100 protein-coding genes, 1 pseudogene and 1 riboswitch (1 of these 102 cut by a window edge) are annotated in these 101,396 nt (G+C 59.6%); of the genes and pseudogenes, 44 read left to right on the forward strand and 57 right to left on the reverse strand.

The features are described from left to right. Nucleotides 1-323, reverse strand: partial view of an RNA pyrophosphohydrolase gene (locus GS611_RS16145; RefSeq protein WP_171637326.1) — the 5' portion only. It extends 169 nt beyond the left edge of the window; only the first 323 of its 492 coding nucleotides appear in the window; the start codon lies at nucleotides 321-323; its stop codon lies beyond the left edge, outside the window. Between the two features lie 137 nt (nucleotides 324-460). Here GS611_RS16145 and GS611_RS16150 point away from each other — a divergent pair, with 137 nt between their 5' ends. Continuing rightward, complete coding sequence (locus tag GS611_RS16150; protein ID WP_171637327.1) at nucleotides 461-2,488, forward strand: NADPH-dependent 2,4-dienoyl-CoA reductase; 2,028 nt, start codon at nucleotides 461-463, stop codon at nucleotides 2,486-2,488. 21 nt (nucleotides 2,489-2,509) lie between these two features. On the opposite strand, the gene GS611_RS16155 is transcribed toward GS611_RS16150, so the two are convergent. Both GS611_RS16155 and GS611_RS16160 read right to left on the reverse strand, forming a co-directional pair. Further along, complete coding sequence (locus tag GS611_RS16155) at nucleotides 2,510-3,118, reverse strand: LysE family translocator (RefSeq protein ID WP_171637328.1); 609 nt, start codon at nucleotides 3,116-3,118, stop codon at nucleotides 2,510-2,512. Nucleotides 3,119-3,217: 99 nt separating this feature from the next. Further along, nucleotides 3,218-3,658 carry a DUF4399 domain-containing protein gene (locus GS611_RS16160; protein WP_171637329.1) on the reverse strand — a complete coding sequence of 147 codons (441 nt, stop codon included), beginning with the start codon at nucleotides 3,656-3,658 and terminating at the stop codon, nucleotides 3,218-3,220. Between the two features lie 227 nt (nucleotides 3,659-3,885). On the opposite strand from GS611_RS16160, the gene GS611_RS16165 reads away from it, so the two are divergent. Further along, nucleotides 3,886-4,791, forward strand: a complete 906-nt coding sequence (locus GS611_RS16165; protein ID WP_152459401.1) for a LysR family transcriptional regulator — start codon at nucleotides 3,886-3,888, stop codon at nucleotides 4,789-4,791. Nucleotides 4,792-4,843: 52 nt separating this feature from the next. On the opposite strand, the gene GS611_RS16170 is transcribed toward GS611_RS16165, so the two are convergent. Further along, nucleotides 4,844-5,761, reverse strand: a complete 918-nt coding sequence (locus tag GS611_RS16170) for a hydrogen peroxide-inducible genes activator (RefSeq protein ID WP_171637330.1) — start codon at nucleotides 5,759-5,761, stop codon at nucleotides 4,844-4,846. A gap of 98 nt (nucleotides 5,762-5,859) precedes the next feature. Here GS611_RS16170 and GS611_RS16175 point away from each other — a divergent pair, with 98 nt between their 5' ends. After that, nucleotides 5,860-6,822: a sodium-dependent bicarbonate transport family permease gene (locus GS611_RS16175; protein WP_171637331.1), complete on the forward strand. Its 963-nt coding sequence runs from the start codon at nucleotides 5,860-5,862 to the stop codon at nucleotides 6,820-6,822. On the opposite strand, the gene GS611_RS16180 is transcribed toward GS611_RS16175, so the two are convergent. Genes GS611_RS16180 through GS611_RS16195 form a run of 4 tightly spaced genes read right to left on the reverse strand, consistent with a single transcriptional unit; the run spans nucleotide 6,815 to nucleotide 9,731 of the window. After that, nucleotides 6,815-7,717 (reverse strand): OmpA family protein, encoded by a 903-nt coding sequence (locus GS611_RS16180; RefSeq protein WP_171637332.1) that lies wholly within the window; start codon nucleotides 7,715-7,717, stop codon nucleotides 6,815-6,817. The two genes, GS611_RS16175 and GS611_RS16180, sit on opposite strands and share 8 nt — an antisense overlap. Beyond that, nucleotides 7,714-8,271: a peroxidase-related enzyme gene (locus tag GS611_RS16185; protein ID WP_152459932.1), complete on the reverse strand. Its 558-nt coding sequence runs from the start codon at nucleotides 8,269-8,271 to the stop codon at nucleotides 7,714-7,716. Before GS611_RS16185 ends, GS611_RS16180 begins: the two co-directional genes overlap by 4 nt. Before the next feature lie 30 nt (nucleotides 8,272-8,301). After that, nucleotides 8,302-9,012: an N-acetyltransferase gene (locus GS611_RS16190; RefSeq protein ID WP_171637333.1), complete on the reverse strand. Its 711-nt coding sequence runs from the start codon at nucleotides 9,010-9,012 to the stop codon at nucleotides 8,302-8,304. Next, nucleotides 9,009-9,731: a molybdopterin-binding protein gene (locus tag GS611_RS16195; protein ID WP_171117137.1), complete on the reverse strand. Its 723-nt coding sequence runs from the start codon at nucleotides 9,729-9,731 to the stop codon at nucleotides 9,009-9,011. The genes GS611_RS16190 and GS611_RS16195 overlap by 4 nt, the downstream gene beginning before the upstream one ends. 50 nt (nucleotides 9,732-9,781) lie before the next feature. On the opposite strand from GS611_RS16195, the gene sfsA reads away from it, so the two are divergent. Beyond that, on the forward strand, nucleotides 9,782-10,489 hold the full coding sequence (sfsA, locus tag GS611_RS16200) for a DNA/RNA nuclease SfsA (protein ID WP_171637334.1): 708 nt from the start codon (nucleotides 9,782-9,784) through the stop codon (nucleotides 10,487-10,489). Nucleotide 10,490: 1 nt separating this feature from the next. Here the strand turns inward: sfsA and GS611_RS16205 are convergent, their stop codons facing one another. Further along, on the reverse strand, nucleotides 10,491-10,886 hold the full coding sequence (locus GS611_RS16205; RefSeq protein ID WP_253285084.1) for a Rid family hydrolase: 396 nt from the start codon (nucleotides 10,884-10,886) through the stop codon (nucleotides 10,491-10,493). A gap of 269 nt (nucleotides 10,887-11,155) precedes the next feature. On the opposite strand from GS611_RS16205, the gene map reads away from it, so the two are divergent. Then, nucleotides 11,156-11,968: a type I methionyl aminopeptidase gene (gene map, locus GS611_RS16210; protein ID WP_171637336.1), complete on the forward strand. Its 813-nt coding sequence runs from the start codon at nucleotides 11,156-11,158 to the stop codon at nucleotides 11,966-11,968. On the opposite strand, the gene GS611_RS16215 is transcribed toward map, so the two are convergent. The 4 genes from GS611_RS16215 to GS611_RS16230 all read right to left on the reverse strand — a co-directional run bounded on the left by GS611_RS16215 (nucleotide 11,956) and on the right by GS611_RS16230 (nucleotide 14,651). Next, nucleotides 11,956-12,135 carry a hypothetical protein gene (locus tag GS611_RS16215; RefSeq protein ID WP_171637339.1) on the reverse strand — a complete coding sequence of 60 codons (180 nt, stop codon included), beginning with the start codon at nucleotides 12,133-12,135 and terminating at the stop codon, nucleotides 11,956-11,958. The genes map and GS611_RS16215 overlap by 13 nt on opposite strands. Before the next feature lie 25 nt (nucleotides 12,136-12,160). Then, a complete protein-coding gene (locus GS611_RS16220; protein ID WP_171637341.1) occupies nucleotides 12,161-12,796 on the reverse strand; it encodes an HAD family phosphatase in 636 nt (211 codons plus the stop codon). Nucleotides 12,797-12,885: 89 nt separating this feature from the next. Beyond that, nucleotides 12,886-13,443: a 16S rRNA (guanine(966)-N(2))-methyltransferase RsmD gene (gene rsmD / locus GS611_RS16225; RefSeq protein WP_171637343.1), complete on the reverse strand. Its 558-nt coding sequence runs from the start codon at nucleotides 13,441-13,443 to the stop codon at nucleotides 12,886-12,888. Next, nucleotides 13,440-14,651 (reverse strand): NAD(P)/FAD-dependent oxidoreductase, encoded by a 1,212-nt coding sequence (locus GS611_RS16230; RefSeq protein WP_171637344.1) that lies wholly within the window; start codon nucleotides 14,649-14,651, stop codon nucleotides 13,440-13,442. Before GS611_RS16230 ends, rsmD begins: the two co-directional genes overlap by 4 nt. 99 nt (nucleotides 14,652-14,750) lie before the next feature. Here GS611_RS16230 and GS611_RS16235 point away from each other — a divergent pair, with 99 nt between their 5' ends. From GS611_RS16235 to GS611_RS16250, 4 genes are all read left to right on the forward strand, one after another. Then, a complete protein-coding gene (locus tag GS611_RS16235) occupies nucleotides 14,751-15,236 on the forward strand; it encodes a peroxiredoxin (RefSeq protein WP_171637345.1) in 486 nt (161 codons plus the stop codon). 102 nt (nucleotides 15,237-15,338) lie between these two features. Continuing rightward, nucleotides 15,339-15,584, forward strand: coding sequence for a glycine zipper 2TM domain-containing protein (locus tag GS611_RS16240; protein ID WP_171637346.1), 246 nt, complete (start codon nucleotides 15,339-15,341; stop codon nucleotides 15,582-15,584). 11 nt (nucleotides 15,585-15,595) lie between these two features. After that, nucleotides 15,596-15,943 carry a hypothetical protein gene (locus GS611_RS16245; protein WP_171637347.1) on the forward strand — a complete coding sequence of 116 codons (348 nt, stop codon included), beginning with the start codon at nucleotides 15,596-15,598 and terminating at the stop codon, nucleotides 15,941-15,943. Between the two features lie 21 nt (nucleotides 15,944-15,964). Further along, nucleotides 15,965-16,273: a hypothetical protein gene (locus GS611_RS16250; protein ID WP_171637348.1), complete on the forward strand. Its 309-nt coding sequence runs from the start codon at nucleotides 15,965-15,967 to the stop codon at nucleotides 16,271-16,273. On the opposite strand, the gene GS611_RS16255 is transcribed toward GS611_RS16250, so the two are convergent. The 4 genes from GS611_RS16255 to GS611_RS16270 are packed head-to-tail and all read right to left on the reverse strand — an operon-like array spanning nucleotide 16,270 to nucleotide 19,012. Next, nucleotides 16,270-16,563: a 4a-hydroxytetrahydrobiopterin dehydratase gene (locus GS611_RS16255; RefSeq protein WP_152459417.1), complete on the reverse strand. Its 294-nt coding sequence runs from the start codon at nucleotides 16,561-16,563 to the stop codon at nucleotides 16,270-16,272. The two genes, GS611_RS16250 and GS611_RS16255, sit on opposite strands and share 4 nt — an antisense overlap. Then, nucleotides 16,560-17,747: a GNAT family N-acetyltransferase gene (locus GS611_RS16260; protein WP_171637349.1), complete on the reverse strand. Its 1,188-nt coding sequence runs from the start codon at nucleotides 17,745-17,747 to the stop codon at nucleotides 16,560-16,562. Before GS611_RS16260 ends, GS611_RS16255 begins: the two co-directional genes overlap by 4 nt. Nucleotides 17,748-17,792: 45 nt before the next feature. Further along, nucleotides 17,793-18,560, reverse strand: a complete 768-nt coding sequence (locus GS611_RS16265) for a glycerophosphodiester phosphodiesterase family protein (RefSeq protein ID WP_171637350.1) — start codon at nucleotides 18,558-18,560, stop codon at nucleotides 17,793-17,795. Next, nucleotides 18,557-19,012: a RidA family protein gene (locus tag GS611_RS16270; RefSeq protein ID WP_152459420.1), complete on the reverse strand. Its 456-nt coding sequence runs from the start codon at nucleotides 19,010-19,012 to the stop codon at nucleotides 18,557-18,559. Before GS611_RS16270 ends, GS611_RS16265 begins: the two co-directional genes overlap by 4 nt. A 345-nt stretch (nucleotides 19,013-19,357) precedes the next feature. Here GS611_RS16270 and GS611_RS16275 point away from each other — a divergent pair, with 345 nt between their 5' ends. Both GS611_RS16275 and GS611_RS16280 read left to right on the forward strand, forming a co-directional pair. Beyond that, a complete protein-coding gene (locus GS611_RS16275) occupies nucleotides 19,358-20,128 on the forward strand; it encodes a VacJ family lipoprotein (RefSeq protein WP_171637476.1) in 771 nt (256 codons plus the stop codon). Next, nucleotides 20,118-20,717 carry a phospholipid-binding protein MlaC gene (locus GS611_RS16280; protein ID WP_171637351.1) on the forward strand — a complete coding sequence of 200 codons (600 nt, stop codon included), beginning with the start codon at nucleotides 20,118-20,120 and terminating at the stop codon, nucleotides 20,715-20,717. Before GS611_RS16275 ends, GS611_RS16280 begins: the two co-directional genes overlap by 11 nt. Before the next feature lie 103 nt (nucleotides 20,718-20,820). Here GS611_RS16280 and fliP read toward each other — a convergent pair whose 3' ends face one another. From fliP to fliF, 4 genes are read right to left on the reverse strand one after another with little or no spacing between them, the layout of a single operon-like run. After that, nucleotides 20,821-21,549, reverse strand: coding sequence for a flagellar type III secretion system pore protein FliP (fliP, locus tag GS611_RS16285; RefSeq protein ID WP_171637353.1), 729 nt, complete (start codon nucleotides 21,547-21,549; stop codon nucleotides 20,821-20,823). Continuing rightward, nucleotides 21,549-21,836: a FliM/FliN family flagellar motor C-terminal domain-containing protein gene (locus GS611_RS16290; protein WP_152459423.1), complete on the reverse strand. Its 288-nt coding sequence runs from the start codon at nucleotides 21,834-21,836 to the stop codon at nucleotides 21,549-21,551. Before GS611_RS16290 ends, fliP begins: the two co-directional genes overlap by 1 nt. Continuing rightward, nucleotides 21,829-22,428 carry an ABC transporter ATP-binding protein gene (locus GS611_RS16295; protein WP_245223617.1) on the reverse strand — a complete coding sequence of 200 codons (600 nt, stop codon included), beginning with the start codon at nucleotides 22,426-22,428 and terminating at the stop codon, nucleotides 21,829-21,831. The genes GS611_RS16290 and GS611_RS16295 overlap by 8 nt, the downstream gene beginning before the upstream one ends. Then, nucleotides 22,425-24,008: a flagellar basal-body MS-ring/collar protein FliF gene (gene fliF / locus GS611_RS16300; RefSeq protein WP_171637355.1), complete on the reverse strand. Its 1,584-nt coding sequence runs from the start codon at nucleotides 24,006-24,008 to the stop codon at nucleotides 22,425-22,427. The genes GS611_RS16295 and fliF overlap by 4 nt, the downstream gene beginning before the upstream one ends. Before the next feature lie 119 nt (nucleotides 24,009-24,127). On the opposite strand from fliF, the gene fliL reads away from it, so the two are divergent. Genes fliL through GS611_RS16325 form a run of 5 tightly spaced genes read left to right on the forward strand, consistent with a single transcriptional unit; the run spans nucleotide 24,128 to nucleotide 28,741 of the window. Continuing rightward, nucleotides 24,128-24,625 (forward strand): flagellar basal body-associated protein FliL, encoded by a 498-nt coding sequence (gene fliL / locus GS611_RS16305; RefSeq protein ID WP_171637356.1) that lies wholly within the window; start codon nucleotides 24,128-24,130, stop codon nucleotides 24,623-24,625. 9 nt (nucleotides 24,626-24,634) lie between these two features. Further along, on the forward strand, nucleotides 24,635-25,111 hold the full coding sequence (locus GS611_RS16310) for a hypothetical protein (RefSeq protein ID WP_171637358.1): 477 nt from the start codon (nucleotides 24,635-24,637) through the stop codon (nucleotides 25,109-25,111). Next, complete coding sequence (locus GS611_RS16315; protein ID WP_171637360.1) at nucleotides 25,108-25,692, forward strand: MotE family protein; 585 nt, start codon at nucleotides 25,108-25,110, stop codon at nucleotides 25,690-25,692. Before GS611_RS16310 ends, GS611_RS16315 begins: the two co-directional genes overlap by 4 nt. A gap of 47 nt (nucleotides 25,693-25,739) precedes the next feature. Next, entirely contained in the window at nucleotides 25,740-26,609 is an 870-nt protein-coding gene (motA, locus tag GS611_RS16320) for a flagellar motor stator protein MotA (RefSeq protein ID WP_171637362.1), read from the forward strand. Then, nucleotides 26,606-28,741 carry a hypothetical protein gene (locus GS611_RS16325; RefSeq protein WP_171637364.1) on the forward strand — a complete coding sequence of 712 codons (2,136 nt, stop codon included), beginning with the start codon at nucleotides 26,606-26,608 and terminating at the stop codon, nucleotides 28,739-28,741. The genes motA and GS611_RS16325 overlap by 4 nt, the downstream gene beginning before the upstream one ends. Before the next feature lie 595 nt (nucleotides 28,742-29,336). On the opposite strand, the gene betB is transcribed toward GS611_RS16325, so the two are convergent. Next, on the reverse strand, nucleotides 29,337-30,791 hold the full coding sequence (gene betB / locus GS611_RS16330; protein WP_171637366.1) for a betaine-aldehyde dehydrogenase: 1,455 nt from the start codon (nucleotides 30,789-30,791) through the stop codon (nucleotides 29,337-29,339). 187 nt (nucleotides 30,792-30,978) lie between these two features. Here betB and GS611_RS16335 point away from each other — a divergent pair, with 187 nt between their 5' ends. Then, complete coding sequence (locus tag GS611_RS16335) at nucleotides 30,979-31,308, forward strand: hypothetical protein (protein WP_171637368.1); 330 nt, start codon at nucleotides 30,979-30,981, stop codon at nucleotides 31,306-31,308. Nucleotides 31,309-31,315: 7 nt separating this feature from the next. Here the strand turns inward: GS611_RS16335 and GS611_RS16340 are convergent, their stop codons facing one another. Further along, nucleotides 31,316-31,825 carry a potassium channel family protein gene (locus tag GS611_RS16340; protein WP_171637370.1) on the reverse strand — a complete coding sequence of 170 codons (510 nt, stop codon included), beginning with the start codon at nucleotides 31,823-31,825 and terminating at the stop codon, nucleotides 31,316-31,318. Between the two features lie 65 nt (nucleotides 31,826-31,890). Then, a complete protein-coding gene (locus tag GS611_RS16345) occupies nucleotides 31,891-32,796 on the reverse strand; it encodes a rhodanese-related sulfurtransferase (RefSeq protein WP_171637372.1) in 906 nt (301 codons plus the stop codon). Nucleotides 32,797-32,892: 96 nt separating this feature from the next. Here GS611_RS16345 and pncA point away from each other — a divergent pair, with 96 nt between their 5' ends. Continuing rightward, the gene (gene pncA / locus GS611_RS16350) at nucleotides 32,893-33,486 is read left to right on the forward strand and encodes a bifunctional nicotinamidase/pyrazinamidase (RefSeq protein WP_171637374.1); all 594 of its coding nucleotides are present in this window, start codon (nucleotides 32,893-32,895) and stop codon (nucleotides 33,484-33,486) included. Here the strand turns inward: pncA and GS611_RS16355 are convergent. Further along, nucleotides 33,483-34,013 (reverse strand): hypothetical protein, encoded by a 531-nt coding sequence (locus GS611_RS16355; RefSeq protein WP_171637376.1) that lies wholly within the window; start codon nucleotides 34,011-34,013, stop codon nucleotides 33,483-33,485. The two genes, pncA and GS611_RS16355, sit on opposite strands and share 4 nt — an antisense overlap. Nucleotides 34,014-34,177: 164 nt before the next feature. Between GS611_RS16355 and pncB the strand changes: the two genes are divergently transcribed. Together pncB and GS611_RS16365 are read left to right on the forward strand one after the other, a co-directional pair. Then, nucleotides 34,178-35,470, forward strand: a complete 1,293-nt coding sequence (gene pncB / locus GS611_RS16360; RefSeq protein WP_171637378.1) for a nicotinate phosphoribosyltransferase — start codon at nucleotides 34,178-34,180, stop codon at nucleotides 35,468-35,470. 87 nt (nucleotides 35,471-35,557) lie between these two features. Beyond that, entirely contained in the window at nucleotides 35,558-36,718 is a 1,161-nt protein-coding gene (locus GS611_RS16365) for a hypothetical protein (RefSeq protein ID WP_171637380.1), read from the forward strand. A gap of 16 nt (nucleotides 36,719-36,734) precedes the next feature. Here the strand turns inward: GS611_RS16365 and GS611_RS16370 are convergent, their stop codons facing one another. The 6 genes from GS611_RS16370 to GS611_RS16395 form a co-directional block, all read right to left on the reverse strand. After that, complete coding sequence (locus GS611_RS16370; RefSeq protein ID WP_171637382.1) at nucleotides 36,735-38,186, reverse strand: aldehyde dehydrogenase family protein; 1,452 nt, start codon at nucleotides 38,184-38,186, stop codon at nucleotides 36,735-36,737. Between the two features lie 33 nt (nucleotides 38,187-38,219). Further along, entirely contained in the window at nucleotides 38,220-39,818 is a 1,599-nt protein-coding gene (locus GS611_RS16375; RefSeq protein ID WP_171637384.1) for an ABC transporter ATP-binding protein, read from the reverse strand. Continuing rightward, entirely contained in the window at nucleotides 39,815-40,630 is an 816-nt protein-coding gene (locus GS611_RS16380; protein WP_171206687.1) for an ABC transporter permease, read from the reverse strand. The genes GS611_RS16375 and GS611_RS16380 overlap by 4 nt, the downstream gene beginning before the upstream one ends. Further along, nucleotides 40,627-41,574 carry an ABC transporter permease gene (locus GS611_RS16385; protein ID WP_171637386.1) on the reverse strand — a complete coding sequence of 316 codons (948 nt, stop codon included), beginning with the start codon at nucleotides 41,572-41,574 and terminating at the stop codon, nucleotides 40,627-40,629. Before GS611_RS16385 ends, GS611_RS16380 begins: the two co-directional genes overlap by 4 nt. 40 nt (nucleotides 41,575-41,614) lie before the next feature. Next, nucleotides 41,615-42,685, reverse strand: coding sequence for a hypothetical protein (locus GS611_RS16390; RefSeq protein WP_171637388.1), 1,071 nt, complete (start codon nucleotides 42,683-42,685; stop codon nucleotides 41,615-41,617). Between the two features lie 63 nt (nucleotides 42,686-42,748). Next, complete coding sequence (locus GS611_RS16395) at nucleotides 42,749-44,236, reverse strand: ABC transporter substrate-binding protein (protein ID WP_171637390.1); 1,488 nt, start codon at nucleotides 44,234-44,236, stop codon at nucleotides 42,749-42,751. 169 nt (nucleotides 44,237-44,405) lie between these two features. Between GS611_RS16395 and panB the strand changes: the two genes are divergently transcribed. The 3 genes from panB to glpK all read left to right on the forward strand — a co-directional run bounded on the left by panB (nucleotide 44,406) and on the right by glpK (nucleotide 47,641). After that, on the forward strand, nucleotides 44,406-45,245 hold the full coding sequence (gene panB, locus GS611_RS16400) for a 3-methyl-2-oxobutanoate hydroxymethyltransferase (protein ID WP_171637391.1): 840 nt from the start codon (nucleotides 44,406-44,408) through the stop codon (nucleotides 45,243-45,245). After that, complete coding sequence (panC, locus tag GS611_RS16405) at nucleotides 45,242-46,093, forward strand: pantoate--beta-alanine ligase (RefSeq protein WP_171637393.1); 852 nt, start codon at nucleotides 45,242-45,244, stop codon at nucleotides 46,091-46,093. The genes panB and panC overlap by 4 nt, the downstream gene beginning before the upstream one ends. Nucleotides 46,094-46,162: 69 nt before the next feature. Further along, the gene (gene glpK / locus GS611_RS16410) at nucleotides 46,163-47,641 is read left to right on the forward strand and encodes a glycerol kinase GlpK (RefSeq protein WP_171637396.1); all 1,479 of its coding nucleotides are present in this window, start codon (nucleotides 46,163-46,165) and stop codon (nucleotides 47,639-47,641) included. On the opposite strand, the gene smpB is transcribed toward glpK, so the two are convergent. The 10 genes from smpB to GS611_RS16460 all read right to left on the reverse strand — a co-directional run bounded on the left by smpB (nucleotide 47,638) and on the right by GS611_RS16460 (nucleotide 55,856). Beyond that, nucleotides 47,638-48,114, reverse strand: a complete 477-nt coding sequence (gene smpB, locus GS611_RS16415) for an SsrA-binding protein SmpB (RefSeq protein WP_171637398.1) — start codon at nucleotides 48,112-48,114, stop codon at nucleotides 47,638-47,640. The two genes, glpK and smpB, sit on opposite strands and share 4 nt — an antisense overlap. A gap of 58 nt (nucleotides 48,115-48,172) precedes the next feature. Further along, entirely contained in the window at nucleotides 48,173-48,715 is a 543-nt protein-coding gene (gene idi / locus GS611_RS16420) for an isopentenyl-diphosphate Delta-isomerase (protein WP_171637400.1), read from the reverse strand. 201 nt (nucleotides 48,716-48,916) lie between these two features. After that, nucleotides 48,917-49,330, reverse strand: coding sequence for a cytochrome c family protein (locus tag GS611_RS16425; protein WP_171637401.1), 414 nt, complete (start codon nucleotides 49,328-49,330; stop codon nucleotides 48,917-48,919). Nucleotides 49,331-49,443: 113 nt separating this feature from the next. Continuing rightward, nucleotides 49,444-50,460, reverse strand: a complete 1,017-nt coding sequence (locus tag GS611_RS16430) for a P1 family peptidase (protein ID WP_171637402.1) — start codon at nucleotides 50,458-50,460, stop codon at nucleotides 49,444-49,446. An 82-nt stretch (nucleotides 50,461-50,542) separates the two neighbouring features. Continuing rightward, entirely contained in the window at nucleotides 50,543-51,289 is a 747-nt protein-coding gene (locus GS611_RS16435; protein ID WP_171637403.1) for an SDR family oxidoreductase, read from the reverse strand. Nucleotides 51,290-51,349: 60 nt separating this feature from the next. Continuing rightward, complete coding sequence (arfB, locus tag GS611_RS16440; RefSeq protein WP_171229972.1) at nucleotides 51,350-51,769, reverse strand: alternative ribosome rescue aminoacyl-tRNA hydrolase ArfB; 420 nt, start codon at nucleotides 51,767-51,769, stop codon at nucleotides 51,350-51,352. A 263-nt stretch (nucleotides 51,770-52,032) separates the two neighbouring features. Further along, nucleotides 52,033-52,680, reverse strand: coding sequence for a queuosine precursor transporter (locus tag GS611_RS16445; RefSeq protein ID WP_171637404.1), 648 nt, complete (start codon nucleotides 52,678-52,680; stop codon nucleotides 52,033-52,035). 91 nt (nucleotides 52,681-52,771) lie between these two features. Continuing rightward, nucleotides 52,772-53,656, reverse strand: coding sequence for an esterase-like activity of phytase family protein (locus GS611_RS16450; RefSeq protein ID WP_171637405.1), 885 nt, complete (start codon nucleotides 53,654-53,656; stop codon nucleotides 52,772-52,774). Further along, the gene (gene mepA / locus GS611_RS16455; RefSeq protein ID WP_171637407.1) at nucleotides 53,629-54,492 is read right to left on the reverse strand and encodes a penicillin-insensitive murein endopeptidase; all 864 of its coding nucleotides are present in this window, start codon (nucleotides 54,490-54,492) and stop codon (nucleotides 53,629-53,631) included. Before mepA ends, GS611_RS16450 begins: the two co-directional genes overlap by 28 nt. Continuing rightward, nucleotides 54,489-55,856: an MFS transporter gene (locus tag GS611_RS16460; protein WP_171637409.1), complete on the reverse strand. Its 1,368-nt coding sequence runs from the start codon at nucleotides 55,854-55,856 to the stop codon at nucleotides 54,489-54,491. Before GS611_RS16460 ends, mepA begins: the two co-directional genes overlap by 4 nt. Before the next feature lie 128 nt (nucleotides 55,857-55,984). Here GS611_RS16460 and GS611_RS16465 point away from each other — a divergent pair, with 128 nt between their 5' ends. From GS611_RS16465 to yaaA, 3 genes are all read left to right on the forward strand, one after another. Next, nucleotides 55,985-56,272, forward strand: a complete 288-nt coding sequence (locus GS611_RS16465) for a YggT family protein (protein WP_005980077.1) — start codon at nucleotides 55,985-55,987, stop codon at nucleotides 56,270-56,272. A gap of 76 nt (nucleotides 56,273-56,348) precedes the next feature. Continuing rightward, nucleotides 56,349-58,388 carry a DNA helicase RecQ gene (recQ, locus tag GS611_RS16470; protein WP_171637412.1) on the forward strand — a complete coding sequence of 680 codons (2,040 nt, stop codon included), beginning with the start codon at nucleotides 56,349-56,351 and terminating at the stop codon, nucleotides 58,386-58,388. 33 nt (nucleotides 58,389-58,421) lie between these two features. Further along, nucleotides 58,422-59,192, forward strand: coding sequence for a peroxide stress protein YaaA (yaaA, locus tag GS611_RS16475; protein WP_171637414.1), 771 nt, complete (start codon nucleotides 58,422-58,424; stop codon nucleotides 59,190-59,192). 90 nt (nucleotides 59,193-59,282) lie between these two features. Here the strand turns inward: yaaA and GS611_RS16480 are convergent, their stop codons facing one another. Further along, nucleotides 59,283-61,541 (reverse strand): response regulator, encoded by a 2,259-nt coding sequence (locus tag GS611_RS16480; protein ID WP_171637416.1) that lies wholly within the window; start codon nucleotides 61,539-61,541, stop codon nucleotides 59,283-59,285. A gap of 116 nt (nucleotides 61,542-61,657) precedes the next feature. On the opposite strand from GS611_RS16480, the gene GS611_RS16485 reads away from it, so the two are divergent. Both GS611_RS16485 and pbpC read left to right on the forward strand, forming a co-directional pair. Beyond that, complete coding sequence (locus tag GS611_RS16485) at nucleotides 61,658-67,084, forward strand: alpha-2-macroglobulin family protein (RefSeq protein ID WP_171637418.1); 5,427 nt, start codon at nucleotides 61,658-61,660, stop codon at nucleotides 67,082-67,084. A 36-nt stretch (nucleotides 67,085-67,120) separates the two neighbouring features. Next, complete coding sequence (gene pbpC, locus GS611_RS16490) at nucleotides 67,121-69,157, forward strand: penicillin-binding protein 1C (protein ID WP_171637420.1); 2,037 nt, start codon at nucleotides 67,121-67,123, stop codon at nucleotides 69,155-69,157. Here pbpC and GS611_RS16495 read toward each other — a convergent pair. From GS611_RS16495 to GS611_RS16510, 4 genes are read right to left on the reverse strand one after another with little or no spacing between them, the layout of a single operon-like run. Further along, nucleotides 69,154-71,196, reverse strand: a complete 2,043-nt coding sequence (locus GS611_RS16495) for a hypothetical protein (protein WP_171637422.1) — start codon at nucleotides 71,194-71,196, stop codon at nucleotides 69,154-69,156. The genes pbpC and GS611_RS16495 overlap by 4 nt on opposite strands. Further along, on the reverse strand, nucleotides 71,193-73,955 hold the full coding sequence (locus GS611_RS16500) for a DUF4159 domain-containing protein (RefSeq protein WP_171637424.1): 2,763 nt from the start codon (nucleotides 73,953-73,955) through the stop codon (nucleotides 71,193-71,195). The genes GS611_RS16495 and GS611_RS16500 overlap by 4 nt, the downstream gene beginning before the upstream one ends. Then, nucleotides 73,952-74,827 carry a DUF58 domain-containing protein gene (locus GS611_RS16505; RefSeq protein WP_171637426.1) on the reverse strand — a complete coding sequence of 292 codons (876 nt, stop codon included), beginning with the start codon at nucleotides 74,825-74,827 and terminating at the stop codon, nucleotides 73,952-73,954. The genes GS611_RS16500 and GS611_RS16505 overlap by 4 nt, the downstream gene beginning before the upstream one ends. Further along, on the reverse strand, nucleotides 74,824-75,831 hold the full coding sequence (locus tag GS611_RS16510; RefSeq protein ID WP_152459465.1) for a MoxR family ATPase: 1,008 nt from the start codon (nucleotides 75,829-75,831) through the stop codon (nucleotides 74,824-74,826). Before GS611_RS16510 ends, GS611_RS16505 begins: the two co-directional genes overlap by 4 nt. A gap of 64 nt (nucleotides 75,832-75,895) precedes the next feature. Here GS611_RS16510 and GS611_RS16515 point away from each other — a divergent pair, with 64 nt between their 5' ends. Beyond that, nucleotides 75,896-76,471, forward strand: coding sequence for a DUF1285 domain-containing protein (locus GS611_RS16515; RefSeq protein ID WP_171637428.1), 576 nt, complete (start codon nucleotides 75,896-75,898; stop codon nucleotides 76,469-76,471). Here GS611_RS16515 and GS611_RS16520 read toward each other — a convergent pair. Then, nucleotides 76,454-77,422 (reverse strand): DMT family transporter, encoded by a 969-nt coding sequence (locus GS611_RS16520; protein WP_171637430.1) that lies wholly within the window; start codon nucleotides 77,420-77,422, stop codon nucleotides 76,454-76,456. The two genes, GS611_RS16515 and GS611_RS16520, sit on opposite strands and share 18 nt — an antisense overlap. A gap of 158 nt (nucleotides 77,423-77,580) precedes the next feature. Between GS611_RS16520 and GS611_RS16525 the strand changes: the two genes are divergently transcribed. Continuing rightward, complete coding sequence (locus GS611_RS16525) at nucleotides 77,581-78,336, forward strand: hydroxypyruvate isomerase family protein (protein ID WP_171637432.1); 756 nt, start codon at nucleotides 77,581-77,583, stop codon at nucleotides 78,334-78,336. Nucleotides 78,337-78,410: 74 nt separating this feature from the next. Next, nucleotides 78,411-78,641 (forward strand): DUF2798 domain-containing protein, encoded by a 231-nt coding sequence (locus GS611_RS16530; RefSeq protein WP_171117031.1) that lies wholly within the window; start codon nucleotides 78,411-78,413, stop codon nucleotides 78,639-78,641. A gap of 20 nt (nucleotides 78,642-78,661) precedes the next feature. Here GS611_RS16530 and polA read toward each other — a convergent pair whose 3' ends face one another. The 3 genes from polA to GS611_RS16545 all read right to left on the reverse strand — a co-directional run bounded on the left by polA (nucleotide 78,662) and on the right by GS611_RS16545 (nucleotide 82,260). Next, nucleotides 78,662-81,460: a DNA polymerase I gene (gene polA / locus GS611_RS16535; protein WP_171637433.1), complete on the reverse strand. Its 2,799-nt coding sequence runs from the start codon at nucleotides 81,458-81,460 to the stop codon at nucleotides 78,662-78,664. Between the two features lie 70 nt (nucleotides 81,461-81,530). Then, nucleotides 81,531-82,001: a hypothetical protein gene (locus tag GS611_RS16540; protein ID WP_171637435.1), complete on the reverse strand. Its 471-nt coding sequence runs from the start codon at nucleotides 81,999-82,001 to the stop codon at nucleotides 81,531-81,533. 82 nt (nucleotides 82,002-82,083) lie between these two features. Next, on the reverse strand, nucleotides 82,084-82,260 hold the full coding sequence (locus tag GS611_RS16545) for a zinc-finger domain-containing protein (RefSeq protein WP_171637437.1): 177 nt from the start codon (nucleotides 82,258-82,260) through the stop codon (nucleotides 82,084-82,086). Nucleotides 82,261-82,347: 87 nt separating this feature from the next. On the opposite strand from GS611_RS16545, the gene GS611_RS16550 reads away from it, so the two are divergent. Further along, on the forward strand, nucleotides 82,348-83,340 hold the full coding sequence (locus GS611_RS16550) for an ABC transporter ATP-binding protein (RefSeq protein ID WP_171637479.1): 993 nt from the start codon (nucleotides 82,348-82,350) through the stop codon (nucleotides 83,338-83,340). Here GS611_RS16550 and GS611_RS16555 read toward each other — a convergent pair. Further along, entirely contained in the window at nucleotides 83,337-83,801 is a 465-nt protein-coding gene (locus GS611_RS16555; RefSeq protein WP_171637439.1) for a DUF1203 domain-containing protein, read from the reverse strand. The genes GS611_RS16550 and GS611_RS16555 overlap by 4 nt on opposite strands. A 110-nt stretch (nucleotides 83,802-83,911) precedes the next feature. On the opposite strand from GS611_RS16555, the gene GS611_RS16560 reads away from it, so the two are divergent. The 3 genes from GS611_RS16560 (at nucleotide 83,912) to GS611_RS16570 (ending at nucleotide 88,366) form a co-directional block, all read left to right on the forward strand. Continuing rightward, nucleotides 83,912-86,830, forward strand: coding sequence for an error-prone DNA polymerase (locus GS611_RS16560; RefSeq protein ID WP_171637441.1), 2,919 nt, complete (start codon nucleotides 83,912-83,914; stop codon nucleotides 86,828-86,830). A gap of 48 nt (nucleotides 86,831-86,878) precedes the next feature. Then, nucleotides 86,879-87,292, forward strand: a complete 414-nt coding sequence (locus GS611_RS16565; protein WP_171637443.1) for a group III truncated hemoglobin — start codon at nucleotides 86,879-86,881, stop codon at nucleotides 87,290-87,292. Nucleotides 87,293-87,427: 135 nt separating this feature from the next. Further along, a complete protein-coding gene (locus GS611_RS16570; protein ID WP_171637445.1) occupies nucleotides 87,428-88,366 on the forward strand; it encodes a DMT family transporter in 939 nt (312 codons plus the stop codon). Here the strand turns inward: GS611_RS16570 and GS611_RS16575 are convergent. Next, nucleotides 88,361-88,939: a hypothetical protein gene (locus GS611_RS16575; RefSeq protein ID WP_171637447.1), complete on the reverse strand. Its 579-nt coding sequence runs from the start codon at nucleotides 88,937-88,939 to the stop codon at nucleotides 88,361-88,363. The genes GS611_RS16570 and GS611_RS16575 overlap by 6 nt on opposite strands. Next, nucleotides 88,939-90,051 (reverse strand): S-(hydroxymethyl)glutathione dehydrogenase/class III alcohol dehydrogenase, encoded by a 1,113-nt coding sequence (locus GS611_RS16580; protein WP_171637449.1) that lies wholly within the window; start codon nucleotides 90,049-90,051, stop codon nucleotides 88,939-88,941. The genes GS611_RS16575 and GS611_RS16580 overlap by 1 nt, the downstream gene beginning before the upstream one ends. A 130-nt stretch (nucleotides 90,052-90,181) precedes the next feature. Between GS611_RS16580 and GS611_RS16585 the strand changes: the two genes are divergently transcribed. Both GS611_RS16585 and GS611_RS16590 read left to right on the forward strand, forming a co-directional pair. Continuing rightward, nucleotides 90,182-90,469 carry an I78 family peptidase inhibitor gene (locus tag GS611_RS16585; RefSeq protein WP_171637451.1) on the forward strand — a complete coding sequence of 96 codons (288 nt, stop codon included), beginning with the start codon at nucleotides 90,182-90,184 and terminating at the stop codon, nucleotides 90,467-90,469. A 62-nt stretch (nucleotides 90,470-90,531) separates the two neighbouring features. Beyond that, complete coding sequence (locus GS611_RS16590) at nucleotides 90,532-92,184, forward strand: DUF6504 family protein (protein WP_171637453.1); 1,653 nt, start codon at nucleotides 90,532-90,534, stop codon at nucleotides 92,182-92,184. A gap of 3 nt (nucleotides 92,185-92,187) precedes the next feature. On the opposite strand, the gene GS611_RS16595 is transcribed toward GS611_RS16590, so the two are convergent. Then, nucleotides 92,188-92,913, reverse strand: a complete 726-nt coding sequence (locus tag GS611_RS16595) for an SDR family oxidoreductase (RefSeq protein WP_171637455.1) — start codon at nucleotides 92,911-92,913, stop codon at nucleotides 92,188-92,190. A gap of 193 nt (nucleotides 92,914-93,106) precedes the next feature. Between GS611_RS16595 and GS611_RS16600 the strand changes: the two genes are divergently transcribed. The 5 genes from GS611_RS16600 to GS611_RS16620 are packed head-to-tail and all read left to right on the forward strand — an operon-like array spanning nucleotide 93,107 to nucleotide 97,313. Next, entirely contained in the window at nucleotides 93,107-94,438 is a 1,332-nt protein-coding gene (locus GS611_RS16600; protein ID WP_171637457.1) for an NAD(P)/FAD-dependent oxidoreductase, read from the forward strand. After that, entirely contained in the window at nucleotides 94,392-94,937 is a 546-nt protein-coding gene (locus GS611_RS16605; protein ID WP_171637459.1) for a hypothetical protein, read from the forward strand. Before GS611_RS16600 ends, GS611_RS16605 begins: the two co-directional genes overlap by 47 nt. Then, on the forward strand, nucleotides 94,937-96,160 hold the full coding sequence (locus tag GS611_RS16610; protein ID WP_171637460.1) for an MFS transporter: 1,224 nt from the start codon (nucleotides 94,937-94,939) through the stop codon (nucleotides 96,158-96,160). The genes GS611_RS16605 and GS611_RS16610 overlap by 1 nt, the downstream gene beginning before the upstream one ends. Next, nucleotides 96,157-96,774 (forward strand): DUF3833 domain-containing protein, encoded by a 618-nt coding sequence (locus GS611_RS16615; protein WP_171637462.1) that lies wholly within the window; start codon nucleotides 96,157-96,159, stop codon nucleotides 96,772-96,774. Before GS611_RS16610 ends, GS611_RS16615 begins: the two co-directional genes overlap by 4 nt. Next, nucleotides 96,771-97,313 carry a DUF3833 family protein gene (locus GS611_RS16620; RefSeq protein ID WP_171637464.1) on the forward strand — a complete coding sequence of 181 codons (543 nt, stop codon included), beginning with the start codon at nucleotides 96,771-96,773 and terminating at the stop codon, nucleotides 97,311-97,313. The genes GS611_RS16615 and GS611_RS16620 overlap by 4 nt, the downstream gene beginning before the upstream one ends. 29 nt (nucleotides 97,314-97,342) lie before the next feature. Here the strand turns inward: GS611_RS16620 and GS611_RS16625 are convergent, their stop codons facing one another. Continuing rightward, the gene (locus GS611_RS16625) at nucleotides 97,343-97,567 is read right to left on the reverse strand and encodes a hypothetical protein (protein WP_152459486.1); all 225 of its coding nucleotides are present in this window, start codon (nucleotides 97,565-97,567) and stop codon (nucleotides 97,343-97,345) included. 301 nt (nucleotides 97,568-97,868) lie between these two features. After that, nucleotides 97,869-98,021 (reverse strand): annotated as a pseudogene (locus GS611_RS16630) (IS5/IS1182 family transposase); the annotation flags it as partial. Between the two features lie 73 nt (nucleotides 98,022-98,094). Next, nucleotides 98,095-98,299: riboswitch (cobalamin riboswitch) on the forward strand. Between the two features lie 81 nt (nucleotides 98,300-98,380). On the opposite strand from GS611_RS16630, the gene GS611_RS16635 reads away from it, so the two are divergent. Together GS611_RS16635 and GS611_RS16640 are read left to right on the forward strand one after the other, a co-directional pair. Beyond that, on the forward strand, nucleotides 98,381-99,634 hold the full coding sequence (locus GS611_RS16635; protein WP_171637486.1) for an aromatic ring-hydroxylating dioxygenase subunit alpha: 1,254 nt from the start codon (nucleotides 98,381-98,383) through the stop codon (nucleotides 99,632-99,634). Between the two features lie 5 nt (nucleotides 99,635-99,639). Beyond that, nucleotides 99,640-100,722, forward strand: coding sequence for a hybrid-cluster NAD(P)-dependent oxidoreductase (locus GS611_RS16640; protein WP_171637467.1), 1,083 nt, complete (start codon nucleotides 99,640-99,642; stop codon nucleotides 100,720-100,722). Nucleotides 100,723-100,738: 16 nt separating this feature from the next. Here the strand turns inward: GS611_RS16640 and GS611_RS16645 are convergent, their stop codons facing one another. Then, nucleotides 100,739-101,014 (reverse strand): hypothetical protein, encoded by a 276-nt coding sequence (locus GS611_RS16645; protein WP_171637469.1) that lies wholly within the window; start codon nucleotides 101,012-101,014, stop codon nucleotides 100,739-100,741. Between the last annotated feature and the right edge of the window lie 382 nt (nucleotides 101,015-101,396).

Here is a 101,396-nt window from a genome sequence, read left to right on the forward strand (position 1 = left end):
ATCAGGAACCATTTCTGCTCCTGCCCGCGGAAGCGGCCCTTCCATATCTTGGGCACGATGTCATGCGGCAGGTCATAAGGCAGCCAGCCCTCGGTTTCCGCGATGATTTCAACCAGATTAGCCGTGACTCCGGTTTCCTCCAACAGCTCTCGCAAGGCCGCATCACGAGGGTCTTCGCCCTTGTCCACACCGCCCTGCGGCATTTGCCAGGCGTTCGCGTGGCGGTCGTTGCGCTGTCCGACAAAGATCTGGCCCTGATCGTTCATCAGCATCAGCCCGACGCAGGGGCGGTAGGGCAGTTTTGCAATATCTTCGGGGGTCATGCGCGGCCTCATCGGGTTGTTCCGCCCACCTCTAGCAACCACCGGCGCAACAGCAAAGAGGGTGACGTGGGGTTTCGCGTGACAAAGTTTACGCGAACGTCAATCTATCACGCAAATTCAGGAGGGAGAGTTTTGCCATGACTGTGTACCCAAACATGCTGGCACCACTGGATCTGGGCTTTACCACGTTGAAGAACCGGGTCCTGATGGGCTCGATGCATACCGGGTTGGAAGAAACCGGCGACTGGAACCGGGTGGCCGAGTTCTATGCCGCCCGCGCGCGCGGTGGCGTGGCGCTGATGGTCACGGGGGGAATCGGGCCGAACCTTGAAGGCTCGGTCCTGCCGGGGGCGGCGATGATGACCAGCGACAAGGACGTGGCCAATCATTCCGTCGTCACCGACCGTGTGCATCAGGCAGGTGGCAAGATCGCGATGCAGATCCTGCATGCGGGCCGCTATGCCTATGGGCCGAAATGCGTGGCGCCCAGCCCGGTGAAGTCTCCGATCTCGCCCTTCCCCCCCAACGAGTTGGACGAGGACGGCATCGAGAAACAGATCAGCGACATCGTCAACGCCGCCGTGCTGGCCCAAAAGGCGGGCTATGACGGGGTCGAGATCATGGGGTCCGAGGGTTATTTCATCAACCAGTTTCTGGTGACCCACACCAACAAGCGCACAGACCGTTGGGGCGGGTCCTATGAGAACCGCATGCGCTTGGCTATCGAGGTGGTTCGCCGCACCCGCGCGGCGGTGGGAACCGATTTCATCATCATCTACCGGCTGTCGATGATCGATCTGGTACCCAACGGCTCGACCCATGACGAGGTGGTGCAACTGGCGCAGGAGATCGAAAAGGCCGGGGCCACGATCATCAACACCGGCATTGGCTGGCACGAGGCGCGGATTCCGACCATCGCCACCAGCGTGCCGCGCGCGGCCTTTTCCTGGGTGACCAAGAAGCTGATGGGCAAGGTGGGGATTCCGGTCATCACCTCGAACCGGATCAACACGCCCGATGTGGCCGAGCAGGTGCTGGCCGAGGGCTGTGCCGATATGGTCTCTTTGGCGCGGCCGATGCTGGCGGATGCGGATTTCGTGGCCAAGGCGATGGCCGGCGAGTCGGCCAGGATCGCGCCCTGCATCGCCTGCAACCAGGCCTGCCTGGATCACACCTTCAGCGGCAAGCTGACATCCTGCCTTGTCAACCCGCGCGCCTGCCACGAGACCGAGCTGGTGATCGAAAAGGCCGCCACGCCCAAGCGCGTGGCCATCGTAGGCGCGGGTCCGGCGGGCCTGTCCACGGCGATGACGGCGGCGGAGCGCGGCCATAACGTGACCGTGTTCGATAAGGCCGACGAGATCGGCGGCCAACTGAACATGGCCAAGCAGGTGCCGGGCAAGGAAGAGTTCTGGGGCTTGGTGGACTGGTACCGCACCATGCTGAACGATCTGGGCGTCAAGGTCGAATTGGGCCGCAAAGTCGGCGCCGACGATCTGGGCGGGTTCGATGAGGTGGTGATCGCCACGGGCGTCAACCCGCGCGACCCGCAGATCCCGGGCGAAGACAGCGACAATGTCGTGAACTATATCGACGTGCTGCGCGACAAGGCCCCGGTGGGCAAATCGGTGGCCGTGATCGGCGCCGGCGGCATCGGCTTCGACGTGTCGGAATACCTGTTGGAGGAAGGCCATTCGCCCACCACCGACCTGCCCTTGTGGATGAAGGAATGGGGCGTCGCCGACCCTGAACAGCACCGCGCAGGCCTGGCGCCGGAAGGCCCGCAACCCGAGGCGCCCAAGCGGCAGGTCACGCTGCTGCAGCGCAAGAAGCAGGCGCATGGCAAGGGGCTGGGCAAGACCACCGGCTGGATCCACCGCGCCACGCTGAAGATGAAGGATGTCAACTTCGTGGGCGGCGTGAACTATGAACGCATAGACGACGAGGGGCTGCATGTCTCGTTCGGAGAAGAGCGCGCCGATCCGACCGTCATCAAGGCGGATACGATCGTTCTGTGTGCAGGACAGGTGCCCGAGCGGTCGCTGGCCGACGCGCTGATCGAACGCGGGATCACCCCGCATGTGATCGGTGGGGCGGACGTGGCGGCCGAACTGGACGCCAAACGCGCGATCAATCAGGGCACACGCCTTGCCGCAGAGTTCTGAAGCCACTCGTTCAGAGTGTCTTCAGTCCGACAGCGCGAGCTTTGCACCCAAGGCACCAAAAGCGGTTGCGAAACACCGCTTTATCCACGCCATCACAGCAGGGCGCCGGATCACATAGTCCCGCGCCAGTGCGGCGCATGCCCCATACCCGACAAAAACAATAAATGTCATGGCCATGAAGGCCAGCGCCAGTTTGGCCAGCTCCATTCCTGCATTTGCTGCATTCGCCGGCAGGAATTGAGGCAGAAAGGCCAGGAAGAATAGCGACAACTTTGGGTTCAAAACGTTGATCAGCGTTCCTGTCACGGCAATTCTAAAGTCGCTTTTTGCGGATTTCTCCGCCGCGACGTCCATGGCGCCACCGTCCTTCAGGATTCCCCATGCCATGTAGAACAAGTACAAGACGCCAAGATATTTGATGAGTTGAAACGCGACGGCACTGGTGTGCAGCAAGGCTGCAAGTCCGATGATGCTGGCCAAGGCCGCAGGAACGATCCCAAGTGTGCATCCGAAGGCTGCGGCAAGACTTGCGCGAAACCCGCGCCCAAGACCGACAGCCAAAGTATAGATGACGCCGGTACCCGGCAGCAAAACAACAATCAATGATGTGACGAAGAATTCCAGCGACATTATTACCCCCTGCAAATGCAGGCAGATTCACTAAGTGCGCCGAAAATGTAAATGCCTTTCCATAACATGAACCGAACGGACGGTTTCAACGACCTGCGGCTATTCCACGGTGATCGTGATCACTTCGGATACAATCGGCGGGGAATGCGGCACATGCCCGGCATCGCCCAGAACCAATTGCAGGGTGTGTTGGCCCGGCGACAGATCCAATGCTACTTCGGTCTGACCGCCTCCGAAGTGCATGTGATTATCGTCGGCGGGCAGGCCATTGGCCAACTCATCCTCGCCATCCTCGCCTTCACCCAGCGGGGGACGGTCAAGCAGCAGGTGGTGGTGCCCGGTGTTTTCTTTGTCGGTTCCGGCGGGCGCGACGCCCATGCCGCTTAGGCCAAAGACAACCGTGACCGGTGATTGCACGGTATCGCCATCCGACAGGTTGACGAAATAGACTTTTGCATCAGGATTCGACGGGGTCTCTCCTCCGGCATGCGCAAAGCCCACAGAAAGGCAAAGCGCAGCAATGGCGAAAAAGGTTCTCATGATCTCCTCCCTGGTCACAAAAATGCCATTCTCAATGAGAGATCTTAGCGCGATTGCCTGAAAAACACAGCATCACATTGCCTGAGGTGAGTTTGGAAACCACTGTTTCTGCGTTTCTCATACGCAAACGATCCGATTCAAATCCCTGATATTATCCCATGTCTGCCCCGTTTCCGCCCAGATTCAGCGCCATAGTCAGGACGGAAATCAAGATCTGGGGAACGAGTATGGACCGACTGACCGAAATGGAAGCCTTCGCCAATGTGGTGGACCAGGGTGGCTTCACCGATGCGGCCAAAAAGATGGGCATCTCCAAATCAGCTGTGTCCAAACACGTATCGAGCCTTGAGGCGCGTCTGGGAGCGCGGCTGTTGAACCGCACCACGCGCCGGGTTTCACCAACGGAAATCGGGCTGGCCTATTATGACCGCGCGCGGCGCGTGTTGAATGATGCCGGAGAAGCGGATTCACTGGTCACGTCAATGCAATCGGCCCCGTCTGGTCTTTTGCGCATCAGCGTCGCCACGGATTTCGGCGTCAATCACCTGTCACCTGTTCTGTCCGAGTTCCTTGCAGCCTACCCCGACATCACCGTGAACATGGTTTTGAACAACCGCTATGTCGAGCTGATTTCCGAAGGATTTGACGTGGCCGTGCGCATTGGTGAGCTGGAAGACAGCACGTTGCGCGCCCGCAAACTGACCGAGACGGTCAAACGCATGGTCGCCGCGCCCAGTTATGTCGAAAGATTCGGCCGGCCGCAGAAGATCGATGATCTGAACGAACACAAGCTGCTGCATTATTCCAGCCAATCCTCGGGCAATGTCTGGAAACTGACCGCGCCGTCCGGCGAAAAACGTCAGGTTCGTACCGCCGGGTGGTTGAGTGTCAATGATGGCCAATCCCTGTTGAACGCAGCGGTTTCCGGCCTGGGTATCGCCTATCTGCCCAGCTATCTTTACGCCGAAGCCCTGAAGGCCGGGCTGGTTGTCGATGCAATGCCGTCCCTGCCTGACGAAGTTCAAGGCGTTTACGCCGTCTACCCGCCGGGCCGCTTTACGCAACCCAAAGTGCGGGCCTTCATCGATTTCCTCGTTGATTCCTTCCACGGGAAGGGTCCGATGGACTGGTAATTTCTCCCTGAAGACCAACCTTTGGCCCGCGTATGAAAGTGCGGGCCTTTTTTTACGGGTCGATCACTGACAGTCCCATGGACCGGGCGGAAGTGCGCAAGCTGTCCGTCAGCACATTCTGACCCGGCGGTGGGGTCTCGGAACTGCGTACCAAAAGAGCAATATCGCGATTTGCATTGGCGATGGACAGCGGTCGCAAGCGCACCTCGTCGCGGTAGATCCCCTGTCTGCGAGCATAAAGATCAGGCAGTACCGCAACACCAACACCCGAAGCCGCCATCAGAACAATGGAATCAAGCGTCGTGCCTTCATACTCATCCGAAACAACCCCACCGCATTCCGCCGCCAATGCATAGACGATGCGCGACAGGCGGTGGCTTTGATCCAGGGTGAGGAAGATCCGGTTCTGAAGATCGGTGGCACTGACACCCTGCAAGTCCCGCGCCAGAACGTCATCAACGGCAACCGCGACCCAAAGAGGTTCGTTGAACAACCGGTGTTGCACGGTATTCGGATGATCTTCGGGCGTGGACAATATCAGATCAAAGCGACCGGATTTCAGACCCTGTTCCAGATCCAGTGTGTTTTCCTCGCGAACCGCAATACGCAATCCGGGGCGAATCCGGTGCACCTGTTTGATGGCTTGCGGCAACAGATAAGGCCCGATCGAAGGCAAAACCCCCAGTCGCAACCTTCCTCCGGCGGGCATATCGTTCGACATGGCGTGGCGAAGGTCCTTGACCTCTGCCAGGATCTTCTGTGCGCGCAAGATGAATTCTTCTCCTTTCGCCGTCACCTGGATACCACCCCGGTTACGCTCAAAGATCCGAACGCCAAGCTCTTGTTCTACAGTCGCAATTTGCGTCGACAGGCTGGGCTGGCTGACATTCAGCACCTCGGCAGCCAAACTGAATCGCCCAAGGCGACTGACCGTAACGATGTATTCCAACTGTCGCAATGTGGGACGCATTTCATAGCCTGAAACTATATATAACTTAGAAAGATAGTATTTGGCGAAATCAGTTTTGCAAGGCACCTAACCCGAAAACGAGGGATCAGGAGTCAATTATGCCCGGAGTGATCGAGACGCTTTCCAGCAACCTGCTTGTGCCGACCATACTGTTTTTTGCCCTTGGGCTTCTGGCTGCCTTTGTACGCAGTGACCTGTCCATTCCGGCGGGCGCGGCCAAGTTCATGTCGCTTTACCTGCTGCTGGCCATCGGGTTCAAAGGCGGTGCCAGTCTGGCCGCGCATGGCATTCACCTGCAACTGTTCCTGACGCTGCTGGGCGGTGTCGCCTTGTCCTTTACCATCCCCTTCGTGGCCTTTGGCCTGCTCAGGGTGATGACACGGCTGGATGCGCTGAACGCGGCGGCGGTGGCAGGGCACTATGGTTCGATCTCGATCGTCACCTTTGTTACGGCCACCAGCCTGCTGGATCTGGTGGGGCTGACCCATGACGGATTCATGGTGGCCGTTGCGGCTGCGATGGAGGTGCCCGCAATCCTGTCGGCGCTTTGGTTGGCGCACAAGACCGGAAGCAATGGCGTCAAGGATGACAAGCTGTGGCGCGATCTGCTGGCCAATGGCTCGATCGTGCTGCTTACCGGTGCCTTCCTGATCGGAGCCATCACCGGTGGTGAAGGCATGCAGATGATCGCGCCCTTCATCGTGACGCCTTTCACCGGAATCCTGTGCCTGTTTCTGCTGGATATGGGCCTGTCGGCAGGGCGCAGCCTGATCAGCAACCGAGACAAGCTGTCGGTTGGCCTGTTCGCCTTTGGTGTTTTGATGCCCCTGATCGGCGCATTTATGGCCTGGGCGGTAGGTGCCGTGATCGGCTTGCCACAGGGCAGCTTGTTCCTGTTCATGGTGCTGTCAGCCTCGGCTTCGTATATCGCGGTTCCCGCCGCGATGAAGATCGCCCTTCCAAAGGCCGAGGCCGGGATCTATCTGACCTTGTCGCTGGGGGTGTCGTTTCCGTTCAACATCACCGTCGGATTGCCGCTGTACCTGTGGTGGGTCAGTTGACCAGCAATACGGCTTCGACCCGACGGTTGAGATCGCGCCCTTCCGGAGTTGCATTCGATGTGAGCGGAGACAGATAGCCAACACCCTGCGCTTCGATCCGGTCGGGTGCCACGCCATGCGCATCGATCAGGCGGGTCCGCACCGCCTCGGCCCGGCTTTTGCTAACCGCAATATTTGCCTGTAAGGCACCGGTATCGTCAGTGTGCCCTACCAACGCCAGGCGTGTGTTCGGGTTGTCGGTCAAGTATCCGGCCAGCAAGGTCAGCGAGTCAAACGGCCCTTCGCCCAGGGCAACCTCGCCCGTCGGAAAATGCAGGTCATCCAGGATCACGTGGCCCGTTGTCGCCAAGGCCTCCAGCAATCCGACCGGGCCTTCCACGGCTTGCTCGATCACCACAGGGTCCGGGTCCGGCGCGTCCTGGGGTGTGACCCGGATCATCTGAACATAGCCATCCGGGGGATTGCGGCTGACCAGCAGGCTAAGGGCAACCGGCCCCTTGGTGGCCGACAAGAACCGGTAATCCTGAATAGCGACATACATGTCCGGGGTTGGCACGACCTCGGTGCCAAAACGGAAATCGAAACCGCCACAAACCCGCGCGTCGCATTCGAACAGGATCTTGTAGCCCTGCGCCTCGATCTGGTCCCGCAACGGTGCCAGCAGCTGCAATGTCGTGCTCGACCCCGCCTGAAGCCGCCACGTATAGCGTTCCACGCGCCCTTCGAGCGTTTCTGCGGGAACCGAGCCATTTGCATAAGGCCCCGTCGGCAGGTCATAGCTGTCCAGTGGCGATGTTCGGTCGCTGATCTGTCGGGCACTGGCCGGCAAGGTCAGGTCCTGCGCGGCAACAGGTCCTGTCATCAGCAGGGCAACAAGGGCGGCGGCGCGGATCATCGAAACTGTGCGTGATATTCTTCGTTGGGCACCATCGCCGTTGCGCTGGCGACCCGGTTTGACATGTTGAAAAACCCGGCGACATTGGCGATGTCCCAGATGTCGCGGTCGGAAAAGCCTGCATCGCGCAGGCGCTGGCGGTCGGGCTCTTCGATCTCGGCGCTGGCGGTGGTCATCTTTGCGGCAAAGTCCAGCATCGCCCGTTGACGCGGCTCCAGCGGGGCGACGCGATAGTTCATCACCAGCATTTCGCCCAGTTGCGGATTGCCCGAAAGCTGACGCACCGCCGCCCCATGGGCGACCAGACAGTAGAAACACTTGTTGATTGACGAGACGACGACCGCGATCATCTCGCGTTCCAGTTTGGTCAGCCCGCTGTCAGCCAGCATCAGGTCGTTATACATCGCGGTGAAGGCGTTCAGCTTGTCGATGTCGAATGCGTTGGCTTTCAGCACATTCGGCACCATGCCCAGTTTTTCGACACAGATATCAAAGTATTTCTGCGTTTCCGGCGGCAGTGGATCGACCATGGGCAGGTTCAGCGCGGTAGGCATGTCTTTTTGTGTCACGGCGGCCTCTTCGGTTCAGACAAGATGACGGTAATGGTATTCGCCCGCGATCTCCATCCCGAGGGCACGATAAAGACCGTTGGCGCCCTCATTGGCTTTGGTGCAGATCACGCTGAGGTTCTGCGCACCGTGATCACGCGCCCAGAATGCGGCCGCGCGCATGGTCCAGTGGCCCAGCCCCTGACGACGGTGTTCGGGCAACACTTCCAGCGCGTGGACCAACGCAGTGTCTGCATGCATCGCCACAAAAGCCACGCCGCTGGGTTTGTCGTTGTGACGCAGCAAAAATCCTGTCTTGGGTCCATTGGCACGTTCCATCACCGCGATCCGCTCGGGTCCGATCCCGCCCGAGGCCCAGATTTCGCGCATGATCTCAAGCGGTTCCCAGATCGAAAACACCATGACCGGTGGGATTGGCTGATCGATCAGCCGAGAGATGGGGCAGACATAAATGTTGACCGGGTCAAGAATGTCGTATCCCCGCTGGGCCAGCATTGCATCCAGAGCTTCATCCCCGGGCCGCAGGCAAAAGATGCGTTTTTGCCCCATGGACAGCATCGCGGCCTCGGCGGCGTCGATATCGTCTTCGTTGGCCGGGCCCAATGCACTGGCCGCTGATACGCGCGACCCTCCGCCCCGCCCCTCACGCAGCAGAAACGGGCCAAGCCGCTGATAGCGTGCGGCGGGCCATGTTCCGTCGACTATTTCCGCCCAGTTATTGCTCAAAGCTCAAGCTCTTTCGCCAGGCGGGTGGTGGCCGCGTCGATCCGGCCTCCGTCGGTGCCGCGTACAACCACGTTGGCCCCGAAGGCACCGTTGATCTGAAACGGATAGCACCCGATGGACAAGTCACTGAAATCTTCGGCCAAGGCCGCCAGGGTTGCGGCGATATCACCTTCTCCGCGGTCCACACGCAGAGTTTGCGACAGCAAAGGGCGGCCTCCGGTCAATGTTGGCAACACGCTCGCCACCATCGCCTGAAAAACCGACGGCACACCTGCCATGACATGCACATTCGCAAGCGTGAACCCGGGCGCTGTCGAAACCGGATTTTCGATCAGCGTCGCCCCGTCCGGAATACGCGCCATGCGCAGGCGGGCGGCATTCAGTTCCAGCCCGGATTTGTCGTAATGGGCCTGCAACAGCGCGCGCGCGTCATCGCGCACATCAATGGGTGTATCGAAAGCGCGGGCAATGCAATCGGCCGTGATATCGTCATGGGTCGGGCCGATGCCGCCGCTGGTGAAGACATTGTCATAGGCATCGGACAACGCTTTGACGGCCGCTTCAATGGCAGGGGCATCATCGCTGACAATGCGGACCTCTTTCAGGTCGATGCCGTGTTTGGTCAGCTCCTGCGCCAGAAAATGCATATTCGCATCGCGGGTGCGACCCGACAGGATTTCATCCCCGATCACCAGCATCGCTGCGGTTGGATTGGCCATGGCGCTGTCCCCTCTTGATCGTTTTCAGGGGCAGGTATAGGCCGTGAGACATGCGTTTTGAAACCCCTCTTGTCCCCGCCCGGCTGATCCGCCGCTACAAACGCTTTCTGGCCGATTGCAGGCTTGAGGATGGAAGTGAGGTAACGGCCCATTGCGCCAATCCGGGATCGATGATGGGGCTGGCCGAACCGGGTGAGAAAATCTGGCTGGAACCCAACGACGATCCGAAGAAAAAGCTGAAATTCGGATGGCGGCTGGTGGACCACGAGAACGGGCATTTTACCGGGGTCGATACCTCGGTCCCGAACCGGGCGCTGCGGGCTGCTTTGGAAGCCGGTGATATCCCCGAACTGGCCGCCTATGACACCGTCCGGCCCGAGATGAAATACGGCGACAACAGCCGCATCGATTTCCTGCTGACGGGGCCGGGCCTGCCGGATGCCTATGTCGAGGTGAAAAGCGTGACACTTTCACGCCAGCCCGGACTGGCCGAGTTTCCCGACAGCGTCACAGCCCGTGGCACCAAGCATCTGGGCGAGTTGGCCGCGATGGCGTCACAAGGGCACCGGGCGATCATGCTGTATTTGGTTCAGCGAACCGATTGCGACCGGTTTGCTTTGGCGGCCGATATTGATCCAGCCTACGCGGCGGCATTTGAGGCGGCGCAGGCGCAAGGGGTGGAACGGATCGTTTGCGGGACGCGGATAACGCCGTCGGGGGTTTGGGTGCAGACTGAAATGAGGATCTTGGCCGGCTGAGTCAGTCCGCAACGACAGCATCAACCTCAATCTCGACCAGCCACTCGGGATTCACAAATCGTTCGATGGCCATGATAGTATCTACAGGGCGAGCATCCAGACAATACAGCTTTCGGGCTTCGATCGCCTGTTTCCAGTTTTCGATTTCGGTCAGGATGACACGCGTTCTGACAATATCGTGCAGCCCTGACCCGGCACGCTCAAGCGCATCTTTGATGATTTCGAAACATTGTCTGGTTTGCAGATAGACATCGCCGACACCCACAGTGTTGCCGTCAGCATCGACTGGTGCGGTTCCCCCGACCGCGATGAAGTTCCCGACCCGAACCGCTCGGCCGAACCCAACGATGCTTTCCATGGGGTTTCCGTTAGAGATCAATTCTCGTTTCTGTGACATGCATCCGGTTCCCTGATTTTCTCAAGAAAAAATGCAATCATTAGATACTGATCCGCCTGCCGTGAAAAGTGTCCAAGCCAGTAGCCGTACGGATTGCAGTCGAGGCGGTGGGGTCCGAGATGCTGCAATGCAGCCCCTACTCTTGAATCCTGAGCCAACGGAACCAAGTTTCCCGCATGGTTTACGCAGTCTGAACACGCGCCCTCTGGTACTTTCTGCACAAGCAGCGTAAAAGGAATGCTGCGCGCAACATTTGGAGCTTAGCGTCGATGAAAGAGCATCGTGGCCGCCTGACCAAGGACGGCATTCGCATCTATGAACAAGGTGACTTCGCCGGGATGCACGCGGCGGGGGCTTTGGCGGCGCGGATTCTGGATGATATTGCCGAACATGTGTTTCCCGGACAAACCACGGGCGCCATTGACGGGCTGATCACGCAGATGGTCGAAGACGCCGGTGCGACCTCGGCCACCATAGGTTATAAAGGCTATCAGCACGCCAGCTGCATCAGCGTGAACCACGTGGTCTGCCACGGTATTCCAGGTGAGAAAAAGCTGAAGGACGGCGATATCCTGAATATCGACGTCACCGTCATCGTCGATGGCTGGTTTGGCGACACCTCACGCATGTATGTGGCGGGCAAGCTGCCGCGCAAGGCGGAACGGCTGATCCAGGTGACCCATGACGCGCTGTTCAAGGGCATCGAGATGGTCAAGCCGGGCAATACCTTTGGTGACATCGGCCATGCCATCCAGTCCTATGTCGAAGCACACCGGATGAGCGTCGTGCGTGATTTCTGCGGTCATGGTCTGGGTCGTGTGTTTCACGCGCCACCGAACGTGCTGCACTATGGCCGCCCGGGCACCGGTGCCGTTCTGGAAGAGGGTATGTTCTTTACCATCGAACCCATGGTCAATCTGGGTCGTCCCGAAACCAAGACCCTGGCCGATGACTGGACAGCCGTAACCCGCGACAAATCGCTGTCGGCACAGTTCGAACATTCGGTGGGCGTCACCTCGGATGGGGTCGATATCTTTACCCTGTCACCCGCTGGCAAGTTTCACCCGACCTATTCCTCCTGATCCGCGGCCTGTTCGCGGAGGAGTTTCAGCAGCATCGTTTCGTCCGCCCACGGCGTGACCGCGTCGTGGATGAAGACCGGCGCGCGCATGGGTTTGCGCTCGGGGCCGGCAGCGGCTTCGCTGTCGCTAGAAAAGGTCCAGGCAAAAGGTGTCAGAGTGCGGTCCATGCGTGCACATTAGCACGACCGCGGGTCAAAGTCCCAACAACCCATGCGCCTGTGACATGTCCGTGATCACTTCGGCCCCCAGATCCGCCAGCTTTTCACCGCCTCCCTGAGGCGCATAAGCAAGGCAACGCATGCCGGCGCGGATTGCCGCCGTGACACCACTGTGGCTGTCTTCGATCACCACCGGAGCCGTCGCGCCAAAGTGCTCGGCGGCCAGTTGGAACATCTTTGGGTCCGGCTTTCCGGTGCCCAGCACATGGGCCGAGAACATCACGTCTTTGAACCGGTCCCAAAGCCCGTTCTGACCCAGAGTGATCTTCATCTTGTCCGGGCTGCCATTCGACGCAACGCAACAGGGGATACCTTTTTGATCCAGCCCCTCAAGCAGGTCTGCGATACCGGGCACCAATGGCACACCTACACGCAGGCGGTCGTAGGTTTCGGCATAGACCTGATCTATCCAGTCTTCGGGCAGAACGGCACCCATCGCGCGGGCCTTGTCCCGCACACCCACCATGGTTCCGCCCACAAACAGGGACATACATTCATGCAGCGCCAGATGCAGGCCATGTTGCGCCAGATTGTCCACCAGCACCTGGTTCGAGACCACCTCGCTGTCCACCAGAACGCCGTCGCAATCGAAAATGACAAGATCGTGCATATGGAATCCCTGATTTGCCTCGCACTCGGCCTATCAAGGCTTTCCCGTCATCGTCCACCCATGTTCCGCACCAAACCGCGCAGCGCGTTTCAATCTGGAACGCCTTTCCACATCAAGGAAATATGCGTGTCGCCATATTTGCGGCTGTTATGCAATTTAAATCCGGCCGGCGCCTGCATCGGGGCGTTTTCTTCCCAAACCAACAAGGCATCATCCGCGATCCAGCCATTGGCCAAGGCGGCGACGGCCTTCTGCCCCATGGATTTCCCGTAAGGCGGGTCCAGAAAAACCAGATCATAAGGCGCGCCGGGATTGTCGCCCAACCGGGTCGCGTCGCGGCGGATCAAATCCGTACGGTCGGCGCTGCGGGTCAGGTCGATGTTCTTGCGTATCAACCCCTGGGCCACTCGCCCGTCATCGACGAAGGTGACATGCGACGCCCCCCGCGACAGCGCCTCGAGCCCCAGCGCCCCGGTTCCCGCGAACAGATCCAGCACCCGCAAACCGTCAAATTCGATCTGGTGGCTGAGCACATTGAACAGGCTTTCACGCACACGGTCGGTGGTGGGGCGCAGATGCGCGCCCGCATCACCCTTGCCGACCGAGGCCAGCGCCCGGCCCCGGAATTCTCCGGCAATGATCCTCACGCCTTGAGCAGCGGTTTCAGGTCCGCGTTCGGGTCTGCCACGACTTCGGGATCAGCGGTCTTGCCCATTTCGATCAGTCTTTTGCCGACCATGTATGCCCGCGGATCATTCATCGCATCCACAGCAATCAGCCTGTCGCCCTTGTAATACCAGAAGGACACGGTCTGACCCTCGCCCTTGCGGGTCACCACGCGGTCATATCCGGTGTTCAGGCCCGCGATCTGAAGCTTGACGTCGTACTGGTCCGACCAGAACCATGGGGTCGCCACATAATCCTTGGCGGCACCTAGCATGTTCTGCGCCACAATTTCGGCCTGGTCGATGGCGTTTGGGACGCTTTCCAGACGGATACGCCCTTCGCCATGCGGAAAAGAGGCGCAATCGCCCGCCGCCCAGATCGACGGATCAGACGTGCGACCATGGGCATCGGTTTTGATGCCGTTGTCCAGTTCGAGCCCTGCCATCTCGGCCAGTTGGGTTGAGGGGGTGATGCCCACACCAACCACGACGAAATCAACGTCCAGCGTCGTGCCGTCCGTCAACACGGCCCCCACAACCCTGCCATTTTCGCCAATCAGACGATCCAGCCCGACGCCTTCGCGGATGTCGGCACCGTATTCGCTGTGTAACGCGCGGAAATACGCGCTGGTTTCTGGCGCAGCGACCCGTTGCAGGATGCGGTCGGCCATCTCGACCAAGGTGACCTTGACGCCGCGTTTCGCGCAGACGGCGGCGGCCTCGAGCCCGATGTAACCGCCGCCCACAATCAACGCGCGGGCGCCTTCGGTCACTTTGGGTTCCATCTCGTCAATATGGGCCAGGTCGCGCACCACGTGCACGCCGTCCAGATCACCTCCGATGGCGGCAGGCAGGCGGCGCGGATCTGACCCGGTGGTCAGCGCCAGTTCGTCATACGGGATGACTTCATCCCCAACAGTGACCGTCTTGGCCTTGGGGTCGATGCCGGTCACGCGCAGGCCAAGCCGCAGAGTGATGTTGTTTTCGGCATAGAAGCTTTCGGGTCGCAGGAACAGGCGCTCCAGTTCCATCTCTCCAAGAAGATAGGCCTTGGATAAAGGCGGGCGCTGATACGGCAGATGCGGCTCGGCCCCGATCAGAGTAATCTCTCCGTCGAACCCGTCCTTGCGCAACCGCGCCACCAAGGACGCTCCTGCCTGACCCGCGCCAATCACGACAATATGGCTCATGCTTTGCCCACCCTGCAGATTTCCCGTGGTCTCTCTGATTTGACCACCTATATTGCGGCTTAGCCCAATTCTGCAAATCCAAACGACAGGAGCTGAAAAATGATTTCAACAGGAGACACTCTGCCCGAGGCCACACTGATCCAGATGGGGGCCGACGGGCCAGAGGAAGTTCGGATTTCAGACAAGACCAAAGGGCGCAAGGTTGTCATTTTCGCTGTGCCAGGCGCCTATACCGGCACATGCACCACCGCACATGTGCCAAGCTTCATTCGCACCAAAAAGCAGTTCGACGACAAGGGCGTGGACGAGATCATGTGCCTGTCGGTCAACGACCCGTTCGTCATGCAGGCCTGGGGTGAATCCACCGGCGCGGCCGCAGCCGGACTGACCATGGTTTCAGACGCGGCCTCAGAATTCACCAAAGCCATCGGCATGGATTTCGACGCCCCGCCCGTTGGCCTGTTCGCACGCTCGAAACGGTATGCGATGCTGGTCGAGAACGGCAAGGTCACGGCCCTGAACTTGGAAGATAACCCCGGTGCTTGCGGGATCTCGGCGGGTGAAGGTCTGCTGGAGGTGATCTGAATTTGGCCGGCCCCGGTCTGTCCGGGGCCGCGTGAACCCAATTTAACTTGAAGCACTGCCTCAATGCGCGAATACTCGTCGCACAAAATTGGGGAGACTTTTATGAAACTTAAGGTATTTCCATCCATCCTGACCAGCGCAGCCCTTTTGGCAGCCTGCGGTCCGGCCCCAACCCCGCAACAGCAAGCCGCCCGGCAGCACGAAATTGCCTGCCTCAGCGGCACATTGGGCGGCGCCTTGATCGGCGGCGCGATCGGCAACCAGTTCGGCGGCGGATCGGGCAAGACGATCCTGACCGCAGCCGGCGCTGCTGCCGGTGGCATTGAAGGCCAAAGGTTTGCATGCTGAGGAGATTGGACATGAAACGGACGATTTTTGTATTCACGGCTGCAGTCCTGGCCTCGGCGACCAATGCCGAAACCGTGGCCGAGCTGCATGAAAAAGAATTGAATGCCATCGACGCAAACAATGACGGGTTCCTGTCCAAAGACGAATTCGACGCTTTTTCAGACTATGCGTTTCAGGCCATGGACGAAGACAAGAACGGCACACTGGGTCAGGCCGAGGCCAAGCCGTTTCTGGACATAAAGCAGTTCCAGAATGTTGACCGCAACAAGGACAGCTTTATCTCAAGATCGGAATATGATGCACAGATGAATGAAGATTTCGGCGTGGCAGATCAGAATGGCAATGGTCAACTGGACTAAGCCCGCTTGAGGGAGCTTGCTATGAAAAAATGGATCGGAATGGGTGCTTTGGCACTGGCCGCGGCCTGTGACGTTCAGCAATCTCCTGTGGTGACGGGGCCGGACGGACAGGCCCGCATCCAGATCAATCCGTCTGGCCTGACCTGCTATGAAAACCGGTGTCTGGATATCAACCCAGCGGCGCGCAGCGTGCGCCAGATCGGGAACAAGACCACTGGCATCCCAAGGTCCATCGATGTCAGCGATGGCACCGTCACACCTGCGGAATTCAAGCAGATGGGCACGGCTGCGTCGCTTGCCGGTGGCCAAGGGTCAGGCAACGACCGCTAGCACAGACTGTCCATCTTTCGGGCCAGTTTGGCGTCCAGTGACGACAGGCCGCCTACGTCATGGGTGGACAGAACCACCTCGACCGTGCGGTAGACGTTGGACCATTCTGGATGATGGTTCCATTTCTCGGCCCAGATCGCCACTTGCGTCATCCAGCCAAATGCGTGCACGAAGTTGTCGAAAATGAAGGTCTTAGTGATCGCGTCGCGGCCTTCGACCATGGTCCAGCCGTTTTTGAACAGCGGATCCAGCAGCGGGCCACGGGTCTCGGCGGACAAAAGTTCAGTCATTGCTGTTCCTCCGGGTTCGATTTCCTGAACGGGCCGTAATCCGTCAGAATCTCGATCTCTTCTCCCACTGCGCGGCCTTCGGCGTCCAGATATTTTTTGACGGCATCGGCAAACCCCGGATCGCCGACCCAGTGCAAGCTATGCGTGCGCGTCGGCAAATAGCCCCGCGCCAGCTTGTGTTCACCCTGAGCGCCCGCTTCTACCCGGGCCAGACCGTGGGCAATGGCAAAGTCTATCGCCCTATAGTAGCACAGTTCGAAATGCAGGCAGGCATGATGTTCAATGCAGCCCCAATACCGCCCAAAAAGCGTTTCGCGGCCTATGAAGTTCAGCGCACCCGCAATGGCATGACCATCCCGTTCAGCCAAAACCAGGGCCATGTCCTTCGCCATCGTCTCTTGTGCGATGTCAAAAAACTGACGCGTCAGATAGGGCGACCCCCATTTTCGCGCCCCGGTATCCTGATAGAACCGCCAAAATGCATCCCAGTGTTCCGGGCGCAGGTCATCGCCCGTCAATGTGTGGATTTCACCGCCAAAACCATTGGCCTGCGCGCGTTCCTTGCGGATGTTCTTGCGCTTGCGTGAGGACAAGGCCGCTAGGAAGTCATCGAATTCGGCGTAGCCATCATTCAGCCAGTGAAACTGCTGCGAGCTGCGAAGCATTAGCCCCATCTGCTCTCCGGCCAATGCCTCGGCTTCTGTACAGAAGGTTACGTGAACCGAAGAGACCTGATTGTCGGCCGCCAGTTGAACGGCACCCTGCACCAAAGCCGACATTCCGATCCTGTCATAACCCGGGCGCACCAGAAACCGCCGCCCGGTGGCGGGTGTGAACGGCACCGCAATTTGCAGCTTGGGATAATACCGTCCGCCTGCGCTTTCATAGGCATGGGCCCAGCTGTGGTCAAAGATGTATTCGCCCTGGCTGTGCGATTTGGCATACATCGGGGCCGCTGCGATCAGGATCCCGTCAAGAAAGGCGGTCAGGTATTGCGGTTGCCAACCCGTACCGCGCCCGACCGAGCCGCTTTCCTCGAGCGCCAGCAAAAAGCGATGCGTGGTGAAGGGATCAAGGGGCCGCCCACCATCAGCGGCCTCGGGGCAGGCGCAGGCATCCCACTCGGCCGCTGAAATCCGCGACAGAGACCCAATGACCTGAACTTCGATTTGGGCCTGATCCATGTTTCCTCCGCACCAGCCCTATATCTGTGACCGAGGCGGCAAGGTTCAAGCTGAATGCGCGGCCAGATACCCTTCGAAGGTCACATTGTCGGCAACCATGCGGGCCTCTGCCTCTTGTTCAGGCGTTCGGACGGTCCAGCACAGGATCGGCACGCCCTGCGCCTTCAGTTCGGCCACACGCGGGCGGGAAAGATCTTCCGCCTCGTGACTGATGAAACCGGCCCCGACACGGTCAAAATCAGGAATGTCGCGCAGGGTGTCGCAGACGTCTTGCGGCAGAAGCTCGACACTGGGCTCATAGGCGCAAGTCGTGATGCCGCGCGGCAGATGCGGGGCCAGCCGCGCCAGTTCCGCAACCGAGTTTGGATTGAAGGACATCAGGGCCACCGGGCCGTCATAGCCCTGCAATGCGCGCACGGTGTCGTGCTCGAGGGCGCCGATATTCATACCCATAACGCCGTCCTGATCCTTCAGCTCGATCAGCAGCGGCACCTGGCCTGCGACCATGTCCAGCACTTCATCCAGCGTTGGAATGCCGTCATCCCCATACAGAAGGGTCAATTCAGACGCCGCCGCCGCCGACACCTGCCGGATCGGCCCGGGCTGGCCGGTCAGACGCCCCATGTCGTAATCATGGAACACGACGGCACGATCATCAGATGTCAGCTGAAGGTCGATCTCGATCCCGTATCCGGCATCAATGGCGGCACGAATGGCCGCCCGGCTGTTTTCCGGGCGGTTGTTCGAGACGTCATGCAGCGCCCGATGAGCAATTGGGGCCTGCAAAAACGCAGTTGGCAGGGGCGGTATCATTCGATCTCGAATATGCCTTCGATCTCGACCGCCACGCCCAAAGGCAGCGACGCAGCACTTACGGCAGAGCGCGAGTGGCGACCGGCGTCGCCCAGCGCTTCGACCAGAAAGTCGGATGCGCCGTTGATCACTTGCGGCTGCGCAGTGAAATCTGCGGTCGAGTTCACGAAACCGGTCAGCTTGATGACACGCACCAGTTTGTCGATATCTCCGCCACAGGCCGCCTTGACCTGTGCCAGCAGATTGATCGCGCAGACCCGCGCCGCTGCGGCTCCGGCCTCGACATCCATATCATCGCCCAGCTTGCCGGTGATCAGCTCGTCTGATTTCGATATCTGGCCGGACACGTACACGATATTGCCCACACGCACATACGGCACATAATTTGCCGCTGGAGCGGGTGCGTCGCCCAGCGTGACACCGAGGCTTTCCAATTTTGCAGCGATGCTCATTGAGAGGGTCCTTCCCTGATTGACTCTGCCGGACGCTAACCGGGAAGCACAGCCGTGGAAAGACGGAATGCGGCAAATTCCGGCTTGCATGCGATCTGAGCATATCTTTACTTATTATGACTTGTAGATACTCAATTACTTTACCCGGACCTGACGGACAGGTTACACGCTAGGTGTTTCATTTGAGACCTGAAACGACTATGTGACAAGAACTTGTGCCTTACCGGCGTGTAAGTATTGGTGAATTGTGATTGTTGGCCCGACAGAGCGGATGTCGGGCATTTGGGAGAAGCAAAGATCGTGTCGAGCAGATTTCGCCTGAAACACCTGGTTGTCCTGTCACTCATGGCCATTCTGTCCGCCTGTGCAACGACCCCGCCCGAGGGTGCCTCTCGCAGCGACGTGTTCGACCCTTACGAAAACGCGAACCGGGGAATTCACAAGTTCAATCTGGGCGTTGACCGATTTCTGTTTCGACCTGCGTCGAAAGGGTACGTGAAGATCGTTCCTGATCCCATGGTCACCAGTTTCAGCACATTCGCCGAAAACATCTCGTTGCCCGGACAAGCGGTCGACTACCTGCTTCAGGGCAACCCGAAACAGATGGGCAATGCGCTGCTGCGATTTGTGATCAACATGACCGTGGGCGGCTTTGGCCTGTCCGCGCCCGCAGATGAGCTGAACCTGCCGCCCGTCGATACTGATTTCGGCGAGACCCTGCACGTCTGGGGGGTCGGTGAAGGGGCTTATGTTGAACTGCCTTTCTATGGCCCGTCGACCCAAAGGGATGCCATCGGGGTCGTGATTAACCTGTTCTCGAATCCGATCAATTTTACCCCGGTCCGGCCCGCCGACAATCTGGGCGTTTATGCCGAAGTCGTTCGCCGCATGGGCGATCGTGGACGGTTCTCGGATACCGTGGACTCGATTCTGTATGAAAGCGCAGACAGTTATGCGCAGGCCCGCCTGATCTATCTGCAAAACCGTCGCTTCGAACTGGCAAGAGATGACGAAGACGCCTATCTGGATTTGTATTCTGACCCCTATGCCGAAACCGGGACAGACCCGGTCAGGGACCCCTATCTAGACCCCTACGAGGACCCCTATGCTGAATAACGAGTTGAACCGCCGTAACTTTGTCGCAGCTGGTCTGGCTTTGGCCGTCTTGCCCAAATCCGCGTTTGCCCAAACCGAGGCATCAGCCAAGGCACTGGTCAACAGTGTGGTCAACGACATCAACAGGGTTATCGCATCGGGCAAGTCAGAAAATGCGATGCTGCGTGATTTCGAGAAGATCTTTGTGCAATATGCCGACGTCCCGATCATGGCGCGTTATGCCCTCGGTGCCGATGCCCGCACGGCCACCCCATCCCAGCTAAAGCAATTCACCAAGGCTTTTCAGGGCTATATCTCGCGTAAATATGGTCGCCGCTTCCGCGAGTTCATCGGCGGTGAGGTCAACGTGCGCAATGCCCGCAAGATCAAGGCCGGATATGAAGTGCGCACAATTGTCAAGCTGCGCGGCTCGGCTCCGTTTGATGTGACGTTCCTTGTTTCGGACAAGTCAGGGCGTGAAAAATTCTACAACATGTTCATCGAAGGCGTGAATTTGTTGCTGACCGAGCGCACCGAAATCGGCGCGATGCTGGATGCCCGCAAAGGCAACCTGGACCAGTTGATCAAAGACCTGAACAAGACGGGCTGATCCATTTCACTTGCGGCGGGACATTGAATTACGCCTTTGGCAACAGTGGGGCAGAGGCGTCTGACCACCTGTTTTTTCAGCGCGCCGCGGCTACATGTCGAGGTCACGGCATGTAGCTGCGCACCAAAGCGCCTGCAATCAAAGCCCACCCATCGGCGATCACGAAAAACGCCAGCTTGAATGGCAAGGATACGATGGCCGGAGGCACCATCATCATACCCATCGACATCAATACAGCGGCCACGACAAGATCGATGATCAGAAACGGCAGGAAAATCAGAAACCCGATCTGAAACGCCCGCGCGATTTCCGACAGCATGAAGGACGGCATCAAGACAGACAACGGCGCTTGTGCGGACAACTCCATAGCCTCACCGCCGGGGCGCAAAGCCGCCATGGCATAGAACGTGTCCGCATCCAGTCGGGCCGCCATGAAGGCACGGAACGGCTCTAACGCGCGCTCCAACGCTGGTTCCACTTCCATCGTCTCTTCCATCATCGGTCGTATCCCTGTCGCCCATGCTTCTGAAAACACCGGGTCCATGATGAAATAGGTCAGGAACAACGCCAGGCTGACCAACAGCATATTGGGCGGAGATTGTTGCAGGCCGATCCCTTGCCGCAGGATCGACAGAACGGTGATCAGGAAGGGAAAGCAGGTGATCATGATCGCCAACCCCGGAGCGATGCTCAGGACTGTGATCAGCAGAATCAGCTGGATCGTCCGGGCGGAAATCGAGCCGCCCTCGCCCAGGGACAGGGTCAAATCCTGGGCAGCGGCCAGTGAGGGCGTCAACACGGCCACCAAAGCCAGGCAGAATACATAGCGCATCAACCGATTCCGTTGTGCAAATCCGCAATCTCGGTCAAGCGCACTGCAAGTTGCCCTGCCTGATCGCCTTCCATTTCTTCCAACAGCCCGCGCGCCACCAACTGATCCCCAACATAGAGGTCAACCGGATCTTCGATCCGTTTGTCCAGGGTCAGCACGGCATTCTCTCCCATGTTCAACAGGTCCTTGATCAATGGGCGCGCACGACCAACGGAAACGGTCACTTCAATCGGGACCGAGTCGAAGGGGTTGGGTTTTTCAGATTTCGGGATCTGGGTGTCATTCATTGGACAAAGCCTCTCTTGTCTCAAAGACATAAGCGTCAAAGGTCTGTTCGATGGCGGCGAGCAAAGCGGTGCAATCAACCTCACGCCGGCTCGTGCCGACCTGAAGGCGGGCCTGACCCGGCTCCAGTTCAGAGTGTTCGATCACCTGAGGAGTTGAATGCAGATCTTGCGGCAACAGCGCTGCGACACTCTCGGCACATCCCGGCGGCACCAAAATCTGCATCGGCTGCTCTATCCGCGAACGCGCCATTTCACAGAATTGCTCCACAATGCGGGCTGCCAGGCCCCGATCGGCCATCTCAGGCAGTACGGTCTGAACCAGGCTGGTGAACATGGGCTCCAGCGACAGGGTCATGCGGGCGATGGCTTCGTGATAGGTGAAAGACATATCCTCAAGCGACCTTGCCAATTCAGCCGAAATCTGGCTGCGGCTTTGCTCCTGCGCCCGCGAGGCATCTTCCCAACCGGCCCCATACCCGTCTTCGAAGGCAGAGAGCCGTTGTTCTTCCAGCGTGTCCTCATTCAAGATCAGAACGGGCCCCGTACCGGTCTGGGTGGTGAAATCCTCAAGAAGATGGGCAATCGACATCATACCCGCTCCTCGCCTTCTTCAAGCCAACTGCGCAGGATCTCGACAGTTTCTTCCTGCTTGTCACCGATCATGGCGCGCAGCCGGTCGACAGGATCCTCAGTGGCGTTCGAGCCGAGAGCCGGAACACCACGCTCTGCCGGCAGGGTCGAGTGCTCTGCCGGTTCCTCCGGTGCGATTTCACCTGTCAGTGCCAGGGTATCCGAATCCGCCCCTCCTGCCGCCGCCAGCAGCGCCGGTGTCGGTGTTGCATTTGTCAGGATCGGGCGGATCACGAACAAGGCCAGCACGAGCGAAACCAAAGCCAGCACAGCCATCTGTATCAAGGACATGACATCCAGATGGATGTTCTGCCAGAGCGACGACGAAACCAGAGTGCCCTGTGGTTCGACCGACGGCAAATCCATGGATTTCAGTGTAATAACGTCCCCGCGCGCCGCATCGTACCCGACTGCCGACGCCACGAGCTCTTCCAAAGCGGTAAGCTCTTCCTGAGGCAAGGGCGTGAAGACTTCGGCACCGGAGGCGGCCACCGATCTTTTCCCATTGACCAGAACTGCAACCGTCAGACGCTTGATCGCGCCGGGGGATTTATGGACTTCCAGCTCTGTCTCGGAGACTTCGTAGTTCACCCGCTCACGAGTCTGGGTAGCCGTCGAGTTCGATTCGTCCCCGCCCGCCGCATCGCCATCCGGCAGGTTCGACGCCACGGTGACATCCGATGACTGATTTCGGGCGCTGTCCGAACGTTCTTCGACATCCGTGCTGATCGCCACGCGGCCTTTGGGGTCAAAGCGCCGCTCGCGAATGGATTCCGTCTTGGTTTCGGTATCGACACTGACTTCGACCACGGCGTTGCCGGTACCGACACGCGCCTCGACCAGACGCAGAACGCGTTCCCGCAACTGGCGCGACTTGTCGTCCGAAGTGTCCGCAGGCGCTGCGGTATCCTGCCCGCCAATCACGGCCCCGTGCGAATCAACCACCGTAACGTTCTCGGGCGTCAGGCCGCTGACGGCCGAGGCAACGAGGAACCGGATGGCCTTGGCCTGATCCCCGGTAATTTCGGTCCCGGATGGCACGAGGTAGACCGAAGCCGTTGGTGACACGCTGCGCTGAAACGGGTTTGCCGTCCCGTTGGCAATATGGACGCGCGCCTGACTTATATGCGGGCTACCGACAATCGTCCGCGCCAGTTCACCCTCTTTCGCGCGCCAATAGGCAGCATCGAACATCTGAGAGGTAGTGCCAAACCCGCTTAGCGAATCAAGCAGTTCGTACCCTTTATTGCCGTTTGCGGGCAGGCCTTCGCTGGCAAGGGTCATTCGCAGCTCGTCGCGCTGCGCGCCGGATACGTAGATCGATCCGCCCCGAATTTCATATGTGACGCCGCGCTGGTCCAGCGCGCGTACTATTTCCCCGGCGGCACCGCTTTCCAGACCCGCATAAAGCAGCGTCATGGACGGAGCCGTCACGAGGCGCGACATGCCAAGGATTCCCAGAAACACCAGCGCAACCGCACCGGCGACGATGATTTGTTTACGCCTGTCCAAATTAGCCCAGACAGTTCCGATCTGCTGCACGCTCACCTCCGACTCGCCGGCATTCTGCCCGACGCACCCTCTGTTTGGACGATTGCTCTTAACAATCGGTTAGTCCCTGCGCGGTTATGACGGGGTCGGAACGGATGAATGAGGACGTCATGACCGACGCAACCGACGAACTGGCGGAACCCACCGGGAAAAAAGGGAAAAAGGGAATGCTGATCGGGATGCTTCTTGCCATCGCCGGCGCTGCGGGCGGGTATTTCCTGACGTCATCCGGATTGATTCCGCTGGGTGGCAAGGCCGCGGTTGAGGCCGGCAAGGACGAGGCGGAAAAGGAACCTGCCAAAGCGCTGGCAGATGTCGGGTTCATTGATCTGCCGCCGGTTGTTGTATCGGTGAATTCCGGCAAGTCACGACATTTGAAGTTCCACGCTCAGCTCGAAGTTAACGCGCCGTACATAGCTGATGTGAAAAAAATGCAGCCACGAATCATGGATGTCCTGAACGGATACCTGCGAGCCGTCGAATTGAAGGACCTGGAGGATTCGCTGGCATTGACGCGCATCCGAGGTCACCTGCTGCGACGCATTGGAATTGTCGTTGGCGAAGGGCGCGTTCGCGATGTGCTGGTGATGGAATTTGTACTGAATTAGGAGGCGGAATTGGAGCTGATTGCGGATATTTTGCTGGTCGCCGGTGCGTTGGGCGCGGGTCTTTATTGTTTTGTGCTGTCGCGCCGCCTCAGGCGGTTCACCGATCTTGAACAAGGCGTCGGTGGCGCGGTGGCCGTGTTGTCGACCCAGGCAGAAGAGCTGAAGAAATCCCTGGACAGCGCGCGAAATGCCTCTGATCAATCGGGGGATCAGCTGAAGGCGCTGACGCAAAGGGCTGAGACTGTGGCGCAGCGCCTGGAGCTGATGATGGCATCTCTGCATGATGTCATCCCCGAAGAAGAAACTGCTGCCCCGGAAAAAGCAAAGCCTGTCCAAGACGAGCCCCAGCCTGAAGAGGAACAGGGCACCAAGCACGAAAAAGCAGCGGAACCGGTCGAAACTGGTGCGCGTGAAGAGCAAGCCAAGGCGCCAGAGGGCCTGATGTTCTTCCGCCATGACCGCAAGCAGAACGGGGCGCAGGTATGAGCCTTGCGCGCAACGCCAAACACGATACACGCCCGCGCGGTGGTGTGCTTGCTGTCATCTCATTGCTGATGATCGGCTCGGCAGCCATTCGCGTTGGCTTGGAGGCAGGACCCGCGCTCGCCAAACCGGCGACACACGAAGCCGTGGAAAACGAGCCTGCCGCGTCCGAAACACGCGATGTTCAGGTTGTGCTGGCGGAGCTTTTGCGCCGGGAGGATCGCGTCAAACAGCGAGAGGCTGAATTACGCGATCAGGAAAAAGCACTGGAGATCGCAACCCAGGCCGTTGAAACGCGTCTGACGGCCCTGAAGGAAGCAGAAGATGCCCTGCGTGCCACGTTGGCGGTTGCGGACAAAGCGGCAGAGAACGATCTGGCGCGCCTGACGGATGTTTACCAGAACATGAAACCCAAGGACGCAGCCGCGTTGTTTGAAACCATGGACCCGACCTTTGCCGCAGGGTTCCTGTCCCGCATGCCGGCGGACGCAGCGGCTGGCGTACTGGCGGGCCTGAGCCCCGAAGCGGCCTATACAATCAGCGTTGTCATGGCCGGACGCAACGCCTCGGCCCCACAGGAGTAGTCGCTCGTGTTGCCCGGTAACGCACAGAACTCATCTGGAGATCTCAAATGATTGGAATTGTTGGAATTGTTGTCATCTTCGTAATGGTCTTCGGCGGCTATCTCGCGGCAGGTGGCAAGATGACCATCATCATGAAATCTCTTCCCTTCGAAATGATGATGATCGGTGGTGCTGCCGTAGGAGCCTTTCTGATCAGCAATGACATGGGCGGCGTGAAACATACGATCAAAGACATGGGCAAGGTGTTCAAGGGCCCGAAATGGAAGCCCGAAGACTATCGTGACCTTCTGTGCCTTCTGTTTTCGTTGATCCGCATTGCCCGCGCCAACCCTGTTGAGGTCGAGCAGCATATTGAAGACCCCGAAAACTCCAGCTTGTTTTCCGCATACCCCAAGATCCAATCAGACAAGGAGGCCGTCGACCTGATTTGTGACACCATGCGGTCGGCGGCGATGAATTATGACGATCCGCATCAGGTTGAAGAGGTTCTGGAGAAGCGCATGGAGGCGAATTTTCATCACGCCATGCACTCAAGCCATGCACTTCAAACAGTGGCAGACGGCCTGCCCGCGCTGGGGATCGTTGCTGCGGTTCTGGGCGTGATCAAGACGATGGGATCAATCGATCAGCCGCCCGAAGTGCTGGGGAAGCTGATTGGGGGTGCCCTTGTGGGCACGTTCCTGGGCGTTTTTCTGGCCTATGGTCTGGTCGGCCCCTTCGCAGGCAAACTGAAAGCCGTGGTTGAAGAAGACAACCACTTTTATCAGCTGATCAAAGAAGTATTGGTGGCCAACCTGCACAACCACAATGCTGCCATGTGCATTGAGGTCGGACGCCAGAACACCCCAACCCATAACCGCCCTGGCTTTTCCGAGCTGGAAGACGCATTGAAAGAGCTCAAGCAGGCTGCAGCATGAAGCGCATCGGGTTTCTGATTGCGGTTTTGGTCACGGCTGCATCTGCCGTGACCGCACAGGGCGTGGTGGTGCGATCCGGTGAGCATGACGGATTCACACGTCTGGTTTTCGACGTGCCACCGGATACCCGCTGGGTGCTGGCGCAACGGAAGAACGGCGCCAGCCTTACAATTGCCCTGGACGACGTGACATTCAAGACCAGCTCGGTTTTTAGGCGTTTGACCACGAACCGACTGGCCTCATTGTCGCAGGAAAACCCCGGCAGCGCGTTGGAGCTGGAGTTCGGGTGCGACTGCGTGGCGTCGGCGTTTCTGTACAAAAACTCGATGATCGTATTGGACATCGCACCAGGGGAATTGTTGCCGCCGCTTCTTGAGAATGTACCGCCACCCTTGATCGGAAAAACGGCCAAAGGCAAACCGCCCTCGGTGGAGACAGGGTTGCACCTGCCGCTTCTCACCATGACTGAGCAGGGGATAAAAGACCAGCTGTCCACTCGTCTTCTGCAAGGGACCGATCGCAAGCTGCTGGACTTGAAGCTTGCTCCTGTCGGGCCACGCAACACCGCCCCGTCCGGTACACGCGTTGTGCCGCCCCAATTGAGTTCGAACCTACGTCTGACCACGGTTCTGGACGATTTGCAGAATGTTTTGAACGCAGAACTGCAACCAATTGACCAAAGACCGGCCTGCATCTCGACTGCTGAGCTGAATTTTGCGTCCTGGTCAGGGAACACGCCTTTTCCGGATCAGGTGTCAGCTCTCCGCTCTGGGCTGTACAAAGAGTTTGACAAACTTGACGGCGAAAAGGTCATGACCCTGGCCAGACTCTACGCCTCTTTCAGTTTCGGAGCCGAAGCGTTGAGTGTCTTGAGGCTGTTGGAGACGCCGCCAGCGGGCTTCGAACCCGTTGCGGCAATTGCGCGGGTTGTAGATAACCGGCCGCCGCTGCCCAGGAATCCATTCAACGACCTGCAACGATGTGACAGCGATGCCGCGCTTTGGGCTGTGTTGTCCGAAGGGGAACTGGCACCTGACGCAAACGTGGAAGCAATCGAACACGCGTATTCAAGACTGCCGGATCATCTTCGCCGCCAGCTGGGGCCGCGGTTATCAGGAATACTGGTGAGAGCACAACACCTGGAGGCTGCCCGCAGAATCCTTCGCTCGGTTGACCGGATTGAACCGGAAACGACATCCAGTGTCGCTCAGGCCAAAGCCAGCGTTGCCAAGGCGGAAGGAAACAGTGACCGTGAAGAAGAGTTGTTGACCGAGGTTATAACCTCTACCGACGCCGCCGCTGAATCTCCGCTGGCTTTGGCGCGCTTGGTGGAAAAACGTTGGTCTGAACGCAAAGCTGTTTCTTCTCAGGAGCTTGATCTGGCGGCATCTTATGCGGTCGAGCTCAGGCGATCGGAGCTGGGCCCGATGATGAACCGCACCTATGCGATCGCTCTGAGCCTGAGCCAGGAATTCGACCGTGCATTTGACGTGATCAAAGCGCAACCACCCGGACCCGGTAGTGACGGCGCGATCAATCGGCATCTGCAATTGCTTGCTGAAAGATCGGATGACGCAACCTTTCTACGCCAGACGATGGAGGTAATGCAGCCGGACATGACGGTGGTGCTGACAACCGATACTGCAATTGCATTGGCAAGCCGCCTTGCTGATCTGGGCTTTGCTGAGCATACATTTGCGCTGGCGAACAGACCGGAAGATCAGTCGCGGCGCTCGGATCGGGCTCGGTTGCGGGCTCGGGCCGCTTTGCTGTCGGGGCGCCCTCATCAAGCCTTGTTAGAGCTGGCTGATGACAATTCCGAAGAGGCGATCGCCTTGCGCGCGCAGGCGATGGTTTCAACAGAAGAATTTGCAGCCGCCGCCGATATGCTCCGAGATCTCGAACAAATCGAAGCGGCAAACCGGTATTTCTGGCTGGCCGGGATGTCGGATGAAAGGTTGGAACCTGCGGACGGGAAATACGCGGCATTGAACCAAACGACCCAAGCCTTGTCTGACCTGCCGGAACGGTTGGCGGAAAAACCGCTAGCGGTTGCGGAAAACCTGTTGAAGGACAGCCAGTCGGCCCGCCAGCGGATCGATGAGATGTTGAACGCAGTTGGGGTAAAATGACGTATATCGCGACTGTTCCGGCCGCACCCGGCAAAGTGAACGCTGGTCCCTAAACCGGTATACCCTGCGATGCGTTTCAACCGGTGGCAGCGTTGGGAGCCCGGCGCCGTTGCTTCAAAGCGGGGCCAATCAGAACGCCCGATCAGGCGGGGATGCAAACATGGCTCCAACTTCTTTCAAGGATGTTGTGTTCCAGACATGACACAGAAGAACAGGCCGCCGAATTTCAGGCCACGTTCCTCAACCAAAAAGGTCACGACGGCTGACCGCCCGTAAAGCAACCGGTGCCGTGGCATTTGCGGCATAAGCGTGAAAACGAGACGCCACATCCGAAATACGGCGGTAAAAGTTCCTCGCCTTCAATGAGTTCCGTGGTCAGAGAAATCGCGGACGTGTCTCCTCATCAAACCTGGTCAACCGGCTTGGGATGGCAACGTCTTTGGACACAAATTCTGCAAGCCCGCCTTTTCCGACACGCTGACAGGCATCGGTATTGCCAGTACAGTATTGCCCGCCACTGGCTGGCGTTTCCTCAGCTCCCGGTGCCGGGCACCGGGAGCTGAGGCGTCAAAAACAGCGGACAACCGTCCTGGATTCAGTACGGGGCTTCAACATCATTCATCGAGACATAGACGGTTTTCATTTCCGAGAAGTGATTGATCGCCAGTTTCGAGTTCTCGCGCCCGACGCCGGACATCTTCGATCCACCAAACGGCGCTTCGACCGGGGCAAGGTTGTAGGTGTTGATATAGCAAGTGCCTGCTTCGAATCCGGCCACGATTCGATGCGCCCGGGTCAGATCATTGGTGAAGACACCTGCGGCCAGACCGAACTCGGTGTCATTGGCGCGGGCCATCACCTCTTCTTCAGTCTCGAAGTCCAGCACCGACATGACGGGGCCAAAGATTTCCTCGCGCGCGATGGTCATGTTGTCCGTGACGTCAGCAAAAACCGTGGGCTGCACAAAATAGCCGTCTCTTTCGATCCGTTCACCGCCATAAACCAATCTTGCGCCTTCGGCTTTGCCCTTTTCGATATAGCCCAGGGCGATGTTCATCTGGTTCTCGCTGACCATCGGGCCAAAGCTGACGTTCTCGTCCATTGGATCGCCGATTTTCGCGTGATCCAGACGTTCTGACAGACGTTTCAGGAAGGCCTCTTTGATACCTTTCTGAACGAAGACGCGGGTGCCATTGGAACAAACCTGGCCCGAAGAGTAGAAGTTGCCCAGGATCGCACCTGAAACAGCGTTTTCGATGTCGGCATCGTCAAAGACGATCATCGGGGATTTGCCGCCAAGTTCCATGGTCACATGCTTCATGCCGTCCGCCGCAGCAGCATAGACCTTGCGGCCTGTCGGCACAGAACCTGTCAAAGAGACCTTTGCCACGCGCGGATCGGTGACCAGCGAAGCACCGACATCGCCGTAACCCTGGATCACGTTGTAGACACCCTTGGGCGCGCCGGCCTCGACAAGAATTTCGGCCACTTTCAATGCCGAAAGGGGCGTGGTTTCCGAAGGTTTGAATACCATCGTGTTGCCGCAGGCCAGTGCAGGTGCACCTTTCCAGCAGGCGATCTGCGTGGGGTAATTCCAGGCGCCGATCCCGACGCAAACACCCAGCGCCTCGCGGATGGTATAAACAAAATCCCCCCCGCCCAGCGGAATATGCTCGCCAGTCAGAGAGGCGGCCAATCCACCAAAATACTCCAGCGCATCGGCCCCCGAGGTGGCATCGGCCACTGTGGTTTCCTGAATCGGCTTGCCGGTATCATGGGTTTCCAGAACGGACAGGTCGTAATTGCGTTCGCGCATAATATCAGAGGCGCGGCGCAGGATGCGGCCACGTTCCGTCCCGGACAGGGCCGCCCATGCTGCCTGAGCGTTTTTTGCGCTGTTTAGAGCCTGTTCCACGATCGCCGGCGTCGCCGAATGCAAACGTGCAATCACTTCGCCTGTAGCGGGATAGATCACTTCGATGGCCGCGCCGTTTGTATCTTCGACATATTCGCCATCAATGAAATGGCTGGCCCGGGGCTGAAACTTCATACCGTGTCCTTTTCTTTCGCACCCGTCAGGACGGGACAAATGGTCAGTCGAAAATCGGCCTATCGGTTATTGATTGGCCAGTCAATAAAATCATCGAAGGGGTGGCTTCACGCCTGCCAAACCCTGCAAACCTTGAAATTTTTGGTTAATGTTCTATTTATGTTCCACATAGTCAGAGGACAAACCGATGACCCAGCAAACACGCCCCACAGCCCTGAACGGGCCGAACAACGACTATCACTTGCTTCCGGTCACCGATCGGCAGATGCGGTATGCACGAGCGATTGCCGAGAAGTCAGCCCTTGAGATTCCGGTTGAGGCACAGCGTGACCGGCGGTTTTTATCTGACTGGATTTCAGCCCACAAACCACGCGGGACCTCGCAGTTCGACAATTACCCGACGGGAAAACAAGTCGCGTTTGCCGAGCGGATTTCACGCAGCAAGCGTCGCCCGATCCCATCCGAGTGTTTCCGCGACAAGAAAATGATGTCGCGCTGGATCGATCACAACAAGTAGCCCCGAATCAGGGTCTATCCGGATTGTGGTTGCGGGCATAAAGCGAAACTGCTGCGGCAACAAACATACCCAGTAGGATATAGCCTGTTACGGCCTCGGACACGGCGAGCCCACGGCACATACCGGTCGGGGACATGTCGCCATATCCGACTGTGGTAAAGGTAACATAGGAAAAATACAGGATATCCCCCGGACCCTGCGCACCAATGACACAGTGGTCGTTATACCCAAAGGCCCCGTAAACTGCGGCGAACAGGAATGGAACAACCTGTATGAACGAAACACCCATCAGAAACAAAAGCCTGCGGGGCGATTTCACCTGTGTCATGTAATACCAGGACTGTGACACCAGCCAGATCAACAACCCGATCGAGGCGACTGTGCCAATCGTATCGCCTGCAGCCGCCTCGCTCAGGCGGGACAGGCCATACCAGGCCAGGAAGCTAGCAAGGACCAGCCCCAGTGCCGCAATCAGCGTCGATTTCCATTCGTCCAATGTCGTGGGTTTGCGGTGCATGAACGCCCCTTCAATCCGGTCTTCGGGCAATCATCCGACCTAAAGGCATCGCCCGCAACCCGAATTCATTCCTGCCGCAGATGCGCCTCACCCCGTTCCCGCGCCAGCAGGATCTGCTTTTGCCGCTCGCGAAAGCGCATTTTGTCAGCATCGGACGTCTCATCGATGCATTGATGGCATGAAACGCCGTGCTCGTATTCCGGGCGCTTCATATCCTCGGGCAGGATAGGACGCCGGCAGCCATGACAAAGCTTGTGCGGCCCTTCAACAAGCCCGTGGCCAACCGAAACGCGATTGTCGAATACAAAGCATTCACCCTGCCAGGAACTGTCTTCGGCTGGGATTTCCTCCAGATACCGCAGGATACCGCCTTTGAGGTGATAGACATCCTCGACCCCCTGCCCCAACAAGTAGTTGGTGGATTTCTCGCAACGGATGCCGCCCGTGCAGAACATGGCGACCCGCTTGTTGTGAAAGCGGTCCTTGTTCTGTTCCCACCATTCCGGGAAATCGCGGAAACTGGCTGTTTCAGGGTCTATAGCGCCTTCAAACGTCCCGATTGCCACTTCGTAATCGTTTCGCGTGTCGATCAGCACCACATCGTCAGAACGGATCAGGTCATTCCACTCCTGCGGGTCGACATAGTTGCCGACACGGGCGCGCGGGTCCACGTCGGGCTGGCCCATGGTCACGATCTCTTTCTTCAGCCGCACCTTCATCTTGCCGAAAGGCGGGTGGTCCGAGGTCGCTTCTTTCCACTCCATATCAGCGCAACCGGGCAAGGATCGGACATGTGACAGCACAGCGTCGATTCCGGCCCGCGGACCAGCGATCGTGCCGTTGATCCCTTCCTGGGCAAGCAGCAGCGTACCTGTGACAGACTGCGCGCGGCACAGGTCCAGCAAGGGGTCGCGCAACGCGGCCGGGTCCGCGAAACGTGTAAAGTGATAGAGGGCAGCGATTGTGTACATACGCGCGATCTACCTTTGCAGACCCAGAGTCGCAAGGGATTGCATTGACGCCCCGCGCGCCGCCGCCTACCGATAGAGCGGTAAAAGGAGGCCGCCATGACCCATGCCCTGCTCGTGATCGATGTCCAGAACGACTTCTGCCCAGCCGGGGCACTGGCCGTGGCAGAAGGGGACGAGATCGTCGCACCGATAAACGCCATGATGGATGAATTCGATGCCGTGATCCTGACTCAGGACTGGCATCCGACGGGACATTCTTCGTTTGCCAGTTCCCACGATGGCAAAAACCCGTTCGACCTGATCGACATGCCCTATGGCCCACAGGTTCTGTGGCCCGACCACTGCGTGCAGGGCACGCGCGGCGCCGGTTTTCATCCCGACTTGCGCACGGATGGCGACCTGATCCTTCGCAAAGGATTCCGCAGTACCATCGACAGCTATTCCGCATTCTTCGAGAATGACCACCAGACACCGACAGGCCTGAAAGGCTATTTGGATACACGCGGTATCGACCGTTTGACCCTTGTGGGATTGGCCACCGATTACTGCGTGCGTTATTCCGCGGTAGATGCCGCCAGGTTGGGTTTCGATGTCACGGTCCGCATGGGCGCGTGCCGCGCGATTGATATGGACGGTTCGCTGGCAGCCGCCGAGCAGGCGATGCGAGATGCCGGAGTCGTATTGACCTAAGGTGTGGCCCCTGCGGCGGCCAGAAGCTTGATCATCACGAACAGAACAACCGCCAGACCCAGCGCAAACCCAATGCGCCCTGGTATCGTGCGACGTTCCGGGTTGGTCCGGTCTGACGGAGGTGACGGAACGCGCATCGGCCGGCTGCGCACGATCCCAGCCATGGGTTGCGCGGTTCGCACATAATGCAGGAAATCCCAAAGGTTGAAATCGCCGCAATATTCACCCTGAATTCCACGCGTCCTGATGTTGTCAAACAGCGACCGCAGAATTCGCACCCGATCCGCATGATCCTCGGCCGGAAATACACCCGGCACGATGCCACTGTTGCGCGACTCGAGGCTGAACCCGGCATCCATGAAAATCTTGCGGATTTTCGGCGATGTTCCACGCAACGCGTCCGCGGCTCTGATATCGCGGAACACCGCACATACCTGGCGTTCCGTATCAGAGGCAGACCCCAGCTTTTCGGGGTCCAGATCTTCCAGCGCTACGTTAACAATATCAAAATCGTACTCGATACCCATTTACAAACTCAGTTTCGACTTTCCATCCCCTCTTCTCACTAACCGGTAAAAACAATGCACAATATGCCGGTATTGTGACGTCAAACTGGCATTGTCACCAAATCAGTGACTCTTGCCATTTCCAGAGTCGATTGATCTAACTACGGAAATCGCAGGAGTTCCCCATGGTCGACATCGCGACCCGCGTCTACAATCACAAATGGAAGATTGACCCAATTGTACGGTCTTTGATCGATACTGATTTCTACAAACTGCTGATGTGCCAGTCAGTGTTTCGAAACAAGCCCCAAACAGATGTCGTATTTTCGTTGATCAACCGGTCGAATCACGTTCCCCTGGCGCGTTTGATCGATGAAGGCGAGCTGCGGGAACAGCTGGATCACATCCGCTCTCTCAGCCTCAGCCGTGGGGAAAGCACCTGGCTGCGCGGCAATATGTTCTACGGAAAACGGCAGATGTTCCGCTCGGACTTCATGGAGTGGTTCGAGAATTTGCGCCTGCCGCCCTATCATCTTGAACGCAAAGGCGACCAATATGAACTGACCTTTGAAGGCAAGTGGCACGAGGTCATGCTGTGGGAAATCCCCGCGCTGGCGGTGTTGATGGAATTGCGCTCGCGCGCTGTGCTGAACGATATGCGCCGGTTCGAATTGCAGGTGCTGTACGCCCGCGCGATGACCCGGGTTTGGGAAAAGATCGAAAAGCTGAGCGCGATCAACGGGCTTGGGATCGCGGATTTCGGCACCAGACGACGGCATTCCTTTCTGTGGCAGGATTGGTGCGTGCAGGCGATGATCGAAGGGCTGGGCGCATCCTTTACCGGAACTTCGAACTGCCTGATCGCCATGCGACGCGAGGTCGAGGCCATCGGCACCAATGCGCACGAACTGCCCATGGTCTATTCAGCGCTGGCCGATACGGATGAAGCGTTGGCGCAGGCCCCTTATGACGTGCTCAGCGACTGGCATGACGAGCATGACGGCAACCTGCGCATTATCCTGCCCGACACCTATGGCACCAAGGGGTTTCTGGACAATGCTCCTGACTGGTTGGCGGGATGGACCGGTATTCGCATCGACAGCGGCGACCCGGCAGCGGCGGCCGAGGTTGCCATAGACTGGTGGAAAGCGCGCGGCGAAGACCCGACAGGGAAACGGATCATTTTCTCTGACGGTCTGGATGTCGAGAAAATCCAGGAATTGCATGCCCAGTTCGCGGGCCGCGCCAATATTTCCTTCGGCTGGGGAACCTTGCTGACCAACGATTTTCGCGGGCTTGTTCCCAATGACGCGCTGTCGCCGTTCTCATTGGTCTGCAAAGCGGTATCCGCCAATGGCCGCCCGACGGTGAAACTGTCGGACAACCCGGAAAAGGCGATGGGTCCGAAAGACCAGATCGAACGCTACAAGCGGGTGTTTGGTGTCGGTGCGCAAAAGGCGATCGAGGTGATCGTCTGAACCACGGCGGCGCATTCAACATTTATCGGCAACTCACCTGATGCTAGTTTGGAAAGCATTCCAATTGAGCATTGAGGTTGAGATACAATGATCTTTGAACCAAAGAAATTCTACGATACCGGCGGATCCTGGGATGAGCTTTCACTTTTTTCCTACGCCGCATACCTGATATCCCGCGCCCAGTTTCTGCAAGCCGAAGGCGATGACAGAGACCTTTTCCTGTTGGGCCGCGATTGGGAAGAAATCGACGATGCCGTTCTGTCCAAACAGCTTGTCATGCTCGGATTCCAGCCAATTGACAACCGCCAGACATCCGCCCACGAATACATGCGTTTCTTTGATGGCCCCGGCGACCTGAGGCCCTTCGACCTGTTTTCTTTGCCGGAGCCTGAGGGGTATTACCAACGTTTGTTCGAGGCGATCATAGCAGCAGAAGAACAGCCGAACGTCGAATACATCGACGCTGCTTTGAAGCTTGGACTTGCGGCCCCTGATTCAATTGTCGCTCTTGCCGCACTGAGTTCGTGCCTCAAACTGTATTCGCCAGAATCCTTTCCGCCACGTCTTTGGCTTGGTGTGTTTTCGGCACGTTGGACGCAATTGGATCCGCTCTCGCAAGATTTGCTTACTGTGTTGTCGTCCGCTCTGATTTCAGACCCGCCCGCTTCACAGGTTCCACCGGCGCCCGCACAACAATTAGCCGGTGTCCCGGGGTTGCTTCTTGTTCATGGCACTCACTTCGAAGTCAATCCTGACCCCACATGGTACTATCCCCATGTCGGAGATTTGCACAATTACATCAAGCCGCATCGCAACGACATCTATTCAGGGCAGAACTACTATGAATGGGAGGGCCGGTGGTCCGACCGCGGCCGACATATTGCTGCCAAACACTTGAAAAACTGGATAGACCTTGAGGCTTATCACGGCTGCGATGTGGTTGCCCACAGCCACGGCTGCAATGTCGTCATGAAAGCCGCCGAGATGGGGGCGCATTTCAACAAGGTCGTTTTCTTGAGCTGCCCGGTACACTGGCACAAGTACAACCTGAATTCTGGCCGGATCAATGTGCCGTATTCAGTTCGGGTCTGGTTTGACTTCGTGATCCTGGCAGACGGCGGCAGACAAAAGTTCCCCGCCAGTGCCAACGTTTCCGACGAGGTGGTCGGAGGTTGGTTCAGTGGGCATTCTGCCACGCGGACATCACAGATTTGGGGCAATCATACATTGGAAGCAAAGCTGATCTGAATTGCCTGGGTAAAAGCTATCCGTGAAACGCGGCAACTGTCTTTAACTGTGAAAAGCCGTACAAAGCTTCGAACCCTTTTTCGCGGCCATGGCCGGATTTTCCCACACCGCCAAACGGCAGTTCAACACCACCGCCTGCACCGTAGTTGTTGATGAAAACCTGACCGGAGTGCAGCGCTTTCGCCAACCGCATCTGCCGCGCGCCATCCCGCGTCCAGACGCTGGCGACCAGGCCGTAATCCGTACTATTCGCTATATGCAGAGCCTGTTCTTCGGTGTCGAACGGGATCAGAACCTGAACCGGGCCGAAAATTTCGTCCTGTGCCAACTGATGATCTGGCGGCACGTCCGCGAACAAAGTGGGCCGGACATAGGCTCCGGCCTCTGGCGCGTCTTCGACAATCTGTCCCTGCGCAGCGATCGTCAGGTCCGTGGCGGTTTTCAGAAAGCCCCTGACAATCTGTCTCTGCCGGTCCGAGATCAACGGCCCAACCCGCAGATCCTGCATCGCCGGGCCGACGGTCAGTTCTTCATAGGCCTGGGACATGCGCGATCTGACCTGCTCATAAACGCCCCGCTGCACCAGGATCCGGGACGAGGCCGAACAGGTCTGGCCCGCATTTTGGATCCCCGCATTCACCAGAAACGGCAGCGCCGCATCCAGATCGGCATCGTCAAAAACCAATTGCGGGGATTTCCCGCCCAGTTCCAGCGTCACGGGCACCACGTTGCGTCCCGCCGCCTGCTGCACAAGGGCCCCTGTGGCAACAGAACCAGTGAACGAGATGTGGTTTACACCCGAATGTCCGGACAGCGCCGCACCCGCCTCGGCCCCCAGACCGGGCACGACATTCAAAGCACCGGCCGGCAGCCCGGCCTGTTGCGCAAGATGGGCAAAGGCCAACGCGGTCAAACAGGCCTCTTCCGCAGGTTTCAGAACACAGGCGTTGCCCATGGCCAACGCCGCCCCGACCGAACGCCCGATAATCTGCATCGGATAGTTCCAGGGCACGATATGGCCCGTCACCCCATGCGGTTCGCGCAGGGTATAGACGGTGTAGCCATCGAGATAGGGAATGGTCTCACCCATCACCTTGTCGGCCGCGCCGCCGTAGAACTCGCAATAGCGCGCCAGGGCGACCGCGTCTGCCCGGGCCTGCGTCAGCGGTTTGCCGACATCCTTCGCCTCAAGCCGCGCCAGATCGTCCACCCGTTCCAGCACCAGCTGGCCCAGCCGGGTCAGGATGCGGCCGCGTTCCAACGCCGTCTTTCGCCCCCAATCACCATTCAACGCAGACCGGGCGGCTTGTACCGCCGCTTCGATATCCGCCTCGGACCCTCGGGCGATCCGGCAGATCTCGGTCCCGTCCGAAGGGTTGATCAAGGGCAGGCTGTCGCCCGCGGCCGCCCGGATCCAGCGCCCGCCGATCAGGCACAAGGTGGGATCAAACCAAATCTTCTGGGTCATTTTGGGCCTCCAATCAGGCTCTAACAAGAAACTCTACGCCGTCAGCGGCCTTATCTCGGGCAACCGGGGCGCGGCGGCAATCAGGGTTTGCGTATAGGGATGTTGCGGGTTTTCGAACACCTGCTTGGTCTGACCCTGTTCGACGATCCGCCCGGACTGCATCACAAGCACACGGTCGGTGATCGTGCGGACAACGCTCAGGTCATGGCTGATGAACAGATAGGTCAGGTCATAGGCGTCGCACAGTTCAGCGAGCAGATCGAGGATCTGAGCACGGACCGAAACGTCAAGCGCCGAAACCGCCTCGTCGAACAGGATCAGATCGGGCCGGATGATCAGGGCGCGTGCAATGGCGATCCGTTGTCGTTGCCCGCCCGAGAATTCGTGGATGTATTTGCCCGCATCATCAGGGCCGAGGCCCACTGCCGTCAGAATTTCCGAAATCCGGTCCTGGCGTTCTGATCCGGTGGGCGGGGTGTCCAGCAGGTGGAAAGGCTCGGTGATCAGGCGCGCGACGCGGTGGCGGGGATTGAAGCTGCCATATGGGTCCTGAAACACGACCTGCATCCTCCGGCGTACGGCAAGGTTGGGTTTGTGACCGGTGAATACCGGCTGACCACCCAACCGGATTTGACCGGATTGAACCTCCTCCAATCCCAAAATTGCCCGTGTCAGGGTCGATTTTCCACATCCGGATTCCCCGACCAGCCCCAACCGCTCGCCTCGGTTGAGGCAGAAGCTGACACCATCCACTGCCCGGTGATGCCGCGGCGCGTCCAACAGGCCCTTTCGGGGCAATCGGTAGTCCCGAACAACCTGGGTTACCTCCAGCAACGTTTGCGGTTGCGCGGGTTCCGGCAAAGTGACCTGATGGCCAGACGCCTCGAACAGCATTCGGGTATAAGGGTGTTGCATGTGACTCAGCAGGTGCTGTGTGGCCCCGCTTTCAACCACTTCTCCGTGGCGCATGACGATGATCTGGTCGGCCATATCAGAGACAACGGCCAGATCATGGGTGATCATCAGCAGCCCCATGTCGTATTCGCGCACCAGCCCCTTGAGAAGGTCGAGAATCTGCGCCTGTGTCGTGACGTCCAGCGCTGTCGTCGGCTCGTCCGCGATCAACAGCCTGGGGCGCAGAGCGATGGCCATGGCAATGACCACGCGTTGCCGTTGCCCGCCGGACAGTTCGTGCGGATAGCGGGAAAGGGGGAACCGATCAGGTGGCAGGCCAACGCGGGTCAGCACCTCTTTGGCGCGGGTCCGGGCCTGAGCAGGAGGCATCGCCTTGTGGATCAGGATCGTCTCCATCACCTGATCGCCGACGGTTCTTACCGGATTGAGCGCTGTCATCGGTTCCTGAAATACGATCCCCACGGACGCGCCGCGCAAGGCGCACAAATCGGGCTCTGACCGTGTCAACAGATCCTGACCGTCCAGCCAGATCGCACCTTCCGTGCTGGCCCCATGCGGCAGCAGTTGCATCACCGCCAATGCGGTCATCGATTTGCCCGAGCCGCTTTCACCCGTCACCGCCACGATCTGGCCGGGGTCGATCGACAAGTTGACCTGCTTCAGGATTGGCATCCCGTGGATCGTCAGCGACAGGTTTTCAATCTGCAACAAACTCATGCCCGCGCCACCCTGATCCGGGGATCCAGCCAGTCCCGCATTCCGTCGCCCAACAGGTTCAGACCCAGCACCGTGACGATGATCGACAGACCCGGAATCAGAGCCAAATGCGGGGCAAAACTGACCATCGTCTGTGCGTCTGCCAGCATCCGGCCCCAGCTGGGCGTCGGAGGTTGAGCGCCCAGACCGACATATGACAGGCCCGCTTCGGCCAGAATGCCAAGGCTGAACTGGATGGTCCCCTGCACGATCAGCAGATTGGCCACGTTGGGCAGAATATGCTCAGCTGATATCCGCGCGGCCCCTTTGCCCGACACACGGGCGGCGAGGATGAACTCTCTCTCCCAAAGCGACAAAGCAGCCCCGCGGGTGATACGGGCAAAGACGGGGATGTTGAAAATACCGATCGCAACAATGGCGTTGATCGCTCCGGCGCCATAGACGGCCGTGATCAGGATGGCGATCACCAGCGAAGGGAAAGCGAAGACCAGATCGTTGCCACGCATGATGACCTCATCCAGCCATGAGCCTTTGCGCGCGGCCGCTGCCAGGCCAAGAGGAACGCCGATTGCCATGCCAATGCCGACGGCCACCAACGCCACCGCAATCGACGTACGCGCACCGACCATGATCATCGAGAACATGTCGCGGCCGAAATGATCGGTTCCAAACCAATGCTGCCCGTTTGGTGGCTGCAATTTATTGGGAATGTCCAGCGCGGCATGGTCGTAAGGGGTCCAGATGAACGAGACCAACGCGGCCAGAACCACCAGCGACGATAACAAGGCCCCAAGGATCAGGTTCCGGTTCATGTCCTGCTCCTCAGTCGTGGGTCCACGGCCGCATAAGCAAGATCGACAAGGAAATTGACCGTTATCACAGCAAAGACCAGCAGCATCACGACCGACTCCACGACGATGAGGTCTCGGGCAGAAATGGCCTGAAACACCAGCCGCCCGAGGCCCGGCAGATAGAACACCTGTTCGATGATGATCGACCCCGCCAGCAGAAAGGAAAACTGCAAGCCGATGATGGTCAGCACCGGAATCAGCGCATTTCGCACCCCATGCCGCCAAAGGGCCAGACGACGGGACAGGCCCTTGGCCCGAGCCGTGCGCATGAAATCCTCACCCAGAATGTCCAGCAAGGCCGACCGCATGACCCGCGCCAGAATCGCCGCCTGTGGCAAGGCAAGAGCCACGGCAGGCAGGGTCAGGGAATGCAGGCCGGCCCAGAGCCCGCCGTTCCAACCGACAAACCCGCCTGCATTGAACCAGCGCAGATTGATGGCGAAGATCAGCACAAGCATCATCGCGAACCAGAAGTTCGGGACTGCGATGCCAAGCTGCGTCGCCCCCATCACTGCAAGGTCCCCCGGTTTGCCCCGACGCGCAGCGGCATAGATTCCGGCGGGAAAGGCGATCAATGTGGACAGCGTCAGCGCGTAAAGCGCCAGGGGTAACGACACCCACAGCCGGTCAGCGATCATCTGCGACACTGGTGTGCGATAGGTGTATGACGTGCCGAAATCGCCCACCAGCATGCCGCCAACCCAGTGGAAATAGCGCTGTATCTTTGACCCATCCAGGCCCAGCTCGGCCCGCAGCGCCGCCAGCGTGTCCTCCTGCGCATTGACGCCCAGCATGAACGATGCCGGATCACCTGGGGCAACCTCGATCACGGCGAAGATGACCACCGAGGCGACGGCCAGGCTGACAAGCAAGGAAATCAGTCGTTTGAGGACGTAGCGGAGCATTGGCACCACGTTAGAGTCACATCAGGCACGGGTCCAGCGTCTAAGGCACCAGAAGGAAAGCGGAAACCGCATAGGCAACGATCGCGGCATAGCCCAGTGGATAGATCCACTTGATCGCATAATTGTCCAGGGTGCGCGCCGCCCCCTCCTTGCCGGACACTTTCAATCGTCGCAGCGCGACGTTGAACACGATCAGCGCCCCGGTCATCAGGAACATGCACTGAAGGACAAAATCCAGAAAAGTCAGATAACCCAGCTTGGGCAGATCTGCGGATATTGCCCAGTTGAACGCGACAAAGACCAGCAAGTTGCCGCCCGCAATCTCGATCCTCCGGCGGTATTCATCCAGAAAAAACAGCGCCCAGCCGACCGAGATCAAGACAAGCATCGGCAGGAAAACCCGAATGACGTAATAGGTCAGATGTCGATTGCCCTCAAAAACAAGCGCGACCTGATCGCTTTCTTTCCCGGATAGACCCAAGACCCTGGATGTTTCCAACCGTGCATTGTTCAGAATCCATTCTTCTTCGCCCAGCTGATCTCCGAGGCCCGAGAATTCGTTCAACGGATGGTAAGTGACGTATTCAGAGGGAAAGACCGAAACCACCTCGAAATGAAACTCCTGCGTGTCGAACGGGTATTTTCGGAAATCGAAATGAGGCGCCTGGAGTGTAAGAGACGATTTTTCGACATACAGCACCCGCCCGTCGTAACGCAGGGATGCGGCGGATTCGTGGATCCACTTGTTGGACTGCTGATTGTGAATGACAAAAGCCGGCAGAACGGACCCGATACTTGCCGCATAATTGGCAAGGTCGGGTGGGTTGAAGACCCTGATATCCCTCCCCAGTTCCTCAGGATCAAATGCCAGCGCGGGATCGGTCCATTCCACCCGCAAGACAACAACCGCGCCATAGTTTTCGGCCTTTTGATCAACACCGGTGATCTGGTCGATGCGAATTCCGATCCCAACATTCAACGGATTCTCGGGCGTTCCGGGCAGGGCATCCATCCGACCCCCCAACACATTCTGCGCCGTGGCCGCGATCGAAGAACCGAACACCAGGAAGAAACCTAAAACCAAGACGGGAATGGCACGGAGCAAGAACATACGTGAGAACACCCTGACACAAAGGAAGGCCCGGGCCGCCCGGCGCGGCCCAGGGCTGTAACATTACTCGGACCAGCTGATCTGAGTCAGATCGATTGCGGCGGTGGGCGCGTTCTCCCAAAGGCCCTGAACGCCGACTTTCGCAACGCCCAGTTTGGCCAACTGGAACAGGTAGCCATTGACATAGTCGCTTGCGATCAGGCGCTGCGCCTCACCCAGCAAACGGGTGCGTTCTTCGGGGTCGGTGGTGGTGTTCAGAGTGTCCATCAGCGCCTGAAAATCCGTGCTGTCATACTGAAAGTAATAATCAGGCCGCGCATAAATGCCGATATCCATAGGCTCGGTATGGCTGACGATGGTCAGACCGAATTCCTTGCCCTTGAACACGGATTCCAGCCATTGGGCCCATTCCACATTGATGATCTCGGCCGTGATGCCGACCTCGGCCAGCTGCGCCGCTATGATTTCGCCCCCACGACGGGCATAAGACGGCGGCGGCAAATGCAATGTGGTCTCAAACCCATTTTCGAATCCGGCCTCTGCCAGCAACTCTCTGGCTTTTTCGGGGTCGTAAGCGGATTGCGCGGTCAGATCGACGTAGGCCGGATTGTGCGGCGCAAAGTGGGTTCCGATCGGCGTGCCATAGCCAAACATTGCGCCGTCGATGATCGCCTGCCGGTCAACGGCATGGGCCAATGCCTGACGAACAAGGATATCATCAAACGGAGGCTGCTTGTTGTTGGTGGACAGGATCGTCTCACCTTCGGTCGACCCCACCAGGACCTGAAAGCGCGGATCGGCCTCGAACTGGGGCAGGTTTTCCGGCGCCGGGAAGTTGTCAAACACGTCGACATCCTCGGCCATCATGGCGGCAAAAGCGGCGGTCGGGTCCGAGATGAACTTGAACGTCGCAGTCTCTAATGTGGGCTGTTCGCCCCAGTAATCGGAATTTCGGTTCAGCGTGATACTGTCGCCCTGCACCCAGTTTCCAAAGGTATAGGCACCGGTACCAACCGGGTTGGTCTTGATGTTGCCTATGCTTTCCGGCGCGACGATGACGGCATCCCCCCAGGCCAGGTTGAACAGGAAATTTCCGTTCGGCTCTGACAGGGTGACTTTCACCGTCAGCGGGTCGACGACCTCGACGGTTTCGATACCGGCAAACAGGGCCTTCTGCGCGTTGGCGCTGTCTTCCGCGGTTGCGCGGTCAAGGCTGAATTTGACATCCTCGGCGTCCATGGTGGTGCCATCATGGAAGGTCACCCCGTCATGCAGGTTAAAGGTATAGACCGTCCCGTCTTCGGAAATCTCCCAGCTTTCCGCCAATCCGGGCACGACCGAGCCGTCGCCCATGAAACGTGTCAGGCCTTCGAAGATATTGGTGTAAACCACCGAGTCGATGGCTTGCGCTGCGGCGCTTGTCGGGTCCAGATGCGGAGGCTCAAGCTGCATCGCAATGGTGATGTCCGACTTGGCCAAAGCCTGCGTGGCAAGCAGGCTGGCCCCCACGGCCAGGGTCGAAGCAAAGGTCCGGAACAGGAATTTTGTCATGTGAACTCTCCCTACTGAAACGGGTTGTGCCCTTGTTTTCAGGGCCATTTTACTGACAGTCTTCCTGTAAACCTCAGGTCAATCAAGGGAATGTTCGCGCAACCGGGGTTTCTTCGGCCCCTCCCGATCTGCTATGCCGCACTGCAACATAATACTGCAGGAGCGATCCATGAGCGCCACCGCCCGCAAGAAAGCCCCGAACGCCGAGGACATTCGCGCCCGAAAAGGCGGCGAACCTCTGGTCTCTTTGACCGCCTATACCACGCCAATGGCGCGCCTGATGGACGCCCATTGCGATTTCGTGCTGGTCGGTGACAGCGTCGGCATGGTGCTGCACGGGCTGGAATCCACGCTGGGGGTCACGATGGAGATGATGATCCTGCATGGTCAGGCCGTATCACGCGGCCTAAAAAGTGCGATGATGGTCATCGACATGCCTTTCGGAAGCTATGAGGAAGGCCCGGCACAAGCCTTTCGTAACGCCGCACGCCTGATGGCGCACACAAATGCAGGCGCGGTCAAACTGGAAGGCGGGGTGGAAATGGCTGAAACCATCCGCTTTCTGGTGAAACGAGGCATCCCGGTGATGGCTCATATCGGACTGACGCCGCAGTCGATCAACACGCTGGGCGGCTACAAGGTGCAGGGCCGTGACGATCAGGCTGAAGCCGTCATGGCAGACGCCCGCGCCGTAAACGAGGCTGGTGCGTTCTCGGTCGTTCTGGAGAAAGTGCCCCAAGGTCTGGCGAACCAGATCACCGAAGAGATTGCGATCCCGACCATCGGCATCGGTGCATCTGCGGGGTGTGACGGGCAGATTCTGGTCGTGGACGACATGGTTGGCTTTTTCACCGCCTTCAAACCCAAATTCGTCAAACGCTATGCCGAGCTGGGCCCGTTGGCGGAAGCAGCCATCGCAGAATACGCCGCCGAAGTCCGCGCGCGGACCTTCCCGGCGGACGAACATGTCTTTGCCGATCAGGCTCCGGCCAAAGGACAAAAGACATGACCGCACCGATTTTGCGCTCTCTGGCCGAGCTGCGTGCCAAAACCACCACATGGCACCGAAACGGTGAGGGGATCGGCGTGGTTCCGACCATGGGTGCGCTGCACGAGGGGCATTTGTCACTGGCGCAGGCTGCGAAACAGGGCTGCGACCGGGTGATCGTGACGATTTTTGTGAATCCCAAGCAGTTCAACAATCCCGAAGACTTGGCAAATTACCCCCGCACCGAACATGAAGACGCCCAAAAGCTGGCCCCGTATGGTGTGGATGCGATCTATGTACCGGACCCGCAGGAAATCTATCCGGAAGGTTTTTCGACGACGGTATCGGTTGCCGGTCTGACCGACGTAATGGAAGGCCCCTTCCGCCCTGGACATTTCGAAGGCGTGGCCACGGTGGTCGCCAAGCTGTTCCTGCAAACACAGGCGGATCGAGCCTATTTCGGGGAAAAAGACTATCAACAGCTGCTGGTTGTCCGCCGGATGGCGCGCGATCTGAACATCCCAATCGAGGTGATCGGCTGCCCGACTGTCCGAGAACCTTCGGGCCTGGCGATGTCGTCGCGCAACCTTCTTCTTTCCCCCCAAGGGTTAAAGATCGCAGAGCAAATGAACGGCGTCATGCGTCAGGTGGCGGACGATCTGGCCAAGGGAGCAGACTTTGCCATGCTGGCGCAGGAGGCCAAGGAAACCCTGCTGAAGGTCGGGTTCACCGAAGTCGAGTATATCGACCTGCGCTGTGCCAAGACGCTGGAAAGCCTGTCCAGCGCAAGTCAACCCGCCCGCCTGTTCGTCACGGCCTGGGCCGACGGCGTCCGCCTGATCGACAATATTCCTGTCAATCCGGCCTGATTTCTGCACTGGCCCCTTCGCCATTGTTTGCGCTAAAGTCCGGCAAAACGATACCGGGGGAGAGCGGAAATGACCCATATTCTGGCAATCGATCAAGGCACCACATCCTCGCGCGCCATTCTGTTTGACGCGCAGATGCGGCCTGTTGGCACCGCCCAGCAGGAGTTTCCTCAGCACTTTCCGCAGGAAGGCTGGGTTGAACACGACCCCGAGGATATCTGGTCAAGCGTTCTGCACGTGTGCCGCGAGGTGATGGAGACCACCGGTGTTTCAGCGGATCAGATTGCCGGTATCGGCATCACCAACCAGCGCGAAACGACGGTTGTCTGGGACAAACAGACCGGCAAGGCCATCCACAATGCCATCGTCTGGCAGGACCGACGCACTGCCGATATCTGCGCGCGCTACAAACAGGCCGGGTGCGAGGATGACGTCACAGCTCAGACCGGTCTGTTGCTGGATCCTTATTTCTCGGGCACCAAGGTCAAATGGCTGCTGGATACCGTTTCGGGCGCCCGCGAGCGCGCAGAAGCCGGAGACCTGCTGTTCGGCACGATCGACAGCTTCCTGATCTGGCGGCTGACCGAAGGCCGTGTTCATGCAACCGATGCCACCAACGCCGCCCGTACCCTTTTGTTTGACATCCACAAAGGCACATGGAGCGCCGAGATTTGTGACCTGCTGGATGTGCCCCTGAACCTTTTGCCCGAAGTGAAGGATTGCGCCGCGGATTTCGGAACCACCACTTTGTTCGGCGGCGGCATTCCCATTCTGGGCGTTGCAGGCGACCAGCAAGCCGCCACCATCGGGCAGGCCTGTTTCCAGCCCGGTATGATGAAATCAACCTATGGCACGGGTTGCTTTGCGCTGCTGAACACCGGCGCGCAGCCGGTTCAGTCGAATAACCGCCTGCTGACGACGATCGCGTATCAACTGGACGGCCGGCGAACTTATGCGCTGGAGGGTTCGATCTTTATCGCGGGGGCCGCAGTGCAATGGCTGCGCGACGCGTTGCAGATCATCGACGCGGCGCCACAAAGCGGCGAACTGGCGGCTCAGGCCGATCCGAACCAGCATGTGGTGCTTGTGCCCGCCTTCACCGGCCTCGGCGCGCCTTATTGGAAACCTGACTGTCGCGGGGCGCTGTTTGGGCTGACGCGCAATTCCGGCCGGGCCGAGATTGCCCGCGCCACGCTGGAAAGCATCGCCTTCCAGACCCGCGACCTGTGGCATGCCATGCAAGGCGACTGGGGCGCCGATGCCGATGTCATCCTGCGCGTCGATGGCGGGATGGCCGCGTCCGACTGGACCATGCAAGGCCTGTCGAACTGTCTCGGCGCGCCTGTGGACCGCCCCGTCATGCAAGAGACGACCGCCCTTGGCGCCGCATGGCTGGCAGGCATGAAAGCCGGAATTTATCCCGATCAGGCCGGGTTTGCGGAAACATGGGCGCTGGATCGCCGGTTCGAGCCAACGCAGGAACAATCCGAACGCGATGCGGCCTATGACCGTTGGCAACTTGCGGTACAGGCTGCGATGGCGTTCTAGCTGTGGTCTTTCAACAAACGCTGTTTCTGCCGTGACCAATCGCGTTTGGCTTGGGTTTCGCGCTTGTCATGGGTTTTCTTACCCTTGGCGATGCCGATCTTAATCTTGGCCAACCCCTTGTGGTTGAAATACAAAACCAACGGCACCAGCGTCATGCCCTTGCGCTGGGTTGCATTCCACAAATCGGACATCTGTTTGCGGGACACCAGCAGCTTGCGACGGCGGCGTTCTTCGTGCTTGAACACCTTGGCCTGCTCGTATGGCGCGATATAGCTGTTGACCAGCCACAGCTCGCCGTCATCGACGGCGGCATAGCTTTCCGCGATGTTGGAGCCACCCGCGCGCAGGGATTTGACCTCGGATCCTTGCAGAACGATACCGCATTCGATGTCGTCCTCGATCGCATAATCGAAGCGGGCGCGCCGGTTTTCGGCGATCACTTTGTAATTCGGGTCTGTCTTCTGCTTGGCCATGACGGGTTGATTTAGGCGGCTTGCGCCGCCCTTGCAAGGCACGGATTTCCAGCCGGGGTCATGATTTGGCAGAAATGATCAGATCCGGGCCAAAAATCGTGTCCGCGTGGCTGTGGAGATATATCTTTAACCAGGGTGTAAACCGGTCCGGGTGGCGTTTCACTTCGGCCAACAGATCGTGATAGTCGATCCAACGGATATCCATGACTTCATCCGGGTTGGGCGCGATTTTCAGCGGGCCGCGGACATGGGCCAGAAAGACGTCGACAACCTCGTTTTCCACCATGCTGTTGCCCACATCGGCGTGATATTCCAGCCGGTGTCGGTATTCGGGATACAGACCTGTGATCCCAAGCTCCTCACGCAGGCGGCGCACGGCACAGGTGGACGAGCTTTCGTCCCAATCGGGATGCGTACAGCAGGTGTTCGCCCAAAGGCCGGGCGTGTGGTACTTGCCCAAAGCGCGACGCTGCAGCAGGATCTCGGTCCCCCGTACGACAAAAACCGACACAGCCTTGTGCTTGAGCCCCTTTTCGTGAACTTCAAGCTTGTCTACAGGGGTCAACTCACCATCGACCCAAGCTGGGATCATGATACCCATCTGTCCTCTCCTGCTGCCAATCCGCCTGACGAGCCCTGATGTTGATTATAGCTGTTGCCGGACCGGCTTGGCTTTGCGGCGTTGCTTGGCAATCCGCCGTCTGACTTCAAAGTGCGGCTGTTCCACATTGTTATCAATCGCACCAAAGGCCGCAGGGGCTGCGGCCTTTGGTCCTTGTGCAGTGGTGCACAGTATCAGGTGTTATTCACCCGACACGCTTGCGATATAGGCATAGACGTCTTCACCGCCCTTTTTCAGCTTGAAGGTCATTTTCGATTTGGCGGATGTGTCATCCAGATAGGTTTTCAAAAATGCCTTGGGGTCCTGAGCATACTCGACAAAAGTAGTTTCGTCCCAGACCAGACCCTTCTCACCGGCGGCAACGATGCTGTCTCCGTATTTGAAACCCTCGACGGTACCGGCGGTGCGGCCCGCGATTCCATAGAGGTTGGGGCCGGTCTTGCCACCTTTGACGATCACTTCGCCTGCCGGGTCGGCGATCATGTGGCAGGACTTGCATTTGTTGAAGGTTTTCTTGCCCGCCTCAGCGTCGCCTTCAGCATAAGCAGGAAGGGCCAGAAGGCCCACGATTGCGGTAGCGAGGATACGATTCATAGCTTTTGCTCCGATAGAAATTGGCTGCACCGAATGGACCGTCGGCGCAAAAAAGAGTCAACGCGCAGATTGCCGCGCGCGCTTACTGTGCCACTGCGACAAATAGGATGTCCTTAACTTTTGTCATGTACATCGGACCAGCAAGGCAACAGATCGCCCACGGACGGAGTCGCCAGATACACGGCGCGCGCAATAGCTCGCGCGAGGCACAGCGAGACCGCATGCCCGATGACACCTGGTTCGGTGTCGGTGGCGACACCCCGCGCGCCCGTGCTGACCCCGAATACCAGATCACCATCCCCCGGCGTGTGGGCGGGTACAATAGCACGGGCAATACCGTCATGGGCGGCAACGGCCAGTCTCTGACACTGCGGTTTGGTCAGGTCCGCATCTGTCGCAACGATGGCAATCGTGGTATTGGCCTTGTCCGGCTTCGCGGACTGCATCACCTGCGCTTTGCGACTGACCGTTGGTTGGCCCAGTCCGGCATTGGAATCAGGCCCTAATCCACCGAATTCGCCGTCCATTTCAAATGGGGCGGCCCAGAAATGCCTGTCACCCAGCGTGGTGACACTGCCCAGCGGATTGACTGCAACCAATGCGCCAACGGTAACACCGCTGTCCAGAACAACCGAGGCCGAACCCAACCCGCCTTTGTGCATCGCGGTCAAAGCCCCGGTTCCTGCACCTGCTGTTCCGAGTTCGAACCGGTCCGACGCGGACTCGAACGCCGCACGGCCCAATGCGCGATAGGGATTCTCGTGCCACGCCTTGTCGCCGCCATTCAGCAGATCGAACAGGATCGCCCCGGGCACGATCGGAACCACGGCGGAACCCACCTTAAACCCGCGGCCCAGGGCATGCAGCGCGTCCATGACGCCCGAACAGGCATCCAGCCCGAAGGCCGACCCGCCCGAAAGCACGATCGCATCCACCTGTTCAACGGTCTTGTCGGCGGCCAGCAAATCTGTCTCGCGCGTGCCGGGTGCGCCACCCATCACGTGCACCGAGGCTCGGAGTGGTTGCGCGCCGGTCAGGACGGTGACGCCTGATTTCAAAGGTGCGTTCTGTGCGTTGCCGACCTTCAGGCCGGGGACATCCGTGATCAGGTTTCTGGGTCCGGGGATCATGCAAACCTCGGTGGTCGAGCTGGAAAGCGCGCTGGCGCGCGCTGCCTCCGGCGGGGATATTTTTGGCCAGATGAAGAGCGGATCAGATGCATCGGCCTCCGTCCACCTCGAGCGCGGCGCCGGTGATCATGCTGGCCTCGTCCGAACACAGGAAACAGGCGGCATTGGCCATATCTTCGGGGGTTGAAAAGCGGCCCAACGGGATGGTCGACAGGAATTTGGCACGGATTTCGGGCGTATCCTCGCCCATGAAGGATTTCAATAGCGGCGTTTCCCCGGCAACCGGGCAGATCGCATTCACCCGCACGCCGGACGGGGCGAGCTCGACCGCCATCGTCTTAGTTGCGGTGATCATCCAGCCCTTGGAGGCGTTGTACCAGTTCAGGTTTGGGCGCGGCGACAGGCCTGCGGTTGAAGCAACGTTCAGTACTGAACCCGCCCCGCGCGCCTTCATAGGTGGAACCAATGCACGCGCGGTCAGATAGACGGATTTCATGTTCACGTTGAAAACACGGTCGAAATCCGCTTCGCTGACCTCCTCCAGCGGCGTCGGCAGGTGGGTCACACCGGCATTGTTCACAAGGATGTCCAGATGGCCGAAGGTTGAGAAAGCCGCATCCGCCATCTTTTGAACCGAGGCGCCCTTGCCTACATCGACCTGCTGAGCAATCGCCTCGGACCCAAGCTGGGTTGCGAATTCATGCGCGGCATCGCCATTGATGTCAGCAATCATGACACGCGCACCTTCGGCGAGGAACTTCCTTACGATCCCCGCACCAAACCCGGATGCACCGCCAGTGACGATTGCGGTTTTCCCCTCCAGCCTCATGGCGTTACTCTCCTGCACCTTTTGCAGGCCAGACTATCAATGCCCGGACGAGATGCCAGATCAATCTTCGGACACCTTGCCGCGCAGCGCCTTGACGTCGCCCCGCGCCTTTTTCGCCGCAAGCCTGCGTTTGACCGAACCATAGGTGGGTTTCGTCGCGATGCGCCGCTTAGGTTTGACCAGCGCCTTGCCGATCAGCTCGGCCAGCCTTGTTCGCGCAATTTCCCTGTTGCGGGCTTGGGAACGTGTTTCTTCGCATTGAATGATGATCGCACCATCCTTGGTCCAGCGGCGCCCGGCCAGTCGTTTCAGCCGCGCCTTGACCGGATCGGGCAGCGAGGGTGAGCGCGCGGCTTCGAAGCGCAGTTCAACGGCGGTCGAGACCTTGTTCACGTTCTGCCCGCCAGGCCCGGAGGAACGCATGAAGCTCTCGGTCATTTCCCAGTCTTGCAGTGTGATATCGTCAGAGATGCGCAACATGGGCAAGACCATAGCTGGAGCGGGTAAAAACAGAAAGGGCCGCCCCGATGGGACGGCCCTTCGAAAGTTCAGGAGGTCGGGTCGGTTAGATCAATCGACCAGCCGGAGCGTACGCTCGGCCAAGGGCTGCCCTAGCAGGCGGTCCTCCCGGTTGTTCCGACACCTCTCTCCAATCTCTTTCTCGACACTGGATCACCTCCTTTTCTATCTGTTGCGGTTGAAAAGAAGCGTGACACAAGATGCGCCATTCTCAAAGCACTTTTTTACGCAGGCCGTGCAGCGGTCAGTCGCGCAACGATCACCTTGAACGGAATCAGCGCGATCAGAGCCAGCGACAGTTTCACCAACCAGTCGGCAAAGGCCAGCGTCACCCACAGCGGCGCCTCGGGGCCTGACAGCATGAAGGGCACGGGCTCCCACGCCCAATTGATGGCCGCATCTGCATCGGCACCAAAGAAGGTGACCGAGGCCGAGAAGGCGATAGTAAAGAAGATCGCGGTATCCAGCGCTGAACCTACCAGGGTCGAGACCAGCGGCGCACGCCACCATTGACCGCCGCGCATGGCGTTGAACACGGTGACGTCGGTCAGTTGCGCGATCAGGAACGCGGTGCCCGAAGCGACGGCGATGCGCAGCGGCACGGCGGCATAGGTAAACCCGTCGCCCTGAAGCATGATCTGGCTGCCGATCAGCGAGCAGATCACCCCGGTGACGAAGCCCGCGAAAACAACCTTGCGGGCCGGGCCCACACCGTAGACGCGGTTCATGATATCAGTGACCAGAAAGGCCAGCGGATAGGTGAAGGCACCCCAGGTCAACAGGCCGTCAAAGATCAGGAACTGGACCAGGATGTTCGAGGCCACGACGATGGCGGCCATGGCAAGAATGCCGGGAATATAGTTGCGTTGCATTTTGTGATGCCCGTTTTGACAAGGTAGCGGCGACTTGGCCAAGGGACCGTCCCAAGGCAGGCTGTGCGTTTAGACCTTCATCTGCCGTGTGTCAATCGGGCAGCAGATACTCGACCAACTCGGTCCGTTGCAGTGCCAGAAAGTTGTCATCCGAGATCATCGTGGCCCGCAAACGTCCCTGATCATCCCGCCAGATCGACAAGCCTTCGAGGTTGTCATGCGCGCCGGTTCCGGTTTCGAACAGGGTTTCCTCGGCGTTTGGCACGTCGCCTGTCAGATCCCATCGCCGCAGGCGCGAGCGAAATCCGATTGCCGTGAGGTTTCGCTCCAACACGTAGAACCGCCCATCAGGACCGAAATCAGCGGCAACCGGTTTGAACCAACCACGCTGGGGCAGAACAAATGGGGTCGACCAGGTTTGGCCATTCCAGCGATAGACGGGAATATTTCCGTCCGAGGTGCGGTTCGTTTCCGGCAGCGTATACAGCCGCCCGCGCCTGTCGATGGCCAGACCTTCAAAGGACCCGTTGTCGGCGAGATGCTGAAATGCCTGCGGGCGTGGCAATACACGCGCCTTCGTGCCAGGTGCGGGGTAATGGGCGACGCGGTGCACCCCTTCGAATGAGATATAGAATCCACCGTCAGGAGCCGCCGCAATCCCCTCGGAATCGCCAACGCCGCCGGACATGAGATGCCCATTGCTGGACAGAACCGGCCATTGCCCCAGAATGCGAATGCCGGTGATCTCGCCATCAAGACGTTCGATGCGCGCAATCACCAACCGTGCCCGGTCGCTCAGCGCCATCATTTGCTGCCCATTGTCCGAAATGTGCAGCGCCGAGAATCCACCGAACCAATCCGCCTTGTCACGCCATGCAAAACTGCTTTGATGTGTGGCGGTTTTTACATCCACTCCAGGGGCCGCCGTGGCCAGAAACAGTGCCGCACCTACTTGGATTGCAAGACTGAGGCGCATTGCTTCGGCAAATCGGCCAGCACATATTCCCGGCGTTTCTTGGGCGGCGGCGCGTTTGGATCGGGCGGCGGCGGGTTCAGAATGTTACGCACCCATTGTTGCGCCTCGGCACAGCCATCGCCCTTGGGTGGTGCATCCTGGTTGACGCATCCCTTTGATCCTCTTGGGCATTTCAGGCGCACATGGAAGTGGTAGTGATGCCCCCACCAGGGCCTGATCTTGCGCAGGTAGGCCCGGTTGCCTTTTTCATCGTTGCACATCTGAACCTTAGCCCCGGGGAACACGAAGATACGTGCCACGCGCTTGTCCTTGGCGGCTTCGCGCAGTACCGCGTGGTGCTGTTTGGTCCAGTTGCTGTTGACATAGGCACCGTTCGAGCGGCGCAGCGATATGGACGAAATATTCTCGCGCGCCTTGCGCGACAGGCGCATGTTGTCACCCGGAAGCATCCAGATATCGATATCCAGCCCCAGCTGGTGCGAGCGGTGGCCCGAAGTCATTGGCCCACCCCGCGGCTGGCTGATATCCCCAATATAGAGACCGTTCCAACCCGGCTGTTTCGCCGCAAACCGGCTGAGGTCCTGCACGTAATCGATCGCTTCGGGATGCCCCCAGTTGCGATTGCGCGACAGTCGCATGGCCTGCCACGTGGGCCCGGTCTCGGGCAATTGAACCGATCCGGCCGCACATCCGCGCGAATAACTGCCGAAAGCAGCCGATTTTTGTTGCGAGCTTACCTTCTGTGCCCCGAACAACTGCTTTGCCAAGGGCTGCGCCGATGCCGTATTCGCCAGCGCGGTTATTACCAGTAGTGCCAAAAAACGTAGTAAAATCATCTGCTCTGATCCCCTTCAGGTCTGACCCAGCGCATCAGGAATAGACCCAGAATAAACAACAGAATGATCGGTGACACCCCCAGACGCGCACTGCCGGTTGCGGTTGTTGCAATCCCGATCAACAACGGGGCCGCAAAAGCGGTCGCGCGCCCCGACAGACCATAAAGACCAAAGCTTTCGACCGGGGTTTCGGGGTCGGTGTGGCGCACCATCATCGAACGGCTGGCCGATTGCAGAATGCCTCCCATGCCACCGATCAGCACACCACAGCCAAAGAAGACCATGTCTGGCAGGTTGGATCCGTCAGGCAGGCCGATGCCGTAGATCTGCGTCCGGTCCATCGACACCACTGTGACGCAGACAAAAATCAATACCCAGATCGCCACCAATATCACTGGTTTCGGGCCGTATTTCTTGTCTGCCTTCCCCCCGATCCACGCAAAAACGGCCGAAGCGAGAACGCTGACGATCCCGAATACTCCGATCTTGATCAGATCCCATTCCAACACCAGCCGCGCGTAGACACCACCAAAACTGTACAGCCCGTTCAGTGCGTCGCGATAGAACATGGACGAACCGAGATAACTGGCCAGACTGGCGCGATAGCGCAAGTTAGACACTGATTTCGACAACAGGCGCAGCGCCTCACCCACGCTTCCCTTCCTGTCCGTCGCCGCATCGTCGCGGACCCACAGGAAGTATGGCACCATGAACAGAATGAACCAGATTGCCGTAAATGGGCCGACAAAACGCGTGCCTTCCCGGGTGGCGGCATCCAGACCAAAGGCGGGCGTCATCCCGATCAGGGTTTTGCCGTTTGGCTGTTCCACAAACAGCGCCAGCATGATCGCCAGCGAAATCAGCCCTCCAAAATAGCCAAAGGCAAAGCCCGAGCCCGAGATCTCGCCCACTTCGCTGTCATCGCCCAGATCGGGTAGCTGCGAGTTGATGAAGATCAGCGCATATTCCGCACCTACAAAGCCGAAACCAAAAGCCGACAGCATCAGCCACATGTTCGAGCCATCGGGCATCGTATACCAAAGCGCCGCGGACCCGACCGCATACATGACCGAAAAGGCAAATATCCACGGGATGCGCCGCCCCGAGACATCCGCCATCGCCCCCAGAAGCGGCGCACCAAAAGCGATGATCAGCCCGGTGATCGTCAGACAGTTCGCCCAAACAGTCTGCGCGCGCGCCGCAGCCGCCTGCGCATCCAGCCCTTCAGTGGTGAAATACCCGGCGGCGACGCCCGCGAAGTAAGGGCCAAAGACAAAGGTGACCAGAAGGGTGTGAAAGGGCTGGCTGGCCCAGTCAAAGAACCACCAGCCCCAGATGCGCCTGCGCTTGGAAATCTCTGCCATCTCTGCCCCTGTTTATCGTTGCGATTATATGACTGGGCTTTCATTCAAATCGCAAGCGTTGAGTGCCAGACACTTGCTCTTTGTCGCCATGGTGCTTAGGTCTCGGCCAACAAGAATACGGAGAACCCATGCTGTCGCTGATCCAAATCCTGCTGCTGATCCTGGACATTGTCTGGTTCATCATCCTGGCCCATGTGATCATGAGCTGGCTGATCAACTTTCAGGTGCTGAACTTGCACCAACAGCTGGTCGCGCAAATCTGGTACGGGCTGAACCGCCTGTTAGAGCCTATTTATGGCCCGATCCGGCGCATCCTGCCCAATATGGGCGGTCTGGACCTGACGCCGCTGGTGGTGCTGATCGGGGTCTATGCGCTGCGGATCATCCTGATCAACAACGCGGTCTATTTCTACTGACCTCTTGTTCCCCGATTCTGACTGTGTGATTGTCCTTTCAAGAGCAGTCAAATCTTGAAACAGGGCACCCCCGCACATGTTCGACGCCGCGCCTCTGCTGCGAGATGTCTTTGGATTCGATGAATTCCGCCCCGGGCAGGAAGAGATCGTCGATGCCGTAACCGCCGGCCAGAACGTGCTGGCGATCATGCCCACGGGCGGCGGCAAATCCCTGTGTTATCAACTGCCTGCCCTGCTGCGCGACGGGGTCACGGTGGTGATCTCGCCATTGATCGCCCTGATGCGCGATCAGGTGCGGGGGCTGCAAGAAGCCGGGGTCGAGGCCGGCGCGCTGACCTCGGGCAACACGCCCGAGGAAACCGACGCCGTGTGGGAGGCGCTTGAGGCCGGGCGGCTGAAACTGCTTTACATGGCGCCCGAACGGCTGGCGGCAGGCTCGGCACTGGGCATGTTGCGGCGGATCAATGTCAGCCTGATCGCGGTGGACGAGGCCCATTGCGTCAGCCAGTGGGGCCATGATTTCCGCCCTGATTATTTACGGATCGGAGAGCTGCGGCGCGCGCTGAACGTGCCCCTGGCCGCTTTCACAGCCACGGCGGATGCGGAAACGCAGGACGAAATCGTCGAGAAACTGTTCGCCGGCACACCCCCGCGCAAGTTTCTGCGGGGCTTCGACCGGCCGAATATCCACCTGGCCTTTGCCGCCAAGGACAGCCCGCGCAGACAGATCCTGGATTTCGCGGACGCCCGCCGAGGCCAGTCGGGCATCATTTATTGCGGCACTCGCAACAAGACCGAAGTTCTGGCGCAGGCGCTGCGCGAACAGGGCCACAGCGCCTGCCACTATCACGGTGGGATGGAGGCCGAGGACCGCCGCATCGTCGAAACCCGCTTCGCGCGCGAGGACGGGTTGATCGTGGTGGCCACCGTGGCCTTTGGCATGGGCATCGACAAACCCGACATCCGCTGGGTCGCCCATGCGGACCTGCCGAAATCCATCGAGGCCTATTACCAGGAGATCGGCCGCGCCGGGCGCGACGGCGGGCCGGCCGAGACCCTGACTCTGTTCGGCCCCGACGATATACGTTTGCGGCGGTCCCAGATTGACGAGGGGCTGGCGCCACCCGAACGCCGCATGGCGGATCATGCGCGGTTGAACGCGCTGCTGGGGTTGGCCGAGGCACTGGAATGCCGCCGCCAGACCCTGCTGGGCTATTTCGGGGAACAGGCCGCACCCTGTGGCAAATGCGACCTGTGCGATACACCGCCCGAAGTATTTGATGGAACAACACCCGTCCGAATGGCCTTGTCCGCGATTCTTCGCACCGAGGAATGGTTTGGCAGCGGTCATCTGATCGACATCCTTCTGGGGAACGAGACCGACAAGATCCGCGCCCGTCGTCATGATGGTCTGTCCACCTGGGGCATCGGCAAGGACTGGTCGCGCGCGCAATGGCAGGCAATATTCCGCCAGATGATGGGGCACGATCTGGTGCGCCCCGACCCCGAACGCCACGGGGCCTTGCGGATGACCGAGGCCGCCAAACCTATTCTCAAGGGCGAGGCAAAGATCAACCTGCGCAAGGACGCCCTACGCAAGGCAACCCGTCGCCCCGCCGTGAAAGCCATGGTGTCCGATGAAGATGCGCCCTTGCTGTCGGCTCTCAAGGCCAAGAGACGCGCATTGGCAGAATCCGCCCGGGTCCCGGCTTATGTCATTTTTCCGGATCGTACCCTGATCGAAATGGCGGAAAAACGCCCCATGACGCTGGACGAGATGGCCCGGATCGGCGGCGTCGGCGCCAAGAAGCTGGAACGGTATGGCGACACCTTCCTTGAAGTGATAGCGGGCGAGGCCCAGGCGTTGCACCCGGCGCGGCGCAAGCTGGCCGGTCGCGATCAGGGCGACATCTATGACCGTTTGCTGGAAGTACAGTCCCAATTGTCCCGCGGTCCCGAGGGGATAGACAAGCCTCTGACCTGCTCGGCCTCGCAACTGGCAAAGGTGGCACAGATGCGCCCGGATGACCTGCGCGGGCTTGAACAGGTGCTGGGCGACCGGCGTCACGAAAGGTTCGGCACCGCCTTTCTGGACGTGCTGCGTGAGGCGGGCTAGATACGCCGGGACAGGTAAGGAAAGAGGGCAGGTATGCTGGTAGTGATTTCCCCGGCCAAGCGGCTGGACTGGACACAGCGGGATGTTGAAGTCACACAGCCCGGTTTTCAGGATGATGCGATCAGACTGTCCAAAACCGCGCGCAATCTGACCCTTGGCGATCTGAAAAAGCTTATGGGTCTGAGCGATGATCTGGCGCGCCTGAACCGCGATCGCTATCGTGCTTTTTCCGACATGCCAGACGCTGATGCAACGCGCCCGGCCGCGCTGGCCTTTGCAGGAGACACCTATCAGGGTCTGGAAGCAGCTTCGCTCGATCCTGATGAACTGGCGTGGGCACAGGATCATCTGCGCATCCTCTCAGGTCTCTATGGTGTCTTGCGGCCACTGGATGCGATACAGCCCTACAGGCTGGAGATGGGCAGCAAGCTGAAAACACGGCGCGGCAAGACCCTGTATGAGTATTGGCGCGACCAGCTGAGCAAAGCTCTGAACGCACAAGGCAACATGATCGGCAGCGACGTTCTGATCAACTGCGCCAGTCAGGAGTATTTCGGCGCCGTGGACCCGAACGCGCTGAAATTGCGCGTCATCTCGCCGGTGTTCATGGAAGACAAGAACGGCACTCCGAAGATCGTGAGTTTCTTTGCCAAAAAGGCGCGTGGTGCAATGGCGCGATATGTCATTCAGCACCGCCTGACCGACCCCGATGCCCTGCTGGATTTCGATGCGGGCGGTTACGCGTATCGTGCTGACCTATCGGAAAAGGATAAACCTGTCTTTGTTCGACCTTATTCGTCCTGAGACCCTGACAACCTGATCGATATTTCCTTCCACGGTTCTGGGCCGTGGATCCGAGCGAGGGGCCAGCCCCTCGCGCTCCCCGGGATATTTTCAGCCAGATGAAGTGGGATCCTGTTCGCGGTCACACATGGGTGCATGTTTCTGGGCGAGGTGATTGTCCATGACTTCGCTTACGCCATCCGGTTGGTGTTGCAGGATCATTTGATGAATATGATTTTTGCGCAGCGGTTTCGTCATGTAGTGATCCAACCCTGCGGACAGGATGCCCTGATCGTCACCGGCCATTGCATGAGCAGTTAAGGCGACAATCGGGACATGACGCCCTGTTTCGACCTCGAGCCTGCGGATTTCAGCAGTGGCCTGTTTGCCGTCCATTTTTGGCATCGATATGTCCATGAAGATCAAGTCCGGGTCAAATTCCTGAAACATCTCGACGGCTTCTATTCCATTGGACGCAAATCGCAGATCTATATGCAGGTCTTTGACCATCTTTTTCAGGATCAGCTGGTTGGTAAGATTGTCCTCGGCCGCAAGTACCTTCATGCGCCTTGCTTCCAAGGCCTTGGTTTCTTGGCGGACAGAGACGGGTTTTCGCTGCGTCGAACGACGTTCTGGCGGCGGGGTGTCCTTGAGAGCCACGAGCCTGGAATACAACTCGGCCCTGGGGATCGGCCTCTGCAACACACCGTCGATCAGTTCGCGGGCTGGGTGCGTGTGGATCAGAGATGGATTTGCAGACATCACGATGACCGAGGCGTCGCCCCACCCACGGTCTTTGAGGGTGACGGCAAGATCCAAGCCATCCATATCCGGCAGATCATGATCGCACAGGACAAGTTCAATCGCGTCATGCATTTCTGCCAGCGCCTCGGCCCCTGATGCGCAAACCGTCACTTCGGCCCCCAAACGGCCAAGTTGTTTCGCCAAAATAGCCCGGTTTACGGCCAGATCCTCGACCACCATGACGTGATTCACACAATCCGCCAGTTTCGGAGGCTCGGGCTGCGGGCCTTCTGCCGTGGGCAGCGACACCCTGAACCCGAAACAGGATCCCCGACCCGGTTCGCTTTCGACCCAGACTGAACCGCCCATCATGGTGATCAGGCGCCTGGTGATCGCAAGACCCAACCCGGTACCTTCAAATTGACGATTGCGTTCATCTTCGACCTGATTGAACTCACCAAAAACGTGGTTGATCTTTTCTGCATCGATACCGATGCCGGTATCTTCGATGGCAACATGGATGTCGCATGTCTGAGCCTGGGCATGCGGAACGCCTGTCACACGGATCAGGACATGACCTTCCGTGGTGAATTTGACTGCGTTGCCGACCAAATTGGTCAGAACCTGCCGTATTCGGCCCGGATCGCCCACGAAAAGGGTGGGCAGGAACAGGTCGTAATCCACAAGCAACGTGAGCCCCTTGTCACGCACGCTTGGCTGCAACAGCATCGCGACTTCAAGAATGCAGCGCTCCAGATCGAAGGGTTCAGGGTGCAGAACCAGCTTGTCCGCCTCGATCTTGGAGTAATCAAGCACGTCGTTGATGATAACCAACAATGCCTCACCCGAATTGCGGATCGTGTTGACATAGAGCCGCTGTTCTTCGTCCAGCGGAAATTCATCAAGCAGTTCGGCCATACCCACGATACCATTCATCGGCGTGCGGATTTCGTGGCTCATATTGGCGAGAAAGGCTGATTTGGCCCTGTTGGCCGCTTCCGCCCGTTCGCGGGCAACCTTCAGTTCTGTTTCGTGCCGGACCGACGCGGTGATGTTGAGTGCCAGGCTGACCACGTCACCACCGCTGCCACGCTGATCAATCAGGCGAATGTAGTGACCGTTCCACAGCTGCATGACGATCGGAGTTGGATTGGCCCGATTCCAGCGTGCCTGCATTCTGGCCTGCCATTCCTCGGCAGTTTCGTCACCGGTATCGACAATTCCTTCGGTGGTCAGCAATTGCAGAATGCGCTGGTAGGAAATCCCTGGCGCCACCTCATCCAGCCCTTCAAACACGCTGAGATATGCAGCGTTTGCGCTGATGAGCCTGCTGTCGCCGTCAAAGAATGCAAACCCGTCCTGAATGGTCTGGATCGAATGCCAAAGGCGGCGTTCGGCAATCTCGATCTTGGCATGAGCGACAGTGAGATCGGATTTGACCTTTTCGTTTTCCCCACGAACAGTTTCGACTTCGGCCTGAGTTTCACCAATGCGCCTGGTCAGCGCCATGGCGTGTTGGCCCAGTTTGCGATTGGCGGCCGAAAGCTCGGCCTGTTTCAAGGCAAGCATTCGTTCGGCTGCCAGACGCGCACGCCGTTCCTGTGCCAGTTTGTTTGCAAGACTCATTTTGATCGATTCCGGGACGTTCGGATTTCAGCATCGCGACAGAGAATGAAAAACTGTTTAAGCCGTTGCGCTACAGGCGCGCGCCATGCAAGGTTGAGCCCAAAGAGGAGAGCACGATGCACCGCTTTGTTTTTATTTCAATAACTTACATAATTGGCCTTCTGATCCTTCCCGCCGCCGTTCTGGCGCAGAGTGCGGTGCCTGAGTTCCGCTATGTCACCTCTCGGGACACGGATTTTTACGGGTCGGATCTGGATCCGTTGTTCGACACCGATCTGAAGTCCTGTGTTCAGGCCTGCTCGGCCAACGCGCAATGTACGGCGTTCACCTATAACACCCGTTCCGATGCCTGCTTTCCCAAAAGTGGCGTGAACAGACAAGAGGCGTATCAAGGCGCATTGTCCGCGCAAAAGGTACCAAGCAGCGAACAGACTCTAATCTTGGGAAAAACGCGCGCGCAAGCACTGAGCGTCCTGAGTTCTGACGATCTGGATCACGCAAGAAAACAAGCCCGCGATCTGGGATTCCTGCACCCGGCAGGGGGGTATGATCTGCGGGCCGTTCTGGATGCGGCGCGCGACGCAGGCAGTGTCGCACAAACGATGCAGTGGACCGGTGTTGCCGTATCGCTCAGCGACCGCGCGGATCTTTGGGTGGAATATGCGCACCTGCTGCTGGCCATGAACCCTTCGGGTTGGAACGAGCGGCGCGACCTGCGCAACCGCGCGCTGAATGCGGCAATCAATGGCTATCTGCGCGCCGAAACCCCCGGCACCCAGATCGCTGCTCTGATGACCCTTGCGGAAGCCCTGGAAGAGGTTGAGCGCGGGCGCGACATGATTCCCGTTCTTCGGTTGGCCGAGCAGGTGCAGCCGCGCGAAGACGTGCTGACCGCATTGGACAAAGCCATCGGCAAATACGGTTTCCGCGTGGTCGACAACTCGGTCGAAAGCGATGCGGCAGCCCCCAGGATCTGTATCGAATTCTCGGAATCACTGGTCAAGGCCGGGGTCGACTATGATCCCTTCGTTCAACGTGACGCCGATGGGCTGGTCGTGCAGGCCGAGGACAGCCAGCTTTGCATCGATGGGATCGCGCATGGCCAGCGTTATCGCCTGACATTGCGCGAAGGCTTGCCTGCCGCCTCGGGCGAAGCACTGAATCGCAGCATCGAACTGACCCATTATGTACGCGACCGGACGCCTTCGGTTCGGTTTCCTGGACGCAGCTATGTCCTTCCGAAATCTGCCAACGCGGCCTTGCCCGTCGAAACGGTCAATGTCACCGAACTGGACCTGACCCTGCGGCGGGTCAGTGACCGGAACCTGTTGCGGGCCGTGCAACAGGACTTTTTCGGCCGCCCGCTCAGCGAATGGCAGGAGGAAGAATTCTCGGACCAGATTGCCCAGGACATCTGGACGGGTACTGCCGAGGTTTCAAACCAGTTGAACCAGACCATGACGGCACGTCTTCCCATGGCCGAAGCGATCTCGGATCAACCTGCCGGTATCTATGCATTGACCGCCCGCGTTCCGGGGGCCGATCCCTATGACGATCCCGGCGCAACGCAATGGTTTGTGCTTTCTGATCTGGGGATCAGCACCGCCCTGGGCACTGACGGGCTGCACGTGACCGTGCGCGGGCTAAGCGACGCGGCACCGCGTGAAGGTGTCGAAGTTTCGCTGATCTCAGGGGCGAACGCCGTCATCTCATCGGCACAGACCGATGAAACCGGCTATGCAAGGTTCGAGCCGGGCCTGACACGCGGCACAGGGGCCAGTGCGCCTGCTCTGGTGACGGCGGCAATCGATGAGAGGGATTTCAGCTTTCTCTCGCTGACCGATCCTGCCTTTGACCTGTCGGATCGCGGCGTTGAAGGGCGCGCACCGGCGGGGCCGGTCGATGTCTTTCTGACCACCGACCGAGGTGCCTATAGGGCCGGCGAAGTAATCCATGTCACCGCCCTGTCCCGCGATGGCAAAGCGCAGGCCATCGAGGGCCTGCCTCTGACGGCGATCCTGTATCGCCCGGACGGGGTGGAATACCGCCGGTCTGTCTCGGATGGCGGTGTTGCCGGGGGCCATGTCTTTGCCCTGCCCGTGGCCGCAGACGTACCGCGCGGCGCATGGAAGATTGAAATCAAATCCGATCCAAAAGGCGATGCGCTGGCGCGTCAGACCGTTCTTGTCGAGGATTTCCTTCCCGAACGGATCGATTTCGAACTGACCCTGCCCGACGCACCCCTGCGCCCCGGCGACAGTCCACCGCTCGCGATCGACGCGCGCTATCTGTTTGGAGCGCCGGGGTCGGACCTGAGCATTGACGGGCAGGTCATCGCCCGCCCGGCGAACACGGTCCCGGGCTACGACGGATATCGCTTTGGCCGCTATGATGCAGAAACCTCGATCAAGAGCACATATTTCGGAGACACGCGCACAGACGCAACCGGGCACGCGACCGTGGCGGTCAAAGTCCCCGTGTTAGAGACTGAAGGAAAGCCAATCGAAGCTGAAATCATCGCCCGGCTGGCCGATGGCTCGGGCCGCCCGGTCGAGCGTCGCCTGACCGCGCCCGTCCTGCCGCCGCACCCTGTTATTGGTGTCAAACCTCTGTTCGACGAAGTCATCCCGGAAGGCACCGAGGCAGCGTTCGAGATCGTTGGCCTGTCTCCTGAGTTGACGCCCGTTCCGATGCGTCTCCGCTGGACGCTGAACAAGATAGAAACGCGCTATCAATGGTACCAGCTTCACGGCGACTGGAACTGGGAACCGACAACGCGCCGCAGCCGTGTCGCCACCGGCGAGGTGGACGTCCTCTCTGACCCTCTGACGCTGACGCAACCGGTGGAATGGGGGCGCTATGAACTGGTGGTGCAGCGAGTTGACGGAACATATTCCGAAACCGCCGTCGATTTCTATGCGGGCTGGTACCAGGCCGCCGATGCATCGACCACGCCGGACCGGCTTGAAATGTCGTTGGATCGCGACAGCTATCGCATCGGGGATACGGCGCAGTTGCGGATCGTGCCCCGCAGGGCCGGTGTCGCTCAGATCGAAGTCCTTTCGAACCGTCTGATCCACCGCCAGATCGTGGAGGTGCCCGAAGGGGAAACTCTGATCCCGATTGAGGTGACCCAGGATTGGGGCGCCGGGGCTTATGTCACCGCAACCGTGATCCGCCCAATGGATGTTGCAGCCGGTCAGAACCCGGCGCGGGCGATGGGCGTGGCCCATGCCAGCATCGATCCAGTGGACCGCAGACTTTCCGTAACTGTCGACGTGCCCGAGGTCACCGCACCGCGTCAGACGCAAAAAGCCCGTATCAGGGTCGAAAATACCGTGGACGATGAGCCGGTCTGGCTGACCCTGGCCGCCGTCGACGTGGGCATTCTGAACCTCACCGGGTTCAAAAGCCCGGACCCGCAAGGATACTATTTCGGGCAGCGCCGTCTGGGTGTTGATCTGCGGGATGTCTACGGGCGACTGATCGACGGCATGAACGGAGCCATGGGCACAGTGCGCTCGGGCGGCGACAATGACAGCGGGATGCGTCGCCAGTCTCCGCCGCCGACGCAAGACCTGATGGCCGTGTTCAGTGGCCCGGTCGAGATCGGCGCGGATGGTGAGGTTGAGATCGACATTCCCCTTCCCGCTTTCAACGGAACCGTCCGCCTGATGGCCGTCGCGTGGTCGCACAAAGCCGTCGGCCAGGCCGAAGCTGAAATGATCGTCCGCGACCCTGTGGTCGTCACCGCCAGCCTTCCGCGCTTCCTTGCCCCGGGCGATCAAAGCCGCATGCGTCTTGAGATCGTCCATGCGGATGGCACACCCGGGGAAATGGCACTTGGCCTGAGCGCCTCCAACGGTTTGGAGCTGGGCGCGGCACCATCCAGCTTTGTGCTGGAGGACGGTGGCAAGGCGGTTTTCGAGATCCCGATCACGGCCAGCGCCGTCGGCGATCCTGAAATCAGCGTTTCGATCACCACTCCTGATGGGCGCGACCTGTCGCAAACCCTGCGGATGCCCGTGCGGGCCAATGATCCGGTGATTGCCCTGACACGGCGTTTTGCCTTGGGCGCAGGCGGCAGCTTCCTGTTTTCACAGGACGTGTTTGACGGGTTCCAGCCGGGTTCGGCCAAGGCCATCCTGTCCGCCGGAGCGTTGGCAAAATTCGACACACCCGGACTGCTGGATCAGCTGAACCGTTATCCCTATGGCTGCACCGAACAGATCACCAGCAAAGCGCTGCCGTTGCTGTACCTGTCATCCGTTGCGCAAGCCACGGGGCTGGGGGATGGCCCGGTTGTGGATCAACGCATCGCCGATTCGATCCGCAGTATCCTGACTCGTCAGGCCGCAAACGGCGCCTTTGGCCTGTGGCGCGCAGACAGCGGGGATTTCTGGCTGGACGCCTATGTGACCGACTTCCTGTCCCGTGCCCGCATTCAGGGGCATCTCGTGCCGGACCGGGCGTTCGCTCAGGCGATGGACAATCTTCGGAACAGGGTCAATTACGCGCCTGATTTCGACGAAGGCGGTCAGGACATCGCTTATGCCCTGATGGTTCTTGCGCGGGAAGGCGCGGCCTCGATGGGCGATCTGCGCTATTACGCAGATGTCAAAGGGGATGCCTTCGACACCCCTCTGGCGGCGGCGCAACTGGGCGCAGCTCTGGCCTCTTACGGCGACCAGACCCGAGCGGATGCGATGTTCAACCGTGCCGCGCGGATGCTGGATCGGCAACAGAACCAGCAACTGAACGTCTGGCGCGCTGACTACGGCACCCACCTTCGGGATGCAGCGGGCTTGTTGAGCCTTGCCGTGGACGCGGGCAGCGAGGCGATTGACCGCGATGCTTTGATCCAACGGGTGAGCACCGGCCGCGCGCCGCTGTCCACTCAGGAGGCCACGTGGTCATTGCTGGCGGCGCACGCGCTTGTGTCTGACCCAACGGGATCGGGCTTGATGGTCAACGGGGCGCCGGTTTCCGGTCCGTTTGTGAAAGTTCTGCAATCCGGACAGGCGGATGAGATCAACGTCACGGCCGCCGACGGTCAGGCGACGGATATCACCTTGACGGTCACAGGCATCCCGGAGGTTCCGCCCGAGGCAGGCGGCACCGGCTATGCAATCGAACGGCGGTATTATTCGATGGATGGCGATCTGATCGATTCAGAACGCTTTGCCGTGGGTGATCGGTTCGTCACCGTACTGCAAGTTACACCGTTCGAAAACGGCGGTGCGCGGCTGATGGTGAACGATCCACTGGCCGCCGGGATCGAGATTGACAACCCAAGCCTGCTGCGCTCGGGCGATGTCCGATCGCTGGACTGGCTGGATCTGTCCGACGCCACCCATACCGAGTTCCGCTCGGACCGGTTCCTGGCCGCCGTTGATTTGTCCGGTCGTGAAACCGTGACGCTGGCCTACGTGGCGCGCGCCGTGACACCTGGCGTGTTCCATCATCCGGCAGCCTCGGTCGAAGACATGTACCGCCCGCAGAACCGGGCGCGGACATCTACCGGACGGGTCGCGATCCAGTGACCGGACTTGCGCCATACCCTTGTTTGGGTGGTCGTCATGCCTAAGCGGTCGCGGCTCTTGTTTGCGCTGGCCGGAGCACTCTACCTGACGGCGCTGGCACGGGATGGTGTTGACCGCTGGGTCGATGCCACAACCCTGCCTTCCGTTATGGCTGAAACTTCGGTCGAGATGCGGGACCGGAATGGCGACCTTCTGCGGGCGTTTCCAGTTGAAGATGGCATCTGGAGGCTGCGGCCCGGCGCAGTTGACCCGGATTTCATCGCTATGCTGATCCGGTACGAGGATAAACGGTTCTGGACCCACGCCGGAGTGGACCTCATCGCGATGCTGCGGGCTGCCGGGCAAAGCCTGTGGAACGGGCGTAACGTGTCGGGCGGGTCCACTCTGACCATGCAGGTGGCGCGGTTGATCGAAGATGGTCCAACCGGGCGCTGGAGCGGGAAATTTCGCCAGATCAGAGTCGCATTGGCGTTGGAGCGGCGTCTGAGCAAACAGCAAATCCTGAACCTTTATCTGACCCATGCCCCCTATGGTGGCAATCTGGAAGGGCTCCGCGCCGGCGCCCGCGCGTGGTTTGGAAAGGACGCCACCCGGCTGACGCCCGCGCAAAGCGCCCTGTTGGTTGCGTTACCGCAATCCCCCGAGGCCCGGCGCCCGGATCGCAAGCCCGAGGCTGCCCGGCAGGCCCGCGACCGGGTTCTGAACAGGCTGGTGCGCCACACCGTCCTGACCGATGCCGAAGCGCGCGCGGCCATGACCGAGCCTCTTCCGGATCGGATGAATCCGTTTCCGCGTCTTGCACCTCATCTGACTGACCGCGTGAGGCGGCAAGCACCCGCAACACAGGCCTTCGATCTGACTCTGGATGCCGGATTGCAGGCCCGGCTGGAAACCTTGGTGGCCCGGGCCGCCAACCGCGTCGGACCACGCGTTTCCGGGGCTCTGATCGTGGCCGACCATCGCAGCGGCGAGGTTCTGGCATCGGTCGGATCTGCCGGGTACCAAGATGCCCGTCAGGGGTTCGTGGATATGACCCGGGCCGTACGGTCGCCCGGATCGACCCTGAAACCTCTGGTCTACGGGCTGGCCTTCGATCAGGGGCTGGCCCATCCCGAGACCCTGATCAGCGACAGCCCCGTGATGTTTGGCCGATACGCACCGCGCAATTTCGACGGCGCCTTCCGTGGCGATGTCCGGGTGCGGGACGCCCTACAGCTGTCGCTGAACATCCCCGTCGTGCGCCTGACGAATGAGCTGGGCCCCGCTCGGTTGATGACAGCATTGAGGTTGGCCGGATCAGAGCCACGTCTGAATGGCGCAACACCCGGATTGGCGATTTCTTTGGGGGGCGTGGGGTTGAGCCTGCACGATCTGGTGCAGGTTTACGCCACTCTGGCAGCTGGCGGCACAGGCCCGATCCTGCATCATGACGTTCTGGCAGACGCCCAGCGCACCCGGCGCGTTCTGTCGGAAACCTCGGCCTGGCAGGTTTCGGACATTCTGGCCGGGCTTGCGCCACCGGCAGGCGGTGCAACAGGGTCGCTGGCCTACAAGACCGGCACGTCTTATGGCCACCGCGATGCCTGGGCCATCGGCTTTGACGGGCAGCACGTCATAGGGGTCTGGCTGGGCCGCGCTGATGGAACGCCTGTTCCCGGTGCATTCGGGGGCGACCTTGCCGCACCCCTGTTGGCCGAGGCTTTCAACCTGTTGAAACCCGATCTAACGCCCCTGCGCCCACCGCCACCTTCGACCTTGCTTGTCGGCGCGGCCCAATTGCCTCAGCCGTTGCAGCGATTTCGCCCCCGCACGACAGCTTTCAAGGATGATCCCGCGGCGCCGGACCTGCTGTTCCCGCCCGATAACGCCGTATTAGAGACGTCAGGAGCACCTCTGACGGTCAAACTGCGTGGCGGCGTCGGGCCGTTTTCCGTACTGGCAGATGGCGTGCCGGTGCTGACCGGGCAGCGGCGACGAGAGTTCGAAATCCCAAATCCGGGGACCGGCTTCACCTCACTTGTCGTGGTGGATGCGCAAGGTCAATCCGACAGGGCGTCAATCAGGATCGATTAGCGCCGCCCCTCGCGCAGCCAACCGCCCAACAGGAAACCTCCTGCCAACAGCAAAACCAGCCAAGGCGGCAGCAGACCCGCCTGGGTAACATCCCGTGTCTCGTAGGCATCGCGCGGGGTCAGACCGATCCAGCCCCGACCAGCCGCCGGGCGCCCGGCGCGCACGTTGCGGATCGACGGCAATCCATCTTCCACCCGGATCACGCCGCCCCGCATGCCGGTCAGAACCGGTTCAAGAACATCCCCCGTTGCGATGGTGCGTTCAAACTCCTTCGGCGCGGCGGGACCAAGCCCGATCACGGCCATGTGGTCACCTTCCTGCAAACGGTAAAGACCAATCTCGGGCCCATAGTATTGCGCTTCGAACCGCCCCGGAGAGACCTCCTGCAAGGTGATTTCCAGCGTTTCGCCGTTCGGGCGCGTCACAGTCACCGGACCCACATCATCCCCAAGCGTCTGTCGAATGATGCGCATGGACTGGCCGTTGGCTTCGGCCCACAGCGCCTCTTCCTCGAGTTCGGGTTCCTTCATCATCCAATGGGCCAGCCTGCGCAAAAGTTCCAGTTGCGGACCGCCACCTTCAAAGCCACGGCTCCACAGCCAGGCATGGTCCGATGCCAGCATCGCAACACGCCCTTCGCCCACTCGGTCCAGAACCAGCAGGGGGCGTTCGTCAATGCCCGTCATCAGAACCTCGCCCGAGCGATGGTTCACATCGATCTGGCGCAACCAGGCCCCCCAATCCTCGGAATCGCCAAGATTTGTTGTCACCGGATGGCGCTGACCCAACGCGCTGACCTTTGGAACAAAGCGTTCCTCGAAGACACGCGCGGAAGGTTGCGCTGGCAGGATGGGCGCCAGCGGCGACCGAAAAATGCTGTCAGCTCCGGCGAAATCGGGACCGGCGGCAATCAGAACGGCGCCGCCGTCATTGATATAACTGGTGACGTTGTCCAGATAGATTGCAGGCAGGATGCCGCGCCGCTTGTAACGGTCGAAGATGATCAGATCGAAATCGTTGATCTTTTCCAGAAACAACTCGCGGGTCGGGAAGGCGATCAAAGACAATTCGTCCACCGGCACGCCATCTTGCTTCTCGGGCGGGCGCAGGATGGTGAAATGCACCAGATCGACCGAGCTGTCGGATTTCAGCAGGTTGCGCCATGTGCGCCCGCCCGGATGCGGCTCGCCCGAGACCAGCAGAACGCGCAGGCGATCCCGAACGCCGTTCATCTGGATCAGCGCGGTGTTGTTGCGGTCGGTCAACTCGCCTTCGGCCAGGGGCACGGAAAACTGGATCACGTTGCGCCCGCCATGAGGCAGGGTGACAGGCAGTTCGACATCCCGACCGATTGGAATACTCAGCTGCTGAGGCTCACCACCATCCACGGAAATCTCCAGCGGCGCTGTCGCGGCACCCGCGGGGGCTGCTCCGCTGTCTTCAACGCGCAGGGTCAAAGTCACCGATTCACCGATGATGGCAAAGGCAGGCGCATTTCGGACGATAAGCCGGCGATCCCAGTCGTCCGCACGCCCGGATTGCAGCAGATGCATCGGCGCTGGCAATTCCGGGGCCTGATCGGCATCGTGCACGATCCCGTCCGATACCACCAGAATGCCTGCGATGCGCGCACGCGGCTCTTCGGCCAGGGCCTCATTCAGGGCGGCCATGACCTGCGTGCCCTCATCCCCGTCACCGTCGCCGATCCGAATGCGGCGCAGTTCCGTATTGTCGCGCGCCTCAATCTCGGCGGCCAGATCTTCGGCGGCCTGCGCCGTTTGTTCGACCCGGTCCGAAAGTGTCTGGCTGGCGCTTTCATCCTCGATCATCAAAACGATATCCGTCAGCGGCGCGCGGTCCTCGACTTGATAGACCGGACCGGACAGTGCCGCGATGACAACCAGGGCCGCCAATCCCCGCAGGGCCCAGCCCGACAAGCCGCGCCACAAGGCCAGAGCTACTCCGACAGCGGCAATCGCCCCCACAGCAGCCAAAAGCGGCCACGGGATCAGCGGGTCGAATATGACGGTTCCGGTCATTGTCCCAACCTGTCCAAAAGGGCGGGCACGTGGACCTGATCGGATTTGTAATTCCCGGTCAGCACGTGCATCACCAGATTGACGCCAAAACGATTGGCCAGTTCGCGTTGCCGTTCCCCGGCATACCCACGACCGACAGGCAAAAGGGCCTGGCCGTTGCGATCCACGGCCCAGGCCCCGGCCCAGTCATTGCCGCCGATAACCACCGGTGTCACGTTGTCATTGAGGTTGCGGAATGGCATCCCTTCGATCTGTTCTGCATCCCCGGGTGCAGCTTCGACCCAGACTTCTGCGCCGGAATAGCGGCCCGGGAAATCCTGGAGCAAATAGAATGTTCTGGTCAGGACGTGATCGCGGGGAATCGGCTCTAATGCAGGGATATTCAGCGGTCCGGCCAGTTGCTGCAACTTGCGGCCATTCGGACTGGATGCGCCGAAACCGGCAATATCCGCATCGCGTGTATCAAACAGGATCATCCCACCCGAACGCAAATAGGCGTTCAGTTTGATATACGCCTCGGCCGAAGGTTGCGGCTGGTTCGGCGTGATGGGCCAATAGAGAAGCGGAAAGAATGCCAGCTCGTCTCGTTCCAGATCAACGCCGATTGGGTCCGCCGGTTCGACAGAGGTGCGAAAGAACAGGGTTTGCGCCAAGCCCCGCAATCCGGCCTCGGCAATATCGTCCACCTGCGTCTCACCGGTCAGCACATGCGCCAGCACAAGCTCGTGCGTTGCAGCGAGGGCAAATTCGGTATCTTCGGGCGTCTGCGCCTGTGCGTCCGGCACCAGCAGAAAAGCGGCCAGCGCGGCAGCCGCCGTTCGCGCCAGGCCCAGCCTGCCCGACAAGGCCAGCGAGGCAATCACGTCAACCGTCAGCAAGATCAGCGCGAGGCTGAGCAACAGGCCACCAAGCGGGGTTTCCGTGCTGACCTCCTGCCCTTTGATCGGCACATTGGCGGGCCAGGTCACCGGGCGCAGCTCGGTTTCTTCCGAAACCACGTTCAATGCCAGCTTCTGCTTTCCGCTTTCATAGAGACCCGGACGCAAATCTGGCCCGATCCGGCCCGAGATCAGCTGAACGCCATCCACACCGGCCAAGGTTCCGGCATCTGACAAGGCGCCAAACCCGTCCATGATCTGAACCGGCTCCCACGTGGTGCCTTGCAGTTGCGATTCTTGCCGCGACTTGGCTGCCGAAGCCACGGCCAAACGATCCAGCATCTCGACGAACAGGCCCGACAACGGCAGGCTGGACCATTCGGCATCCGCAGTGACGTGAAACAGCACCACCTGCCCAAGCCCCAAAGCCTTGCGTGTTACCAACGGAGTCCCGTCAGACAGCGAAGCAATCACGCGATCCGCCAAGTTAGGGTCTGGTTGCGCCATGACTTGGGTCGAAACAACCACGTCCTTTGGGATATCCAGGCCGAAAAACGGAGAGCTTTCGGGGAATGGAGCCAGCGTCTTGGCTTCGCCCCAGCTCATCGCACCGCCGACGGATCGTCCACCGCTGCGCAGCCGCGCCGGCAACAGGGTGTCTTCGGTATCCCTGCCCAGATCGCTGGCCGCCATGCGCGGACCGGCAAAACGCAGCAGAAGCCCGCCCTGTTCGACCCATTCGATCAAAGCGGCCTCTTCCGGCTCCGACATCTGCGCCACGTCCGACAGGACGATCACATCCGGGTTGGCGGGCAGAACCTCAAGCAGGCCGCCATCGACAAAATCCGCGGTCGGGACCAGAACCTGCGTCAGGTAATGGAGGGGTGACAACAGCTCTAGCCCTTCACGGTTGCGGGTTCCGGCAATCAGCGCAACCTCGCGCCGGCGCAGACTGTCATCGGTCAAAGTCACGGCCCCGGCGGACCTTTGGCCCTGAATTTCAAACCGCGTGATACGGGCGCGCAATTCCGACGGCAGCGCCAGATCGGCCTGCGCCGAGGTTTCACCGGCCTCCAGGGTCAGCTCAACGGAATGCAGCACCCGGGCCGTGCCCGCCGGATCACGGCCTTGCGCCAATACCGTCACGCGGTCTTCCGGTCCGGGGCCCGCGCGCTGAACGGTCAATTGGATCAGCCCGTCCTGATAGGCCGCAGGCCGGATCGCCACGGGCCGGGAGGCCGCCTGATAGACCGTCACATCTCCGCGCGCCTGAAGGCTGGACACCAGTTCAGCGTGGTCTGCATAATCCAGCCTGTCACTGAACCAATGGGTATCAAATCCGCCGTCAACGGCGTTCAACGCGGCAATGATCTGAGCAATCTGATCCGCATTCGGCTGCCAGGGGTTCGGGGTCAGCCCCGGCAAACGCCCACGCCACGCTTCCGCGGCCTGAAATACCGGTGTTTCCGGCTCTGTCAGGCGCAAAATCGCAACCGTTCGGCCCGCGCGCCCGGCCTCCGACAGTTGCGTGTCGATTTGGTCAAGTGTCGCCGGCCAGCGCGCGGCTCCGGCCCAACTGGCGTCCAGCACCAGCAGCAGCGGCCCGGTTCCGGTTTCATCCCGTGACGGGTTCAGAACCGGCCCTGCCAGCCCGATGATGATCGCAGCCGCCGCCAGCATCCGCAGCAGCAATAGCCACCATGGGGTGCGGTCGGATACGCTTTCGTCGTCCTTAAGGCCCAACAGCAGCGTGACCGCCGGGAACAAGCGGCGGATCGGTGCGGGCGGAACCGCGCGCAGGATCAGCCACAGGATCGGCAGAGTCAGAAGACCCAGCAACACCCATGGCGCGGTAAAGCCGATGCCCGCCAGAACCGTCATCGCGTGCCCCCATCCAAGGCCCGATAAAGCCATAACAGAGCCGCTTGTGCGCTGTCACCCGTGTGGTGCAGGCCCAGTTGCCAGCCCGTCGCTCGGCACAGTTGCCTCAACGCGTCCTTGCGGTGCGCCAGGCGTTCCAGATAACGGTCCCGCAGCTCGGCGGCCTTGAGCGTTTCGTGTCGGACGGACCCTCCGACGCTTTCGAAAATGGTGCGCCCGCGATAGGGAAACGACTCTTCACCCGGATCCAGCACTTGCAGAACCACGCCGCGCACGCCGCGGTCGGCGGCTTTGGTCAGGGCAAGTTCAACCTCATCCATGGGGCCCAGAAAATCCGAGATGAACACGGCGCGGGCATGAGGGATCATGGCGCGGTGTTCGGGTGGGGCGTAATCCGCTTGATCATCCTCGGACCAGGCCTGCGCCAGCCGAATGATCTGCGCATTGCCGCGCCGGGGCGGCAAGGTGGTTCCGGTCAGACCTACGCGTTCACCGCCGCGCACCAGAAGGATGGATGTCGCCAGCCCCAACAGCCGCGCGCGATCCGCTTTGGTCGGCAGGGTCTTGTCGGACGCAAACCGCATCGAAGCCCCCTGATCGACCCACAGCATCACGGATTGCGCGATCTGCCATTCCCGTTCACGTACGAACTGCTGATCCCCCCGCGCCGAGCGGCGGTGATCGATCATGCGACGGCTGTCGCCGACCTGTGCCGGGCGGTATTGCCAGAAATCATCCCCCATCCCGGACCGCCGTCGACCGTGGTCGCCCAGAAGAACGGTTCCGGCCAAGTGCTCAGCCCGCGCCAAGAGGGGCGGTAGCCGCGATGCCTCGGCTTCGGATCTTTCGCGAAGGGTCAGCTCGGCATTCACGCCGCGGCCTCGGTCCGGATCAGCCCGACAGCGGTCGAATCAATCAGCTCTGCAAGGCTGTCACCACGCGCCCTTGCCGCAAAGTTGAGCGCCATCCGGTGGCTGAGCACCGGGCGCGCCATATCCAGAACATCCTCGGCATTGGGTGCCAGGCGCCCCTGCAACATGGCCCGCGCGCGCACCGTCATCATCAGCGCCTGCGCGGCACGGGGGCCCGGACCCCAGGCCACGGTTTCGGCAACCCGTTCGGACACACCGGGTTCTTCGGGGCGGAACGCCCGCACCAGATCAAGGATCAGTTCAACGACGGATTCTCCGACCGGCATCCGGCGCAACAAGACCTGCGCGGCCAGCAACTCTTCCTTGCTGAAAATCTGATGCGCCTCTTCCTCTTCAACCCCGGTCGTAGCCAGCAGAATATCCCGCTCTGTCTGGCGGTCGGGGTATTCGACGTCAATCTGCACCAGGAACCGGTCAAGCTGGGCTTCGGGCAGCGGATAAGTGCCTTCCTGCTCGATCGGGTTTTGCGTTGCCAGCACGTGGAACGGCGTACCCAATGAACGATCTTCACCCGCCACGGTAACGGTGCGTTCCTGCATCGCCTGCAACAGCGCCGATTGTGTCCGCGGGCTTGCCCGGTTGATTTCATCCGCCATCAACAGTTGACAGAAGATCGGGCCGGGAATGAACCGGAAATGGCGGCTGCCATCGTCGGCAGTGTCCAGAACCTCGGACCCAAGAATATCGGCGGGCATCAGATCGGGCGTGAACTGAATGCGGCTGCCATGCAGGCCCATCACCGTCGACAGAGTCTCAACCAGGCGTGTCTTGCCCAAACCCGGCAGACCGATCAACAAGGCATGGCCGCCGCACAGCAGCGCGGTCAGCGTCAGGTCCACGACCCTCTCCTGCCCGATGAAGCGGCGGGTGATCGAGGCCTTGGCCTCTTGCAGCTTGTTTTCCAGCGCTTCGATCTCGGCTACGAGGTCGGCAGGTTCGGTCATGACTTTCCCTTCCGTGGACTATTATGATTGAAGTGTATCGCGCTGAGAGGAAATGGCAAAAGCAATGAGCGGACAAAAACCTGTGAAACCGTCGCCAGATGGTCTGGCGGCATCGGTCAAGGCGGCCAAAACCAACGGTTTACCGCCCGTTCACCTCTGGAATCCTCCGTTTTGCGGCGATCTGGACATCAAGATCGCAAAAGATGGCACATGGAGTTATTTAGGCTCACCCATCAACCGTTTCGAGCTTGTGAAGCTTTTTTCCTCAATTCTTAAGAAGGAAGACGGCAAATACTTCCTCGTCACCCCGGTCGAGAAGGTGGGAATCACTGTCGATGACGCGCCGTTTGTCGCTGTGGATTTCGACCGGGACGGGGATGGAAAGGACCAGTCCTTGACCTTCACAACCCATGTTGGCGACCGGGCCTTGGCCGGAGCTGATCATCCGATCCGAGTTGTAATCGACCCTGAAACAGACGAACCCTCACCCTACATATTGATCCGCGACAACCTTGAAGCTCGGATAGACCGCAAAAGCTTTTACCGCCTCGTCGAGATCGGAACGCACCACGACGGCTGGTTCGGTGTTTGGTCAGACGGGCAGTTCTTTGGCCTGATCCCTTCAGCCGACCTGAGCTGACCGCGGCGCGCGATCCTGTGCCAGCACGACAGCCATTGCAACAATGCCCGCACCCAGTGCCCGGGTCCAGTTCCACTCGTCCCCCAGCATCAACATGATCAGCATCACGTAGAACGGGGCAACGTTGATGTGAAAAGAGGCCAGCGCCACGCCCAGCTTGCCGACGGAGGTGATGAATAATACTTGGCTGAGACCCATGGAGATAAGCGCATAGATCATCAGCATGCCCGCCTGCTGCGTGTCGAACGCAGTTGCAGGCATCACGTCCAGACCAAACTGCGCCGATCCGAAAACCAGCAGCGATGCCATGGCCAGCCCTCCGACGAAGGTGATCGTCGTGCGCCCGGTCTGGCTCAGTTCGGCGAAATCACGGGCGGTTGCCATGCTGGCCCAGCAGAACAGCACCGTTGATCCAACCGCACAGGCCGCGCCCAGACCCAACTGGGCCGGGGCCAAGGCGCTGGTGGCGATCAATCCGCCGACAATCGACACAAGAACACCCAGCGCAAAATTCCACTTCAGCCGACGTGTGCCAGCAGCCAATTCAAGCAATGTGGCCACCAAAGGTGCGCAGGAGACGATGATTGCCACCGTCACCGGGTCGGTCAGCTTTTGCGCCAAGATCAACAGGAACATTCCCAACCCGATTCCAAGGCCGCCGACGGTCATTGCATGACCCCAGCGGGCTGAAACAACCCGACGCGGCCCGTCCAGAATCACCCAGACCGGCACCATCACCAACACGGCCAGCGCCAGTCGCGCGGCCAACAGGGCGACGGGCGGCCATGTTTGCAACAGCACCTCGGCCGCCGGAAACCCGGCCGCCCATGTCAGCATCGAAGCCACGGCCAACCCGTTGCCCGACAAGACAGAATGCTGTCCCGCCGGCGCAGAAAGGCTGTTCCCGCGGACGGGGTCTGGGCTCATCGCCATCGTTTTCAAACCTTCCATTGGCACGGCGTCAGAAAATTGATTCGCCGCAATGCAGGAAGCGTTTCCGATTTCATCGGGTCGATCTGGTCGAATTTCGACAAACTGTCGTTTTCTGTCACTTTCACAGAAACCAACGCGCGGATAAGGTCGGGCCACCTGAAATCCATGGGCCGCCTATGCCAAAATTCGCCGCGAATATCTCATTGCTCTTTGCCGAACTTCCGTATCTGGATCGGTTTCAGGCAGCGGCAGATGCCGGGTTCAAGGCGGTCGAGATCCTGTTTCCGTACGAACTGGCTGCAAAAGAAACCCGGCGTGCCTTGCTGGCCAACGGGCTCGAACTGGTTCTGATCAACGCGCCTCCGCCGAATTATACCGGTGGCGCACCGGGTTATGCCGCCATCCCCGGCGGTGCGTCCCGGTTTCAGTCTGATATCCGCCGCGTTCTGCGCTACGCTCAGGTGCTGCGGCCGGGTTTCATTCATATCATGTCAGGATACGCCGCCGGGACGGATGCGTTGGACTGCTTCGTGCAAAACTTACAGTGGGCCGCCGATTTCGCACCGCAGCAGACATTTACGATCGAACCCCTCAATCCAATGTCCCAACCCGGCTATTTCTTGAACGACTATAATCTGGCGACCGAGGTACTGGGCCGCGTGGATCGCCCGAATGTCGGTCTGCAATATGACAGTTTTCACGCACATATGATCCACGGCGACGCGCTGGCCGTCTGGGAGCGTTTTCACCCCAGCGTTGTCCACGCCCAGATCGGGGCCGCCCCCGAACGTTCTGAACCGGGGCGCGGGCCCACGGATTTCACGCAGCTTTTCGCGGCAATGGATGATGCTGGTTACACCGGTTGGGTCAGTGCCGAATACGCGCCTTCTACCGCTCGAACGGATGCGACACTGGCTTGGATGCGACGTTAACGCCGTTCATTGGTCTGGAATTAGCAGCCCGAAAGGCGCACATATCGGGCAAGCCGTTTTCAAGGATGACCGATATGATCCCTGCCCGCTTTGCCCATGCCATCTTTGGACTGATCATGTCAGGGCTGATGTCGTGCATTGTCACCGGGATCGCTACGGTCAAGGCAGTGGGGTTCCATCCTGAAACGCTGGGCGACTGGATGGCGTCCTGGGCCTTTTGCTGGCCCATCGCGTTCACGGTGATCCTGGTCCTGGGACCTTCGGTGAAACGTATGGTCGAAGGGTGGGTCAGGCCACAAGGCTGACTTGGGGGGCTGACCCGGCGCTAGTGCGCCTCGGCCCAGTTCGCACCCTGGCCGGCATCAACGCTCAGCTTCACATCCAGTTTCACCGCCGGGTCCGAGGCACCCTCCATCACCTCGCGCGCCACATCGATCAGCGGATCCACGGAATCCTCGGCGACTTCGAACAACAATTCGTCATGGACCTGCAACAGCATCCTGGCGGGCAGCCCGTTGATCGCACCCGGCATCCGCACCATCGCGCGCCGGATCACATCCGCCGCCGTGCCCTGAATCGGCGCGTTGATCGCCGCCCGGCGCGAGAATCCTGCATGCGGCCCCTTGGCGTTGATTTCGGGCGTGTGGATCTTGCGCCCGAACAGAGTTTGGACATAGCCGTGCTCTTTGGCAAATGCCACCGTGTCATCCATATACTGTCGAATGCCCGGAAAGCGTTCGAAATAGCGGTCGATGAAACCCTGTGCCTCGGCCCGCGGTATGCGCAGGTTGCGCGCCAGGCCGAAGCCCGAGATGCCATAGATCACACCAAAGTTGATCGCCTTGGCCTGACGGCGGATGTCCGGCGTCATCTCGTCCAGCGGCACGTCGAACATTTCCGACGCGGTCATGGCGTGGATGTCCAGCCCATCGGCAAAGGCCTGTTTCAGGGTCGGAATGTCGGCGATATGCGCCAGGATGCGCAGCTCGATCTGGCTGTAGTCGAGGCTGACCAGAACATTTCCGGGCTCGGCGACAAAGGCCTCGCGGATGCGGCGGCCCTCCTCGGTGCGCACGGGGATATTCTGCAAATTGGGGTCGGTCGAGGCCAAACGCCCCGTGTTCGCCCCGGTGATGGCATAAGACGTGTGCACCCGGCCCGTGTCGGGGTTGATATGGGTCTGAAGCGCGTCGGTATAGGTCGATTTCAGCTTGGACAACTGGCGCCAATCCAGCACCCTGCGCGGCAGTTCATGCTCGGTCGCCAGATCTTCCAAAATATCGGCCCCGGTCGAGTACTTGCCGGTCTTCCCCTTCTTGCCACCTTCCAGGCCCATCTTGTCGAACAGGATCTCGCCCAACTGCGCGGGTGAGCCGACATTGAAATTCTCACCCGCCAGCTCGTGGATTTCAGCCTCTAAACCGGCCATTTTCTGGGCAAAGGCGTTTGACATACGGCTCAGCACGTCGCGGTCGACCTTGATGCCATGCATCTCCATCTCGGCCAGAACCGGCACAAGTGGTCGTTCGAGCGTCTCGTAAACAGTCGTCACCTGCACCCGGTGCAGCTGCGGTTTGAACAATTGCCACAGGCGCAGCGTTATATCCGCATCCTCGGCGGCATAGGCAGTGGCCTCGTCGATCGGCACCTTGTCGAAGGTGATCGCAGATTTGCCTGACCCCAGCAGCGGCTTTATCGGGATCGGCGTGTGGCTGAGATACCGTTCCGAGAGTGTATCCATGCCGTGTCCATGCTCACCGCCATGCATGGCATAGGACATCAACATCGTATCATCGATGGGGGCCACATCGATACCTTGACGCCGGAAAATCTTGGCATCGTATTTCATGTTCTGCCCGATTTTGATGATCGAGGGGTCCTCAAGCACCGGCTTCAGCAGCGTCAGCGCCTCATCCCGGGGCATTTGCCCTTCAGCCAGCGCGTCCGACCCGAACAGATCATCCGCCGCACCATCGCGGTGGGTCAGCGGGATGTAACAGGCTTCGCCGGCCTCGACACACAGCGAAATACCGACCAGATCGGCGATCATTTCATTCAGACCGGTGGTTTCAGTATCAACAGCGATCCAGCCTCGTTCATGGGCCTGATCGATCCACTTTTGCAAAGCCGCTGCATCACGGACACATTCATACTTTGCCGCGTCAAACGGGATCGTCTCGGCCTCAACTTCTTTGGCCGCAAGCGCCGGAGCGTCGGCGATGGCCGGTGCTTCGGCCCCCAGCTTGTCGGCGATCCGTTTGGTCAGTGTGCGGAATTCCATATCCGCCAGAAAACCCAGCAGGGTCTCTGCATCGGGCTCTCTCACTTCAAGGTCATCCAGCGTGAAATCCAGCGGTGTGTTCTCGTCCAGCTGCACCAGTTTCTTCGACAGTTCGATCTGATCGCGCTTTTCGATCAGGGTCTGTCGGCGCTTGGGCTGTTTGATTTCCTCGGCCCGGTCCAGCAGTGTTTCCAGATCACCGTATTCATTGATCAACAGCGCGGCCGTCTTGACCCCGATTCCCGGAGCGCCCGGCACGTTGTCAACGGAATCCCCGGCCAGCGCCTGAACATCCACAACGCGCTCAGGAGCAACTCCAAACTTCTCGATCACCCCGTCCCGGTCGATGCGCTTGTTCTTCATCGCATCCAGCATCTCGACGCCGTCACCGACCAACTGCATCAGATCCTTGTCGGAACTTACGATGGTCACGCGGCCCCCAGCCTCGCGCGCCTGCACGGTCAGGGTGGCGATGATGTCGTCGGCCTCATAGCCTTCGAGTTCCTTACAGGCGATATTGAACGCCTTTGTCGCCTCACGGGTCAGCGGAATTTGCGGGCGCAGGTCCTCGGGCATCGCTTCGCGGTTGGCCTTGTACAGGTCGTACAGATCATTCCGGAATGTGTGCGACCCCTTGTCGAAAATCACCGCCACATGGGTTGGCGCATCCGGCCCGGTGTTTCCTTCGACATATTTCTGAAGCATGTTACAGAACCCGGACACCGCCCCAATCGGCAGACCATCCGACTTGCGGGTTAGCGGAGGCAGCGCGTGATAGGCCCTGAAAATAAAGGCCGATCCGTCGATCAGATGCAGGTGACATCCTTTTCCGAAATTGCTCATGCGCGCGCTCCCTGTCGGTCAGGGATGGTTCTGCCACAGGGTCGCGCGGGTGACCAGCCAAGAACGCAGCCTAACCGCCAAACAATCCCGAGAAGACGTCAGAGAAACTGTTCAGCAAAGCCATGATCACCAACACCCCCAGCAAGGCAAAAAATGCAAACGCAAAGAACTGGAACAGGATTGCCCCCGTACCTATAACCATTCCGGCGATGGCAGGGCGCCGCTTTTCGTGACGCAGGATGCCAACGGCCGATATGACGGTTGCAAGCCCGCCAAGCATGGCGACTCCGATCCGCAGGAAATCATCCAGGTCGCGGGCGCGGGCAACGGGCTCGGGTTGTTCCATCCCCGCGGCGGCCCTCAGGGTCGATTTGCCGATCTCGGCGGCCAGTTCGCCCAGCGACACACCCGCAGTCTGCTGAGGTGCAAAGGGCCCCGCCCAGAATACGAACAACGCAGCAAACAACGCCAAAGACGCGATGCAGAACCCAGCCCAGCCGAAAACCGGGTTAACATTGTCAGTGGCCGAAATTCCGGTCATCACGTATCCCTGCTTTGGTTGCGCCAAAGCACTAACATGAAAACCGAGGCAAGATTTGGGCCAAACCCGGCTGGTCGGGCAATCAGCCCTGATCACGGCCCTTCAGCACATATTTGCAGTCGCAATACGGGCATTCGACCCAGCCTGTATCCTCGGGGATTTGCAGCCAGACACGCGGATGGCCCAATGCGCCTTCGCCGCCGTCACAGGCGACACGGGCGGTTTCGACGATCTTGGTTTCCGGCGCTTCGATGGTCACGGCTGGCGATCCTTCTTCGGTTGTCGGCCTCGCGGGCATGTATTAGGTGCGTTTATGAGCGATGAGCAATCCGGGGGCAAGAGCCACATGAGCGATGCGGCAATCAGGATCGAAGGTCTGCGCAAGACCTATCGTGGCGGCAAGGGTCAGCCTGAGAAACACGCGCTGAAAGGCATTGATTTGACTGTTCCCAGGGGCTCGGTTTTCGGGCTGCTGGGCCCGAACGGCGCCGGGAAATCGACCCTGATCAATATTCTGGCCGGGTTGGTGGTGAAGTCCTCGGGCCGTGTGTCGATCTGGGGTTTCGATCAGGATCAGAATCCGCGGCAATCCCGCGCCGCGATTGGTGTGATGCCGCAGGAGCTGAACCTTGACCCGTTTTTCACCCCGCGGGGCGCCTTGGAAGTACAGGCAGGCCTGTACGGCGTTCCGAAATCCGAACGTCGCAGCGATGAAATCCTTGAACTGGTCGGCCTCAGCGACAAGGCCGAGGCCTATGCCCGCACGCTGTCGGGCGGGATGCGGCGGCGGCTGCTGCTGGCCAAGGCGCTGGTGCACCACCCGAAAATCCTGGTGCTGGACGAACCCACGGCAGGCGTGGATATCGAACTGCGCCAGATGCTGTGGGCCAATGTGCGCAAGCTGAACCAGCAGGGCATGACCATCATCCTGACCACCCACTATCTGGAAGAAGCGCAGGAGATGTGCGACGAAATCGCCATCATCAACCACGGTGAAAAGATCGCTCAGGACAGTACCGCCAACCTGCTGGGCCGAATGGACAGCCGGACCATGGTCATTGTTCCCGACACCCCGGTGGTCGACCTGCCGGTGACCGAAGGCGTCGAGGCCAGCTTACGTGAAGACGGCAGCCTGATACTGCAATATCGCAGCGCCCGGACCAGCGCCGAACAGGTTCTGGAATCCGTCCGGGCGGCGGGCATCCGCATCCGCGACGTGCGCACCGAAGAGGCCGATCTCGAGGACGTGTTTCTGGCCCTGACCTCCTCGCGCACCGACGATGCCCCGGCCGACGATCGGGACCAGCCGCGCCGGGGCCTGCACCGGGTCAAGCTTTAAGCCCGGTCGATCCGTGCTTGGTAGCAGTTGTTCCGTGCAGATCTGACGTGAATATAGGCCACGTCCGGGCGGGCAAAAATGTCGCTGACTTTTGCGTTGATCTGATCCTTGGGCGTGATTGCCCCGGTGCCATAAACGATCCGGTCATCTGGTCCATACCCCTTGATCAAATAGTCGGGTGCAGTGGTCAAAATCTCGGGCAGGGCGTCGCCTTCATAGCGCTCGCAAGGCGTTGCGCACAGAAAGATCGGTCCTGTTTCAGCGTATGGATGTGGCTCTAAAAAGGGGCGATGCGCCAATATCAGCATCTCTGCGCCTTCGGGAATGTTCTTCAGGCAGTGGCGACAGGGGTTGCTTGCCCCCGACGAAACGGCGCGCTCGGGCGCAGCGCCATATGCATCAGGCTGGCCTGCCTGAAGAGCGCGGACTTCGTCAGTGGGCAGAGCGGTGATCTTGAACATATCAGGTCTCCTTTTTCTGCAACCATGCGCGCCTGGCCTGGTCCAGGCGACCCGTTTCCTGCGCAAAGGACTCGAAAAAGAACAAAACGTGAATATAATGTGGAATCGCCATGTATGCCGAACTGTCGATCACGTCGAACTTCACCTTCCTCACCGGGGCCTCGCACCCCGAGGAGTACATGGAGCGCGCCGTCACCCTGGGCCTGCCCGCCATCGCCATCGCCGATGACAACTCGGTGGCCGGCATCGTCCGCGCCCATACCCAGGCGCGCGAGATCGCCCGCAAGGTCCGTGAGCGCCGCGCGTGGGACGAGCAGAACACGCCCATCGGCCCGCCCTGCCCCGATCACATCCCGAAACCGCCCTCGTTCCCGGTGCATGCGGTGCCGCGCCTGATCCCGGCGGCGCGGCTGATTTTTACCGATGCCCCGCCCGTCACCGCCCTGCCCATCAACCGGCAGGGTTGGGCCAACCTGTGCCGCATCCTGTCCACCGGACGGCTGCGCGCGGCCAAGGGTGACTGCATCCTGCACCTGTCCGACCTGCTGGAATTTTCCGACGGTCTGCACCTGCTGCTCTGGCCACAGGCGGGCCGCCCAACCGGCGGCGCGAGCGGATGGCGGACACAGGCGGAACAGCTGACGCGCCGCTTTGCCGGTCGCATGCATCTGCTGATTCACCCTCGGTATGATGGCGCCGATAGCGCATTTTTTCACTTGTTAGAGACTGAATCTCATCATCTGAACCTGCCCACAATCGCCAGCGCCGCGCCGATGATGCATCACGGGTCGCGCCGCAAGCTGGGTGATGTGCTGACCGCGATCCGCCTGCGCCGCAAGGTGGACGATCTGGGCCGCGACGCGCTGGCCAATGGCGAACAGCGCCTGCGCTCGGAACCCGAGATGCTGCGCATTTTCAAGGGCTTTGAGGACGCCGTGGCCCGCGCTTATGCGCTCAGCCAGGAACTCACATTCTCGCTGGACGAGCTGCGCTATGAATATCCCAGCGAGGGCAGCGACCAGGAAACCCCGACCCAGCGCCTGCATCGGCTGGCGCATGAAGGGTTGAAATGGCGCTATCCCGCCGGGGCGTCCGAGAAAGCCAAAAAGATGCTGGCGCATGAACTGACGCTGATCGGCAAGCTGAAATACGAACCCTACTTCCTGACCGTCCGCGACATCGTCCATTTCGCCCGCTCGCGCGGTATCCTGTGCCAGGGGCGCGGCTCGGCAGCAAACTCTGTCGTCTGTTTCTGTCTTGGCATCACCGAGGTCAGCCCCGAGATGGGCACCATGGTGTTTGAACGTTTCGTCTCCGAGGCGCGGGACGAGCCGCCCGACATCGATGTCGATTTCGAACATGAACGCCGCGAAGAGGTGATCCAGCACATCTATGACTGCTATGGCCGCGAACGCGCGGGGCTGTGCGCCACGGTTGTCCACTATCGGGGCAAGCGCGCCATCCGAGAGGTGGGCCGCGCCATGGGCCTGACCGAAGATACGATCTCGGCGCTTTCCTCACAGCTTTGGGGGTTTTTCTCGACCTCGGGGCTCGAGGCACAACGGATGCGCGAGATCGGCCTCGACCCCCAAGACCGCCGCCTGAAACAGACTCTAATGTTGGTTCATGAGATCGACGGCTTTCCCCGCCACCTCTCTCAGCACGTGGGAGGATTCATCATCACCGAGGGTCGGCTGGATGAGCTTGTCCCCATCGAAAACGCCACGATGGAGGGCCGCACGGTCATCTGCTGGGACAAGGACGATATCGACAGTCTTGGCATCCTCAAGGTCGATGTCCTCAGCCTTGGCATGCTGACCTGCATCCGCAAGGCCTTCGACCTGATCGGCCAGCATCACCAGACCAGCTACACCCTTGCCACCCTGCCGCCCGAGGATCCGGTGGTCTATGACATGCTGTGCAAGGCAGACTCGGTGGGCGTGTTCCAGGTGGAATCACGCGCGCAGATGAACTTCCTTCCCCGGATGCGGCCGCGCAATTTCTATGATCTGGTGATCGAGGTCGCCATCATCCGCCCCGGCCCCATCCAGGGCGATATGGTTCACCCCTATATCCGCCGCCGGAACGGAGAGGAGGAGGTCAGCTTTCCCTCGGACGCACTGGGCGAGGTCTTGGGCAAGACGCTGGGCGTGCCGTTGTTTCAGGAACAGGCGATGCAGATCGCCATTGTGGGTGCGGGGTTCACCCCGGAACAGGCCGACCGGCTGCGACGGTCGCTGGCGACCTTCAAGAAGCATGGCAGTGTCAGCGAATTCCGCACCCTGTTCCTGCGCGGGATGCAGCGCAACGGCTATGACGCCGAATTTGCCGAACGCTGTTTCTCGCAGATCGAGGGGTTCGGCTCCTACGGCTTCCCCGAAAGCCACGCGGCCAGCTTTGCGCTGCTGGTCTATGCCAGCGCCTGGATCAAGTGCCACCACTCGGGGATTTTCGCCTGCGCGCTTCTGAATTCGCAGCCGATGGGCTTCTACGCCCCCGCCCAAATCGTGCGCGATGCGCGCGAGCATGGCGTGCAGGTGCGCCCGGTCTGCATCAATGCCAGCTTCTGGGACAACGTAATGGAGCCTGACGGTCAGGGCGGGCTGGCCCTGCGGCTGGGCTTTCGCCAGATCAAGGGGCTGAGCGAGGAAGACGCCAGCTGGCTGACCGCCGCGCGCGGCAACGGCTACCATCAGGTCGATGATGTCTGGCGTCGTGCGGGGCTGGGCCCGTCGGTGATCGAACGGCTGGCCGAGGCCGATGCCTTTGCCGCCTGCAGCCTGACCCGGCGCGAGGCGCTGTGGCAGGCCAAGGCAATTGCCACAGCCAAGCCTCTGCCCCTGTTTGCGCAGGATCTGGAAGGCGAGGCGCTGGACGAGCCCGCCGCCCATCTGCCCCGGATGTCGCTGGGCGAACAGGTGGTCGAGGATTACGTCGCCACCCGCCTGAGCCTGCGGGCGCATCCCGTGGCCCTGCTGCGGCACCTGCTGACGCCGGGGCAGCGCGACAATACCACCTCTGTCACATAACGCCGGAACCGCCTATCTGCCAAAAAACAGAGGTGAAAACAGGCCACCATGACCAGACCAAACCTTCCGCCGCGCTTTCCCGCGACGCCCGAGCAGATCAACGCACAGGTTCGCGCCTTTTACGCCCGTGTGCGGCAGGACGCGGTACTTGGCCCGGTATTCGCCAACCATGTCACCGACTGGCCCTCGCATGAGGAAAAGATCGCATCCTTCTGGCGCAACGCCATCCTGTTCGAGCGCAGCTATGACGGCAACCCGCAGCGGGTGCATATCGAACGACCGGACGTGAAGCCCGAGATGTTCGCCCATTGGCTGGACCTGTTCGAAGAGGTCGCCACCCAGACCCTGCCCCCGGAAGCCGCCACCCCATGGATCGCTCTGGCGCGCCGCATCGGTGTTGGGATGAAAGCCGGGGTGCAATCGGCCCGCCAGCCCAAGAACGCGCCACCGATCCTGCGTTGAGCCCACGTCATGGCTGCCTTGCGATGTTAGCGGTAAATTAGGGGCTATGCGGGTCGAGGAAATAGGGTTAGTCAGAGACAAGACAGCCCCTTTTGCGCTGCCCCTTCACATCGACACATCACCCGAGGCCGACCCATGAGCACTCAGAACACCACCCTCCGGGGTCTTGGCTATGCATTCGCGGGCTTTGCGGTCTTCGCCACCCATGACGCGCTGATCAAGGTGCTGGGCGGGACCTACTCGGTGATGCAGATCATCTTTTTTGCCACGCTGTTTTCCTTTGTTCCGATGGCCGTGACGATCTTGACGGACCGGACCACGGGCAACTTCCTGCCGCATCACCCCTGGTTGGTGTTGCTGCGCTCGGGTCTGATGGTCACGGCCATGTCCTGCGCGTTCTATGCCTTTTCGGTCCTGCCCCTGGCCGAGGTCTATTCGTTGCTGTTTTCTTTCCCGCTGATCGTCACGGTCCTGTCGATTCCGATACTGGGCGAAGTCGTCCGGGCCCAGCGCTGGGCTGCGGTTGGCGTGGGTCTGATCGGGGTGCTGATCGTTCTGCGCCCCGGCGCAACGGATATCACGCTCGGCCATCTGGCCGCCCTGATGGCCGCATTCTGCAGCGCCTTTGCATCGGTGCTGGTGCGCAAGATCGGAAACGAGGAACGATCGGCCGTCCTGATCCTCTACCCAATGCTGCTGGCGATCGTGGTCATGAGCCTGGCCCAACCGGCCGTTTATCAGCCGCCGTCCCTGTTGCATCTGGCCATGATGGCGCTGGTCGGCGTGTTTTCGGTGATCGCCCAGCACCTGATCATTCTGGCCTATCGCGCTGCGCCCGCCGGCGTCATCGCGCCCAGCCAGTACAGCCAGATCATCTGGGCCACGATATTCGGCATGATGTTCTTTGGCGAAACGCCCGACATGTGGGTCGCAGTCGGGGCCAGCATCATCATCGCGTCCGGTGTGTTCGTTGTCTGGCGCGAGAGCCGGGCGAACACATCGTCTGTAAACACTCCGGTGCTGAGGGTTCGGTCACCGCGATCGGATACCGGGGCGTCGCGACCGGGTTCATGAGGAAACGGTAAATACATCTCCGCCACTAAGAATCCAAATTTTAGAGAATCTGCGCCCTATTTGGTTACAACCGGAAAGAGCGGATGTCTTCCATTCCAAGTCTTCAAAATCGTCCCAATCTGTGTTCGCATAAATAAGCAACTCGTCCACGCCAGAACTACATTTCTTTGCTTTTGAAAGGATAGCCTTTTCAACTAGGGCTCCAAACTTTGCCATTCTGTCCGGGTCCATCAAGTCTATTTCTCGAACGATAGGCTCACCGAAGCCTAAACCTCTTTTTTCATGCGCCGTCCATTCCGCTTGCTCCCGAGGATCGCTCGCTTCGACGACCTCAATTCCAGTCGAGGAGCCGTCGCTAGTCAAAACAAAATCCGGGTTTTCACTTTCTTCCACTTTTACAGGAAAACTGAGTAGACCATTTTGGCACTGATGCAGCAGCAAGAGTCGAAGACAAAATCTTTCGAGTTCTTTTTGTCGACCCCGCCTTTCCAATCGCGGGGGAGCAAAAGCCCCCCACGTTTCTAACTTTTGAAGCAATTCGTCGCTGTCATCAGCGACGAAAGCAAACTGCACTAGTAAATCACCACCGACCGGATGCTTTCGCCCTTGTGCATCAGGTCAAAGCCGGTGTTGATGTCGTCCAGACCCATGGTGTGGGTGATCATCGGGTCTATCTCGATCTTGCCTTCCATGTACCAGTCGACGATCTTGGGCACGTCCGTGCGCCCACGTGCGCCGCCAAAGGCGGTGCCGCGCCATGACCGGCCGGTGACCAGCTGGAACGGACGGGTCGAGATCTCGGCCCCCGCGGGTGCGACGCCGATGATGATCGATTCGCCCCAGCCCTTGTGCGCCGATTCCAGCGCCGCGCGCATCACGCCGACATTGCCTGTTGCATCAAAGGTGTAATCCGCACCGCCCTTGGTCAGGTTGACCAGATAGGGCACCAGATCGCCTTCAACTTCGGACGGGTTGACGAAATCGGTCATGCCGAACTTGGTGGCCATCTCGACCTTGGCGGGGTTCAGGTCGACACCGACGATCTGATCGGCCCCGGCCAGACGCAGGCCCTGAATCACGTTCAGACCGATCCCGCCCAGGCCGAACACGATGGCGCGGCTGCCGATTTCCACCTTGGCGGTGTTGATCACCGCGCCAATGCCGGTGGTCACACCACAACCGATGTAGCAGATCTTGTCGAATGGCGCGTCCTCGCGCACCTTGGCCAGCGCGATTTCCGGCAGGACCGTGTGGTTCGAGAAGGTCGAGCAGCCCATGTAATGCAGGATCGGATCCCCATCCAAGGTCGAGAAACGAGAGGTGCCATCGGGCATCAGGCCCTGGCCCTGGGTTTCCCGGATCGCCTGACACAGGTTGGTCTTGGGATGCAGACAGTATTCGCACTCACGGCATTCGGGGGTGTAGAGCGGGATCACGTGATCGCCCGGCTTCAGGCTGGTCACGCCTGGGCCGACCTCGACCACGACGCCTGCGCCTTCATGGCCCAGAATGGCCGGGAACAGGCCTTCGGGGTCGGCACCCGACAGGGTGAATTCATCCGTATGACAGATACCGGTGGCCTTGATTTCAACCAGAACCTCGCCCGCCTTTGGGCCTTCAAGGTTCACATCCATCACTTCCAAAGGTTTGCCTGCCTGAATGGCGACGGCGGCACGGGTACGCATGGTACTTATCTCCCTGTCACTTTTGCCCCGACCCTGCGTCAAATACAGGGTGGTTTCAACTGTGCTTTCTTGGCAGGTTGGCTAATTATTTGATATTGCAGAAACGACATTGCCGGAATGAGGAACGCCAATGCACCGTTTTTTACCGATCTTTATCTTTCTGGCGGCCTGCGCAGACACAAGCGTCCCGCAGGATGTCGCCGCCACCTCAGAAGACGCACCTGTTGATCTGGCATTTTGCAAGGGCGAGCCCTTTGCCGAATCCGTTGGTCAGCCCGTTTCAACGATTCAGGCTGGTCTTCCCGAACGGTCTCGTGTTTTGGGCCCGGACGACATCGCGACACAGGATTACCGTATCGACAGGCTGAACGTCTATGTGAACGACGCCGGTGTTATTCAGCGTCTGACCTGCGGGTAAGCGTGGACTCGGCAGGTGATTCTGAATTAAGAACAAAATAAGAACATCAATGATGCCTGCCGATGCCCAAACGCCGAATTCTTTCGCTCTGGTTTCCCCGTCTGGGGGCCGAACGGCTGGTCCGCGCCGCGCGGGGCCTGCATGCCGGGCCTTTGGCCGTTGTGGCCGAACAGTCGAACATGCAGATCGTCACGTCATTGAATGCCGAGGCGCAGGCCGCCGGATTGCGCGTGGGTCAGCCGGTCCGCGATGCCCATGCCATGTGCGCCAGCCTGATCACCCGCCCTCGCAACGCCCCGGCCGAGGCTGCGTTTCTGACCGCGCTGCGCCGCTGGGCGGGCAAGTTCAGCCCGTGGGTGGCCGAAGAGGCCCCCGATGGCCTGATCGTTGACCTGTCGGGCTGTGCCCATCTGTTCGGCGGTGAAGAGGCCTTGCTGAGCGTGCTTGAGACCGACTGCGCCGACATGGGCCTGAGCGTGCAGATGGGCATCGCCGACACGCTGGGCGCAGCCTGGGCGTTGGCGCGCTATGCCGGGCAAGAGGCCACGTCCGATCGCAACGGTGATGCTATTGCCCAAGAGGCCCGCGCCACCCGCGCCCGGGCAAGCAAGCGGCGGCACTGGACCAGGGGCGGGGCCGCGCCACAGGTGATGGCGCTGGGCGGTGGCGCGCGGATTGCCGCGCCGGGGCAGGCCTATGGCGCGCTCAGCCCCTTGCCCATCGCGGCGCTGCGGCTGGACGATCAGACCGTGGCGCAACTGAACCGCCTGGGCCTGCGCCGGATCGGTGATCTGCTGGGCCAGCCGCGTGCCAGTTTGGCACGGCGGTTCGGCCGCGGGCTGGTGTTGCGTCTGGATCAGGCCATGGGCAGCGCGCCCGAGCCGGTCTCGCCCGCCCGTCCGCCCAATCACTTTGCGGTGCGGATGACTCTGCCCAACCCGATTGGCCTGGTCGAAGACGTGATGGCCGCTGTCGATCGGATTCTGCCAACGCTCTGCACCAAACTGGAAGAGAAGGGGCGCGGGGTCCGCACGCTGCGCCTGGAAGCCCACCGTGCGGATCAGGCCGCTGAAATTATCGAGATCGGCCTGGCCCGTCCGACCTATGATAAAAACCGCATTCGCCCTTTGTTAGAGATGAAAGTTGACAAGATCGACGCAGGCTATGGCATCGACTTGCTGCGGCTTGAAGCGATCCAGACAGAACCCATCCACGCCCGCACCATCGCCGGTCATGCCGAAGCGCGCCGCGTGGCCCGCAACCGGCTTGAGGGCAATACAGCCGTGGATGACCTGATTGGGAAACTGGGCGCGCGGGTAGGGCTGGACGCGATCACCCGGCGGCATCCTGCGGCCTCTCATATCCCCGAGAAAACGGCGCAAACGCTGGCGGCGGCCTGGTCGGAACCCGCGCGCGACTGGCCTGCCCCGCCGCGCCCCCGCCCCTTGCAGATGTGGCAGCCCGAACCCGTGATGGCCCCGGAAACCCCGAATGTGCCCCGCACCTTTCGCTGGCGTGGACGAGACTGGCAACTGGCACAGGCCACCGGCCCGGAACGCATCGCGCCGGAATGGTGGCTGGATGATCCCAACTGGCGCAGCGGGGTACGCGATTACTGGGTGGTGGTGACAGAACAAGGGGAGCGCCTGTGGTTGTTCTATGGGCACGGGGGCGCGATGTCCGCAGGCTGGTTCTGTCAGGGGCAGTTTTGTTAGAGTCTATTTCCCACGATAAACCAGCAGATCCGGCAGACAGTCGATCAGACGAATGAACCAGGAAAACGGTGCCGGAAAATCCGTACGGAAACGGCGACGCGCCATCGCCTTGACCACGCGATCCGCCGCATCCTCGGGCGACATCAGCATCGGCATCTTGAAACCGTTCTTTTCGGTCAGTCGGGTCTTGATAAAGCCCGGATTGACGATACGCACCGTCACGCCAGTATCCGCCAGATCGTGTCGCATCGTCTCGGCCAGAGAAATCAGTGCGGCCTTGCTGGCTCCGTACCCGATGGCGGCAGGCAGCCCATGATACCCGGCCAGTGACCCGATCAGAGTAACCTCTCCCTGGCCTGCCCGGACAAAACCCGGAACGGTTTCACCCAGAACCCGCAGCGCACCCAGATAGTTCACATCGCTCATCCTGAGCGACGCCTCGGTGTCCCATTCGGCCGAACGCATGGGGTCATAAGCCCCGGCATTGTAAACCAGCCCATCGACATGCCCCGCCTCGGCAACAGCCGAACGAACAGAGTCTAAATCGGTCACATCGCACCGGATCGCGCGCGCATCCGGCAGTTCAGAACACAGTTCGGACAACCTCTCAAGATTGCGCGCAGACAGGATCAGGGAAGCACCCTGTTGGCCAAGCGCATGCGCCAAAGCGCGACCCAGCCCTTCGCTAGCGCCGATGATCCAAATGGTTTTGCCGTCAAAGCTGCTCATGTGTGGGCCGATTCAGTTGTGTTTCACGATAATACGGCCTTGCGCCTGCTTCGGATCAAAACGGTGGCGCAGGTCACGGAAGCTCAAACCAGACGCCACAAGGTAGTGCATCTGTTAAAAACTTCTAATCGGATTGATCCACTTGTGCCTACCCTGCGTATCTTCTTGTAAACTGTCACATAAAGAGGCTGGAATGTTCGACGAACCCCGGGGTGTACGGAAGAAAATCGCGATTGTAGGTGCAGGCATTTCGGGTCTTTCCGCCGCTTACTATCTTTCAAAAAACAACGACGTGACAGTCTATGAGGCCGAGCCTCGGCTTGGTGGCCATGCCCGCACGGTGATGGCCGGAAAGAACGGGGATCAACCGGTCGATACGGGCTTTATCGTCTTCAACTATGCGACATATCCCTACCTGACCCGGCTGTTTGATGAGCTCGGCGTGCCCGTGATCGAAAGCGAGATGAGCTTTGGCGCGACAATCGACAATGGCCGCATTGAATACGGGCTGAACAATCTGCGCACACTGACCGCTCAAAAGCGCAATCTGGCGCGTCCGGCTTACTATAAGATGATCGCTGATATTCTGCGGTTTGGCAAAGAAGCCCCCGGAGCCGCCAAGGACGATGACACCACGATTGGCGAATTGGTGGACCAGCTGCGGCTGGGTCACTGGTTCCGGCACAATTATCTGATGCCGATGTGCGGTGCCATCTGGTCCACGCCGGTCGAGTTCGTGGATCAGTTCCCCGCACGCTCTTTGGTACAGTTTTTCCGCAATCACGCTTTGCTGGCAAGTGGTCGCGCAAACCAGCATCAATGGTACACGGTCAAAGGCGGCAGCATAGAGTATGTCCGCCGGATCGACGCAGCCCTTCGTGCGCGGGGGGCAGAAATACGTCTGGCCAGCCCCGTTCAGAATATATCCCGTGACGAGATGGGCATCACCATCCACAGCCAGGGCGCCGTGGATCAGTTCGATGAAATCATCCTGGCCACCCATTCGGACCAGTCGCTTGCCATTTTGGGTGATGGCGCGACCCCCGCGGAAGCCGCTGCATTGGGCGCAATCCGCTACCAGCCCAATATGGCCATATTGCATTGTGACCCAGGTCAGATGCCAAAGCGGCGCGCCTGTTGGTCAAGCTGGACCTATCGATCGCAAGCCGGAGACGTGGGGGTAACCTACTGGATGAACCGGCTTCAGAACATTCCGGACAGTGACCCGCTGTTTGTAACGCTGAACGCTTCATCAGAAATTCCCGCGGAAAAGATCTATGACAAAGTCGAATTTGCCCATCCGGTCTTCGACAAGGCCGCGCTGAAGGCGCAAGGGCAAATCCGCGAGATGCAGGGACAGAACCGAACCTGGTTTGCCGGTGCTTACAACCGGCACGGATTTCACGAAGACGGGATAGCCAGCGCGATGCATGTCGTTGCTCGAATAAATGGTGCCCCGCAAACCATCGGAGCTGATAATGGCATTCTTGGGAAAGACCCGGCCCTATCTGTTGCCGCAGAATAAGGCGATATGGCGCACAGCGTTTCTTGCACTTTCCTTGCTGATCCCCAATGGGCTGATCGCATCGCCGGTCACGGAAGAACTGAACGGTGCCCAACTGCGCGGAACCGCGACGTTCCGGTATCTGGGTTTGCCGATCTATGACGCCAAACTCTATACGCCCAAAGGTGCGCCGTTCAGTTGGAGCGAAGATATCGCCCTGCAACTGACTTATCGCAAGAACATCAAGAAGAAAGCGTTGGTCAATTCGACGCTTGACGAGATGGACCGCATCGGCCGTTCAGCACCGGTTCGCGACCAACTGAACCGGTGTTTCAAAGCCGTGGCAAAAGGGGACAGCTATCTGGCGGTTTCTGATGGTCCCGACAAGGTCAGTTTCTGGTTGAACGGGCAAAAGACGTGCACCATGGCGCATCCGGGCATCAAGCGCAGTTTCATGTCTGTATTCTTGGGAGACAACACGAGGTCCGCGTCCTTCACGCGCAGGCTACAGGGGCGGTGATGCTCTATCCCCGGGTCAGTCTCTATGCGCTGATGCTCGCTGCGGCGGGTATCCCGCTTTATATCCACTTGCCGCGCTTTGCAGCCGTGAACCTGGGTATTGGCCTTGGGGTCATTGGTACGGTGCTGCTGGTGATCCGTTTGGTGGATCTGGTGCAGGATCCGCTGATCGGTTGGGCAATCGACCGATGGCCCGGCGGCCAGCTTGCATTTGCCGCGATGGCGGCTTTGGGGCTGGCGATCGGGTTTCCCCTGCTTTTCAATCTGCCGCAGGGTGCCAGCGTGCCGGAACTGGTCGCGATCCTGATCTTGCTGTTCTCGGCATACAGCCTGGGAACCATCCTTCTGTATGGTCGCAGCGCAACTCTGGCGAAGCGAACCGATCCGAAAGAGCTGATGACACTGGCCGCCTATCGTGAAGGCGGGCAGTTGACCGGAGTGGTCATCGCAGCCAGCGCTCCGGCCCTGTTGGTTGCTTTCGGGGCACACTCCCAAGGCTACCCCGCATTCGGCGCGTTCCTGGGGCTTCTGTCCGTTGTGACCCTGATACTGACGATCCCGATCTGGCGACGCAGACCGATCACCGGATCAGGCCTGTCCTTTGCGGGTCTGGGTCAGGCCGGTGGCTTGCGCCTTCTTGCGCTGGCTTTGGTCAACAGCCTCCCGGTTGCCATAACCTCCACCCTGTTTCTGTTTTTTGTGGAAGACCGGCTGCAACTGCCGGGCAAGGCGGGTCCTTTGTTGATCCTGTTCTTCCTGAGCGCAGGCGCGAGCGTTCCGCTCTGGGCAAAGCTCAGTAACAAAATTGGCCCGAAACAGACTCTGATTATCGCCATGCCGCTCTCGATCGCCGGCTTTATCGGCGCTGCCACACTGAGTTCAGGAAACCTTGCGGGTTTTGCAATGATCTGTCTCGCCTCGGGCGCGGCGTTGGGCGCGGATATGGTCGTGTTGCCTGCGATGTTCTCGATCGTGCTTACCCGGGCCGGGCTGAACGCATCAGCCGCGTTTGGCATCTGGTCCTTCGCTGGCAAACTGGGCCTCGCCCTGGCTGCCTTTTTCACTCTGCCGCTGCTGGAACGCAGCGGTTTCACCCCCGGTCAAACCAATTCAGCACAGGCGCTGGATACACTCAATCTTGCCTATGCGGTGCTGCCCTGCATCCTGAAAGTCGGAGCGTTCGGGATGGTGTTGACCCTGCCCACCGAGGTCACAAGCAAATGAACGCTTTCACCATCATCCTTCTGGTCCTTCTGACCGCTGTCTTCATCCGTGCAAGGCTGCTGAGCTTTCGCGCGCAATCGCCGTCCGATTACAGTGGCACCGGGCCAGATTTTTCCCTGAAAAAGCACCTGAACGGAGAGATCTTGTCCGAGGGCCTGATCTATGGCCCCAACGGCAAAATGTCGAACAGCTTTGTCGCGCGCATGTCCGGCGAATGGCAAGGCAACTCGGGCACGCTGACCGAGTACTTCACCTATTCCAACGGAAAACAGATGACCCGCAAATGGTACCTGACGCTGGGAACTGGCAACACATTCACGGCAATGGCGGATGATATCGTGGGCGAAGGTCGGGGCATTATCTCGGGGTCCACGGTGAAACTGACCTATCGTATCATTCTGCCAGATGACGCTGGTGGACACACACTGGATGTCACCGATTGGATGTACCTGACAGAAACCGGCGTCATCATGAATCGGTCCGAGATGCGCAAGTTTGGCGTCAAGGTCGCGGAACTGATCGCCACAATGCGTCCAAGCCCCAGATCGAAACCGATGCATCCAAGTGGGTCAAACGGGTATGACGCGACTTTGGAAGGGAAGCCGTTGCAATGATCACCTTTCGCTCTTTCATCGCCTGCATTGCCATCGCAAGCCTTACACTTCTGGCGGCCTGCTCCAGCAAACCGAAGGTACCAAAAACGTTTCTGTCGGACCGGCAGTTGAACCTGGAAGAGTTTTTTGAGGGTAAAACAGTGGCCTACGGTCAGTTTCAGGATGTTCTGGGAAATATCCCCCGCAGATTCACGGTTGATATCGACGGAACATGGGACGGCGAAACCCTGACCCTGGTCGAAGACTTCGTCTACGACGATGGCGCGACGGAACAACGCATCTGGACATTGACCAAAACCGGAGAGGATACGTGGACCGGTACGGCGCCTGGCGTGCTGGGCACCGCCAGCGGGATTGAACGCGGGGATACGTTCAACTGGAAATACAAGATCGACCTGCCGATCAAGGACGGGACCATGCGTGTCAAATTCGACGACTGGATGTGGCTGCTGGATGACGACCGTCTGCTGAACCGCGCGTATGTCTCACGCTATGGCGTCCGTCTGGGTGAAGTCATCCTGTTCTTCGAGAAGAAATAGGGCCGTCAGGCCCGGTTTCATCACAAAAGTCAGTAGAAAATAAACTCGTCCACCAATGCTGTCGTTGATCCCTTGACCTCACCGGCCGTGTTTGCCCTTGGCCCGTCCGAGGCTGCGCCCTCGGCGCGTTCGCCGCCCTCGACCTTCAAGCGCGCGCGTTCTATCTGCCCCCAGAGGAAAAACAGACCATCCCGTTTTCCCATGAGGCGCGAAGGAACTGTTGTCCGCAAAACACCTGTTTTCGGTTTTGGCATCTGCTCTCTTACTGCCTCCGGTGTTTTCCACCATTTTCGGAAAACGTAATGGTTTTTCCCGAAAAAGACAATTTTTTATGGACAAAATGAGGTTTTCTACCGTCCGTTGACAGGATGGACTGACAACTCTCGCATGACGGATATTCGCCTTCTTCACCTGCCTCATGGCAAGCCAGCACTATCCCAAACGGATCAACTTCACCCAAAAGGGTTTGCTGCAAACCTCCTTCACTTGGCCTGACTCTCTCTTTTCCAGCCATGCTCAGGCGACGTGCAGCGTTTCGTTTCTGAGCAGAGCAGCCGGGCTTTCGCTGTCACGGCTGGGGGACAATTTGACGGCGCGGATGTCAGACGTGGCCGCATCCATCGCAAAGCCCACTGGCCCCTGCAGAACGCCGTGCTGGCGGGCTTGCCATGCCCCTGTGCCAAGGACCGTGATCCCGGCGCCGTCCACTCAGCCGGAAAATTTCCATGTCTGTTTTGAAACCGGAAATGTCGCAAGCATTTCAGCGCCCAAGCAGGTAGAAAGTAGGCTGCCATCGTGAGGTGCCGCTGTTTGATTCTCAGACCGCGGAGAATTGGGAAGCCGGTGGAATTCCGGCGCTGCCCCCGCAACGGTAAGGAAGGTCAGGTTCGACAATCAACCACTGGGACGAGGATCCCGGGAAGGTGTCGCAACCGGGTGCAAGCCCCTTTCAAGTCCGGAAACCAGCCTTGCAGATATGTCAAACCGCGGGTGGCGGTGGGGGCACGGGTTTCGGACGTGGTCCTCGCGCGCCTCCGGACGGTTCCTCCCTGTCATCTGCCCAAGCAATGCCGCGGGGCGCGGCAGGAGAGCCAGAAGTGAACAATGTCCAAAACCTGTTGGCGCGTCGAATCCCGGGCTATGCTCTGGAACGGGCCTTTTACACCGACCCCGAGATCTTTCAGACCGACCTGGAAACCATCCACTATCGCGAATGGCTCTTTGCCATTCCGGCCTGTGAACTGCTGAAAGCCGGCGACTATGTAACGTACAACGTGGGTGCCTATCGCGTGATCATCGTGCGCGGCGCCGACAACCAGATCCGGGCGTTTCACAACACCTGCCGCCATCGCGGCTCGATCATATGCAAGGCAGCAAAAGGCAACGCGCCGAAGCTGGTTTGCCCGTATCACCAATGGACCTACGAGCTTGACGGCTCTTTGCTGTGGGCCCGCGACATGGGGCCGGAGTTTGATCCCAGACAGCATGGTTTGAAGACGGTTCATTGCCGCGAGCTTGCCGGGTTGGTCTATATCTGTCTGGCGGATGTCGCCCCGGATTTTGACACGTTTGCCAATATCGCGCGCCCGTATCTTGAGCCGCATGATCTTGCGAATGCCAAGGTCGCATTCGAAAGCTCAATCATCGAGAACGGCAACTGGAAACTGGTCTGGGAAAACAATCGCGAGTGCTATCACTGCGGCGGCAACCACCCTGCGCTGTGCCGGACCTTCCCTGATGATCCGGGCGTGACGGGGATCGAAGGCGGTGAAACCCCAGCCTATATGCAAGCCCATTTCGACAGGTGCCAGTCAGCGGGTATGCCATCGCAGTTCTATCTGCACGAGGACGGCCAATTCCGTCTGGCGCGGATGCCGCTGAAAGAAGGCGCCGAGAGCTATACGATGGACGGGAAATCCGCCGTGCGCCGCTGGTTGGGCCGGTCGCCCTTTGCGGATGCGGGATCGCTTTTGAAGTTCCACTATCCGACCACGTGGAACCACTTTCTTGCCGATCACTCGATTGTTTTCCGTGTTACGCCGATCAGCCCGACAGAGACCGAGGTCACGACCAGATGGCTGGTCAACAAGGATGCGGTTGAAGGCGTTGACTACGACGTGAAACGCCTGACCGAAGTCTGGGTCGCCACGAATGACGAAGACCGTCAGGTGGTCGAGGACAACCAGCAGGGCATCAACAGCCCGGCCTATGTGCCCGGCCCGTATTCAGCCATTCAGGAATCCGGCGTACTGCAATTCGTGGATTGGTATTGCAGCACAGTGTCGGCCCGCCTGACCCCTGACTACATGGCGGCGGAGTAAGTCTGATGAAAGATCTGGACACGCTTTCATCAGCCGTTTGGCAGGATGGAGAGATGCTGGAATGTGTTTCGGTCGTGCCCGAGATGCCGAACACCGCCAGCTTTTCGTTCCGGGCCCCCTCTGGGGCGCAGTTCGCCTATCACCCCGGTCAGTTCCTGACGCTCGAGATTCCGGCGCCCGGCCAGCCCGGGGGAGTCGTGTATCGCACCTACACGATCTCATCGTCGCCATCGCGGCCGCGGTCGATCACCATCACCGCCAAAGCGCAACCCGACAGTATCGGCACGCGCTGGATGCTGGACAATCTTCAACCCGGCATGCGGCTCAAGGCCATTGGGCCTGCGGGCCTGTTCACCAACGCACTGAGCGATGCGCGCAAGTTCCTGTTTATCTCGGCTGGCTCAGGCATCACACCGATGATGTCAATGACCACCTGCATGTGGGACGAAGGCCGCGATCTGGACGTTGTCTTCATCAACTGCGCCAAGCGGCCATCCGAGATCATCTTCCGCCAGCGCTTGGAACAGATGGCCAGCCGCACGGATGGTTTGGACCTGAAGTTCGTGGTGGAAGAGCCGGACCGCTACCGCCCATGGACGGGATATCAGGGGCAGTTCAACCAATTGATGCTGGGCCTGATGGCGCCGGATTACCTTGAGCGCGAAGTCTATTGCTGCGGTCCCGAGCCCTTCATGCAAGCGGTGCGCGACGCGCTGGCCGGTCTTGGTTTTGATATGGACAACTATTATCAGGAAAGCTTCGGCGCGCCGGTGGAAACCGAGGCGGATCAGCCCGAGTTGGATGACGTTGTTCTGGACGACGACAGCAGCGCCGAAATCCTGTTCGCGACCTCGGGCGTGACGGCCAAGGTTGCCGAGACCGACACGGTGCTTGCCGCCGCCCGCTCGGTTGGCCTGAACATTCCGTCAGGCTGTACCTTCGGCGTGTGCGGTACCTGCAAGGTCAAGAAAACCGCTGGCGAGGTCCACATGGTCCACAACGGAGGGATCTCGGAAGACGACATCGACGCGGGGTACATTCTGGCCTGCTGCTCGAACCCGATCGGCAAGGTCGAAGTCGAGGTTTAGGCGCTTCGCATCCCGATCAAAGCCGCAGCGTGGCTGACACCCGCTGCGGCTTTCGGCGCGTTTTTTCTGCCCGTTGCAGAATCCGGGCCGGATTGGGTTGCCGGACGTCCGGCCCTTTCAGAACTTTGCCATCTTCACGCAGAACCAGCTGCCCGTCTGCTCTGGGTTTCGACATGTGCGAGGCGTGGACCTCTTCCATCGCATCCCGCTTGATACCATGCTGGCCGAATTCGAGATTTGTTCCGCCGAGGTCGTGTTGGATGGCACAAAGCGTGTCCGGCACCTCGATCAAGCCCGTGGCTTCGACCGTCGTTCACAGCTGGGCCAAACACAAGCAGTTCGCTGTAAGCCAAGATCATAGTCCATGGTGTCAGTGGACCATAAGAGTGCGAGCTTTCCAAGCTCTCAAAAATCATCACCCGCAACCAATTGCAACTAAATGAAAAATAGGCCTCGAATTTCGTTGGGACCAAAAGCATGCGAATTTGACACAAAAGTATGCGAGAACCGCCTCTCCGAAAAAGAAAAAAGCCCGCAACAGATGCGGGCTTTCTCACTGCTCAGATTGAAAATCTACTCAGGTGGTTGCGTCTTGTTCCAAAGCTCAAACATCTTTTTGGCTAGGGTCAGGACCCATTGATTTTCAGCGAGCGGCATGATTCACGGCTGAAAAC

The sequence above is a fragment of the Ruegeria sp. HKCCD6119 genome, from assembly GCF_013110585.1.
In the GTDB taxonomy this organism is placed as follows: Bacteria; Pseudomonadota; Alphaproteobacteria; order Rhodobacterales; family Rhodobacteraceae; genus Ruegeria.

Coding starts and splice junctions, on each gene's coding strand:
- GS611_RS16620 (WP_171637464.1), top strand. CDS start 96,771: ATGATCACCTTTCGCTCTTTCATCGCCTGCATTGCCATCGCAAGCCTT.
- GS611_RS16600 (WP_171637457.1), top strand. CDS start 93,107: ATGTTCGACGAACCCCGGGGTGTACGGAAGAAAATCGCGATTGTAGGT.
- GS611_RS16485 (WP_171637418.1), top strand. CDS start 61,658: ATGCACCGCTTTGTTTTTATTTCAATAACTTACATAATTGGCCTTCTG.
- GS611_RS16585 (WP_171637451.1), top strand. CDS start 90,182: ATGCACCGTTTTTTACCGATCTTTATCTTTCTGGCGGCCTGCGCAGAC.
- pbpC (WP_171637420.1), top strand. CDS start 67,121: ATGCCTAAGCGGTCGCGGCTCTTGTTTGCGCTGGCCGGAGCACTCTAC.
- GS611_RS16525 (WP_171637432.1), top strand. CDS start 77,581: ATGCCAAAATTCGCCGCGAATATCTCATTGCTCTTTGCCGAACTTCCG.
- GS611_RS16605 (WP_171637459.1), top strand. CDS start 94,392: ATGGCATTCTTGGGAAAGACCCGGCCCTATCTGTTGCCGCAGAATAAG.
- GS611_RS16555 (WP_171637439.1), bottom strand. CDS start 83,801: ATGTTCAAGATCACCGCTCTGCCCACTGACGAAGTCCGCGCTCTTCAG.
- yaaA (WP_171637414.1), top strand. CDS start 58,422: ATGCTGGTAGTGATTTCCCCGGCCAAGCGGCTGGACTGGACACAGCGG.
- panB (WP_171637391.1), top strand. CDS start 44,406: ATGAGCGCCACCGCCCGCAAGAAAGCCCCGAACGCCGAGGACATTCGC.
- GS611_RS16215 (WP_171637339.1), bottom strand. CDS start 12,135: ATGGACCGCACTCTGACACCTTTTGCCTGGACCTTTTCTAGCGACAGC.
- fliP (WP_171637353.1), bottom strand. CDS start 21,549: ATGCGCTATGTATTCTGCCTGGCTTTGGTGGCCGTGTTGACGCCCTCA.
- GS611_RS16435 (WP_171637403.1), bottom strand. CDS start 51,289: ATGAGGCTGGAGGGGAAAACCGCAATCGTCACTGGCGGTGCATCCGGG.
- GS611_RS16275 (WP_171637476.1), top strand. CDS start 19,358: ATGGCCATTCTGTCCGCCTGTGCAACGACCCCGCCCGAGGGTGCCTCT.
- recQ (WP_171637412.1), top strand. CDS start 56,349: ATGTTCGACGCCGCGCCTCTGCTGCGAGATGTCTTTGGATTCGATGAA.
- glpK (WP_171637396.1), top strand. CDS start 46,163: ATGACCCATATTCTGGCAATCGATCAAGGCACCACATCCTCGCGCGCC.
- GS611_RS16515 (WP_171637428.1), top strand. CDS start 75,896: ATGAGCGGACAAAAACCTGTGAAACCGTCGCCAGATGGTCTGGCGGCA.
- GS611_RS16235 (WP_171637345.1), top strand. CDS start 14,751: ATGATTTCAACAGGAGACACTCTGCCCGAGGCCACACTGATCCAGATG.
- GS611_RS16170 (WP_171637330.1), bottom strand. CDS start 5,761: ATGCGTCCCACATTGCGACAGTTGGAATACATCGTTACGGTCAGTCGC.
- GS611_RS16480 (WP_171637416.1), bottom strand. CDS start 61,541: ATGAGTCTTGCAAACAAACTGGCACAGGAACGGCGTGCGCGTCTGGCA.
- GS611_RS16375 (WP_171637384.1), bottom strand. CDS start 39,818: ATGAGTTTGTTGCAGATTGAAAACCTGTCGCTGACGATCCACGGGATG.
- GS611_RS16510 (WP_152459465.1), bottom strand. CDS start 75,831: ATGACCGAACCTGCCGACCTCGTAGCCGAGATCGAAGCGCTGGAAAAC.
- GS611_RS16370 (WP_171637382.1), bottom strand. CDS start 38,186: ATGACCCAGAAGATTTGGTTTGATCCCACCTTGTGCCTGATCGGCGGG.
- GS611_RS16550 (WP_171637479.1), top strand. CDS start 82,348: ATGAGCGATGCGGCAATCAGGATCGAAGGTCTGCGCAAGACCTATCGT.
- betB (WP_171637366.1), bottom strand. CDS start 30,791: ATGAAGTTTCAGCCCCGGGCCAGCCATTTCATTGATGGCGAATATGTC.
- GS611_RS16530 (WP_171117031.1), top strand. CDS start 78,411: ATGATCCCTGCCCGCTTTGCCCATGCCATCTTTGGACTGATCATGTCA.
- GS611_RS16430 (WP_171637402.1), bottom strand. CDS start 50,460: ATGATCCCCGGACCCAGAAACCTGATCACGGATGTCCCCGGCCTGAAG.
- GS611_RS16335 (WP_171637368.1), top strand. CDS start 30,979: ATGACCCAGCAAACACGCCCCACAGCCCTGAACGGGCCGAACAACGAC.
- GS611_RS16560 (WP_171637441.1), top strand. CDS start 83,912: ATGTATGCCGAACTGTCGATCACGTCGAACTTCACCTTCCTCACCGGG.
- GS611_RS16395 (WP_171637390.1), bottom strand. CDS start 44,236: ATGACAAAATTCCTGTTCCGGACCTTTGCTTCGACCCTGGCCGTGGGG.
- GS611_RS16365 (WP_171637380.1), top strand. CDS start 35,558: ATGATCTTTGAACCAAAGAAATTCTACGATACCGGCGGATCCTGGGAT.
- GS611_RS16460 (WP_171637409.1), bottom strand. CDS start 55,856: ATGGCAGAGATTTCCAAGCGCAGGCGCATCTGGGGCTGGTGGTTCTTT.
- GS611_RS16345 (WP_171637372.1), bottom strand. CDS start 32,796: ATGTACACAATCGCTGCCCTCTATCACTTTACACGTTTCGCGGACCCG.
- GS611_RS16640 (WP_171637467.1), top strand. CDS start 99,640: ATGAAAGATCTGGACACGCTTTCATCAGCCGTTTGGCAGGATGGAGAG.
- GS611_RS16165 (WP_152459401.1), top strand. CDS start 3,886: ATGGACCGACTGACCGAAATGGAAGCCTTCGCCAATGTGGTGGACCAG.
- GS611_RS16495 (WP_171637422.1), bottom strand. CDS start 71,196: ATGACCGGAACCGTCATATTCGACCCGCTGATCCCGTGGCCGCTTTTG.
- GS611_RS16220 (WP_171637341.1), bottom strand. CDS start 12,796: ATGCACGATCTTGTCATTTTCGATTGCGACGGCGTTCTGGTGGACAGC.
- GS611_RS16540 (WP_171637435.1), bottom strand. CDS start 82,001: ATGACCGGAATTTCGGCCACTGACAATGTTAACCCGGTTTTCGGCTGG.
- pncB (WP_171637378.1), top strand. CDS start 34,178: ATGGTCGACATCGCGACCCGCGTCTACAATCACAAATGGAAGATTGAC.
- GS611_RS16255 (WP_152459417.1), bottom strand. CDS start 16,563: ATGACTGAACTTTTGTCCGCCGAGACCCGTGGCCCGCTGCTGGATCCG.
- GS611_RS16450 (WP_171637405.1), bottom strand. CDS start 53,656: ATGCGCCTCAGTCTTGCAATCCAAGTAGGTGCGGCACTGTTTCTGGCC.
- GS611_RS16445 (WP_171637404.1), bottom strand. CDS start 52,680: ATGCAACGCAACTATATTCCCGGCATTCTTGCCATGGCCGCCATCGTC.
- GS611_RS16230 (WP_171637344.1), bottom strand. CDS start 14,651: ATGAGCCATATTGTCGTGATTGGCGCGGGTCAGGCAGGAGCGTCCTTG.
- GS611_RS16185 (WP_152459932.1), bottom strand. CDS start 8,271: ATGCCTACCGCGCTGAACCTGCCCATGGTCGATCCACTGCCGCCGGAA.
- GS611_RS16260 (WP_171637349.1), bottom strand. CDS start 17,747: ATGGATCAGGCCCAAATCGAAGTTCAGGTCATTGGGTCTCTGTCGCGG.
- GS611_RS16390 (WP_171637388.1), bottom strand. CDS start 42,685: ATGTTCTTGCTCCGTGCCATTCCCGTCTTGGTTTTAGGTTTCTTCCTG.
- GS611_RS16340 (WP_171637370.1), bottom strand. CDS start 31,825: ATGCACCGCAAACCCACGACATTGGACGAATGGAAATCGACGCTGATT.
- arfB (WP_171229972.1), bottom strand. CDS start 51,769: ATGTTGCGCATCTCTGACGATATCACACTGCAAGACTGGGAAATGACC.
- GS611_RS16240 (WP_171637346.1), top strand. CDS start 15,339: ATGAAACTTAAGGTATTTCCATCCATCCTGACCAGCGCAGCCCTTTTG.
- GS611_RS16315 (WP_171637360.1), top strand. CDS start 25,108: ATGAGCCTTGCGCGCAACGCCAAACACGATACACGCCCGCGCGGTGGT.
- GS611_RS16155 (WP_171637328.1), bottom strand. CDS start 3,118: ATGTCGCTGGAATTCTTCGTCACATCATTGATTGTTGTTTTGCTGCCG.
- GS611_RS16175 (WP_171637331.1), top strand. CDS start 5,860: ATGCCCGGAGTGATCGAGACGCTTTCCAGCAACCTGCTTGTGCCGACC.
- map (WP_171637336.1), top strand. CDS start 11,156: ATGAAAGAGCATCGTGGCCGCCTGACCAAGGACGGCATTCGCATCTAT.
- GS611_RS16500 (WP_171637424.1), bottom strand. CDS start 73,955: ATGACGGTTCTGGCGGGCATCGGCTTTACCGCGCCATGGGTGTTGCTG.
- GS611_RS16245 (WP_171637347.1), top strand. CDS start 15,596: ATGAAACGGACGATTTTTGTATTCACGGCTGCAGTCCTGGCCTCGGCG.
- GS611_RS16160 (WP_171637329.1), bottom strand. CDS start 3,658: ATGAGAACCTTTTTCGCCATTGCTGCGCTTTGCCTTTCTGTGGGCTTT.
- GS611_RS16570 (WP_171637445.1), top strand. CDS start 87,428: ATGAGCACTCAGAACACCACCCTCCGGGGTCTTGGCTATGCATTCGCG.
- GS611_RS16615 (WP_171637462.1), top strand. CDS start 96,157: ATGAACGCTTTCACCATCATCCTTCTGGTCCTTCTGACCGCTGTCTTC.
- GS611_RS16465 (WP_005980077.1), top strand. CDS start 55,985: ATGCTGTCGCTGATCCAAATCCTGCTGCTGATCCTGGACATTGTCTGG.
- GS611_RS16265 (WP_171637350.1), bottom strand. CDS start 18,560: ATGATACCGCCCCTGCCAACTGCGTTTTTGCAGGCCCCAATTGCTCAT.
- GS611_RS16520 (WP_171637430.1), bottom strand. CDS start 77,422: ATGGAAGGTTTGAAAACGATGGCGATGAGCCCAGACCCCGTCCGCGGG.
- GS611_RS16250 (WP_171637348.1), top strand. CDS start 15,965: ATGAAAAAATGGATCGGAATGGGTGCTTTGGCACTGGCCGCGGCCTGT.
- GS611_RS16280 (WP_171637351.1), top strand. CDS start 20,118: ATGCTGAATAACGAGTTGAACCGCCGTAACTTTGTCGCAGCTGGTCTG.
- sfsA (WP_171637334.1), top strand. CDS start 9,782: ATGCGTTTTGAAACCCCTCTTGTCCCCGCCCGGCTGATCCGCCGCTAC.
- GS611_RS16610 (WP_171637460.1), top strand. CDS start 94,937: ATGCTCTATCCCCGGGTCAGTCTCTATGCGCTGATGCTCGCTGCGGCG.
- GS611_RS16590 (WP_171637453.1), top strand. CDS start 90,532: ATGCCCAAACGCCGAATTCTTTCGCTCTGGTTTCCCCGTCTGGGGGCC.
- mepA (WP_171637407.1), bottom strand. CDS start 54,492: ATGATTTTACTACGTTTTTTGGCACTACTGGTAATAACCGCGCTGGCG.
- GS611_RS16290 (WP_152459423.1), bottom strand. CDS start 21,836: ATGAATGACACCCAGATCCCGAAATCTGAAAAACCCAACCCCTTCGAC.
- GS611_RS16385 (WP_171637386.1), bottom strand. CDS start 41,574: ATGCTCCGCTACGTCCTCAAACGACTGATTTCCTTGCTTGTCAGCCTG.
- GS611_RS16150 (WP_171637327.1), top strand. CDS start 461: ATGACTGTGTACCCAAACATGCTGGCACCACTGGATCTGGGCTTTACC.
- panC (WP_171637393.1), top strand. CDS start 45,242: ATGACCGCACCGATTTTGCGCTCTCTGGCCGAGCTGCGTGCCAAAACC.
- GS611_RS16205 (WP_253285084.1), bottom strand. CDS start 10,886: ATGTCACAGAAACGAGAATTGATCTCTAACGGAAACCCCATGGAAAGC.
- GS611_RS16565 (WP_171637443.1), top strand. CDS start 86,879: ATGACCAGACCAAACCTTCCGCCGCGCTTTCCCGCGACGCCCGAGCAG.
- pncA (WP_171637374.1), top strand. CDS start 32,893: ATGACCCATGCCCTGCTCGTGATCGATGTCCAGAACGACTTCTGCCCA.
- GS611_RS16580 (WP_171637449.1), bottom strand. CDS start 90,051: ATGCGTACCCGTGCCGCCGTCGCCATTCAGGCAGGCAAACCTTTGGAA.
- idi (WP_171637400.1), bottom strand. CDS start 48,715: ATGGGTATCATGATCCCAGCTTGGGTCGATGGTGAGTTGACCCCTGTA.
- GS611_RS16625 (WP_152459486.1), bottom strand. CDS start 97,567: ATGCCAAAACCGAAAACAGGTGTTTTGCGGACAACAGTTCCTTCGCGC.
- smpB (WP_171637398.1), bottom strand. CDS start 48,114: ATGGCCAAGCAGAAGACAGACCCGAATTACAAAGTGATCGCCGAAAAC.
- GS611_RS16380 (WP_171206687.1), bottom strand. CDS start 40,630: ATGAACCGGAACCTGATCCTTGGGGCCTTGTTATCGTCGCTGGTGGTT.
- GS611_RS16195 (WP_171117137.1), bottom strand. CDS start 9,731: ATGGCCAATCCAACCGCAGCGATGCTGGTGATCGGGGATGAAATCCTG.
- GS611_RS16295 (WP_245223617.1), bottom strand. CDS start 22,428: ATGATGTCGATTGCCCATCTTCTTGAGGATTTCACCACCCAGACCGGT.
- motA (WP_171637362.1), top strand. CDS start 25,740: ATGATTGGAATTGTTGGAATTGTTGTCATCTTCGTAATGGTCTTCGGC.
- GS611_RS16635 (WP_171637486.1), top strand. CDS start 98,381: ATGCCGCGGGGCGCGGCAGGAGAGCCAGAAGTGAACAATGTCCAAAAC.
- GS611_RS16595 (WP_171637455.1), bottom strand. CDS start 92,913: ATGAGCAGCTTTGACGGCAAAACCATTTGGATCATCGGCGCTAGCGAA.
- GS611_RS16355 (WP_171637376.1), bottom strand. CDS start 34,013: ATGGGTATCGAGTACGATTTTGATATTGTTAACGTAGCGCTGGAAGAT.
- polA (WP_171637433.1), bottom strand. CDS start 81,460: ATGAGCAATTTCGGAAAAGGATGTCACCTGCATCTGATCGACGGATCG.
- fliL (WP_171637356.1), top strand. CDS start 24,128: ATGACCGACGCAACCGACGAACTGGCGGAACCCACCGGGAAAAAAGGG.
- GS611_RS16325 (WP_171637364.1), top strand. CDS start 26,606: ATGAAGCGCATCGGGTTTCTGATTGCGGTTTTGGTCACGGCTGCATCT.
- GS611_RS16425 (WP_171637401.1), bottom strand. CDS start 49,330: ATGAATCGTATCCTCGCTACCGCAATCGTGGGCCTTCTGGCCCTTCCT.
- GS611_RS16180 (WP_171637332.1), bottom strand. CDS start 7,717: ATGATCCGCGCCGCCGCCCTTGTTGCCCTGCTGATGACAGGACCTGTT.
- GS611_RS16270 (WP_152459420.1), bottom strand. CDS start 19,012: ATGAGCATCGCTGCAAAATTGGAAAGCCTCGGTGTCACGCTGGGCGAC.